Here is a 115,343-nt window from a genome sequence, read left to right as displayed (position 1 = left end):
AGCGACTGACTATATTTTGGGACCTAACTAAAGTCAGCGCCACTGACTTTGGCTTTTTTTTAAAAAAAATAGATATAGCTTGTCGTTTTTATTGTTGTTCAACGCTTACTTACTCAACACCTTTGTAAATATGGACTTGGTAAATATGGATACATACTCTTTTAAAACTCACTACTTCAACTGGATTATCCAACGGCCGAAGAGGGTTACCTTACTCTCGTTTTTGATGGTTTTGGTTATGGGATTAGGGATAGCCAAAGTGCACAAAGAATCATCGGTAGATGCCTTTGTTCCACAAAACCACCCAGCTTCATTAGCGAGGGAGCAAGCGGCAGCCATTTTTGGTTTAGAAGATCCAATTATTGTGGGTTTAGTTGCGCCGAAAAATTCATCTGTTTTTACACCAGAAAACATCGAAACCTTACGCCGTGTAGAACAAAAAATTAGAGCTCTTCCAAATGTAAAAAAACAGAGTTTTATTAGCATTTTGAATGAAAGCGCTATTCATGGTGAAAATGGCGATTTAATTGTAGAGCCAATTGTACCTGCTGGGCCAATTTCCCCGCTAGATGCACAACAAGCACTTGAACGAGTCAATAGCATGAGCATGATGAGAGGTTTATTGGCTTCACAAAGTGGTGATGCACTAACACTAATTATTCCCGTTGATGATGCCAACCACGCCACCGAAACATATACTGAAATTTTAGCGATTGCGAATGCCGAATCTAGGCCCTACCTAAAAGTCCATGTGACAGGTGTGGCATCCATGAACGGTCGATTAGCCCAGATGATAACGCAAGACAGTCGTAAGTTTATCCCTGTTGCAATATTCACTGCCCTTATGATTATTTGGTTAGCATTACGTAATGTACGTGGCTTAATTGGTCCGTTTTATATTATTGCAGGATCTGCCGCAATGACGATCGGCTTAATGGGATGGTTAGGAGCTGAGTATTATTTAGTCACTACAGCTTTACCTGTCATTATTATGGCCATTGCTATCGCTGATAGTCTGCATATTTCAACTATATTTTTACACAAATGCCGCTCTCAATTGACAAAAACACGGCAGCAAAATCTGCTCGATGCCCTTGAACATACTGCTCTACCCGTCACCTTAACCACAATCACCACTGTTGCAGGATTCACAGGTTTAGCCTTAGGCTCTAGCATGCAACCGATTTCAGAGTTTGGTTGGTTTGCCGCCATAGGCTCACTAATGGCTTGGTTACTGAGCTTAACGGCCTTACCCGCTATTATTATTTTAAGTAAATTACAGCCAAGTGGTGCGCAGCATGGATCTGAGTTTATCTTGGTCAACAGCTTCATCAAAACAGTCACCCAAAGAGCGTTTAACAAACCTGTACTGACGACTGGCATTGCTGCTGCTTTAATCATTGTTATGAGTTACTTTGCGCTTCAGGCTCAATTTAATTATCAAAGGCAAAGTTACTTTCAGACTGACGAGCAAGTGCGTATTGCCGACATAACAATGAATGAACGTTTACAAGGTCTAAATTTTCTAGATGTAGTGGTATCTGCACCTCAAGAAGGAGGATTAATGACCCCTGAAGCCATCAGAGGGATCGCAGATTTACAACGTAAACTAAGTGAGCAACCCTTTGTGGCTAAAACCACTTCAATTGTCGACTATATAACGTTAATGCATAGTGTTTTAACCGATGCACCGAGTGGCAGTCTACCAACCGCTAGTAATGCGCCCGCACAATATATGTTTTTGTATGAAGCGTCAGGGGATCCGGGCGACTTTAACGAAGAAATCGATTTTAATTATCAGCATGCTCTGATACGTACTCAGCTCACAACCGACAGATATAGCGACATTAAGGGCACTGTTGCTCACTTTAATGATATTACCCATAAATGGTCCCTTGAAAACGGCCTAGAAGCCAAGGTGAGTGGCAGGGTAGCGGTTAATGTGGGTTGGATGAGCCTATTAGCCGGATCCCACTTTCAAGGTTTAGGTTTAGCGGTATTATTTGTGTTCCTTGCCTCTTTATTAGTCTTTAGATCGGTATTACAAGCGTTGTTAAGTTTAGTGCCCATTGCCACTGGAGTCTTATTTACCTACGCCTTTATGGGCGTGTTCAGCATCGACATTGCACCTGCCACCTCAATGACAGCAGCGATTTCTACGGGCTTAGGGGTCGATTTTGCGATTCATCTAATTTGGAGCCTTCAGCAAGCCAAACAACAAGGTGCGAGCACTAAAGAGGCATTTGCAGGAGATTACTTAGTGACAGCTCGAGCCTGCTTATTTTCAGCATTGGCCTTAGCAGTTGCATTATGTGTTTTGTTCTTAAGTTCTGCGCCACCACTGCAATGGTTTGGTGCTTTGGTGGCCTCAGCTGCTATAGGCAGTTTGTTAGGCGCAATATTTATCATTCCGGCTCTCTACTCTCTGGGTAAAACGGAGCCGTATTTAGTCAATGTTAAAGGGACATGCTAATGAAATACTTTTACTTATACATAAACATCAGCCTTTTGGGCTTATTTTTAACAGCCGCACAGGCCTCAGAACCTGCAACCAGTTTAAGCCCATTGGACGTGGCTAAAAACGTAGTCAACCGCTCAGCTAGCAAAGCCCGTATAGGTTATATGCATTTTATTATGCGCAATAAATCGGGCTCCGAGCGCAAGCGTTCGGCATTATTAGTTCACTCTCAAGAGCCAGCACACACTAAGATCGGCATATATTTCACTAAACCTGCTGGACTGCAAAATACTAGTTTTTTAAGTCAAGACAACAGCGATAGCCAAGACCAAAACTGGCTATATCTACCTGCTACCGACAGAGTACGAAAACTGCCCGCTTCGAGCAGAGGCGACTACTTTATGGGTACCGACTTAAGTTATGGCGATATTAAAGAAAATTTTAAGTTTGCATTAGAAGATTGGGATTTTAGTTTAGCTGAACAACAAATTGAGGGCGACAAGAGTTATTATATACTGCAAGGAACCCCAAAAAATGAAGACATTAAACAAGAACTAGGCTACGCAAGTTTCACCTCTAAAATTGACGCTCAGACGTGGTTTCCAGTAAACATAAAGTATACCGATATTTATAATGCTCCCCTCAAAGAAATCTCAATTCTAGCGCTGGATATGATTGCTAAAACCTGGATAGCCACGCACTTTTCTGTTTTTAATTCACAACTGTCACATCAAACCGAAATTGTACTTAGCGATATGCAATACCTGCCTAACCTACCTTCCAACATACTCACTGCCGACGAGTTAGCTTACGGTGCGCCGCTTATGTTGTTGAATGAAGGTGAATGACAATGTTGGTATCTATGCTGGCAAAAACAACGACTAAAAATATCAAGCCCGCAATATTAGTGATACTCACATTATATTTAAGCTTTTCTGGTTTAGCTTATGGGGCATCTAATGTGTCGACTATTTGGTCTATCGACTACAGATTTAGCACTAATCTACACAACAGTGATCTAGAATTTTCGCGATTTAGTCTCGCTTCAGAAACCCGTTTTAGCTTGAGTCGTAACTGGAGCGCCCAACTTGAAGCGAGAGCCGAGTTTGCTGATGATGATGTTGGCTTAGGTACCATCAATGGCTATTCATCACTGAGTCGCCCTTTAGTTGATAAAAAACATACTCGTCTTGAATTAGATAGAGCCTTTATTCAATGGCGCAAACGTGCTCATAGTTTCACATTAGGTAAACAAGTTACGCCATGGGGGGTGTTAGACGGTGTTCAAATTACCGATCGTTTTGACCCAGTGCGCAGGCGTGATTTTATTTTTACTGACGTTAGACCTGAACGTATCGCTAGGTGGGGTGCACGCTGGCGCAATAAAATAGGCAACTTTAAACTAGACACTTCATTTGCACTCGATGGCACAATAACCCAGCAAGCAGAACCTGGAACGTTGTTTTTTACTACTTCAACACGTTTTACTGGGGGTGTAGATGTCACCAATACACCAGTTAATATAAGCAGTCAAAACCGCAACAACAGCCTTGCACAATCGACATTTGGAGCGCGTGTTTCTCATCCTTTAGGTGAAGGTGACATATCATTTTTAATGTTTAGAGGCCCAGATACAGATCCTATACTCAGCTTAACAACTCACCAATCAATCAATGAACCGATTACCGTAGAACTTAACTATCAGCGCCGCACGCTATATGGCGCAACCTATGATGTCACTATAGGTGAAACAGTGTTACGTGCCGAACTTGCGTATATTCCTGATCAACCGATTAATATTATAGGCGATACACCTTTACAGTCTGCAGATACACGTCGCTTGTTAGCCGGTTTTGGTCTTGACTGGAGCGCACCAGACCAATGGTTTGTGAATGCACAACTGGCGATTGATTATATCGATGGCGAGGAGTTAAATTTACTACGTCCTGATACAGATACTATATTAACTCTGCGAGCCCAGCGCCTATTCGTAAATGGCCGTTTATTATTTAAAGCAGAGTTGCTTGGCACCCTTAATCAGCGCGATGGTGTGTTACGACCAGAACTTGTTTATGAATATACCGACAAGCTAAAACTACGCAGTGGTATCGACTGGTTGTTTGGCGACGAAAATAGCCAATTTGGTCAATTTAAGGACAATTCAAGATTATGGTTTGCAGCTACTTATACTTTTTGAAACAAGAGAGGATGATACTTAAAACTCAAACTCACTGAGGAATGAGTTTTAAGTTGATCTTCAGCTGCCCCAGTTTTATGGTTTAGCGCGTTCAGCAAAAGTCTTAATATTTATTTCTGCCACTTTTTCCCATGCTTCGTTTGGCACCAAGACCGACATGGCATAATGGGCGATTTTCCAGTTGCCGTCGTTATTTATTAACACTCCGGTTCCGCGGAAACGTCCCCACTTTTTAGATACTGTTATTTCATCAAACCAGGCAATATTTTGTTGCTCTGAAAAATTGATGTTTCGCTCAACAGAGTGATAGGTCCAACCCGTTCCCCCAGCAAAACGCTCAGCAACGTATTTATCTAACGTCAGGGGACGAGACCAGCGTTCCCAATCATCAGTTCCCATAAATACGCCTGTATCAGTAAACGCGTTGAGATAGCTATTTAAGTCAGCTTGGCTGGCGGACTCATGTAATCCGTCGAGCACCTGATTAACGGCCTGTGTGGCTTGTTCTTTCGATTGTGCTTTCGTTTGTGCCAACATTTGGAACGAACAAAACAACCCAAGGCTGATGATGACAAGTGAGATTTTCTTCATTAGAAACTCCATTAATTAGGTTTAGGTATGACTTTGAAATATTAATTTTCAAAGTATAAGTGCGGATAAGGCAGCAACTGTGGCTTGCTGCCTTGAGTTTTTAACTAAACATTAGCCCTTAAAAGCCACCTCTAAATGTAACACCTACAGTACGCGGCGTAACACGAATGCTGGCAGGTGGATCAAAGGGTGGGCGGTCAATAGCACGCACAACTCCGTCGTCATCCAATAAATTATTGGCGAACAAGGAAATTTCGTAACCTGAAAAACGTACTCCTAAACGCAGGTTGGCTAGGGTGTAGGCATCCATTTTACGATAATTCTCATTCTCTTTACTGAACTCAGTAAAGCGATCATCTGTGTATTGCAGATTCATCCAACCGAAACCCTCTATGTTTTCATTTAGCTGCATGGAGTATTCAGCTGATGCTGTGAAAGAAGTTTCCGGTACGAAGGGAGCAGCATCGCCTTTTTGTGCGCCCAAATTTGGTACATCGGCATCCAAAGATGTATTAATGTAAGCGCCACCAGCAGAAAGGGTTAATCCTTCAATAGGTTTCACAGTGACCTCTAGTTCTATCCCTTTACTGGTAGCGTCACCTACGTTTTCTTTGAAACCAAAACCACATTCAAAACTACGACTGGTTTGCATATCCGTCCAATTAATATGGAAATAAGTCGCGTTGTAGCTAATAGTGCCTTTTGAATCACTACCTTTTACGCCCACTTCGTAGTTCCAGATTTCATCTGGGTCGAAGAAACGCGTATCACCCCCGTCACGCTCAACCTCAGCTAACTCATCAGCACACACAGAAACCGGAACGGCACCATTGATACCGCCATAGCGAAAACCTTTTGCTGCTTGAGCATACACTAGATTGTCACGGTTTAAGTGGTAAGAGACATTCAGCTTAGGGTTAAAGCCGTCGACGCTGCCTTTAGGTCGTTCATCACTGTTGGCTTCACCATTAAACAAGCCAGATTGATAAAACTCGATGTTTTGTTCCCAATTAAAGTAGCGCAGACCACCAGTAATAGAGAAATCGCCGATATCGTAATAAAGCTCACCAAATACTGCGTAAGTTTTTACGGTTAAATCGTCGAAGCCATAATACAAATGGTCAACTGGCGCACCAAAATCTGATGAGGGGGTGCCTAATATGGCGTCAACACCTGGTACCGGAAAGGTGTTTTCATAAAACACGTCTTTTTTGTCGGCATAGACGCCCACTGTCCATTGCAAATCACTATCGCTAATTGAGGCTAAGCGAAATTCTTGCACTATGACTTTTGAATCAGTGAAATCGATGAGTTCATGTGGCGTAACACTAGGTGGTAAAGCCGATTCAATCAATAAATCTAATGAACGAGGGTTAACAATAGAGCGGTCGAAGTAAGACGTAGAGCTCACCAGTTCGGCCCAATCCAAGTCGTAGGTCAGAGTTAAGTTACCGATATCCATAGTATCGTCATAACCATCAAAAGACGGGTAATCACGCACAAAAAGCGGGGTGGAATCTATGTCTACTGGACGACCATTATCTGAATAGTCATGATGTAATAAACTCATTTCTATACTTAATTCATCGCTTGGAATATACAAAGCCGATAATTTTGCACCTTTGGCATTACCGTCGTTGAGATCTTTCTCACCAGTTAGACTGTTATCAATGTAACCACCATTATCTAGGTAATAAGCACTGACGCGCACCGCGAGTTTATCTTCAATAATAGGCACGTTAACCAAAGCTTTTAGGGATGCATTTTGACTGCCGTGTTCAATGGTAGATGCACTAGCTTCGTATTTTCCTTCAAATTCAGATAAGTTGGGATCGTTAGACACCAATCTTACTGTGCCTGTCATTGAGCCTGCACCAAATAGTGTCCCTTGAGGGCCGCGAAGCACTTCTACTCGCTTAAGATCAAATAAAGCTAACTCTGGGTTCATGCCGCCCATAGAGATTGGAATTTCGTCTAGGTAAATGCCTACTGTCTCTTGGTTTTGGGTATCGTTGTCGTTGCCGCCACCGTTTGCCACGCCGCGGATCGATAAACGGGTACGCCCTGGACCATTCTGATAAGCCGTTAAGCTAGGGACCACACCTATCAAATCTGTGAAATCACTGGCTCCTAGGTTATTGATAAGATCTTCACTGACCACATTAATGCTGATGGGAACGTCATTCATCGATTCTGAACGTTTACGAGAGGTAACAACCACTCGCTCATACTCGACCTGTTCTGCCACTCCTGGGGAGGCACTTTCTTGTGCTTGGATGGCAGACGAACCAATGATTGTAGCAACGAACAGTGCAATGCGCGTTTTTGCGAACGCATTAGCACTAGTGTTTTGAAAAGTGTGTTTTATTGTCTGGGTGTATTCCATGCAGGGATACCTTATCATTAGTTTTAGTTAAGCCTAAATAGGCTGAAAAATGGCACCGAATGGGCCTCGTTACTGAGTGGTGCAAGGGTCGAAACCGCGGGACGTCCTTAGATATTTTCGAGGAGTATGACAAAGGCTGCAATCACTTATTATACTGGTTAGACCTTTACAGTATTTATAGTAGTCTTCTTTTAGCGGTAACTAATTCTGAGATTTCACAAAGTCTGACACCCATAAAAGTATAATTACTATTATTATCAAAGTCTTACAAAGTAATTCACATAAATAGAAATCGTCATTTTGGCGATATTACTGTGCGTTGTAATCAATCGAAAATCTGGCGTCAGAGTAAACTTTGTTGTATCAAAATTACAAAGGGTAACTTAACATCCCACAAACCTTGATGTTTATGGGGTGCTGCCTATTTCCAGTCAAGACTATTCATTCGCGTAATCATTCAATAACAACACCAAGACTCTTGATATATTTGTAGATAACTCGCAGATCTTGTTTTTAGTGTCTTAGTTTTGATAATCCACTCGTCTTCAGAAATATTGCCAATATAGACTAGCAAGTTACTTGGATAGCTTGTTCCCCAGCCCCCTCGGAAACACAAATTGCTTCTTAATAACCTCTCGGTCTCTGGTGTGGTACCTCCACTAGGAGCTAACCCAGCAGTATAACAATCATTACATCCACCGATTTCTACCAGCTACTTCCTTCTCGATATATCGGTCTCGCCAGCTACGCTATAGTTGGCAAATAATTATCTCAATAATGCTGCTCACAAATTAGCCTCAAATTTTGATTTGCATCAATATACTAAGACCAATATAAGTATTTAATTAGCCTATTTGACAAGGTAATACGTCACTAGAAAAGGGCGTTGTCAAAGGGGCGAAATAACAGGGCGTATTGTGGTGCAAATGGGTAGCTAAAACTAAGTTAACCTGAACTCAGATACAAATAACCAATTGTTTGAAATTGCCAATTTATGGAGCTTTGCTTTGCATGACAAAAAATCGAAACGAACACCTCTGGCACGAAATGCCAGACAAAGTGGTACTCCAGACACTTAAGGCCACATCGGCAGGTTTAGACGAAAGTGAAGTAAAATCGCGACTTGAAATCTATGGTGCGAACCTCCTGCCAGAGCCACCAAAAAGTAATGTCTTTATTCTTTTTCTACTTCAGTTTCATAACATCCTGATTTACGTATTACTCGGTTCTGCAATTATTACGGCCTTTCTGGCCCATTGGCTTGATACCTTTGTGATAATGGCGGTGGTAGTGGCCAACGCCATTATCGGCTTCATACAGGAAGGAAAGGCAGAAAAAGCGATGGATGCCATACGTCATATGTTAGCACCACGAGCTGCAGTCCTACGCGACGGAGAACGTCACAGTGTCGAAGGTAAAACACTTGTCCCCGGGGATATTGTGCTGCTGGAAGCTGGCGATAAGGTGCCGGCCGATATCCGCTTGCTTTCGGCTTACGGTATGTTGGTACAAGAAGCTATTCTTACCGGTGAATCCTTACCAGTAGAAAAAAACCTCAATACTGTTGCCGCTGCTGCGCCCCTTGGAGACCGAAGCTGTATGGTTTTTTCTGGCACGCTGGTTGCGTCCGGGCAAGGCAAGGGCGTGGTAGTCGCGACAGGTAAAGATACTGAAATTGGTCACATTAGTGGATTGCTTTCAGACGTGCAGGTGCTGACCACGCCCCTTGTCCAGCAAATGGGAATTTTCGCCAAAAGGCTGACCGCGCTGATTATTTTAATCGCCGCACTTTTATTGTTCTATGGCACTTTTACCGAGCATCATGATTTTCCTGAATTGTTCATGGCAGTGGTGGGGTTGTCTGTAGCGGCGATACCGGAAGGGCTGCCAGCGGTACTCACTATTACATTGGCGATCGGGGTGCAGGCGATGGCGAAGCGTAATGCCATCGTTCGACGTTTGCCTGCAATAGAAACATTGGGCTCTGTGTCAGTCATCTGCACTGATAAAACCGGTACCCTGACACGCAACGAGATGATGGTATCCAGCGCGGTGACACACCTACATTTGTTTTCTCTAGATGGGACAGGTTACGAGCCTAAAGGCACTTTGCGGCTGGCGGAAGCGGAAGTTAACGGGAAAGAACATGCCGTGCTGGAAGAGTTGGCGCTCGCTGCTGCATTATGTAATGACGCAAGTTTGAAGCATAGTGACGGCGTATTCATGGTCGAGGGAGATCCCATGGAGGGCGCATTGTTGGCATTCGCGGGTAAAGTTGGCATTGATGCACCGCAACAGCTGGCGGCGTGGGTGCGCACCGATGCTATTCCCTTCGATGCCAAGCACCGCTTCATGGCAACCCTGAATCATGATCATGAGCATCATGCTTGTGTGTTCGTAAAAGGTGCGCCGGAACGTATCCTCGGCATGTGTAAAGATCAACGAACCGAAGGCGGTATTGAGGCGCTTAACACGGCCTATTGGCACGAAAAAGCCGACAGCATTGCGAGTCTCGGTCAGCGGGTGCTGGCCATTGCAGTAAAATCCACAAGCCCGGAACATACCACACTTGAATACACCGATGTGGAAGGTTCACTAACGATGCTAGGGCTGGTTGGTATGATTGACCCGCCGCGCATTGAAGCAATTTCTGCGGTAAGAGAGTGCCACACAGCGGGTATTCGCGTGAAAATGATAACCGGCGATCATACAAAAACTGCTGCAGCAATAGGCAAGCATATTGGCCTGCAAAATTCTGACTCGGTTCTCACCGGAGTTGATTTGGACAAAATGGACGATGCAGCACTCAAGCTCGCAGTGCTTGAGTGCGATATTTTCGCCCGCACCAGTCCGGAGCACAAATTGCGCCTGGTTATGGCGCTGCAGTCTCATGGCATGACAGTAGCCATGACCGGTGACGGGGTGAACGATACGCCGGCACTCAAGCGTGCCGATGCAGGAATTGCCATGGGCGGAAAAGGCAGCGAGGCGGCCAAAGAAGCGGCAGAAATTGTGTTGGTAGATGACAACTTTGCCTCAATAGTAGCGGCCGTACGTGAGGGGCGTACAGTCTATGACAACATCAAAAAGGTGATTAGCTGGACACTACCTACCAACGCCGGCGAAGCGATGACAATTATTGTGGCGCTTCTATTTGGCATGACACTTCCGATGACAGCTATTCAGATCCTGTGGATAAACCTAATTACTGGTATTACATTGGGTTTGGCGCTCGCGTTTGAACCGACCGAAGAAAACACCATGCGTCGCCCACCTCGCCCAAGGGAAGAAGCGCTAATTAATCTTGAATTGCTTTGGCATATCGTACTGGTTTCCTTCCTGATCCTGTGCGGTGTTTACGGTATCTATACCTACGCTATGAACCAGGAATACGGCATTGATCTAGCGCGTACCATGGTGATTAATTTGTTAGTCGTAATAGAAATTTTTCACCTGTTTTTCATTCGAAACATCTACAGTACATCACTTACATGGAAGGCAGTGCGCGGTACCAAAGTAGTGTGGATTGTGGTGATTATTGTCACTTTGGCGCAATTTGCCATAACTTATACACCATTCCTGCAAGGGATATTCTCCACACAGTCCGTGTCTCTGCTACAGGGTATGCTCATTATTGGCATTGGTGTAGTGTTCTTTATCATCGTAGAGACTGAGAAACAAATTCGCCTTCGCCTATTTAATCAAAGTGGTTTAAGGGTATAAGTAAAACGACTTCTTTCATAAAATGAAATTACATGCTGGCTCATATATACCTCGATTTTAAATCACTGAGGGAGTGAGAGTCAGCTATTTTTCGTCTATTAATCAGCTGGTTTCATATAATTCAAAATTCTAAACAAGCGCCACCCGCTGTTATGCAAACCAGTTTTAAATATTGCTTTTGTTTATGATGATGAACGGCTGTTGATCGATCAAAGTGATCAGCCGTGATCCAATTTTCGAAAGTCTGGCTTCCGCTAGTCAGGAAATGGCTAATCAAACAGGATAACAACTGCAGCTTTTGGCATTCAGCTTACTCAGTGATGCAACCCATTGTGATAGCCAACTTTTCCTACAAGTACCAACAACTAATTCAGGCTAACCCTACAAACCAAACGGATTATCAATACTCTCGCTTGGCTCAGTAAACCAGCGGGGGCCTGTGTCTGTCATATAAAAATGATCTTCTAAACGAATACCAAACTCATCGGGAATCACTAACATAGGTTCGTTACTAAAACACATGCCTGTGGCGAGAGGGGTTTTGTTGCCGCCAACTAAATAAGGCCATTCATGAATGTCTAAACCAATGCCATGACCAGTGCGGTGCGGGCAACCGGGAGTTTGATATTCAGGGCCTAGACCTTGTGAGGCTAAATATTGGCGAGCAGCAGCGTCTACATCTTCGCAAGGCACTCCAATTTTGGCGGCGTTAAAGGCGGCGAGTTGTGCGGCTTTTTCATGATCCCAAAACTGCTTTTGCCTCGCTGTTGGCTCACCAAAAACATAGGTACGGGTAATGTCGGATATATAGCCATGCACTTGGCAACCGGTATCAATTAGCACCATATCCCCTGCTTTGAGGATTTGTGGATCTTTCACACCATGAGGAAAAGAGGTGGCGAGCCCAAAAAGTACAATACAAAAGTAGTTGCCTGCCGCGCCAACTTTTTGGTGTGCTTGCTGAATAAAGGTTTCGACTTCTGTGGTGCTTATTCCTGCGTACAGCATACTGGCAGTCGCCTGATGCACGGCCAGTGTCATATTCATGGCAGCTTGCATGAGAGCTAATTCGTTAGCTGATTTTTGCATCCTACAATGGGCTGTGACCTCTTGTGCGTTGATCAGCTTTAAGCCGGTTTGGGCTTTATTGATGCCGTCGAAGATAAAAAACTGCGCGCTTTCATCTATACCAATAGTGGCGGTATCCGCTATTTTTAATTGTTTTAATACTTCAACAAATAGGCTGTAAGGATTTTGGTGTTCTTGCCAGCCATGTATTGGCCCGTCTATGACCTTAAAACCATTTAAACTACCGATTTCAAAATAAGGCGCTATATATTGCACCCCACCCTTTGCCGGTAAAATTGCACCTACCATACGTTCACTGGCATACCATTTCATGCCAGTGAAATAAGTCAGGTTAGTGCCTGCATTGAGATAAATGGCATCTATGTTGTTGGCTTGCATATAAGCTTGGGCCTTGGCAATACGGGTTAGGTGCTCTTCGGGCTGAATAGGACTAAGGCTTTGGGTCATATCGCTTAAAGTTGCTAATGCTTGTTCTGGTGTTTGTGTGGCAATACCAATGGTTGTCATTTGTTCTCCTGCAGTTTGAGTGCCATTTGAAAAGTACCAAAGGGCAAAGTAGAAACTGGATTATTAGGTTATATGAGACTTAAAATGTCTCTTTCAGCAGGTTCAGCATATCATCTACCGACAGTTTAGTAGCGGCTTCATTACCAGATAGTAGTTTGTCTGCTAAGTCGCGTTTGTGTTGGTGTAGCGCGACAATTTTTTCTTCTATGGTGTTTTGGGTAATTAACCTATAGATAGTAACCGGGCGTAACTGACCTATACGGTGGGCGCGATCAGATGCTTGTTCTTCTACTGCTGGGTTCCACCAAGGATCCATATGTATGACATAATCTGCGGCGGTTAAATTTAAGCCAGAACCACCCGCTTTTAGGCTGATTAAAAATATATCGCCTTCGCCACTTTGAAAGGCGTTCACACTTTTTTGTCGCTGCTTTTGTGGTGTTGAGCCATCTAAGTATTGATAACTAAAACCTTTAGCCTCGATGTGTTGCTTGATCAATTGTAAATGTCCCACAAACTGACTAAAAATAAGCGCTTTGTGATTATTAAGTTTCAGCTCTTCTAATAGCTCATCAAGGGCAGCTAATTTGGCGCTGGGTATGTCGGTTTCTGCCATGACTAATTTAGGATTACAGCAGGCTTGACGTAATTTAACTAACTCGGCGAGCATTTTAATTCGCTGCTCACCGGCGTTGGCTTGTTGGCCACTTTGGCTAATATTGTCTACTGCATTAAGTCGCAAGGCTTCGTAAAAATCGCGTTCTTTGGCACTCATTTCAACACGAATATTAATCTCAGTTCGAGAGGGTAGTTCGGTTAACACTTGGTTTTTCATACGCCGTAAAATAAAAGGTTGAATCAAGGTTTTAAGTGCTTGGCTGGCTTTACGTGCCGCGAGCGGGTCTTCCTTTGAATTTTCAATAGGCAGTGAGAATCGTTCGCCAAAGCGTTTTATGTTGCCAAGCAAACCAGGATTAATAAAACGAAATAGGCTCCATAATTCGGTTAAATTGTTTTCAATAGGTGTGCCTGTGGTGATCATTTTAAAGTCACTTTTTAATGCAAAAGCGGCTTTAGTGCGTTTCGCCAATGGGTTTTTCAGCGCTTGGGCTTCGTCAGCTACTATGCTGTGCCAGTGTACTTCTTTAAGTATTTCACTTTCTCTTTGTAAAAGTCCGTAACTAATGATCACACAATCAAACGGGCCTAAGTCGTTTAACAAAATTTCACGCTGCATGGTGTTAGTTGACTCAGAAAATATTTTGACTTTCAGCGTTGGCGCAAATTTTAGCGCTTCTTGTTGCCAGTTAAAACAAACCGATGTGGGAGCGATCACTAAACTAGGTCCATGGCTGGCGCGCGAAAGTAAAATCGCAAGGGCTTGTAAGGTTTTACCCAAGCCCATATCGTCGGCTAAACATGCGCCAGCGCCCCAATGTGCAAGGCGTGATGCCCAGTCAAACCCCACTAGCTGGTAGTCCCGCAATTGTGCTTGAAATGTAGATGGTATTTGCGGTTCAATGGAATTGGCTTGATGCATTTTTTGGGTTTGTTGATCCCAGGCATGAATGGTTTTCATGCGCATACCTGTTGTCGCTTCTTCCATTTGCAAGCTGGCTAAGGGATGAAATTTACCGTCGTCTGTGACTTGATTGATTAACTCGAGTTTGTGGCGTAAATCGTCAGACAAGGCGAGTATTTGCTCGGCACCAAGCTCGATAAAACGGCCATTGCTGGTTCTTACTAGTTCCAGTAGTTTTCGTAGTTCGAGCACTTGCTCATTGTCTATTTGCAAGTCGCCAGTAATATCAAACCATTCATTTTTTTGACTAAACGCTAGTTGCAGATGTTCGCTGTCTAACTTTTTCGATAGCGTGACTTTTTTGCCTTTCGGCCAGCGCAGAACTAAAGCAAACGTGGACTGGCTAATGGCGATTTCTAACTGTTCTAAGGCTGCTAAGGCAATTTGCAAATCGTCTAAAGTTAAGACGTTATCTGTCATATTCAAAAAGGCTGGGCACGCTTGGTCGAGTTGATCCAATAGTGTTTCTTCGCGCAGTAAATCTCGTTGGGTTGCCATGCGTTTGCCGTTTAAGTCTGTGGTTAAACTGGCATTACCAACGGCAGGTTTAAATGCCGGGCCTTTTTCCCCAAAAGGCATCACCACACAGGTAAATGTTAGGCCGTTTTGGGTGGGTTGAATATTCACCACCAAGTTGGGATCACATTCATGGGTTTCTAACCCTGTATCAAGCTCTGTGAGATCAGATTGAATATTTAAAAACGGCGCAATAGCCGATATACCTTCTAGTGCTTTTTGTTTGGCACTGATGGGAATGAGCAAACCTGCCTCACCAATTATTTCGGCCACTTTGATATGATCAATCGAAAACACTGTGAGTTGATATTGAGTATCTGTAATAGACTTTAAATCATAAGCTGGCTGTCCCTCGTAACCACTGATATCGTCGGGTAAGTCGGCAATACTTAAACAAAGTTGCTCACCTAACTGGCTGACCAATAATTCAGGCTCACGTTTGATAATTTCAATGTTTTGGTTTAAGTCGTCTGAATCGTATAAGTTGTCGATACCCACTGCAGCTTCCAGTGCAGGCAATCCCTGCAGTGTATATTCAAGTTTTGAGTAATATCCCCAGCTTTGATAAGCATCAATTGCGCGGCATATTCGTTTATCGCTGTCGCTTAAGTAGTCGAATAAAGCGGTTTCTTCTTTCAGGCGTTTTAGTGAAACAACTCGCCCTTTACTCCAACCGGATTTATTAAATTTTTGCTCACGAGCCGTTAAACTATGCTCATAACTGTGTTCAAACTCCCAAATTAGGCGAACAGGTTTAACAACTTTCTCTTTGGCAGGTGTAGGAGTTTTTTCAGTATTTGGATTAAGTGCAATTAATTTATCTAGCGCTAAGTCCCACTGTGATTTGGTGACTATTAGGCTAGTAACATCAATCAATTTGGCTTGTTGTGCGGGTTTTTTACTACTGAAACTCGCCGCCATTTGTCGACATACTTGTGCAAATAAAAGATAGCCAAGTTGCTTAAAGTTATCTTGATATTTTAATGCTAATTTGGCAAGCGCGGGTTCTTTACTTTGGTTGCACCAAACTTGCGCCAATAAATAATTAAAATAGCACAATTGATGAGCGAAAAAATCGGCCCTATCATCAATACTATTATATTCAATATTGATATTATATTTTTCACCTGTCGATAGGCACATGATTGGTTTAACAACGCCTTGTCCTATGTAATAAAAGTCACAATTGACTTTACGGTCACTTTCTTCAAATTCGACTTGTTGCAGTGCAGTGCTGAAATAACTGACATCAACTTGGTTGGCGTGAACTATTAATGCCAGTTTATAGAAGTACCCCAACACACCATTTAAATATTGTTTTTTGCGTTTAGTGAGTTTGTTTTTAGCCAGCATAGCTTGCTCAAAATAATCGATAGCTTGTTGGTTTTCGCCAGTTAAAAAACAATATGCACCCCATAGCTGCAAGCCATAACTACTGGCGTCTTGAGTAACTTGTATGCGTTCAAAATCCTCAAAACGCATCTGATACAAATATTGCTGGGCAAGTAAATGATGACAGTCGACATTGTATGAGGGGCTGGTTCGATCAGAATTCGCTGCGCAAACTTGCTCTAATAATTGCACTGGGTAAGCACAACTTTGTCCTTGTATTTGAAACGTTCTAATCAGAGTCGCAAAGGCTTGGTATTGCAACGTCTTAGGAAGCTGTAAAAATTTATCCAAATCAAAGGGTAAGAAAAATATCTCAACTAAAATACGGTTTTTTGCATGGTCAATAATTTGTGGGTTTTTATTGAGTTCTAAGTTAGCTTCAAGCTGTTCTAGGTGGTTCAAATAATAGAGATCTCTAATCACTCTGCTTCTATCGGCTTCTTTGTTCTGCCAACTGTAACTATTGATCACAGGCACAATTTCTTCCGCAGCCATCATTATCTCAAGTAATTTTTGGTTTGCGTTAAGCTCAAACGCTGTGCGTAATTGGCCTATTTCAGTCATTAAACGATTGGCGAGCAATCTATTGAGTAGCAAGCCATCTTTGCTAACTGTTAGTAACGAAAGTGCAGTGAATTGCTCTCTTTGCTGCACAGATAGGCGGTATTCCTTTTTTGGATTAGGTAACAGGCCTCTTGTTTCTAGTATATCGATTACTTGTGCAAACTTTGTAATACCAATAGGCTTATATACCACAGCCAATACCATCAATAGGCTTTGTTCGGATCCATGAAGCCTTAAAAAGGCTTGATACAAAGATTCAATTTGTTGGTGGATTTGTGGCTGGATTAAAGCAGCAAGCTTCATAGTATTGTGATTCTTAATAAATATTCATTTTTTAATGACGTGAAATTAACAAAAATAGCATGCTTAAACAATTAGTCTCAAAGATACCGAGTAGAATTCAAATAAAGATTTAGATTTAACACTAACTGCTGAGTATAAATGAGACATTGTTATACCGACCTTTATACAAGCTAAAAAATATTGAGTACTTACCAACTTCAGCTAAATAAGAATTGATATATGCAAAGTAAACATCTGCGACAAGATATGTCGTTTAAAGCAATGAAAAAGGCAATGGACAGTTATTGGCCAATTCCTCCTGCAACTTGGGACGTTATATGTTCAATCAGCACAGATCACAGCTTAATAAAAGGCGAAAAGTTATATTCGTCAGGTGAAGTACCATGCAGTTTTGCATTTGTTTACCAAGGCTTATTTCGCTCTTTTATCACCAATGAACAAGGCCAAGAGTACAACAAAATGTTTTTCGATGAGGGGACTTTCCCTGGGGCTATGACCGCCCTCCTCACGTCAACAGAATCAAGCTTTACCATTCAAGCCTTAGAAGACTCTAGTGTCATTAAAATTAATTTCGCAGCTTTTCGTCAGTTGTTGAAAGAAGATCACGGGTTAGCACTGTTTCATATTAACTATCTGGAACAAAACTGGTTATTGGCCAAAGAAGCCAGAGAAATACAGATAGTTCAAGAAAATGCAGAACAACGTTATCGCCGATTTATTATTAATCATGCCTCGATTAGCGCTAGGATCCCTCAATATCATATTGCTTCACATTTAGGCATCACGGCAACGCAATTAAGCCGGCTCAGAAAAAAAAGCTAAATTATCAACCTATGTAAATGAGTCTGTTGCTAAAACCTTTATAGTCGATGCATGACTTATTTATATGTATTAGCCTTTATATCAGGCACAGCTATGGCTCTTCAAGCCGGCTTTAATGCTCAGCTGGGTAACTTACTTGGCAATGCTCAACTTGCGGCTGTGGTGGCGTTTTTCTGCAGTTTATTTTTTGCTGGCATCACGCTGATATTTATCAATCAAAGCCTTCCGTCGTTGGTAACAACAAAAACGGTGCCCATTTATTTATGGTTTGCCGGAGGCTTACTTAGCGCCGTTGGCATCTCACTTGTGTATTTCCTGATCCCCAAAATTGGGATGGGGGCAATGATGCCCTATTTTCTTATAGGCCAGCTTGTGATGGCCGTTATCGCAGGGCATTTAGGCTGGTTCAACATGCCAATTAAACCCATCACCCTACACAAAATCATTGGTCTATTGGCATTAGTAATAGGCATAATTTTCATCAACAAGGAGGCATAATGCAGCATTTCGACTTAGATAAAGAAAACATCAATAACCTAACAAGTTTATGGAAACTAATGGGTATAGCCCCCAATCAAGAGCTTAACGCACAAGGAATATACCGGTCTCGAAGTTGGCCACACAGATATTGGCAAGATTGGGATTCTAGGACAACATTTAAGGAACGCCTCGGAAACGCACCACTCGACAGAAAAAAACTAGTGGTACCAGTGTTCCAAAACAATTCTAAGAAAGGCATTCAACACCAATCTGACAAAGAAGGTTTAGGACTCAGCTTGCTGTTTAAACAACAAGCCATGTATTTAGATATGTATAGCTACACACCACAGAAGCAGCAACAATTAAATATCACTAAAGTGACGAGTGAAAAAGACACTATTGTTTGGTGCAATATTGCGTCCCAAGCTTTTAATTACGAAATTGATGTTGCCTCGATAATACTTGCTAACCAGCACCCTGAAGTAACTTTACTCTTGGCTGATATGCAAGGGCAGCCTGTCGCTACTGCCATGTTACACAAAACGGAGCATGTAACAGGTATTCATCAGATGGGCGTACCTGAGCAATATCGAGGTCAAGGAGTCGCTCGAAATCTGATGCATCAAGTGTTGGGGTTGACCAAACGAGAACTAGCCTGTCGTTATGCCGTACTTCAAGCCTCATCTGCCGGTGAAAGCTTATATTTAAGCCTTGGTTTTAAAGCGCAATTCACTATCGAAAACTATATGTTTGTTGACTGAATATCCTTGTATAAATTGCAATACAGTAAGACGCGCTGGAGAAAAAGTGTAAACTAATTATGCTTATCAACAACTGTGAAACATATTTATGTCTAGCCACTTTTACAAAAAGATAAAACCTTACGTTGAGCAAGAATTAACATCAGCTAAGCAGGCAAGAACAAAACACAATTACAGAGCTGAATTTAAGCATTTAGAAAATGCCCACGTACTTGGACAGGCATCCACCCTTTTACATACAAAAGTACACCTGTTGATGTTGTTGTGGGCGATCAGGCAAGTTGATATTAAAGAGTGCTTAGGTCAAATATTTCGTATAGTCGGGGCTGCAACAAAAACAGCAATAGGATTTATTCCCACTGGTAACACTGGAGGGACTAACGTTAGCCCTTTTAAAGTACTACCGGTATCATCGAAACTCGCAGCTATCATAGCTAAGGCCAACCAAGCTCAGGTAGATTGATTCAACCTAGTGTTAGCCACACAATCATACCTTATAGTGGTCATGTAATATGGATTACAGTTTTATAATAAAGTCAGGTTTTTCTCTGGATACTTAGGTATAAATTCTACGTTTGTTTTTAATTATCATTTTTCACTTCTGTGAGTTAATGTATCGATTTAATGACGAGTCCAAGATTTCTGTTCTGGGAGCAATCGGTTAATAACCAGATAAATTGGTCATAATGTCTGTGGTTGTAATTGTTGTTTCAAGCTGTATTTGAGAGTTATTTAGATTGAATATTTTACCGTTTTTTTACCTAGCCCGCAGATTGAGTCTGAAATTTATTTTATTTTTTACGATCTTCTTTGCTTTCATGGCAGAAGCCGCTGACAGCCGCTGTGATAAAACGTTAACCGTGCACTTAGATCTACATGCACCTTCGGCTTATCTAGACAATCATGGCCAAGTTATTGGCATGGATGCACTGCTAACCCAGCAAATATTAACCCAAGCAGGCTGCCAAGTACGCTGGCACCTCACCCCCATGACGGGAGCAAGGATCTTAAGAAGCCTGCAACAGGGTAAGTTTGATGTAATGATCCGTGCATCTAAGACCGCTGAGCGGCAACAATACGCCTATTTTAGCAAGCCCTATCGCCACGAAATAGTTGCTTTATTCAGCCGAAAGCATCTTAAATTACCTGCAACACTAAGTATGACTGATGCCTTTAATCAAGGGTTGCATTTGATTGGCCCTGCAAGTGGTTGGTATGGAAGTGAATTTGAGGTGCTACGCACCAAGTGGCAACAAAACGAATTATATACAGCTTATCCTGATGCAGCTCGCGCTACGGAATTACTATTTGCCACCCCCAGTCGTGGTGATTTGTTATTAGTGGATGCCGATATTTTTTTTCGTCATCTTGGTAAGGAGCAACATGATGAGGTGAGCCTGGTTGGTAACAACGTACTTATCAATCCAGCATTGTTGATGTTCAATCAACAATCCATTGAGCAAACAGATTTGAACGCTATCAACCAAGCTATTTTACAGCTGCGACAAACAGGTAAACTAGCAGATATTGAAAACAACTATCGCCCTCGCTCGTTACAAAAACTACTTTTATCTACCGACCTAAACCTTTAGTAAAAGGTATTCTGTGGCTGACAAGTAAGTTTAATATACTTGTATTTTAAGAATTGACTGAGCGTCTCCTAGCATTTTTTGTGAGTAAAATAATTTATTCAACTAAGTGCCAGCCAAATACCCACAGCTATCAATAATGTGCCAGAAATCCCGTTCATCCATCTTATATTATTGCCCTTGTTGAGTAGGGTTTTTAAACTCCTTCCACCCGTAGCATAAATCAACATACAAACAAATTCGCTCAGCATAATAATAGCCACCAGCGCTAACAACTGAAAAGTAATGGGCTTAGTCGTATTGATAAAAGGCGGCAATATAGACAACATAAATGCCCAACCTTTGGGGTTGGCGATGGCGGTGATAAAACCTTGTGATATCAAGGCAAAACGACTGAGTGTTAAGTCTGTTTGAGTGCTAAGAGACAAGTGTTTACCCGACCAATACATTTTGCATCCCAAATACATCAGATACAGGCCACCTATCCACTTAAACCAAGTAAATAAGGCTGGATAATTCAACATGATTGCAGCGGCGCCCATCACTGCCGAAACTGCGACTAATGCTACGCCAAACACTTCACCAAGCATCATCCACATGGTTCTGCGCAGGCCAATTTTTAAGCCCAAAGTCATAGCCAAAGTCATACACATACCCGGCGTGACCGAGATAAAAAACATAGTGGGGATAAAAACGGCTAAAGTAGCGAAAGTGGGCATAGATTCTTATCAAGAGTAAAACTGCCCGTATATTACGGCGCAACGGATATTTTTGAAACTGAATAAAATAGTGGTTTTACACTTTTGTAAACAACACTACTCATTCTGTTGATATTCACTCCACTCAATGCTGTGTGGATCAAAGCCTTTATCTAAAGTAGGTTTTATTATATTAAAATAGGGTGACATATCGAAATCTCTGGGCACAAATAAGGAGTGATGGCGAATTTGTAAGACTTCGTCGTAATAAGCTTTATTGTCTGGATGTTTAGCTTTCTCAAAAAAAATGTCGGGCAAAATAGGGTAACGAATTGAATGGAATGTCTGAGCAATTAACGAGCTACAAATAGCGCGGGTTGGGTCTCCACTACCAAGCACAATCATTTTTCTGCGCCAACGCGCAGGTACCGGAGGGGTTTGCACTAGGTAACGCATCAGATCAAACACGTTTTTCATATCATATTGATGACCAACTTGGGCAGTGGCGAACTCAATAGCACTTTCTATTTCAGCTTCATTCAGCCCTACTGGACGACAGATCCTAGTGTGTAAGTGCGCATAGTGGCTAAGGGGTATCGTTCTTATCCCGTCTAGTACATCCGCTTCAACTAGGGTGATATTGTCACAACTTGGATCGGCGCTATTGCGTTCATCGGCTATACACAGAGCGGCATGGGACCAAGTGGATTGAGTGAGATATTTAATAGCAGTACTAATTCGACTAGAACCATCCACTAACAATACATCGCCCACTCTAATAGTGGAGGCCAAAAACTCTGGTTTACAAGTAGATGGCTGGATAGTCTTACTCGGCTTTTCCAAGTACGCCGCTAATCCTCGGCCAATTTTATTCAATAAACTCATTCAGTACTCTGTCCAGTGTAAGCATTTTTATATTTTGAAAGTTCATTGGCTAAAGCATAACCCGGAGTTATACCAATAGCGCATTTGCCAGCGACTTCCATGGTTTGCATACAGTTCAACAAAAATCTCTTTTGGATTGATTGAGGTAATTATTCCTACAAGAAACACTCCCAGAGGAGTATTTCTTGATCAGGCTTAAATCAAATACTCACTCGCTTATATGGGCGATACTCTGGCATCCAAAAGTTTCTCTCAATACGCTCTGCTAGTATTTCATCTGACACTTCTAGTGCCAGATTTTGTTGCATGGCTATTTTTGCCACATCAAATGCTATTTTTTTACTCAGCTGGGCTATTTCGCCCAAAGCTGGGAGTAAATCACCTTTGCCAGTTACTGCTAGAGGTGACGCCTCAGCCAAAGCAACGCTGGTTGCCATTAACATTTCATCGCTGATCAAACTGGCCTTGGCTGCAATCACGCCTAAACCAATCCCTGGAAAGATATAACTATTATTACACTGCGAAATTGGATAGATTTTGCCTTTGTACTCGACTGGTTTAAATGGGCTGCCGGTAGCAATAATGACCTTACCATCAGTCCATTCAATAACCTGCTGTGGTGTTGCTTCAACTTGGCGTGATGGGTTACTCAAAGGGAAAATAATCGGTAATTCGCAATGTTTTTTCATGCTGCGGATCACTTGTTCGGTAAATAAACCAGCTTGGCCAGACACACCTATTAATATATCGGGTTGGGCGCAATGCACCACGTCTAACAATGACGGAAACTCTCCGCTAAACGACCATTCACTGATTGCATCAGCTGATTGCACAAGACGTTGTTGAAAATCTCGTAGGCCTTGCATGCCTTCGGTAAGTAAACCAAATCGGTCTACCATAAATACTTGGCTGCGAGCTTGTGCATCTGAAATACCTTCTAAGCACATTTGTTTAATAATTTGCTCAGCAATACCACAACCTGCAGATCCAGAACCAACAAAAGCCACTTTTTGTTCTGACAACTTGGTATTTTTACTTTTACATGCAGCCAATATAGTACCTACCGCTACTGCAGCTGTACCTTGTATATCATCATTAAAACAGCAAATTTTGTCTCTGTAACGCTCCAACAAGGGCATAGCATTTGGCTGGGCAAAATCTTCAAACTGCAGCATGACCTCAGGCCAACGACGATAAATGGCTTGAATAAACATATCAACAAACTCGTTGTACTCTGCTTGACCAATTCGTTTATGACGCGCCCCCATATACATAGGATCGGCCAACAATTTTTCGTTGTTAGTACCTACATCTAACATCACAGGCAAAGTATAAGCTGGACTAATACCACCACAAGCCGTGTACAAAGATAGCTTACCAATAGGGATCCCCATTCCGCCTATACCTTGGTCGCCCAAACCTAAGATCCGCTCACCATCAGTCACAACTATGACCTTAACCTTACGTTTGGTGGCGTTGCGCAAAATATCATCCATTTGATGACGTTCGGAATAGGAAATAAACAAACCACGAGAACTGCGGTAAATGTCTGAAAACTGCTCACAAGCATCACCCACAGTCGGGGTATAAATAATCGGCATCATCTCGTCGATATGTTCTTTGATTAATCGATAATACAAAGTTTCATTGTTATCTTGAATGGCGCGCAGATAGATATGTTTATTGATAGGCTCATCAAAACTAGAGTACTGCATATAAGCTCGGTCTACTTGCTCTTTGATGGTCTCGTAGCGTGGCGGAATAAGACCAGTTAAATTGAACGTAATACGTTCATCAGAACTAAATGCGCTGCCTTTATTTAGCAGAGGTGTTTCTAAGAGTGAGGGTCCAGAATGAGGAATGTACAGCGCATTATTTGTAGCTAGGTTAGCCATTAACTTATTGTCCTGTGAGTTTGTATTGTTATGTCAGTTAACTCTGGCAACTTAGGCCAGCGAAAGTGTAGTGTTACTTTAAAAAATGTCTTCAATCTGCTTTTTACTTTGATCACCTTGATCTGCGGATTCAATAATCTCCGCATCTACCACAAAATTTTGAGGCTCGGTGCCTTGTGTAAAGTATTCAAACATAGAAGTATTATCAGTTCTATTAGTAAGTTTACCTGTGCCTTTATCTATGCGCACGGTAAGTAGGTTAGTTGGCATGGGTAATAAATGTTCGGGTTTGCCTGCTAAGGCATGTTGCATAAACCTTATCCAAGCAGGCTGCGCCGCATGGGAGCCTGATTCACCGCCGACTAAAGCATTGCCAATATAATTATATTTTTGGGGATTTTTATTAACCAAATTTTGATTGCGCGTAGTACGACCCAAACGACGATTGTTATCATCAAACCCCACCCATGCAGTGGCCACTAAGTCTGGTGTAAACCCACTAAACCAGGTATCACGTACATCGTTTGTGGTGCCTGTTTTTCCGGCTATGTCACTACGTCGGTTCATTAACACTGCTGCACGCCAACCTGTGCCACGATTGTCCCAAGTACCATTAATTTGTACTGCAGAACGCATCATTTCCGCTACTAAAAATGCATTTTCTGCACTGATCACTCTAGGGGCTGAAAGAATATTTTTGACAGGCTCATCATCCTGATGTGCAACACCAAATTCTGCGGCTAACAGTGCTTCAATATCATCAGGATCGTCAATATTTGAGTTGGATTTGGTTTCTGCAATACAAGGATCACAAGCATTTTTAGGATTGGCTTGCCACAATATCTCACCCATCTCGTTTTCTATGCGCTCGATAAAATGTGGTTGAATTAAAAATCCGCCATTGGCAATGACCGACATGGCGGTTGCCACTTCAAGGGGGGTGTGGGAGCCAGAACCTAAAGAAAGAGTTTCATCTAAAGGAATGTCATCTTTATTAAAACCAAAACGGGTAAGATGCTCTGCAACATTTTCCAGTCCTACTGCTCTGAGTAAACGCACAGACACCACATTTTTTGATTTAGTTAAAGCTACACGCATTCGAATAGGCCCGTCATACTCAGGAGGTGAGTTTTCCGGACGCCAGGCGTTCCCTGAACCAGCTTGCCACTGTGTAATTGGAGCATCGTTAATCACACTCGCCAAAGTGTAACCATTTTCCAGCGCAGCTGAATAAATAAAAGGTTTGATGTTTGAACCCACTTGTCTCTTGGCTTGAGTCGCTCGGTTAAACTGACTTTGATAAAAACTATAACCACCAACCACAGCTTGTACCGCACCATTTTTAGGATCCAAAGCAACAAAAGCGCCACTCGCCTGTGGATATTGGGCAAGTTGCCAATGTAAGTCGTATTCTCTTTGGCGAATTAAAATCAGCGCTCCTTCTTGTAATATGTCGCTGGCTGTTTCGGGTTCTGGCCCTTGTTTTGCGTCATTGATAAAAGGTCTTGCCCAATCTAAGCCGTCCCAATCAATAATGTTGTATTTTCCTTGCTGGTTGAAAATGATGATGTCCTTATCATTTACTTTAACAACAATAGCGGGCTGCATGGATTCGAAGGTTTGTACCTCTTGCAGGTAAGTTAACATTTGTTCTTCAGACCAGGGTGCTGGATCAGCTAGTTGGTTTTTCTCATCTGTTAATTCTGATGACCAAAGTTGTTTGACTGGACCGTGATAACCATGACGTTCGTCATAATCATGCAAATTTCTACGCACCGCTAGTTGCGCTGCCGCTTGCAAATCTGATGAAGCAGTAGAGTATATTTGATAGCCGCCAGTTTCAGCCTCGTCTTTACCGTACAGTTCAATCATTTCACTATAAATAATGTCTGCTAAATAAGGTGCATCTAAGTTAATTTCTGCTCCATATTTTTTAGCGGTAACAGGAGCGTTTACGGCTTCCTCAAACTGCTTTTGATCAATATATTCTTCATCTAACATACGTAACAAAACAATGCGTCTTCTGGCCAATGAACGCGCTGGGCTACTAATAGGGTTAAGAGCAGATGGTGCTTGGGGTAAGCCTGCAATAGTGGCAATTTGAGCTAATGTCAGTTCATTGAGTGACTTACCATAATAAACTTGTGCTGCCGCACCAAAACCGAAGGCCCGATGGCCCAGTTCCACTTTATTTAAATACAGCTCTAATATTTCTTGTTTGCTTAATAACTGTTCCATATGCCAAGCTAGAATAATTTCACGTATTTTGCGGATGTATTTCTTCTCGCGGGTCAGAAAGAAGTCACGTGCCATTTGCATAGTTAGGGTACTGCCACCCTGCCCTTTTTCACCGGTGACAACTAAATTAACTAAAGCGCGCATCATGCCGATAGGATCTATACCCGGATGATCATAAAACCTGCTATCTTCGGTAGCAATAACGGCTTGTTTTAATTGCTCAGGAATTTGGTCAAGGGTAAGGGGAATACGGCGTTTCACTCCATATTGGGAGATAAGTTTACCGTCTTGAGTAAAAATGCGCATAGGCGTTTGCAATCGAACATCTTTAAGGACGTCGACGCTAGGTAAGTCAGATTTGATATAAAAATAAGTACCTAATAGGATAGTGATACCGATAACAAATGTGACAGAAAGGACGATAAATGCGGGTTTAAATAACTTCACGGATAGATAATACCAAGGCAACTTTTAATAAATGATCTACATTTTATACCTATGTACAGTTATTAGAACCATAAAAAACAAAAAATTACGTAATAATGATGCTGTGAACTAATTCCTATTCAATCGGATGTCTAACAATTGAAAAAATTATTTGGCCCTAAAGTACAAAAGATGATTGGCCTTGATATCGGTACCCGGTTTATTAAAGCCGTGATACTCGAAAAATCAGGTGAACAATATAACTTGCAAGCCTATGCCTGCGAGCCCATTCAGGGTAATGCTTTTGCAGAGCGTGATATTAAGGATTTCGAAGCGGTAAGTCATGCGCTTAAGAAAGTGAAGCTTTCATTAAAAAATAAAAACAAATTGGTTGCTATAGCAGTATCGGGCTCGACCGTTCTGAATAAGATTGTATATATGGATCCAGGGCAAACTGATCACGAACTTGAAAGCCAAATTGAATTAGAAGCCGATAGTTTAATTCCTTATCCACTGAACGAGGTATACATTGACTTCGAAGAGATAAGTGACAGCCAAACCACTAATAATAAGGTTGAGGTATTACTAAGTGCGGTTCATAAAGAATTAGTCGACCGCAGGATCACCTTATTAGGTGAAGTGGGATACGAAGCCAAAATCGTTGATGTTGAAAGTTACGCTTTGGGTGCAGCAGTTGCTTCCTTCTATCCCCAAGAAGAAGACGAAACTGTATGCTGCATCAATATTGGAGCCAGCCATTTACAAATGTGTGCCGTAAAAAATGGCAGGGTTATTTATACCAAAGACCACAACTTTGGAATGGATGCGCTGATCCAAGACCTGAGTATGCTTTACAGTCAAGAACGTTCTCAAATTGAACAACAATTGACTGACGGCACATTACCAGATACTTGGAAACAAGATGCATACCCTATGTTTTTAGCTAACCTTCAACAAAATATTAACCGAGCATTACAAGTCTACAGCAGCGCATCTGGCGCAGCGCGCCCGAGTTCATTACTGATATGCGGAGGCGCAGGACATTTAACATCATTACCAGAAGACTTAACCGCTGATTTAGGTATAGAGGTGACGAGTTTCAACCCATTTACCGACATGACTTTAGCTGAAAACCTCAATCGAGGAGATTTAGAACATATCTCGGGACAACTTATTATTGCAGCGGGTTTAGCCAGCAGGAGTTTTAAACCATGGCACATATAAATTTATTGCCTTGGCGCGAAAGTCGCAGAGCTGAGCATAAAAAGAATTACCTGACATTACTTGCAGTGCTTGGATTAAGTGCCATTGCCTTAATGTATGTTGCCGGCAATGTGTTGGATAAAGTGACATCTAACCAAAATTATCGGAATAATTTTATCGAACAACAAACAGCTTTGTTGGATCAGCAAATTGAGAAAATTAAGAATATCAAAAAAGACAAGGAAGCTATCGAACAGAGAATGGCGTTAATTGAACAACTTGAGTCAAGCAGAAACGCCGTACCAATAGTTTTGGATGAATTGGTTCGATTGGTGCCCCATGGCTTATCTTTTCGCAGTTTTTCTCGTCAGGGCAATCTAATTGAAATTTTGGGGGTCAGCGAATCAAACAATAGATTGGCCGATTTTATGCGTCAGTTACAAGAATCAACTGTTTTTAGTAGCGGCGAATTATCTTCAATCAAGGCTGATACCTCTGCTTTAGAAGCAGTCAGTGATTTTAAACTCACTTTTACTATTAATCCTAGCGTTGCACCGGATTTCTCAGTTATTAAAGAGGAGTCAAGCAAATGAAATTTGATGTTAATAAGCTAAAAGAAATTAATGACTTAGATTTCGAACAAGTCGCGACTTGGCCCTTTGAAGTAAAATCTTTAGTCGCGATGTTTGTAGTGATAATAAGTTTAGTAGGTGGGTATTATTTTTTAGTGAAAGATAAGTTGCCGATACTCGAAGTAGCACAAGATAAAGAGTTAAAATTAAAACAGGTATACCAAGGTAAATATCGTATTGCCGTTAACCTAGAAGCCTACGAAGAACAATTGGAACGTTTACAAAGTGATTTTTCTTCGATGTTGAAATCGCTACCTACCAGTAATGAAACACCTGGGTTATTAGATGACATCACATTAGTAGGCACATCAGCAGGACTCACTTTTAGATTGTTAAATTGGCAAAGAGAAATTCCAAAAGAATTTTATTCAGAGTTACCTATTGAAATGGAAGTGTTTGGCGGATACCACAACTTTGGTCAATTTGCCTCAGAAATCGCCGGATTGCCGCGCATTGTTACTGTGCATGATTTTGAAGTCACCCAGGAAGGCAATACACTTAAGCTCAAGGTACAGGCCAAAACCTATAGAACATCAAATGAACAAGATGCAAAATCGAAGGGGCAAGCACAATGAAACATCTTAAAATTGTGTTAGTCGCTGCGCTGTTAAGTGGTTGTGAAGCTAAAGTAGACGATTTACAGGTATTTATTGCCGAAGTGAAACAAACAACTTCTGTTAATATTGAGCCTTATCCAGAATTTGAAAGTAAACCTACTTTTATCTATTCTGCCGACACCTTACGTAGCCCATTTCAGCAACCAAGAAATACCGGTGCTGGTGTGCAAGTAAAAGTCGCGGCGCAACCCAATTGCGCGCAACCAGACTTTAACCGCAGCAAACAACCTTTGGAAAAATTTGGTATCGATGCATTATCTGTTACGGGTGTGTTTCAATCGAATGGAAAAAAATGGGCACTTATTCAGTCTAATACCGGTGGTTTGTTTAAAGCTACAATTGGCGATTACCTAGGATTGTTTTTTGGGAAAATCGATTCTATTCAAAATGGCACAGTTTCTTTTACTGAAATGCTGCCCGATGGTGCTGGCTGCTGGCAGAAAAAGCAAGCCACACTCACCATGCTTTCGAAGGCAGGAGAAAATAATGTCTGAGCGTTTTATTTTTAACAAAAAACTTAATCGAACTAATTCGGCGTGGTATTGGTTACTTGCGATAGCTCTTAGCCTGTTTGCATTTGAATCATTAAGCCAAGAAGAAGCAGTTGTATTGGTAGACCCAGCACCTCAGGTAGACAACGTTTTTCGCTCTGAATTGCTAGATCTGCAGTTTTCACGCCTGCCCAGTGGCGGAGCAAAAGCGTTAATGACCTTTAGCAATAAAAACTTCCAGCTACAGTTAAGTGAAAAAGGCAAAACCTTAAGCTTAGTTTTACCCAGAACAAAACTGGGCGACGAACAATTGTTCAAACTAGATGTGGTGGATTTTGCAACACCAATTAATGCCATTGAAACTTTCCAAGATGAAGAACAAACCAGAGTGGAGTTTTCATTACAGGACAGAATCACTTTTCGCCATCAAAAAAATGCCAATAGTTTAAGTATTGAAATCGAAAAGCGCATGAAAGATGCACCTGTTGAAGATAAGGAAACTAATTTTGCAGGCGAACCTATCTCTCTTGATTTTCAAGACGTCCCCGTGCGCCAAGTATTACAAATCATTGCCCAAGTTAACGGTTTTAATCTTGTTACAACAGATACTGTGACAGGCAACGTAACTATAAGTTTATCTGGCGTTCCTTGGGATCAAGCTTTAGATATGATTTTAAAAATTAAAGGCTTGGATAAAAGACTTGAAGGAAACATCTTACTTATTGCGCCCACTGAAGAGCTCACTGCTCGTGAAACTCAGCAATTACAATCTAAACAACAAGTGGCTGAACTCGCACCTCTAGTCTCCACAAACGTACAAATAAATTATGCTAAAGCGCAAGATCTCGCCATCATTCTTAAAGGTACTGAAAACAGTATTTTAACCCCCAGAGGCAGTGTTGCGGTTGATGAAAGAACCAACACACTTTTACTTCGAGATACACAAACATCAATCGATGAGGCCAAATTATTAGTTAATGCCTTGGACATTCCTATCAAACAAGTACTTATTGAATCCCGCATGGTGACCGTAAGAGACAACGCCAGTGAGTCACTTGGCGTGCAATGGGGACTAAGCGATACAATAAACAATGGTGCAGTATCAGGTTCATTGAAGGGCGCTGACTCTATCGCCAGCGGTGTGGTGCCATCTATAGCAGACAGGCTTAATGTGGCGCTTCCCGTAACCAATCCAGCAGGAAGTATCGGCATACAAATCGCACGTTTATTAGACGGTACTATTATTGATTTAGAGTTGTCGGCACTTGAGTCAGAAAACAAAGGGGAAGTTATTGCGAGCCCACGTATTACTGTTGCCAACCAACATGAAGCATATATTGAACAAGGTACTGAAATTCCCTACGTTGAGGCAACTTCAAGCGGTGCCACCTCGGTTGAGTTCAAAAAAGCAGTATTAAGTTTAAAAGTCACGCCCCATATCACGCCAGACAATAGAATTATCATGGATTTAGTTGTAACCCAAGATACCCGTGGGGATACTGTCTCAACGTCTACCGGTGATGCTGTGGCAATTGACACCCAAGAAATCAGTACTCAGGTGTTAGTTGAAAATGGCGAAACCATAGTATTGGGCGGGATTTTTCAACAAAGCAGTTCAAACGATGTGCGAAAAGTACCACTTTTAGGGGATTTACCTTTTGTCGGTTACCTTTTCAAAAACACAGCAGAAATATTAGAAAAACGTGAATTACTCATCTTTGTAACACCTAAGATTTTAACTGATGAATTGAGAACCAATTAAAATTTAGCGATGCGGTCACTTAATTCCATAAAAAAAACAGTCTAATCCCTTGATTAGGCTGTTTTTTTTATTATTACTGCCCCATAACCTTTACAAAGCTTGCAAAATTCATCGTAAAACTGAGATAATCGCTGCCTCGAAATTTTCGACGAGGTCTGGTTAATCCATAAAAGGGTAGCCGCACGAACTTTCTACCCCTTAAACATAGTTGTGAAATAAGCAAAAATGGCTGAAAAACGTAATATATTCCTTATAGGTCCCATGGGTGCTGGTAAAAGCACTATCGGCAGACATCTAGCAGAAGAACTTCATTTAGAATTTTTTGACTCTGACCAAGAGATCGAAAAACGCTCGGGCGCAGACATCGCCTGGATATTTGATCTTGAAGGGGAAGAGGGTTTCCGTCTGCGTGAAGAAAACATCATTAACGACTTAACTGATAAACAAGGCATTGTTTTGGCAACGGGCGGTGGCTCGGTAGTCAGTAAAAATGTTAGAAACAGACTATCAGCACGAGGCATAGTGGTATATTTGCAAACCACCATTGATAAACAAGTCGCAAGAACCCAGCGTGATAAACGTCGCCCCTTGTTGCAAAAAGATGATCCTGAAACAGTATTACGTAATCTAGCTGAAGAACGTAATCCATTATATGAAGAAGCAGCTGATTATATTGTTGATACAGATGATCAAAGTGCTCGTGCTGTAGCGAATCAGATCATTGGCAAAATAGGTCTGTAAGCCTTCTTTCTAATATAACAATAATAGGGTTAGCAACTTATGGCGACACTAACAGTTGAGTTGGGTGAGCGTAGCTACCCTATATTGATTCAGGCTAATCTGCTTGATCATCCTGAAGTTTTAACCAAACATCTGGTCACGAAAAAAGTAGTAGTGGTGACCAATGATGTGGTTGAGCCACTTTATTTTCCTATTGTCAGCCAGGCCTTAACAGGCTATGAAGTCAGTAAGATAGTTGTGCCTGATGGCGAGCAACACAAAAACTTGCAGAGTTTTGAAATGGTAATTTCGAAGCTATTAGAAATGTCTGCAGCTCGTGACACTACATTAATCGCATTAGGCGGTGGTGTCATAGGCGACTTAACTGGTTTTGTTGCTGCCAGTTATCAACGTGGCATACCCTTTATCCAAATCCCTACTACCTTATTATCTCAAGTGGATTCGTCAGTAGGTGGAAAAACTGCAGTCAATCACCCTCTGGGTAAAAACATGATTGGCGCGTTTTACCAACCTAAAGCCGTACTGATTGACACTAATAGCTTAAGCACTCTACCTAATCGCGAATTTGCAGCAGGTATGGCTGAAGTGATCAAATACGGCGTGATTTACGATCCAGACTTTTTCCTGTGGTTAGAAGAAAATCAACAAGCCATCAAACAAAAAGAACTCACGGCATTGCAATACATGATTGCTAGATGTTGTGAGATCAAAGCGGAAATAGTCGCTATTGATGAAAGAGAGTCCGGCTTAAGAGCGATACTCAATTTAGGCCATACATTTGGCCATGCTATTGAAGCTGAAAAGGGTTATGGCAACTGGTTACATGGCGAAGCTGTATCAGCAGGCATTGTTCTTGCTTCTGCAGTAGCAACTAAGATGAATTGGCTCGAAGCGTCAGAATTCAGTCGCATCGGATCTCTGCTACAAGCATTTGATTTACCTACAGTTGCACCTAGTGATATGACATATGACGACTTTATTCGACATATGCGTCACGATAAAAAAGTGCAAGCAGGTCAACTGTTTTTTGTCATTCCAAAGGGTATTGGCAAAGCTGAGGTCACCAATAAAATCTCTGAAGAGGTGCTGCGCTCCATTCTTTCTTAGGATTAAATTTTTGCTTGTTAGATCGGCGTTTTTTGCATCGATATAACAAGCATCACAACCTAGGTATAAAAAATGGCAGCGTCAGAACTGAACAACCGCTTAGACTATCTAATTAGTTATTCTTCACAACTTGTGTTTGTTTGTAGCGACAAGATACAGCAACAATCAAAAGTTGTTGAAAGTTTTTTAGCCCATCAAAATGAACAAGCTGATTTGGCTTTGCTCACTGCAAATGAATTAACCCCTTTAGTTATTTACCGAGAGAAGTTATTTCGTCAACTGATTAGTCAAAGCCAAGAAGCAGACTTTAATCGACCTCTTAATCAGTTACTAGCACCACTGAATAATCATAGTGGTCCAATATTAATTAGTATTTTTCAAGCAGAAAGACTACCAAATAAGCTAGTTAAAGAGCTGTGGGATTTAGTATTACAAAGTCGCTTTGCTAATAACAAACAACATCTCAATGTATTGCTAATGGGTCTCTCAGATTGGGCCGAGTCTACTAAGCTAGGCTTAGGAGCTAGATCCAAAGAACAACCTATAGTGCTAAATAGTCAAATTGCCATTGAGCATGATGACATTGAAGAAACTGATGAATTTTCTGATTTAGAGGCGTTCATTCAAGATAAACGTAAAAAGTTTGCGCAACGCCTAGAGGATCGTCATCACCACACTTACGAGTCTAAACCTATTTATAAAAAGTGGTGGGCAGCTGCTTTATTTACTCTGGTTTTTCTAGCTATTTTTTCTGGGATATTAGGTTGGCAATATCCTGAACAAGTCCGTTCAATAATGTCCTACTTTAAAGCTCCGCTATCAAGTCAGGCGCAACCTGATAAAGCATCTGCTGCTATTGAATTAGCAGAGCCAGTTCCAGAAAAAACTAGCCCAACAGAACCACAAGCTGTTGAAGTGCTAGCGTTACCAACAAAGATACCTACTATGGTTGAAGAAATCAGCTCTAAAGATGCATTAGTCACTGATTGGGCGACTGCTAGTGGCAAACTTGAAGAGCAGTCAAACAGAATACTTTTACAATCCAACAATATTAATGAAGCAATTGATATACAGACTAAACAATCTAAAGCGCCAGAGCAGCCGACTCAAGCGACTGAATTAGATATTCAAGCTAACAATACTGTTAATGACTATAAAATCGAAGATAATGTTGAACTAGCGCCCATGGTGGAACCGCAAGAGTTACTGTTGGGTAATGTTAAACAAAGCCAAACCGATGAACTTTTTAGTCCTGTACACGATTTAATTTTGGCATTACCTACAGAAAATTTTGTAATTCAAATTGCAGCTATGGCAAATCTTAGTATTTTACGAGAATACGTCAGGGATGAGCAGCTTGGCCAACAGCTGTGGTTATATAAAACTCAACGTTATGGTGGAGATTGGTATGTGTTATTAAAAAACCAACATTTCGCCTCGATTGAAGATGCCAGAGCAGAAATAATCAATTTGGCAGACACTATGTTAAGAAATACCCCTTTTGTTAAGAGTATTGCACAAGTTAGGAAAGAAATAACGCTCTCTAGGCCTTAAGCTATTTGTTGTTTTTGCCCAGTGCCGTTACAATTCGGCCTGATAAATTAGCGGCTCTGACTTGGTTGATACATTGGCAGTAACAAAAGATAAAAAAAACAGAGCCTTTTTGAAATGGGCCGGAGGCAAATACAGCCTTATCGAAGATATAAACGCTAAACTTCCAGAGGCTAAAAAACTTATTGAGCCTTTTGTTGGCGCAGGTTCGGTATTTCTCAATACGAATTATTCTAAATATTTGCTCAACGATATTAATCCCGATCTAATTAATTTATACAATATCGTAAAACACCAATCGACTGATTACATAACAGATAGTGCTAAGTTGTTCACTCCAGCCTACAACGATGAACAACGTTATTACGTGATGAGACAAAAGTTTAATGACAGCGAAGATATCTATGAACGCGCTGTGTATTTCCTATATTTAAACAGACACGGCTACAACGGCTTATGCCGCTATAATAATAGTGGTAAATTTAATGTGCCTTTTGGCAGATACAAAGCCCCCTACTTCCCAGAAAAAGAATTGCTGTACTTTGCACAAAAGTCTCAATTGGCGACTTTTACTTGTGACTCTTTTGAAAAGGTGTTCGCCAGAGCGCGAAAAGGCTCAGTAATATATTGTGATCCGCCTTACGCGCCCATTAGCAAGACAGCTATGTTCAATAGTTATGCTGCCGGTGGGTTTACCTTGGATAACCAGCTCAAACTAGCGTCATTGGCACGCCGTACAGGTCACACTCGGGATATTCCGGTGTTAGTGAGTAATCACGATACTGAATTTACTAGAGATATTTATCAAGGCGCTGAAATGACAAAACTTCAAGTCAGTCGTTTTATCAGTCAAAATGGTAGCACTAGATTAAAAGTGGCTGAACTATTAGCTCTTTATCAGGCTAACTAACCTGATGTGAACTCTGGATAGCTAATTCATTTTAGGTTTTGGATTTTATGCTTTGTTATTTTGTGAGCGTGATAGTAGCTCAAGTAAATCAATAAAGTGGAACTGGTATGAGCTTGAACGCCCAGTGAACCATTCAGACCAACTTACACCTTGTGACTGCTCGGCAGCGCATCTGTTTACTGGATGGCTTACAGGAAAATCGTGATCTAGAACAACATTATCTAAATCTCCACAAAACACATTTCTTTCATCTAACCTAATCATAGAAACATTTAATATAGCAACGACCGCTAAACCGGTTAAGGTCACCCCTGTTAGGGTACATAACGATTTTGACTTCCTATTCATAGTGTTATCCGCATTGAAATATTTTGTGACATTATACCTGCGATGGAAATATCAACAACTGCGCTTTAACTGAATTGTTAGGGCATTCATCGATAAATTCCACGATTTAAAAACAAAAAGAGCGCCTAAGCGCTCCTTCTAACATTAACTCATAATGTAAACTCTACTAAAAAGTAGTGCCCCAACTAACTGCAAAGTTAGTGTCGTCGCTTCCTGACTCTTTATCTGCTTTTGAGATAGTTAAGGTAAAATCACCTTTTCCTAAATCAACTTGGAAGTGACCATAATCGACATCAATGCTAGGTGTATCAAAATCATAGTAGCCATAGGTAAGGCCTAAAGTATAATCATTGCTTAAATCAAAACCGTAACTCACGTTATAATACAAATCGCCTGTACCAAAAGGTACATCATCGTCTGCATCACTATTAATAGTGTAAGCTACGCCGAAACCTAAGTCTCCGAAACTACCGTTTAAGTAAATTTCACCAAAATTACTGTCCTCGTAACCAGTTGCAGGATAATAATAGTAGATATAACCAACATCATAACCAAAATCACCAGCTTCCCCACCGAATCCTGCATAGAAATCAACCTCAGCACCTTTATCATCAGAGGTTTCATCAGTCCAATCGATAGTACCTACCCAAGAGCCCGCATAAAAACCGCTCTCGTCAGAGTAGTCTATACCACCAGATAATGAAGGTGCGTTACCACTTTGGCTTACACCACGCCACAAGTAGTTACTTGTCGCGCCAAAATTAGACTCAACGTCGGCTAAAGCGACTTGACTAAAACTAGATGCAGCTAAAACAGAGGTGGCGATAGTAGTAATTTTTAAAGTTTTCATGTGTGTACTCCGATTGTAATTATAATATTTTCAGTAATTGAACTAAGTTTTCTATCATATTATTTTTATTTTATTCACTGCATAACGCAAAACTAATGCCTAAATGTAACAAACCAAATAGCACCATTAAAAAAACACTTATCTGCTTGTTTTTATTAGTTATTTCACAATATAAATAATTTTAAAATGAGAGGATTCTTAATATTTCAGCACAGCAAATGCACCACAAATGTTCAATGGATCAGTGTTGGTGCAAAGAGGATGCTTTTGTCTATTTGGATTTTTCTGTAAAGTATCGGCTTTTGCTAGCAAGGGAAATAATGAAACCTTATTTAATCGCGCCTTCGATTTTATCTGCCAACTTTACTAAGTTAGGTGAGGAAGTAGACAATGTGCTAGCTGCTGGCGCAGATGTCGTGCACTTTGACGTCATGGATAACCATTATGTGCCAAATTTGACTATTGGCCCGTTAGTTTGCAAAGCCTTACGCAAACATGGTGTAACGGCGGATATTGATGTTCATCTTATGGTGCAACCTGTAGACGATATGATAAAGCAGTTTGCCGATGCTGGCGCTAGCTATATCAGCTTTCACCCCGAGGCATCACAACATGTGGATAGAAGTTTACAGCTGATTATCGATTCTGGTTGTAAACCAGGTTTGGTATTTAATCCCGCCACTCCTTTACAGTATCTCGACCATGTTATGCATAAGTTACATCATATTTTGTTGATGTCTGTTAACCCCGGCTTTGGTGGTCAATCCTTTATCCCACAAAGTTTAGAAAAACTAAAACAGGCTCGTGCATTAATTGAACAATCAGGTTTCGATATTCGATTAGAAATTGACGGCGGCGTAAAAGTCGATAATATTCGCGCCATTGCTGAAGCAGGCGCCGATATGTTTGTAGCAGGTTCTGCTATATTTGACCAAGCAGATTATCAAGCAGTGATACGCCAAATGCGTTCTGAACTTGCCTTAGCAAAATAAATCTTATTTTCAACACTATATAAAAGTAGAACTAATTAACATGACAAAACCAATTGTACTTAGCGGCTGCCAGCCTTCAGGCCAACTCACCATAGGCAACTATATGGGTGCACTTCGTCAGTGGGTCAATATGCAAGATGATTATGACTGTTTGTATATGTTAGTTGATTTACATGCGATAACTGTAAGACAAGACCCTAAAGCCTTACATCAGGCATGCTTAGACGGATTGGCGCTTTATATAGCTTGTGGTATTGACCCAGCTAAAAGTACTGTTTTTATGCAATCTCATGTGCCAGAGCATGCTCAATTAGCCTGGTTACTGAATTGTTATACTCAGATGGGTGAACTCAATCGCATGACTCAGTTTAAAGACAAGTCAGCGAAGAATGTGTCTAACATCAACGCTGGTTTGTATTCTTATCCAGTATTGATGGCCGCAGATATTCTATTATATCAAGCCAACCAAGTGCCTGTGGGTGAAGACCAAAAACAACATCTAGAGCTTGCCCGCGATATTGCCACACGTTTCAATAACATCTATGGCCAAACATTTAGAATACCCGACCCTTTTATCCCTGAATTTGGCGCTCGCGTGATGAGCTTGCAAGATCCTACAAAAAAAATGTCTAAGTCAGACGATAACGTCAACAACTTTGTCGGCCTATTGGAAGATCCCAAAAAAATAGCCAAGAAAATTAAGCGTGCGGTAACAGACTCTGATGAGCAAGCACGAATATACTTTGATATCGCAGAAAAACCCGGTGTATCCAATTTATTGAGCCTATTGTCATGTGCCACGGGATCCTCAATCGAATCGCTAGTTCCTAGCTATGAAGATAAAATGTACGGACATTTAAAATCAGATGTTGCCGATGCAATAGTCGCTTTAATAGAACCTATCCAGCAAAAGTATCACGCCTTAAGAGATGATCAAACTGAGCTAAATAAAATAATGCGTGAGGGTTCAGAAAAAGCCAGCCAACGTGCCGCCATTACTTTAGATAAGGCATACGAAGCGGTAGGTTTTGTTAAACGCCCTTAAATTAATCAGTGGATAAAACAGGCAATGTTGCTGCTGATAGACAACTATGATTCATTTACTCACAACTTAGCTCGTTATTTTGAAGAGTTGCAACAAGAGGTAGTAGTTGTACGCAATGATGAAATATCTTGTGCAGAGATAAATGCATTAGGGCCAGATTATTTAATATTCTCTCCGGGCCCCTGTACACCAAACTCAGCCGGAATAACCCTTGAAGCCATCAAAACCTTTGCTGGTCGGATCCCAATTTTAGGGGTGTGTTTAGGTCACCAGGCAATCGGCCTAGCTTTTGGGGCAAACCTAGTTAACGCCCAACAAATTATGCATGGAAAGACATCCCAAATCCATCACCTGCAATCCACCCTGTTTAAAGATATCAATCGCCCTTTTACCGCAACTCGATATCATTCACTTGTTTTGGAAACTGCAAGTATCCCCGAAGAATTTGAAATAACAGCTTGGTGCTTTAATACTACAAAAGAAGATATTGGATCTAAACAGATATCAGAGCAAGCCGAAGTTATGGCTATAGAACACAAAACCCTAGCAATATATGGAGTGCAATTTCACCCAGAGTCTTTATTAACTGAATTTGGACATCACATCCTAAACAACTTTATTAACAGCAAAATTACGACTAAAGCACTATAGTTTCACTATAGAAATGTTAAAGCATTAATGTAAAATTAGTAAATAGTTCTAATTATTGTTCTATAAAGATAATTACTTTAAAAAATTCATCATCTTCAAACAAAGCAATATCATAAGAATATCATAATTAATGAGTACACTTACACCCGCGGAAGACCTAGTTAAGCAGCGCTTTGAAGCGTTATTTTTAGATGTAAAGGTGGCCCAACAAGGCATACTCGATAAGGGTATATCTGCACTAAACGTAATCGAGACTGAGCAAAATAAAACCACCAGATCTTTGCTTCGCGTAGAAAAACAAGCTATTCGAGAAAAAGACTTAAACACTAAATCCGATCTTAACTTCCTTAGCACTATAGCCAAACAAATCGATACTGAAGTTGAGAAGCGCATTGAGAAGAGTTTTGAGGATACAGACCACCTATATTCAAAAATTATAGGGATTGACGACGCTCTCCCTAAATTACTCGACCTAGTTTGTGTCAAAGCGGCCACTATTACAAAAATTGAACCTCTTGCAACTGAATTGCCGTGGTTTTTTAAAGATCTAATGAAGTTCGTTAATCAACCTAAATACCAGCGCATCGATAATAAAGGCAAAGTTGTAATAGTTGAAACTATGCGAGTGGGCCTTAATTTTTTTGGTCTAGAGAATTTAATTATTATACTCACTTCGCTTGCTTTCAAACGCTTTTTGCCGCAAATCACCGACCCTTATCCAAAAATAAAGCAAAGGGTTTGGGAAGAAGCCTTAGCAACGGCAATTTCCTGCAAACAAATAGCGTCTGTAATGGGCATCAATCAAAACGATGCTTATTGCCTAGGAATGTTACAAACTATGGGGAAAGTAGTGGTAACAAAGCTGTATTTCAGACTCTTCGAAGAGGTGCAGCGAGAAGCCTTAATAGAAACTCAAACTGCAAAAAAACATGATGAGCACTCGGCTTTGACAAGAATTACGCCATCAGGTCCATTTCTGAACCAATTAATCGATAAACACGCTTTAAATATCAGTGCCAACTTAATTGAAAAAATGGCTATGAAAAGAGTATTTATTGCCAATGCCATGTCTGAAGTGGCAAACAACGTACCTGCGGCCGACTTATCACCTATAGCTTTAGTATTAAAGCAAGGCCAAGCCTATGCTCAATACCGTATGCTAAAAAGGCATAAACTGATAGATTTACAGCAGTCTAAAGATTATATACGCACCTTAGGTATGCCCCAAGGCTCCTTAGAATTACTTAAAAAAACAGATCTGCGCTCACTTGACCTTAGCGCGAGTAATGATTATTTTTTTAAGCATATTCATGCAACACCTTTAAAATAGCTAAAAACCCCAATACTGGTTATCAGTATTGGGATCTCATGACACTGTTGTGGCAACTATATTGTCAGCAACTAGATAGTTATTCACTATTCATGCAAAACTAGATGAACCCCTTTAAAAATGCAGCTTTGCATTTAATCTCTGTGAAGACAAGTGACAAACCTTCTGCCATACTATCGCTCTTTTTTAAGCCAAATATTACACTTGAAGGGCAATAGAATGAATGTAACTCGCGACTTGTTTAATGAAGTAATGGTTCCAAACTACAATCCATCGGCAATTATTCCGGTAAAAGGGTTAGGTTCTCGATTGTGGGATCAAGCAGGTACCGAATACATCGATTTTGCGGGTGGAATAGCGGTCAACGTTTTGGGCCATTGCCACCCTGAACTTGTCTCAGCTCTCACTGAGCAAGGCCAAAAGCTTTGGCATTTGAGTAACGTGCTGACTAACGAACCAGCGCTTCGCTTAGCCCAAAAGCTAACCGCTGCCACATTTGGCGAAAAAGTATACTTTGCTAATTCTGGAGCTGAGGCCAACGAAGCGGCTTTAAAACTAGCTCGTCGTTTTGCACTTGACCAGTTTGGTGAGCAGAAAAATCAAATCATCGCTTTTAACCAAGGCTTTCATGGCCGCACCTTTTTTACTGTCACAGTAGGTGGACAAACTGCTTATTCAGATGGCTTTGGTCCTAAACCAGGTGCTATTGAACATGTAGATTATAATGATTTAGCGAGTTTTGAAGCATTGATATCCGATAAAACCTGTGCAGTTATGATGGAACCATTGCAGGGTGAAGGCGGAATAATCAGTCCTAACATTGATTTTATCAAAGGGGTGCGCGCACTGTGTGATAAACATAACGCCCTGCTTATTTTTGATGAAGTTCAAACTGGTGTTGGTCGTACTGGCGATCTTTATGCTTATATGGGACTTGGCGTAGTACCAGACATACTCACCACTGCTAAGGCACTAGGTGGCGGCTTCCCAATTGGCGCCATGTTAACCACTACTAAAATTGCCGAACATCTAAAGATAGGCACTCACGGCAGCACTTATGGTGGCAACCCGCTTGCCTGTGCAGTTGCAGAAAGAGTATTGGATATTGTTAATACACCAGAAGTATTAGATGGCGTAAAACAAAAAGAACAACTTTTCCGTAAGGGATTACAAGCCATAAATGATCAATACCACTGTTTCTCAGAAATTCGCGGTCAAGGTCTTTTATTAGGCGCAGCACTAAATGAAAAATTTGCTGGCCGAGCTAGAGAGTTTTTAGTAGCAGCCGCAGATGAACAGTTAATGTGTTTGATTGCTGGCGCCAATGTTGTACGTTTTGCTCCGTCTTTGATTATTCCAGATGAAGATATTCAAGAAGGGTTGGTACGTTTCGAACGAGCCGTTGCAAAAGTAGTTGGCGCCGATGTTTCCTTTAAGTGAGTAAGTGAACATGAAAATCATTCGCCCTATCCATAGAGACGATTATTCGTCATTGCATGAAATTGCCCAGGAATCTGGGGTCGGTTTTACCTCCTTGCCCGTTAACGAGATTTTGCTTAGAAGTAAAATAGACAAGTCAGTTCAGGCCTTTGCAAAAGATGTTACCGAGCCATCAGATGAAAGTTATCTGTTTGTTATGGAAGACCAGGAGACCCAAGACGTTGTGGGCACTAGCGGTATTGTGGCGGGTGTTGGTTTAGACGATGCGTTTTATCATTATCATTTAAGTAAGGTGGTTCACGCATCTCGTGAACTTAATATCTATAACACTGTGGATATTCTTACCTTGTGTAACGATTACACAGGTGTATCTGAGATATGCACGTTATTTTTGCGACAGAATGCAAGAGAGGGCTTAAACGGGAGATTATTATCTAAGTTCCGTTTTCTGTTTATGATGGAACATAGACAACGTTTTGCTGAAATTATTATCGCCGAAATGCGTGGTATTAATGACGAAAATGGTCAATCACCTTTTTGGCAATGGTTAGAAGAGCACTTCTTTTCGATGGATTTTCCTACCGCTGACTATCTCACTGGGATTGGTCAAAAGCAGTTCATCGCTGAACTAATGCCAAAATATCCAATATATGTAAGCCTGTTAAGCAAACAAGCCCAAGCGGTGATCGGTCAAGTACATGAAAAAACAAAGCCGGCATTGCAGCTACTTGAGCAAGAAGGCTTTAGTTGTAGAGGTTACGTAGATATTTTTGATGCGGGCCCAACCGTTGAAGCAAATTTAAAACATATCCGCAGTGCGCAAGCTAGTAGAAAAATGCAGATTAAAGTGACTGATGAGATTAAAGAAAGTCAAAGTGACTTTTTTGTGATCAATACTAAAGTCGAAGACTTCCGTGGAGTCTGCACATCACTCGATTTCGAAGCTGAACATGCCATTATTGGTCAACAAGCCGCCGATGCACTCGGTGTAAGCAATGGCGACAACATTCGCTTTGCTCCTACACATTTCAGGACATAATTATGAATACGCATACCCATTTTATCGCAGGCAACTGGTTAGCAGGCCTTGGACACGACATTCAATCTATTGATCCTGCAAAAAAGAACATTATTTGGCAGGCTAAATCTGCCAATCAACAACAAGTTGATTCAGCAGTCATTGCCGCACGTTCAGCCTTTGTTGCTTGGAGTAATCTGACGTTTGAAGAACGCTTAACTTATGTGAAAAAATTTGCAGAGTTGCTCGGTGAAAATAAACAAGCACTTGCTTTAACCATAGCTCAAGAAACCGGTAAACCATTGTGGGAAACCGCGACTGAAGTGGGCGCTATGATAGGTAAAATTGCCTTATCTGAAAAAGCCTACCATGAGCGCACTGGCACAGTAGAAAATGCCATGCCACTAGGTAAAGCCTTTATCAGACACAAACCTCATGGTGTAGTGGCGGTATTTGGACCATATAATTTCCCTGGCCATTTACCAAACGGACATATAGTCCCTGCACTGCTAGCGGGTAATACAATTGTATTTAAACCTAGTGATCTTACTCCCCTTGTGGCAGAAAAAACCTTAGAACTTTGGCAGCAAGCCGGTTTACCTGCTGGCGTATTGAACATGGTTCAAGGTGAAGTAGAAACAGGCAAAGCACTTGCGGCCCATAAGGGATTAGATGGATTGTTTTTCACTGGAAGTTCTCGTACTGGTAGATTATTACACGAACAGTTTGCTGGACATCCTGGAAAAATTCTAGCCTTGGAAATGGGTGGAAATAACCCACTAATAGTCAAAGATGCGGCTGATACCAAAGCTGTGGTGCACGATATTATTCAATCTGCCTTTGTTACTTCTGGTCAGCGTTGTACTTGCGCTCGCCGTTTGTTTATTCAACAAGGTGCGGCTGGCGATGCCATTCTTAATAAGTTGATTGAAGCGACCAACAATATCCAAGTTGGCATGTATGATGCCGAAGAACAACCGTTTATGGGTGCTATGGTTTCTCAACACGCAGCGTCTTTGATGGTCAAAGCACAACAACAATTAGTCGCACTTGGTGCTAAGCCTCTAGTCGAGCTTAAGCATCTAGACATTGAGTCTGGTTTTGTTAGCCCTGGTATTATTGACGTGACTGATATTCTTAAAGACATGCCCGATGAAGAACATTTTGGCCCACTGCTTAAAGTCATCCGTTATAGTGATTTTGATCAGGCCATAGATGAAGCTAACAATACCAGTTTTGGCTTATCAGCAGGTTTATTAGCCGATAACCAAGCTGACTACCAACATTTCTATCAGCGTATTCGCGCAGGAATAGTCAACTGGAACAGGCCTATTACCGGCGCCAGTGGAGCAGCACCTTTTGGAGGCATAGGTGATAGTGGTAATCATAGAGCAAGTGCTTACTATGCTGCTGACTACTGTGCATACCCGGTTGCTTCTGTAGAGCTAGAAAAACCAACCCTTCCTGGCACGTTAAGCCCAGGCTTAAGTATTTAATTTTAGAGTAAGAATTTTAACGCTATGCACAACAAAATAGACAATTTGTTTAGCCATTTATGGCAAGACTATTTAACCATTACGCCTTCGGCAAAAAAAGTACATGACTTATTGGAAGGTTATGAGTTTGAACATTCAGGTAAAAGTGCCAAGTTAGATAATGATCATATTGCATTACGTACTTTTAATATTGAAAAAATTAACTTAGACAAACTTGCGGCACATTTTCTAGCCTTAGGTTACACAGAACAAGGTCAATATGACTTTGCAGAAAAAAAGCTCCGTGCTAAACACTTTGAACATCCTGACGATACGCAACCTAAAGTATTTATTAGTGAACTGATTGTTGAAGATATGCCTGCTGAAGTACAGCAGATTATCTTAAAAATGACGGATAACATTGCTGATAATGCGGCGCAGCAAGATAACTTTTTGTATTCAGGTACCCATTGGCAGACCAGCACGCAAGAATATGACATCTTAGTTGCTCATTCAGAATACGCAGCCTGGATGTCAGCTTGGGGGTTCAGAGCCAATCATTTTACTGTAAGTCTAAATCACATGGGCCATTTTCAATCTTTAGCGCAGATGAATACCCTATTGAAAGATTCAGGATTTGTATTAAATACTTCAGGTGGTGAAATCAAAGGGGGTCCGGAGGTGTTTTTAGCGCAATCTTCGATAATGGCAGATAAAATCGAAGTACAGTTCGCCAATGGCAGAAAATTAGTACCTAGCTGTTTTTATGAGTTCGCTCAGCGCTACAATATGCCAACAGGCAAATTGTACCAAGGCTTTGTGGCAGCCTCTGCCGATAAAATATTTGAAAGTACTAATAGCTAGTTTGAAAAATTTGCAATAAAAAAGCCAGTTGTCCACAACTGGCTTTTTTATGTTACGGATTCATACTAGACAGTAAATGAAGCGCCACAACCACAAGTTGTTGTCGCATTTGGGTTAATCACTAAAAAGCGCGAGCCTTCTAGTCCTTCGGTATAATCCACTTCACCGCCAACTAAATACTGCAGACTCATAGGATCTACCACTAAGGTCACTTCATTTTTATCAATGGTGGTGTCCCCTTCATTAACCTTTTCATCGAAGGTAAAACCATATTGGAAACCAGAGCAACCACCACCAGTGACATACACTCGTAGTTTCAAATTTGGATTTTCTTCTTCTTCCACTAAAGTTTTTACTTTTCTAGCGGCAGCATCAGAAAATTCAATAGGTAACGCAATTTGCACTGTCATAACATGCCTCGATGAAAATAGGAATAACTCTTAATTGTGCGGATTATCCAGTACCTGACTAATATGGTCAAGTATTCGCTAAGACTAATTGATTCCATCTTGTAACCGCTTACCCTTAATTAGGGTTGATGACCCAATTGAATACTGTAGTTAACTCTCCTTTCTTACGTTTGAACTGAAATATATTGGCATGTACAGATACTTGTTCTGGTTGAAAACCTTTTGGTAATTTTATTTGACCGTCGATCACCTGAAAATATTTAAAGCTAAAAGTCAGGTTTTTTTGCTCTTGATCAGATAATAATGAGTCAATAGTATATTGCTTAGCCTTACCATTTTCACTGCCTATCAAAGTCACCTTTAAACTCCCTTTAAGGGTATTTTTAGTTTTATTTTGTTGCATCAAAACTAGTTCAAATCGATAAGAATTATCACTTAAAGCAGGCTCTAGATTAAACCCTTCAATCAAAAATCCTTGTTCATTCAGTTCTGGCGCCATCACTTGTTGATAAAAAGCAAGTTGCGTGCGTAAGTCCTTTTCTACATCAATACTTTTTCCAATTTCTACAACATGTTGCTGCTGAGTCAATCTTGCTACTTCAAGTTCAACCCCTAAAACATTCAGATTTTTAGTCAATTTCTCATTTTCGAGCTTAAGGTTTTGAATACTTTTCTCATGAGTGGATATAGTCATTTGTTGTTGAGCGTAATGCGCATTACCCCAGAAAAAACCAGCATACAGAGTAGCTGCAATGCTCACTATTAATATGAAATAAAACTGAAATGCGCCCAATTTATTCTTTAGATCAGAAATAATCAATTTATGCCCTTTTTAAAGCTACAAAGCCTTTCTACTTTGCTCAGATATTATCATTTAGTCATTTAAATTAGTCGATTGATTTATCAAACATTCACCTTTTGATCCTAGTTAAAAAGATTAACTCTATAAAATACAAAGGCTTGTGATAAACTCTTGGTCATCTCAGTTATCAGTCAAATTAGTAATTGTGAACCTCAACGCTTTTAGAGAAGAACTTGCCACTCCACGTACCTCAATTCAGCTGTGTATCATCGGCATTGTGGGCGGTATTTGTGCAGCTTCTTTAATTATTCTATTTCGTTTAAGCGTTGAATGGCTGCAGAGATTATTTTTACCAGAGATAAATCAATTTGAATCTTTAGAGCCATACATGCGATTTCTGATCCCATGCATAGGCGCCATAGCTATAGTGTTAATCGCTTATATGACAGGATTTAAACACTATCGTATGGGTATCCCTTTTGTTATCCATAGAATTAAACACTATTTTGGGCACATTCCTTTTAGGACCACCATCAATCAATTTTTTGGAGGTGCTTTAGCCTTAGTTTGCGGTTTCTCAGTAGGCCGAGAGGGGCCCTCTGTACATATAGGTGCTTTCGGCAGTAGTTTTTTTGGCCAATGGCTGAAGTTTCCTCACAACAGTATCCGTATTTTGTCTGGTTGTGGTATTGCGGCTGGCATTTCAGCTTCATTTAACACCCCTTTTGCAGCTGTGATTTTTGTTATGGAAGTTGTATTTCGGGAATACAGGATCCATATTTTTATACCCATTATGTTAGCTGCTGCTTGTGGCACTGTGTTAACGCGTATTGTCTTTGGCGAAGTACAAGAATTGTCTTTTATTCAATTCAACGAGTTTAGCCGATGGATTTATCTATATTTGGTTATCTTTGGCATCCTATTGGGTTGCCTAGCTACTTTGTTTAATAAAACATTAATGTTAGTTATCAACGGATTTGGCCGTATCAATATGGTGCGTCGATTATTAATTGCAGGCTTAATTACTGGCGCAGTAGGATATATATTGCCTGATGCCTTAGGTGCACACTTCCACTCTGCACATGTTTTAATCGCACAACATGAAAATATTCAATTACTTATCGGAGTGGTAGCAGCAAAATTTTTATTAACAATTTTTGCCATCGGGCTAGGAGTCCCCGGAGGCATAATTGGCCCAGTATTTGTTCTTGGAATGCTTAGCGGTGTTGTACTTGCTTCTCCACTGGGTTTCTTTTTAGATGATGTGAGTAACTTAAATGGCAGTTTTTCACTGCTGGGCATGGCGGGGCTGATGACCGCAGTTATTCATGCTCCATTAGCAGCTTTATCAGCCGTTATGGAATTATCCTATAGTCCAGAGTTGATCCTACCTACTATCTTGGTGATCGTTCCTGCCTATGTGACTTCTACACAATTTTTAGGTAACAGTTCTATTTTCACGCAACAACTAGACTCTCAAAAACTGCCTTATACTATTTCTTCAGTCATGGAATCACTACAAAAGACAGGGGTTTTAGCGGTAATGAACAAAGAATTTACAGTGTTTAGTGAGAACAACGAACAACTTATAAGTGCCTTAGATAAAGAACACACTAGCACAGTAGTACAACATTCAGTGGATACTGAAGGGGTTAGTAAATACTCACTAGTGGAATACGACAAAGGAAAAGATGGCGACGCAATGCGTTTAAGTTTCATTCCAATGCAAGGGGTCAACTTTCAGGATACCCTAGCTGAAGTATACAGCTTACTTGAACTTAATAGAGATGGTGCAGTGTATATATTTTCAACTACATCGCAGCAAATAATGGGTATTATTACTTGGAAAACGCTCAGACATCACCTGCATAAAGCAAATTACTAGGACACACAATGACCCTACTTTGGATAAAAGCGCTACATGTATTTTTTATGATTGCATGGATGTCAGGCTTGTTTTATTTGCCTAGATTGATGGTTTACCATGCTCAGACTGATGTTCAGGCCGTTAAAGATCAGTTCAAAATAATGGAGAGGCGGTTATGGTTCTTTGTTACACCTTTTGCCATATTAACCTTGATTTTTGGTGTCTGGTTGATAAGTTTGTATGGCAAAGAATGGTTTGTAGCGGCCAAATGGTTGCATCTTAAACTCACCTTAGTTATGGCTGTATATGCCTATCATTTCTACTTATTTGTACTAGTGCGAAAATTTGCCAAAGATGAAAACACTCATTCACCACGTTTCTACCGTTTTTTAAATGAAACGCCTGTTTTAATTGTTTTGGCAATTATTATTCTAGCGATTGTAAAGTTTCTTTAAAATGTTGTTGAAGCAATATACTCTATCTAAAACTCAAGGAGAATCGATATGGATGTCAACCAAAAACGCCTCAAGTCTTTAGCCGATCAGACTGACTCAGCATTTGAACTATATAAACAACATCCCGCATCAGAAGATTACGCTCAAGCCTATGAAGAAGCCAAATCTGCCCTTGATGAATATATGGTAAAGATCCGCTTATCAATGCAACAAAAGGGCAAAAGATCTTAAACCTCCGAGCAGTTCAAAAGATTTAAATATGACTGTGGTATTTAATCCTATCCTCAGACAATGTTATCATTCGGTAATCTAATTATGGGTTTACCCTGTATCCACATATTTAATTCATACACTTATCGAAGAGCCAAATTACATGTCAGATAAATTAGCCGACCACTACTCAGGTATTCTTTCAATATTAGGGGAAGACGTCAGTCGTGGGGGATTGGTAGATACGCCCAAGCGCGCCGCCAAAGCAATGCAATTTTTAACCGATGGTTATGAAAAAGACTTAGATGGTGTAGTAAATGGCGCTATTTTCGAAGCCGACACAGATGAAATGGTCATTATCCAAGACATCGAGTTCTACTCATTGTGTGAACATCATATTTTACCTTTTATCGGGCGTTGTCATATTGCCTACCTGCCTAATGGCAAAGTATTAGGATTATCGAAGTTTGCTCGCATTGTAGATATGTACTCTAGACGTTTACAGATCCAAGAAGGCTTAACAAAACAAATTGCCGATGCAGTGCAGTTAGTTACTGGTGCTACTGGTGTAGGCGTGATTATGGAAGGTAAACATATGTGTATGATGATGCGCGGTGTGCAAAAGCAAAACTCTTCTATGATCACCTCAGTGATGTTGGGTTCTATGCGCACATCTGATGCCACCCGTAATGAATTCTTGCGCTTAATTGGCAAATAAATTTCTAGTAGATTAATGCCATGTCAACAAATATTGGCATGGATTTCCCATACTTTACATCCTGAGACATAAAGCTCTCTAAGCTGGTTCAGTCAAGATTAAATACTCATGACTTACCCAAATATTTACTCTTGCTTTGCACTTTTAGAGCGCATAGGCATGTTTCATTAACGAGAAAGTTATTATGTTTAAAAAATTCCGGGTCCATTATTTCTTAATTTTTAGCATCATGCTAAGCGCCCATAATTCTTATGCACAAGATATTAGCGCTTATGGGCCAAAAGAATTTACAGACAAAAATAAATGGACTGCGATTGTTGCCGCCTATGCTCCAGAAATTAAAGCTATTGACCAAGCATTCGCGCAACTCCCTGATGCTCAGATCAATCAAACGCTGACCATAAAGGGAGTTAAATACCAATTAGGGACATACAAAGGTGAGCCAGTTGTAATATTTACTACGGGCATAAGTGTGCCTAATGCCGCTATGACGATGCAGATGGCGCTGGATTATTTCCCTATAGACCGAGTAGTGATGATGGGTATTGCTGGTGCCGTCAATCCTAACTTCCAACCAGGAGACATTGCTGTACCAGAACGTTGGTATTTTCATGATGAATCAATTTATGTAAACCCTGATCCAAAAAAAGCGGGTAGTTTTGTTTTACCTGATTTTTATGAAAGTGCACAAAAGCAATACCAAGAAAGACGCAAACAAGATCCCCATTCACCGGCTTATGAGAACTTTGGTTATATTCACCCTGAAGAAATGACAGTTGTTAAACAGGGTTGGGATAAACCTCAACAAATGCCCTATTTTAGCGCCACTCCTGAACTAATTGAGCTGGCAAAAAAAGCCGTTAAGGCTGTGAGCCCAATCAATATGCCTTCCGGCAAACCCATTAACATCAAAGTGGGCGGTAACGGAGTTACAGGTTCGGTATTTTTAGATAACGCTGAGTATCGTAAATGGTTACAACGGGTATACAGTGCTCAAGTAACAGAAATGGAATCTGCGGCTGTTGGACAAGTATGTTTTGTTAATGACGTAGACTGGATAATCATTCGTTCAATTAGTGATTTAGCCGGCGCACAACACGGCAAAAATGTTGAGAATGTATTTGATGGCATTGCTTCTGGTACAGGTACAAAATTAATGATTGGTTTGCTCGACCAGATTGTCGCTTTGGAACAATAAAAGTAAATCTTTAACTTTGAAATATTAGGCTCTTGTCTCGTATGTGCCATTACCTGCCGATGGTGAACAAATCACTTAACGATCACAAATAGTAGTAAGCTGACGGTGATGATTTTCAAGATATTACACGTCATTCCCGCGAAGGCGGGAACCTACTAATAGCCCCAGTAGACTCAATCTATTCTCACCCAACCAAGTCAAAATATAAGTCTTTCCAGCTAGGATTTAACTCATTGATGAGCCGATTTTTCCATTCTCTGTTCCATTTCTTGAGCCTTTTCTCTCGAAGTATTGCGCTATCCATATCTTCAAGTTGCTCAAAATAGACTAGTTTATTCAAATTGTATTTTGAGCTAAAGCCCTTCACTTGTTTGTTTTTATGTTGATAAATGCGCTGCACTAAATTACTTGTTACCCCGATGTATAGCGTACTGTTGTTATCATTAGTGAGAATGTATAAGCAGGGCCGTTTCATTGTTGAATTCCTTTTCAATCGTTTAATAAATATATGCAGAAATTGTCATGTTGAAAAGGACGATTCTTTTAGATTAGCCAGTTGGTTTGGAGGTTCCCGCCTTCGCGGGAATGACGGATAATAGACGGGAGGATGTCACCATCTGCTTTCTCAGTATACTTGTCATACACCATAACCTAGACGTATGACCGTTGATCAGCTCTATGCTGACATAAAGCACAAACAAAAATGCCCTCCGGCAATGAGGGCATTAAACATTTTATTTACTGAACCATTATTCGCGTTCAACCACCGCATTGTGATAAACGTGTTGCACATCGTCGCAGTCTTCTAACATATCCATAAATTTGTCAAAGGTCGCTACATCATCACCGCTAACAACTGACTCTGTTTGTGGGATAAAAGTAATTTCTTCTGCTTCAAAATCAATATCTGGGCTGTCATCGACTAAAGCAGTACGGGTATTGTTAAATTCGGTGTGAGGAGCATAAACCGTTACCACTCCTTCTTCACATTCTACTTCTGTGACATCAACGTCAGCTTCCATTAACGTTTCTAGAACAGCGTCTTCATCATCACCTTTAAAAGCAAATACCGCTTGGTGATCAAACATATGGCCGACAGTACCTTCAACACCCAACTTAGCACCGGTTTTTGTAAAACAATTACGTACATCAGTAATAGTGCGATTGTTGTTGTCTGTTAGACAGTCAACTATCACCATACAGCCACCTGGGCCAAATCCTTCATAACGAGCAGGTACATAATCTTCACCTGCACCGCCTGCTGCTTTATCAATAGCTTTATCAATGACATGACTCGGTACTTGATCTTTTTTAGCTTTTTCGATCAGTCTGCGCAGAGCCAAGTTTGCCTGAGGATCTGTACCACCATTTTTGGCAACAACATAAATCTCTTTGCCATATTTAGAATACACTTTGGTTTTGGCTCCAGCAGTTTTAGCCATGGAGATTTTACGTACTTCGAACTTTCTTCCCATTTAATTATTCTCTTCTAATAATATCGAACAAACGGCTCGATTAGATTTAATACGGCGGATTTTACCGATATTTAAGGCAGATAACAAAAACCATTCAATACAACATACATTTATTAAGGAACATGTTGTGATGCAAGGTAATCATGAGACTGCATTTCTTTCAGTCTACTTAGGCAACGCCTAAATTCAAAAGAAAGCTGACCATCTAAATAAAGGGTTTCCATAGATACTTCTGCAGACATGATCAACTTAACATGACGTTCATAAAACTCATCTACCATGGCAATAAAACGTCGCGCAATATCATCTATTGCTTGTCCCATTTGCTCTACATTAGCAATCAACACAGTGTGATAGAGACGACTTATCTCCATATAGTCCGTCTGACTTCTGGGTCCATCACAAATATCACGAAAATCAAACATCACCACCCCATCAGAATGATGCAAGGTTGGGATCATGCGGCCTTCCACTTCAATTTGTTGATTTTCAGTTCCAAGCTCAGGCGCTAGTTGTATAAAATATTTATGTAAATTGTGGAAGGCTTGATTATCTAATGGATAATGAAAAATTTCAGCCTGCTCTAGGGTTCGTAAACGATAATCTACTCCACTGTCTACATTCACTATGCGAGTATTTTGATTAATTAACTCTATAGCAGGCAGAAACCTTGCTCGTTGTAGACCATTACGATAAAGCTCGTCTGGTACTATGTTTGACGTGGCAACTAAAACTATACCATGACCAAAAAGCTCTTCCATCAAAGTGCCTAAAATCATGGCATCGGTAATATCAGAGACAAAAAATTCGTCAAAACAAATCACCCTAGTCTCATTTGCGAAGGTTTTAGCTATGGTTTTTAGTGGATCTGGTTGACCTTCTAGGGTTTTGAGTTCTTGATGCACCCTATGCATAAAACGGTGAAAGTGAATACGCATCTTTCTTTCAAAAGGTAAACATTCATAAAAAGTGTCAACTAAGTAAGTTTTACCACGCCCTACTCCCCCCCAAAAATATAACCCTTGAATACTAGGTTTAGACATCCCCTTTCCAAACTTACCTTGTAACTTTATTCGCCAAGTCAGTTTTTTCTCTGGATGAGTTAATTCGTCATACAACCGCTGCAATTCTTTTACAGCATTTTCCTGAGCCGCATCATATTTAAACTCAGGATTTTGTAGATCTCTTTGATATTTTTGCCATGGCGTATACTCAATCATTCTTTGGTATTTTTCCTTTCACATATGGGTATTTTTAACACTTGAATACAAATAAAATGACCGCATTGAAAATGCTGGGCGTATAATAACGCATATTGCGAGCTTGCTCATTGTCATTACGTTATAAATTAGTAGCGAACCAGATGAGCAGAAATAAATAGATTAATAGGAGTGGTTATGGATTGGTTAATAGGGTTATTGTTGTTGCTTGTTGGCGGTATTATTGGCTTTTTTGTTGCAAAATATTTCAATCAAGAAAAACAAAGTGAATCAGATAAGGCCCAAGGTGGGCAAACTATTCAAGAATTAATGCACCAGCAAGCTGCTATGCATATTCAAGAAACCAAACAAATTGCAGAAAAACTAGTTGATCAATCAGCTAGATTACAACAGCAGGTTGAAAATTATGAACAGTTGCTCATCAGCCAACAAGCAGGGCCTGAAGGGAGTTCATTGAACTATTTTGGAGAGCACACTACAGCTTACCTACGTAATAAAAGTCCGAAGCCTACACGTAAGGATTCTAGTGCAGATATACAGCCATTAGATTTTTCTTCAAAAAGTTCAGGGTTATTTTCAGGACAAGAAGAAACACCAGCCAAAGAAACCAAATAATGAACTTTCTCGCGTACTAGATACTCTTTGTGTTCTACCCAGTCAGTGTTCTAGAGTGTCTGTGTATTGTTATTAATTTTAGATGTTGGAGATAATAATCGATGAATAAAAAAGTAGTAAATCGTTTTTTTGTGGCTTGTTGCATAGTGACAGCAAGCATGTCGGTAAATTTAGTGTCTAACGCTGCATTACCATTCTTTTCAACAGACAAAGGTGAAGTGCCTAGTCTCGCGCCGATGTTAGACAAAGCTACGCCAGCCATTGTCAGTATTTCTGTGGAAGGTACTCAAGTATCTCGGCAACGTGTACCAGAAATGTTTAAGCACTTTTTTGGAGGAACAGATGAACAAGTGCAAGAAAGGCCTTTTAAAGGGTTAGGTTCGGGCGTCATTATCGATGCCCAAAAAGGCTATGTAGTGACCAATAATCACGTGGTAGATAATGCTGATGAGATTATCGTCAAACTAACAGATGGTCGTGAATTCAAAGCTAAAAAATTGGGTGCAGATGAGCAAAGCGACATCGCATTATTAAAAATTGAACCTGATGCATTGGCTGCTATGCCTCTCGCTAATTCAGATGAGTTGCGAGTCGGCGATTTTGTTGTTGCTATTGGTAACCCTTTTGGGCTGAATCAAACAGTAACCTCAGGGATTGTCAGCGCACTTGGACGCTCTGGCTTAAACATAGGTGGATACGAAAACTTTATCCAAACTGATGCTGCAATTAACCGCGGAAACTCAGGTGGAGCCTTGGTCAGTCTGCGCGGGGAGTTAGTCGGAATTAACACCGCTATTTTTGGACCTAATGGTGGAAACGTCGGCATTGGTTTTGCTATACCCAGCAATATGATGAAAAATTTGGTCGATCAAATCATAGAGTTCGGTGAAGTCCGTCGTGGTTTACTTGGTATCGTAGGAGCAGATATCGACTCTGGTTTAGCAGAGGCCATGAACCTCGATGTCAACCAAGGTGCATTTGTAAGTGAAGTGTCGCCAGACTCAGCGGCTGATAAAGGCGGAATTCAGGCTGGTGACATTATTACAGAAATAAATGGAAGACCAGTTACCAGTTTCCAAGAATTAAGAGCAAAAGTTGCCAGTAGAGGGGCAGGTGCTGAACTTGAATTAACGGTATTACGCAAAGGCAAGCGTGAAAAAATAAACGTTACTCTAGGCGACGCTACACAAAATGTGGTGATAGCTAAAGAGATACACCCTGCTTTAGAAGGCGCTACCTTGACCAACGGTAAAACTAAACAAGGCGATAATGGCATAGTCATTTCAGAGCTTGAATCCCGCTCCCCTGCGGCTCGCATTGGCTTACAAGATGGTGATGTAATAATAGGTATTAACCGCAAAAAGGTGGATAATGTTATGCAGTTACGCACTGAACTAGAAGATGCAAAAGGCGTCATAGCGCTTAATGTAAAACGCGGTATCTCTTCTTTATATTTGGTGATACGCCAATAAAACTCTCTATTGATAGCGGTACTAGGCCATAGTATCGCTATCAACTCACTGATTTCAATGTTATTATTAATATTATCTGACGTGAAAAATTCTTAATATTACTCGTGCTAAAAACCTTATCTTTTTTACTAAAATCCATCATCATTGGCGTGATCATTTCATCGATCATCTTATTGTTAGTACCTGATTTACGGCAAGGTAGTGGTCTACCCTTGACATTATTTACCAACAATGACACTTCCCCAAAGAAACGAAGCTTCAATTCAGCCGTCAATGATGCTGGCCCGGCGGTTGTAAATATATATAGCATTGGTATCGACAGCTCGGGATACAACCGCAGGCACCCGGTTGAACGTTCAAGCTTAGGCTCTGGCGTAGTTATGACTTCAAGCGGCTACATTCTCACCTGTTATCACGTTATTGCTAACGCTAAACTTATTGTAGTGGGACTTCAAGACGGGCGATTCGAAGAAGCACAAATCTTAGGTTATGACCCTATAACTGATTTAGCAGTACTTAGCGTCTCCGCTGAAAACCTGCACCCAATCCCGCAACTTGACAATCCTAATGCATTAGTCGGTGACGTTGTATTAGCCTTAGGTAATCCTTACAATTTAGGACAAACAGTTACCCAAGGTATTGTCAGTCGAATTAGTAACAACGGCTTAAATCACTACTTCGATTATATTCAAACAGACGCAGTGCTTAACGAGGGGAATTCTGGTGGGGCATTGGTAGATAGTGAAGGTTTCTTGATTGGTATTAACAATGCTAATTTTAAAACTCGCGTCAGCCGCAGCCGCGTAGAGTCCGTTGATGGCGTATCTTTTGCGGTACCTTACACTTTAGCTAAAAAGGTTATGACTGAAATAATTGCTACCGGAAAGGTCACCCGTGGAGCATTAGGCTTTGGAGGGGCTCAAGATGGACCATCAAGTGTCGGGATTACGGTTACCTCAATTGATCAAGGTCGTCCTGCGGACATAGGTGGGTTGCAGGTAGGCGATGTCATATTATCTGTAGACGATATTCCAGCCAATAACATACGTAAAACCTTAGAATATATTTCTAACACTCAACCAGGAAAAGAAATACAGTTGGAAATCCGTAGAGATGAACAAAGACTCAAATTAAAAATGATAGTAGATGAATTATAGCTCAGTGCTTTTAATCAGCTACTCGTTTGATATTGGCACCTAAGCCATTTAACTTTCTTTCAATATGTTCATAACCACGATCTAAGTGGTAGATGCGATCAACAGTAGTCTGCCCTTCTGCCACAAGCCCGGCAATCACTAAACTTGCCGAAGCTCTCAGATCAGTCGCCATCACTTGAGCGCCCTTTAAAGTTGACTTGCCATCACACACAGCACTATTGGCTTGCAGCGATATATTTGCACCCATTCGCTGCAGTTCAGGTACATGCATAAAACGGTTCTCAAAGATGTTTTCCGTCACCACGCCTGTTCCTGTAGCTAAACAATTAAGGGCTACAAATTGTGCTTGCATGTCAGTTGGAAATCCAGGATGGGGGGCGGTTTTAATATCAACACTTTTAAGTTGTCTATTGGTCATATCCAACTCAATCCAGTCATCACCTACTGTGAGTTTAGCTCCAGCTTTAGACAATTTATCCAGCACTGCCTCGAGAGTTTTTGGTGCTGCTTGTTCGCAGCGAATTTTTCCACCTGTAACAGCTGCTGCAATTAAAAACGTACCTGTCTCGATTCTATCTGGCAATACGCGATAACGGCATCCAGATAAAGACTCTACTCCCTGGATCACAATTTTATCGGTTCCAGCATTTGTCACCTTAGCACCCATTGCATTTAAACAATTGGCTAGATCAACAATCTCCGGCTCCTTGGCCGAGTTTTCTAAAATGGTTTCACCTTGGGCTAAACAAGCCGCCATCATTAGGTTTTCTGTAGCGCCGACGCTAACCACATCCATAAATATATGTGCACCTTGTAACTTTCCGTCTACAGATGCCCTTATATAACCACTGTCCACATCAATTTTGGCTCCCATTTGTTCGAGCCCTTGCAAATGCAAATTGACCGGACGTGCGCCTATAGCACAACCTCCAGGTAAAGACACATTGGCTTGGCCGAACTTAGCCAATAGTGGGCCTAACACTAAAATGGATGCCCGCATGGTTTTAACCAAATCGTAGGATGCGTTAAAATTATGAATTGTACTAGGATCAATCACTACAGATTGACCATCTTGGCGATACGCTTTGGCACCTAATTCACTTAACAAAGATAAACTAGTGTGAATATCTCTAAGCTCGGGCACATTATCAAAATAACAAGTGGAGTCTGCCAAGATGCTTGACATCAAAATAGGTAATGCAGCATTTTTGGCGCCTGAAATAGCGACGGTTCCGTTCAGTGCCGGGCACGCCTTGATAATTAATTTGTCCATGACTGCACTCTATTCGATGTTACTAGGATGATGTTTTTGCGGATATTATTGAGGAAGATTAAACATCTTCTCCCGCTTCCATTGGCTTTCGGTAAAGGTTTTAATGGAAACTGCGTGCATACTACCTTCAGCAATTTTTGCAGCCAAAGGCGCATAAACAAACTGCTGTTTCTTAACTCGGCTCATATCTGCAAACTGATCACTTACAGCTATGACTTGAAAATGCGAACCATCACCATTCACGTGTGCTTCGGCTAAGCCTAATGTTTCAAGTAAAAGCGCTTCAATTTGTTGATTATCCATGACAAGTCCAGATGAGTAAAAATAATCGACTATTGTACCGACAAAAAACTGTCTACGTCGCTTATTTTTGCAAGCTTTATCAAGCTTTTTGGGATGTTCTTAAGCTTAAACTGAACATTCTGTTGCTGGTTGTCTTTGAGGAAGTTCATTAACCATGCTAACCCTGCGGTATCAGAATGACTCACTCCAGACATATCGAGAGTAAAAACATCATCGCTAGCGTTTTTTTGATTGTTTTGTTTAAGTATGGCCAAGGCATCTGACTTAGCTATAGTGTTGCGATTCAACTCGCCTTGTAAGCTGTAATATCCTTTAGGAGACTCAGTTACTTGCAATTTAGTCACCTAAGTTTCCTTTTTTTCGGGGTCAATATTAATAGGTTTGCTAATAGTGTTATTCATTAAATCAATTACTTTTTGTATACCATCCTTTCGCAAGATAGATTGGAATTCGCTTTGCTTACTCGATAAAAGACTAATACCTTCAGCCACCATATCGTAAGCTTTCCACTCATTAGTTTTATTATTTTTACGTAATTTGAAAGCCAAATTAATGTCTGGTCGCCCGGGTTCTCTAACCACAGCTCTGACCGTTACTGTTTTTTCATCTGTTACTTCACGAACCGGCTGAAATTCAACATCCTGGCCATCATAGTAGGCCATGGCTAATGCATAAGTTGTGATCAAATATGAACGAAAAACACTAATATATTCGGGTATTTTGTCTCTTGGTACTTTTTTATAGTACTTTCCCAAAACCTTTAACGCAGAAAAGCTGTAATCAACATAAGGCAATAATTCCTCTTCCATCACAGTGCGTAAAAGTTCTGGTTCGACTTCTATGAGCTGCCGCTCTTTCTTAATTCTGCTGAAAGTTTTGGTTGCTACATCTTCTAACATTACATAGGGATTTTCGTTTTGTGCCTGCGCGATACCAGAACAAAAAATTAATATCCCACTCAATAATAAAAGTGCCCATTTGTTTATCACGTTATTTTCTCCAATCGACAACATAGCTTAACCGTCGTTGCTACTAAATAAAAACTGACCAATGAGATCTTCTAATACTAACGCTGATTTTGTGTCTTCTATGTAGTCCCCTTGAGACAAGCTTTCAACACCCTCAATAGCAAAACCTGGTTGAAAACCAACATATTGCTCTCCTAATAAACCCGAGGTAAGTATAGATACCGAACTGGTTTCTGGAAATTGATTGAATTCTGACAAAATACTCATGGTCACTACAGGTGTGAAATCGCTATTGTTAAGGGTGATTTTATCGACCCTACCCACTGTTACCCCACCTACCTTCACAGCTGAACGAACTTTTAAGCCACCAATATTGTCAAATTTTGCGTACAAGATATAGGTATCATCATTGCTCGACATACTTTTATTGGCGACATTCAGTGCTAACATTAAACCTGCTGCTATCGTTATTGCGACAAACACACCTACTAATAATTCCGCTTTCCTGGATTTCATTCCCATTTCCTCTACTCAATTCCGAACATTAATGCGGTTAATATAAAATCTAGCCCAAGTACCGCTAACGAAGAAAACACCACTGTTTCTGTTGTTGCCTTACTTATCCCTTCAGAGGTGGGTATAGAATCGTATCCTTTAAAAGTGGCAATCCAAGTAATCACAAAAGCAAACACTATGCTCTTTATAATCCCGTTCACCACGTCTTTATTCCAATCCACAGTTGACTGCATAATAGACCAATAACTGCCTGAATCTACGCCCAACCAATCAACGCCGACTATATGTCCTCCCAAAATACCAACTGCACTAAAAATGAGAGCTAGCATTGGCATGGATATAATACCCGCCCAAAGACGCGGAGCAATGACTCTGCGCAGTGGATCAACGGCCATCATTTCCAAACTACTTAACTGTTCCGTCGCTTTCATTAAACCTATTTCAGCAGTCAGTGCCGAACCTGCTCGTCCAGCGAACAATAAAGCTGTCACAACTGGGCCTAACTCCCTTAATAAGGATAAGGCGACCATTGGCCCAAGACTTCCTTCAGCGCCATAATCCACTAAAACAGTATAACTTTGCAAAGCCATTACCATGCCAATAAATAGACCAGATACCACTATAATCAGTAGTGACTGCACACCTACTACATGTATTTGCTTAATCGTTAAGGGAAGCATCTTTAAAGGCTGAGGTTTGGCAATAATAGCCCCAAACAACATATAAGCGGCGCGACCAAACATTTCTAAGCGCTCTAAGGTGTGAGCACCCAAATTTATTAACCAATTCATGATTCGTTACCTAAAAAAGCTTGAGCAATGCTACTCGCAGGATAATGAAAAGGCACTGGACCATCTGCTTCACCTTGCAAAAACTGTTGTACCAACGGCGAATCACTATTTTTAATTTGCTCAGGGGTACCACTACCAATAATCCTTTTCTCTGCCAAAATGTAAATATAGTCAGCAATAGTTAATACTTCAGTCACATCATGAGTTACAACCACACTGGTTAATTGTAAAGCGTCATTTAAGGCTTTGATCAACTTTACTAATACCCCCATTGAGATAGGATCTTGCCCTCCAAATGGTTCATCATACATAATCAGCTCTGGATCCAGTGCAATAGCTCTTGCTAATGCAACACGACGCGCCATACCACCAGATAATTCAGCAGGCATTAAATCTGCCGCACCTCTTAAACCTACTGCCTGTAATTTAAGCAAGACCACAGTATGAATAATAGATTCAGATAATTTTGTGTGCTCCCTAAGAGGGAAAGCAATATTGTCGAACACTGTCATATCGGTAAATAAGGCACCACTTTGAAATAACATGCTCATTTGTCTTCGCACTTCATAAAGACGGTTGCGACGCATACCGGGTATAGACTCACCTTTAAATTTAATATCACCTTTGTCAGGCACCAACTGGCCCCCCATCAAGCGCAACATAGTTGTTTTGCCAATACCACTTGGGCCCATAATGGCGGTAGTCTTGCCTTTTTTAATCTGTAGTGAAATATCATCGTATATAATTCGACCACTACGACTAAAGGTCAGATTGTTAATTTCAATCAAATTTTCCATTAAGATAGGAACATTCCAATTTGGTTAATCGAGCTAAGTATAAAAAACAACCCGATATAAAGATGACTATTGTATTAGTTTTCTGCATAAAAGAACAAAAGCAAAAAGTAACAAGGTATATTCGATTTAATACAGCTATTGCTGAATATCAGCTTAACACTAACCATTGATGATAAGATCATTTGGTCTCGCTTGCTGCTTTCTTACCGACTTAAAGCAAATCAGATACATTATACATACTTGCTTTCGTGACTGTTGATGCATATATCGAAATAACAAATAGATACATGTTGACTCTAGACCTATAGAGCAGCAAAAAAGTTGCGAAACTAATTTATATAAACTTCATATGCAAAGCCTTAGCTTTTTGCGACAATTGATTCGACTATTTTTAACCTTTATAAAAACTAGAAGTGAAATTTTGTGATTTTAGAAGCTTGTTATTTCCTGATTTGGCTTATTGTTTTAAGTTGGGGCGCAGATAGATTTGTTTTTGGCGCCTCAGTGTTAGCTAAAAATATAGGCGTATCGCCTATGATTATTGGTCTTACTATAGTCGCCATGGGTTCATCTGCTCCAGAAATAATGGTAGCTGCGACAGCCTCCCTCAATGGCAACACAGATACGGCAGTGGGTAACGCACTCGGTTCAAATATAACTAATATAGCCTTAGTCTTGGGTTTAACCGCATTATTTAAACCGCTATCTATTGCATCAAGTACCCTGAAAAAAGAAATGCCAGTATTATTGCTAGTTACCTTACTCGCGGTATATTTCTTATCTGACTTTTTATTGCTCAAAGTAGAAGGGATCATTTTGATTACTTTATTCTTTGTTGTAATAGGCGGGTTAACTTGGATGTCTTTCCATATGGAAAAAGATGATCTATTACAATCCGAAACAGAAAATGAAATTCCTTCTGGCGTGCCTACCTCCAAAGCAGTGATGTGGTTAGTCGTAGGTTTGATACTTCTGCCTTTGAGTGCCCACTTTATGGTAGATTCTGCCGAAGTGATAGCGCGACACTTCGGTTTAAGTGAATTGGTAATCGGTTTAACTATTATTGCTATTGGCACAAGTTTGCCAGAGCTAGCAGCCTGTATTGCGGGAGTATTAAAAAACGAAGATGATTTAGCTTTGGGTAACATTATCGGTTCTAATATTTTTAACCTGTTAGCAGTACTGGCCATGCCTGGTCTAATAGCACCAGGGTTAATAGATGAAAATGCTGCTTCGCGCGACAGTTATGTGATGTTAGGTTTAACTGGCTTACTCATCATATTTAGCTTTAATTTCAAAAGAAGTAGGCGCATTAACCGAACTGAAGGTTTTTGTCTGATATTATGCTTCTGTGCTTATCAATTTTTGTTATTTAGTTAACCTAGAATCACACTATGATTAAACAATCGGCTTTAAGAGTATTGGAAATTGAGCAAAAGGCTATCGCACAATTAGTTCAGTATATTGATGACGCTTTTGTAGAAGCTTGCCAATTGATTTTACCTTGTAAAGGTAAAGTGATTGTTTGTGGAATGGGTAAATCAGGTCATATCGGCCATAAAATATCGGCCACACTTGCCAGTACGGGCACCCCAGCCTTTTTTATGCATCCGGCCGAAGCCAATCACGGTGATTTGGGGATGCTGACCGAGCAAGACATTTTGTTGGCCATCTCAAATTCAGGCGAAACGGCCGAACTCTTAGCGTTAATCCCTGTGGTGAAACGAATGGGTGTGCCTATTATTGCCATGACAGCAAATTCCCAAAGTACCCTTGGCAAATATGCCGACATTAACCTGTGCATTAAAGTGGAGCAGGAAGCCTGTTCACTTGGCCTTGCTCCTACATCAAGTACAACCGCTACCTTAGTTATGGGTGATGCACTAGCCGTCGCCTTGCTAGATGCACGAGGTTTCACTTCAGAAGATTTTGCCTTATCTCACCCTGGTGGTTCACTAGGTAGAAAGTTGTTGCTTAAACTAGAAGACGTGATGGTTAAAGAAGCATCTTTACCTTTGGTTTCAGGGCAACAAACTTTGCGTGAAGTTTTATTGGTCATTTCACAAAAAGCCTTAGGCATGGCTGGTGTAATAGATGACAATGGCAAGTTATTGGGTATTTTTACAGATGGTGATTTGCGCAGAGTGCTCGACGATAGAATTGATATCCACAAAACTCAAATTTATCAAATTATGACGCCCAATAGTATTACTGCCAAGCCTGAGATGTTGGCCGCCGAAGTGCTCTTGCTTATGCAAAAACATAAAATAAGTTCGCTGTTTGTAACCGACACTAATGGCAAACCTATAGGTGCAATCAATATGCAGTTACTGCTTCAGGCAGGGATAATTTAATGTCTAAGTTAGAGACTATTCACGGCGCCAGTATATGAATCGCGTTACCCTCTGTATTGTGATGTTATTTATTTTAGCCTTAGCCTTGAGTCTGCCAGGCTGGCTTTCTGAGGATGAAATTAAAGTAGACTCACAAACAGAAGAAGCTTGGGTTCCAAATTACCAAGCAACTAAAATGCGCAGTACATTATATGATAAATTCGGTCAGATAAATCATCAGGTATTTGCCCAAAAGATGGAAAATTTTGATTTACTTGGGTTCACATTATTTAAACAACCTAACTATTTATTATATGCACAATCGTTACACCCTTGGAAAGTCGACGCACAGGAAGGCACTTTGTATGAAGATCAACGTATCCAATTTGAGACCAACGTTGAAATTACTAGCCTAGATAAACAAGGCTATATACAAGTTATCCGCACCAATTTTGTCGAAGTGAACTTAGCGGACAAAACCATGTATTCTGATCAACCGGTAGAGATTGTCGGACCAAATTATGTGATAAAAAGTAATGGCTTTACCGCTAGCCTAGAAACCCAAAGATACGAGTTATTAGATCATGTTAAAACCGTTTACCAACCGTCTATACAGCGCTAGTATTTTAGTGGCGTTGTTATTTTCGGCAGATAGTTATGCTGGAAAAGATGATTTTACTAAAAAAATTGAGCTGGCCTCCCTGTACCAAAATGCCGATGGCATAGCCAAAAGAGCGTCTTATCAAGGCAATGTTGTGATTGTGCAAGGTTCATTAAAAGTGAGTGCTGATGAATTGGAAATTGATGCCAGCAAAGGTGAGGGTAATGAAATATTTATCGCCACCGGTAATCCAGCTAAATATTCACAACAGCAAGAAGATGGCAGTATTGTCACTGCACATGCAGATAAGATTGAGTATCATCGACAAACTCGCTCTCTGACATTAGAGGGAAATGCGGAAATAAAACAAAACTCCAGTAGCGTGAAAGGTAAGTCGATCAAATTTAATATGGAACTTGAACAAATCATAGCTCAAGGTAGTGATCAAGAGAGTGGCCGCGTTATTACCACTTTCCAGCCTGTATCAAAGCCCAAAGAACCAAAAACGAAACAACAGGATAAACAACCTTAATGGCCATATTAAAAGCCACACATTTAGCAAAGTCTTACAAATCGAGGCAAGTGGTACGAGATGTCAGTATTGAAGTATCGACAGGCCAAATAGTGGGCTTATTAGGGCCAAATGGCGCCGGTAAAACCACCACATTTTATATGATTGTAGGCTTGGTGCCTCTAGATAAAGGTGACATTTATATTGATCAACAGTCACTAACTCTGCAACCTATGCACGTACGCGCTAGACAAGGAATAGGGTATTTACCTCAAGAAGCGTCGATATTCAGAAAATTAACTGTGTATCAAAATCTGATGGCGATATTACAAACCCGAAAAGAATTATCCAAAGAACAGCGAGAACAACAGGCCGACTCACTATTGGACGAATTTAATATCAACCATATTCGCAATAGTTTAGGTATGAGCTTGTCTGGTGGCGAACGCAGAAGAGTAGAAATTGCGCGAGCTTTGGCAGCGGATCCGGAGTTTATTTTACTAGATGAACCCTTTGCTGGGGTTGATCCTATTTCAGTAAACGACATAAAAAAAATAATTCAACAATTACGGGATAGAGGTCTAGGGGTATTAATTACCGATCACAACGTACGTGAAACTTTAGATGTATGTGAGAAGGCATACATAGTTAGCCATGGCGAGTTAATAGCATCTGGCACCGCAGAAGAAGTTTTAAGTGATCAACGTGTAAGAGATGTATACCTAGGTGAACAATTCAGGCTATAGTTAAGCTCAGGAATAATTCAAAATAATGGGAATTCAGCAGGGCTGTCAAGCAGGCGAACTTCATAAGTATTGAGTTTACATATGATTGAAGTAGGATGACTTCGACAACACAGCTGTAATTTCTAGAATGAAGAGTTTAACTCGGCTGATAACAACAACAGATTAACCATAAGAAGTAGATGAAACCCTCATTACAGTTAAGATTTAGCCAACAACTTACGATGACACCGCAACTGCAACAAGCTATTAAGCTCTTGCAGTTGTCTACTTTGGACTTACAAGCTGAAATTCAAGAAGCCCTAGATTCAAACCCTTTGTTAGAAGTAGACGAGCAAAATGATAGTGGTAGTGGCGAAAAGGCCCTTGAAACTAACCACAGTGCTGATAGCAATGATGCAGCAAACGAACAGGCTGAAGTGAATGTAGATAGTGTCGAGAGCGGCGATGCGCTACAAAACAATGACATCCCAGAAGACTTACCTCTGGACAGTACTTGGGATGAATATCTAAGCGCGTCATCTGCCCCTGCCTCTATGAGCAGCGCAGGCTCAGCAGGCGATGACGATCAAGTATTCCAAGGCGAAACCACTGACAACATTCAAGACCATTTGCTTTGGCAAATGCGTTTAACCCATTTTAGCGACACCGATATTGCAATAGCTATAGCAATCATCGACTCTATCGATGAAGCAGGTTATTTGACGATTAGCATTGAAGAAGTGCTAGCCAGTATGGATGACGAAGAAATTGATCTGGACGAAGTAGCAGTAGTACTGAAACGCATTCAGATGTTTGATCCCATAGGCTCGGGAGCGCGCAGCGCGCAAGAATGTTTACTGATCCAACTAAGACAATTTGCCGCAGATACACCTTGGCTCGAAGAAGCTAAGATGTTAATTACTGATTACTGCGACCTTATTGGTAGTAAGGACTATCGTACGCTTATGCGTAAAACCCGTCTCAAGGAAGAAGAGTTGCGGGAAGCCATGCGTTTATTGCAAACCCTTAACCCTAGACCTGGCACGGCCATAGTCACGGGCGAATCTGAATACGTGATCCCAGACGTATCAGTAGCTAAAAAGAATGGCCGCTGGACAGTAGAACTTAACCCCGATAGTTTGCCTAAACTCAATGTTAATCAGCAATATGCGGCCATGAGTAAAAGTGTTAAGAACTCTTCAGACAGCCAATTTATTCGTTCACATTTACAAGAAGCCAAATGGTTTATTAAAAGTGTCGAAAGTCGCAACGAAACCCTTCTTAAAGTGTCCAACTGTATAGTGCAGCAACAAATGGGATTTTTTGAACACGGCCCCGAAATGATGAGACCTATGGTTTTGAACGATGTGGCTGAAATGGTAGATATGCACGAGTCCACTATTTCTCGAGTCACAACTCAAAAATATATGCATACACCAAGAGGTATTTTTGAGCTGAAGTATTTCTTTTCTAGCCACGTAGCCACTGATGTAGGCGGAGAATGCTCATCAACGGCTATCAGAGCATTAATTAAAAAGTTAGTGGCAGCAGAAAAACCCAGTAAACCTTTAAGTGACAGCAAGATTGCACAATTGTTGGCCGACCAAGGTATTATGGTAGCGCGGCGGACAATAGCAAAATACCGGGAATCACTAATGATCCCACCGTCAAACCAACGTAAAAGCCTACTTTAGGCTTATTGAAGAAGGAATAGGCGATATGCAAATTAACCTTACCGGTCATCATGTAGATATTACAGATTCTTTAAGAGACTACGTCGACAACAAATTTACCAAACTGGAACGACATTTTGATCACATAAATAATGTGCATGTGATCTTAAACGTGGAGAAGCTGAACCAAAAAGCTGAAGCCACTTTACACCTCAGCGGAACAGAGGTGTTTGCTACATCTGAACATTCAGATATGTATGCAGCAATAGATGCTTTAATCGATAAACTTGACCGACAAGTGATTAAGCACAAGGAAAAAATTAAACGACATTAGTCGCATCAACGATTAACCACAATTAGAATCCATAATGGAAATTAAAGATATTTTACACCCTGACTGCACTTTATGTGCAGTTCAGGGAACTAGTAAAAAACGAGTACTTGAACTCATTAGTCAAATTGCCAATCAATATTTAATGGATATTGATCAAGCGACTATTTTGTCTAGTCTGACGTGCAGAGAAAAAATGGGCAGTACTGGCATCGGTAATGGTATTGCGTTACCTCATGGTCGCCTACAAGATCTAGAAAATGTCATGGCAGTTGTGGTTACCAGTGAAAAACCAATCGATTATGACGCAATAGACAATGCACCAGTTGACATTTTTTTTGCTATTTTGGTCCCTGAAAACAAAGCGTCTGAACATTTAGGCACTTTGTCTGCAATTGCCACAAAACTCAATAACAAAGAAACCTTGAGTCGAATGCGCAATGCCAAAACAGATCAAGAGTTATTTGAGGCATTAGGCTAAATGAAACTTATCATTATTAGTGGACGCTCTGGATCAGGTAAATCGATTGTGCTGCGCTCGCTAGAAGATCTTGGCTACTATTGCGTAGACAATATCCCCGTTAACCTTTTACCCACACTGACTCACACTGTAGTGGATGAATACGACCAAGTTGCCGTTAGTATAGATGTACGTAACTTACCTAAAAATCCTAACGAGCTAGTAGAAATCCTCGATTACCTACCCTCGACTTGGGACATGACCATACTTTATTTAGACGCTAGCGATGACGTATTGATTAAACGTTTTAGCGAAACAAGACGGCTACATCCTTTATCCAAGCAAAATAAATCTTTGTCTGATGCCATTCGAGCTGAAAGTGAATTACTGGCTCCCATTGCCGAACGTGCCGATCTATACTTAGATACTGATCAATTGTCAGTCCACCAGCTAGCAGAATTAGTCCGCGAACGTATTCTAGGCAAAAAGAGCTCTAGATTGGTCTTGGTATTCGAATCCTTTGGATTTAAACACGGCATACCCAAAGATGCCGATTACGTATTTGATGGACGCTTTTTACCTAACCCTCATTGGGAACCCGACCTCAAACACCTGACAGGATTGGATGCTCCAGTGCAGATATTTTTAGGCTCACAACCCATAGTCACTAAATTTATTTGGCAGATCCAAAATCTAATTTCTACTTGGCTACCCCATTTAGAGCGCAATAATCGCAGTTACGTAACCGTAGCCATTGGTTGCACAGGCGGTCAACACAGATCAGTTTATGTTGCCGAAACCTTAGCTAAAACCTTTAGCGACTCTCATCCTGACGTACAAATTCGCCACCGCGAGTTAAATCGCTAACAAGAGAGTATTAAACTTATGCCTAGCTTCGAAAAAACAGTCGTTATCGTTAATAAGTTGGGTCTGCATGCACGAGCTGCTACACAATTAGTACAACTGACGAATAAATTTGATGCAGAGATAACCCTACACCAAGGCGACAAACAAGCATCAGCCAACAGTGTATTAGGTCTAATGATGCTCGAAAGTCATCAAGGTAAAGAAGTACGAGTTGTGAGTGAAGGCAAAGATGCACAGGCTGCGCTAGACGCCGTAGAAAAATTAATCGCCACAAAGTTTAATGAAGAGGAATAATCACCACATTATCTTTAATTCAAATATGTAGAAAACCATTTAATTCATACTAAATAAGTTCATCTAAACCATGCCAAATACCTTCGAAGCCAAAAGCAGTAACAACCAACTTCATGACATCAATGAAGCTTTAGGTAGTGGTCAAATAGAGCACGCCAAAGAGATGTTGCATCAGCTGCAACCCGGTGATCTTGCTTTGCTTTTAGAATCGAGTCGTAGCCGCAATCGTTTGGATATATGGCAACTTATACCACCTGATTTGTACAGCGACGTGCTTGAAGAACTTTCAGATGATGTACGTAATGGCATTATCAGAAAAATGCTACCAGATAAGGTCGCCGATGCTCTAGAAGAGATGGACACAGATAACCTAGTGGATACTTTACGTGGCTTACCACAAGAAGTAGCACAAGATTTATTAGCAGCCATGGATGAACAAGACCGTTCACGGGCCGAGCTCGGGTTGTCATACGGTGATGAAACTGCCGGTTTTATCATGAATACAGATGCCATTACCCTTAGACCTGGCATTAATGTAGATGTGATCTTGCGATATTTGCGCCTAAAAGGTGGTATGCCAGAACACACAGATACCTTATATGTCGTCGATCGCAACGATAAGTTAATGGGGGGCGTGGCGCTTACCAGTCTCATAACTGCCGCTCCTGATACGCCAATAGAATCCTTAATTAAAGATTCTGAAGCCATTCCCGCCACTATGATGGATAACGAAGTAGCCAGTTTATTTGAACGATACAATTGGTTGTCGGCTCCAGTAGTGGATGAAAAAAATCAATTGTTAGGGCGGATCACCATTGATGATGTGGTGGATATTATTCGTGAAGATGCAGAGCACTCAATGATGAGTATGGCGGGTTTAGACGATGAAGAAGATACCTTTGCACCAGTCGTCAAAAGTACCCAGCGCCGTTCAATTTGGTTGGGTGTTAACTTACTTACCGCCTTAATGGCAGCTGCAGTTAGTGACTTATTTGAAGCTGCCTTAAGCCAACTGGCTGTATTGGCAATTCTCAATACTATTGTCCCTAGTATGGGTGGTGTAGCAGGTAATCAAACCCTTACCCTGGTTATTCGTGGTATGGCTCTGGGTCATGTTAATTCAGCTAACGCCAGATGGTTAATTAGCAAAGAATTGGCCATTGGTTTTTTAAATGGTGTGATTTGGTCAGTACTAATTGCATCCGTTATTGCAATTTGGAAACAAGATATAATGTTAGGTGCAGTCATTGCTTTTGCTATGATGATCAATATGGTTGCAGCTGGTCTCGCCGGTGCAAGTTTACCCATTATAATGAAAAAATTGAAAATAGACCCTGCGTTGGCGGGTAGCGTGATTTTAACCACTATTACTGATGTGGTTGGTATATTTGCCTTTTTAGGTTCAGCCACTTGGCTGTTAATGTGAATACCTTTCGAACGATTCTATTTACGCTAACTTCTCTCTTTGCTTTTGCGGCCAACTCTGTACTTTGTCGTTTAGCTCTGAGTACCGAGCAAGTTGACCCTGCAAATTTTACTGCCATTCGGTTGTTATCAGCAGCAATCACTTTGGCGCTTATTGTGGCAGTCAAAAATAGCACCAACCTCAGTAAAGTATCCCAATTCGGTAGTCATTCTGGTGCATTCTACTTATTTATTTATGCGGCAGGATTTTCCTATGCCTATGTCTCACTAGGCACCGCAACTGGCGCGCTCATTTTATTCGCTTGTGTGCAATTTACTATGTTGCTTAAAGGCTGGTTAGCCGGCGTCAAAATGACAAGGCAAGAGTATGTAGGCATTATTTTGTCACTTCTTGGGTTTCTTTATTTCATCTATCCTGAACTCGAAAAACCCAGTTTTATAGGCTGCATACTAATGGGTTTGGCAGGGGTAGCTTGGGCTATGTATAGCTTGATAGGAGCACGATCTACCCAACCTCTTTTAGATACGGCAAGTAACTTTATTCGGCTATTACCTATTGTTTTAATCACCTTAGTTTGGAGCTACTTTACCACTGATCTTCAGATGAGTTTACAAGGCTGGCTCTACACTATAGGCTCAGGAGCATTAGCCTCAGGAGTAGGTTACGCGGTTTGGTATGTAGTGCTACCCCACCTAAAACCTAGCATCGCAGCGGTCAGTCAATTGTCAGTGCCAATTTGGGCAGCATTAGGCGGTGTACTGCTAGTCGCAGAGCCTATTGATTTACACCTCGCTCTATCTGCCAGTGTGATACTAGGTGGAATAATGTTAGTGATTTTGGCTAAAAATAAACGCTAATTAGCATAGGTATTACATAGCGTCAGACACAATGATGTGGAGAGCTAAACCAATGCATAGCATTTAATCAGCGAAAAGCCTCTTGAGAATAAAAAAGACCGGATAAAATTGTAAATTATCTAAAATAACTTTGTAAGAAAAGTGCTGATAGTTTATCGTTCTAGTTTAATTGAGTGAAAATTAAAACATGACGATTGATTATATCAAACTTGATAATCACGTTTTTTAAGGAGGGACTATCGTGAATGTGCGATCATCATACTTGATAGTATTCTTTCTGACCTTTAGTGCCAGTATTCTTACTATTTATACTGCAAACGCCTGGGGCTTTGATATGTTTTCCTTTTTTACTAAAGACAAAGTTGCGCCTACTGTAGTGCATGCTTCCTTGGACGCTAAATTAACAAAATTGCCTAGCTACCCCGCAAATACTTATCTTCCAGAAGGGCATAACCAAAACTGTATCAAAGCAAAAATACAGGGAACTGCACCTCTAGTTCTCACTATAGAAGATGGTTATATAGAACCTTCTCAATCCGCTTTTGTATGGAACTCTGCTTCCCCTATTGCACTTATCAACAATCAAGCCAATGCACGCTTTGATGTATGGGAACTCGAGTCGATAAACTCACTGAAGCCAGTAAAAAAGGTGTCCACTAATGAGCTTAGCTCTCGCTCTAAAAATTGGATACATTACAGCGTAGTTGATGTTGCCTGTTTACCAGAACAGCAATTACTAGTCGCAGTAAATTATTATGATCCACGCTCAAAAATAGCGCTGTATTTATATGACACAGCGAACCAAAGTTTCAGTCTTTTCTCTGAAGCAGATACAAATGCACAAAATCTTGATAAATACTTTGATCAGAAAAGCTTAAATAGCGGCGAATCAGTCATAATTTATTACAGTGAGACAAAGCGAAAATCAGCGGAGATTTATCACAATTATTATAACAATATAGTACTGTTCTCAGATAAACATCCTCAAGGCATCGAAATCCTCAAACTTGGTATTGACGACGGTAATGTCGAAGATTGGCAGGTCATTGATAAAAAGCTACTTTTACACACAATTGATAATCGCGATCATAAAGATCCAAAATCATATATATGGTCTTTAGATCTGTCGAAGGTACTGACCAATTAACAGTACCTTATAAATTCATTATTAATAGCTCAAACGGAGTTTGAAATGCCGATAGCAAATACCCTTACCCCAAAAGAAGCAGCTCATATTGCGACTAATAGCTACTTCACACTAAAAGATTGGATCAATAACGAGCCATCAGCTGGAGTGGAATCTAGATCAAATATACAAAATAGAGTGATTGGTTCTGGGACTGTGGGCACTGGTGGCCATGCAAATACGTCATTACAATCAACTGGAATGGCATCTTCACAATTAGGTAATGTCCATTCAGCTACAACTGGGTTTGGCACAAGTTCGGGCTTTGGTTATACCTTAACCTACCAAGCCGAAGGAAAAAAACACGTTATTATTGCTAGCCGTGGCACCCGTCCTGAGATGAGTGGTGTACCAGACATTATCACTGATTTGCGTGCGTCTGCGACTCCCTTTGGTAGTTTTGGCTCGGTACACAAAGGCTTTAAACGAACATTTGATAGTATACAAACTAGTCTCAAAAGAGATACTAGTCTTATAGCTGATGCAGATGTAGTGCACTGCGTAGGTCATAGTTTAGGTGGTGGGGTCGCCACCTTAATTGCAGCCGATATTGCTGCATCTCGGAAAAATGTGAAACTTTATACCTTTGGCAGTCCAAGAGTTGGGTGTTTGAATACCTATTCTTCCATTGAACAGGCTATTGGTGTAGATAACATTTACCGCGTAAGCCATGATCTTGACCCTATTACCTTGATTGCACCTTATCCTTATATTCATGTGCAGCCGAAACCAAATGATCCTAACAACATGACAATGTTATCCCCAACGGGAAAATTATTGAGCACAGCAAATCATGATATGCGTGAGTATATCAACTCTGTAGGCTTACTAAGTTGGGACCAAATACGTTTAGCCTCAAATTCAGTCGAACATGATAACGCACTTATTTCCCGTTGGTTATTGCATGATACTAACGATGCTGGATGGGTCGCGTATGCATCAGCAAAAACACTCTCCATATTGTTCAAACTATTCAGTCATGTTCTGAAAAGTATCAGCTCAGTTTTAATATTAGGATTAACTGCCGTTGACTTATTGGCTGAAATTTTAATGAAAGGACTGAACAGGTTAAAATTACTAGGGCAAAACATCTACACACTACTCAAACATGCTGCGGTTTGGGCTGGTATTAAGGCTGTAGAAGGAGCAGATTTTACAGCTGGAATTATTAAAATGATTTTATCAAAAATGTTGTCCGCGCTTCGAAGTTTAGCCGCAAATTCACTAGCCTTTATTAGCCGAAATATTACACCATTAAGCATTGGTCTAGGTACTGCTTGGGCTTTGTCTGCAGCTTCTACTTTGTAACAATTGGACTTTAAAACTTAAAAAATGATAACTAGACAAGCTTTTCACTATATTTATGTCAATGCGAATTGCCTAACTGAGTTGGCACTTCGCAATTTATCCTCAGATTTAGATTCTTTAATCGATAACCTTGAACCTATTGAGAACGCTGACCTAACTCTAGAATTTGAACTTGAAACTAATTTAGAAGACCTAAATTTTGATGCGATGGAAGGTTTAGAATTTTATGATCCTGAAATGGATACTAATATTACTGAACCCGTATCACCTCCTCCTCTAAAAGATGTTGCAAGTGAACTCCATACGAATACACCTGAACAAGAAGGTGATTTTGACATTGATACTTATATGAGCAACGTTTATTCACTTGAAGAACAGTTAATCGAACGTATCGATTCTGCGTACAATAAAATTGAACATCTGCAAATTAAAAAACTACTGGATCTATTACCATCCGAACTCCCTGCTATAGACGGTAAACTTAGTGGCGAGGAGATGAGCTTGTGGTTAGCCCAATACTCAAATGATGATGGATCCATCACAGACTTACTGGTAACCATAAGGCAACTCGATTTTACTTAACCTGCACTCGAGTTAAAACCTATCACTTCTTCAGTTATATAACCTATTTGTTATTTACATAGCCAATAACAAATAGGTTACGCCCAAAACTAACATTTGAGAGGCAGCATTAAGCTAGCTTAATCATCTATATCTTGTTGGCTCAACCAATTAATTAATTTTTGCAGATCTTGATTAGCAGCCTGATTTAGCTGCTCAACCCAATCGTGCACATTTTGCCACCAAGCTGGATGATCACCTTGTTGGATTTCATTGGCAATTTTTTGCACTCTGGCTAGACCTACTGAACCAGCAGCTCCCTTGATTTTATGGGCTTGGGAGCAAACCTCGTCTTTTTCATCAGCACTTAAACTAATCTGCAAAATTTCCAAATATTCAGGTATTTTTTCCTGAAATACTTTAACACTAGTACGCACCATTTCGTGGCCTATAGTATCCACTAACATTTGCAAAAGTTCTAAGTCGAGAATAGTGTTCAGATGGTCTTTTTTAGGCTCGGGAGCAGGTTGGTGTGGTTCACTAGGTTGTTCACAAAACAGTTTATTGAACACCTCAATAATACGACTCTTTTTAACCGGCTTAGCAATAACGTCATCCATACCATTATCGAGGTATTCCTGACGTGTTTTAATCACATTGGCGGTCAAGGCCACAATACTAGTTTGCTCTACCAAAGATTCGTCATGTAGCACATTCGCAACTTCAAATCCGTTCATATCAGGTAATTGAATATCCAATAGGATCAAATCATATTGTTTATCTCGTGCCATAGTAATGGCTTCATTACCTGTCATGGCTACGTCAACATGCTGCCCAAGTTTTTCCAACAGAGCTTTGGCTACCATCACGTTTAACTCAATATCTTCAACAAGCAATATCTGCAAACCTGTGACTTTGAGCGTTTCAACTTGAATTGGCTTTTTGCTAATTTCAAGAGGCAGGTCAACTGTAAAACAGGTGCCTTCGCCCACCACACTGCTGACACTAATAGTACCATTCATCAACGACACCATTTGTTGGCAGATTGCGAGGCCGATACCCGTACCGGTAGCGCTTTGATGTTCAGGTAAGTTAACTTGGTAATACATCGCAAATACTTTATCTAACTCTTGCGGAGGTATGCCAACGCCTGTATCACATACTTTAAATGTGACCATGCTAGTTTCAGCATCGATCGCTTTTGCTTTGACTTCTAACGAAACAACACCTTTTTGGGTGAACTTAACGGCATTAAACAGCAAATTCCATAAAATTTGTCTTAATCTTGTGCCATCGACTTCGACCAAAGCGGGCATAGGATCCTCAACATGCGCAGCAAAAGTCAGCTCTTTATCATCAGCTAATAATTCAATAATACTGCCAAGTTCTTGGGTAAAATCTTTTATCGATACAGTTTTCAGAGACAATTCGAGCCTGTCTCTATCTAGCCTGTCTAAGTCAATAATGTCGTTAAATATATTGCCTAGAGTAATACCACTGGCGTAAATGGTACTGACCCAAGCAAACTGCTCGCTCGTCAGGTTGGTATCACGCAACATTCTGCTTAAGCCAACAATGCCATTTAGTGGTGTTCGCAACTCATGACTGATCGTGGCGATAAAAGCTGTTTTATCTTTGCTGGCTTTATTAACCGCGTTCTCTGCCTGCTTACGTTCAGTGGTATCACGGCCAAAAGCAAGTACTCCAAGGCGAGTGCCATCTGCGCTATAGAATGGAACCTTACGCATTTCAAAATAGCGGCGGCGGCCATCAGCAAAGCGCAACCATAGGTCCTCGGTAACACTAACGTCGTTTTCGAGTACTTCATGATCACTAGCAACCACTTGACTGGCCAGTTCTTCGTCGTACACTTGGTGGGGAGTTAAACCAATCAACTCTTGTTCGGTTTTACCTGTCATTTGTTCAGCCACACGGTTACAGCCGGCAAACCGCCCCTCTTGATTGCGGTAGTAGATCAAGTCTGGAGATGCATCAATAATAGATCTCAGTAGAGTAGATAACTGTGACGCTTGTTTTTCTTTCTCAGATTTCTCAGTGATTTCACGCTCTAGATCGGTAAATACACTTTCTCGCTCTAGCTGAGCGTTTTTTCGCTGCTCAATTTCATGATTAAGCTGTTTAATATTATTTTGTAAAGTGTGATTGAGTAACTCGTCCTCTTCTCGGAGTTTTTCTAACTGAGTAACAGCGTATTCAAGACTCTCTCTGGAGCGTTCCAATTGTTTGACTAGTTCGCTAAAAAACCACAATACCCAAGGGGCACTGAGTAAAGTTAAAATGGAAGCACTAATAAAGTCTTCAGTATGAGCATTATCACTGATGATGCCCCTTAGAAAGTAGGTGCCAGCGAAGGTAAATATCAAAGTCACAATAACAAACAATATACTGGACTTTACCGCACCGAAGCGATTGATTAACTGAGCAATGCGCATCGCCCATGGCTCAACTGAGGTTTTTTTCGTCATAATACGGAGGTCTCAAACATCTGTGGTTTTAGCCAATTCGCGACATGCTAGCAAGAATATTCCGAGGATCAAAACTTAACAAAGTATTAAAGTGTATAACTCAACTCCAAAAAGACTATTTATGCACTTTTATTAGATATTAATTCAATGACAGTTATGCCATCAAAAGAAATGAAAGCCTTTTTTTAACCTTTTAATAACAAATGGCATGGTTTTTTAGCTTTTTTTTATAGCTTATAACCAAGCCACAACAATCCGCTATACCATTGAAATAAAAGAATTTTTAACGTTAATTAGCATGCATGTTATGAAAAATACAAAATACACTATATAAGAGAATTGATTTATAAAATAATCCTCGGTATTTTGTACGACCTGCTTAGTATAAATATTCGATACTCGACTGGTATCTCCAATAATAATTACGACCGGAAAATAAGCATCAGGGCATGACGCCACCTCAGGTTCATACACGTATCTTAGATGTATGATTAGCACTAACAACATACAACACCCTGCCCAGTCGAAGGTTGAAGGAGTTTGCATAAATGAGTTTATATCATCCTAACGATTCAAAGGATAACTGTGGCTTTGGCCTAATTGCCCACACTAAAGGCGAGCCAAGTCATCAATTAGTCAGTACCGCAATTGAGGGTCTTGACCGTATGCAACATCGTGGCGGTATCGCCGCAGATGGAAAAACGGGCGATGGCTGTGGCCTACTTTTACAGAAACCCGACGCGTTTTTTCGTGGGGTAGCTGAACAGGAAAACTGGAAGCTGAGTAAAATGTACGCTGTAGGTGTCATTTTCCTTAACCAAGATCAAGCTTTAGCTGACTTTGCCAAACAGGTCATCACTGAAGAATTAGAAAAAGAAACTCTGGGCTTAGTTGGCTGGAGGGTAGTACCGACAGATCAATCAGTACTGGGTGATCTGGCAGCTTCCTGTGTACCGCAAATCGAACAAGTATTTGTCAATGGTCCATCTGGATGGCGCTCTCAGGACTTAGAGCGTCGCTTATTTATGGCGCGCAGACGTGCAGAAAAACGTTTAGCTGATGATGAAGAGTTTTATATTGCTAGTTTATCCAGCTTAGTCACAGTGTATAAAGGCCTAGTGATGGCCGGTGACTTGCCGAAATTTTACTTAGATTTAGCCGATAAAAATATGAAATCGGCTATCTGTGTATTCCACCAACGCTTTTCAACCAATACCTTGCCGCGCTGGCCACTGGCTCAGCCATTTAGATTTTTGGCACACAATGGTGAAATTAATACAATCCGTGGTAACCGTGATTGGGCACAAGCCCGAACCGGCAAGTTCAAAACACCTTTGTTACCTGATTTGGCCGATGCTGCACCTTTTGTTAATGAGGTCGGTTCTGACTCGTCATCGTTAGATAACATGCTTGAGTTATTCTTAGCAGGCGGCATGGATTTGTTCCGCGCTATGCGTTTGTTAGTGCCACCCGCTTACCAAAATAACAAAACCATGGATGAAGACTTAAAAGCATTTTATGAATTCAACTCCATGCATATGGAACCTTGGGATGGCCCAGCAGGTATTGTATTGACCAATGGCCGCCACGCAGCCTGTAATCTTGATCGCAATGGCCTTCGTCCTGCACGTTATGTCATAACCAAAGATGGCTTAATTACCTTAGCATCAGAAGTGGGTATTTGGGATTACAAGCAAGAAGATGTGCTTGAGAAAGGCCGTGTCGCGCCAGGTGAAATGTTGGCTATAGATACCGAAACGGGTAAATTATGGCGTTCAAATGAAATAGATGATGATCTAAAAGGCCGTCATCCATATAAAGAATGGCTCGATAAAAGTATTCGCCGCTTAACACCTATCGAAGAATGTGATGCACCTGAAATCGGCAGACGAATGTTTGACGACGACATGATGAATACATACTTCAAGCAGTTTAATTACAGTTATGAAGAGCTTGAACAAGTTGTTAAAGTCTTGGCTAAAGATGGCCAAGAAGCCACAGGCTCTATGGGTGATGACACACCTATGGCGGTTCTTTCAGGAAGAAATCGTACAATTTACGATTATTTCCGTCAACAGTTTGCTCAAGTTACTAATCCACCAATTGATCCCCTACGTGAAAATCACGTGATGTCATTGGCTACCTGTATTGGCCGTGAAAAATCGGTATTCACAGAAACGTCAGGTTATGCTGACCGTGTACTGTTTGATTCACCGATTATGATGTATACCGATCTTAAGCAATTACGTACTTACGATCCTGAACATTATTATGCGGAGTTTGTTGACCTTAATTACCCTCCAGAAGAAGGGCTTAAGACGGCAATAAATCGGATCTGTAACGAAGTGGAGCACTTAGTTTCACATAAACGTGCCGCTTTTGTAATCTTGTCTGATCGCGCAATTAAAGCGACACGAATCCCAATTCCAGCAGCTATGGCTGTAGGTGCAGTTCAAAGACGATTAGTTGAAAAAGGCTTACGTTGTGATGCAAATATAGTGGTTGAGACGGCTTCGGTTAGAGATCCTCATCACTATGCAGTATTGCTTGGCCTGGGCGCTACCGCAATTTATCCTTTCCTTGCTTATGAAATTATTGAACAAATGTGTGAGTCTGGAAATTTAGACATGACACCTCTGCAAGCCGTTATTAATTACCGTAAGGGTATAAATAAAGGTCTGTATAAAATCATGTCGAAAATGGGCATATCAACCATTGCCAGCTACCGCAGCTCAAAATTATTTGAAGCCATTGGTATCAACAGTTCGGTGATGGATATCTGTTTTAAAGGTGTGCCAAGCCGTATTCAAGGTGCTGATTTTGAAGATTTTCAGCAAGACCAAATTAATTTAAACCGTGTTGCTTGGCTAAAACGTAAAAAAATAGACCATGGTGGATTATTAAAATATGTGCATGGCGGCGAATACCATTCGTACAACCCAGACGTTGTAACAACGCTGCAGAAAGCCGTTGTAAGTGGTAACTATCAGGATTATCAAAAGTTTAGCGATTTGGTAAATGAACGCCCTATAGCTTGTTTACGAGATTTGTTAGAACTGAATCCAGAAGCAGAAGCCATTTCTATCGATGAGGTAGAACCTGCGGAAAATTTATTCCCGCGTTTTGACACTGCAGCTATGTCCATTGGCGCGTTAAGTCCTGAAGCACACGAAGCCTTAGCAATAGCCATGAATCGTTTAGGTGGTAATTCTAACTCGGGTGAAGGTGGCGAAGATCCTAAACGTTTTGGTAATGAGCGTAACTCGAATATAAAACAAATCGCCTCCGGTCGTTTTGGGGTTACTCCTCACTATTTAGTGAATGCCAAAATTCTACAAATAAAAGTCGCTCAGGGTGCTAAACCCGGAGAGGGCGGTCAATTACCCGGCGATAAAGTGAACAAATATATTGCTGAATTACGTCATTCAGTGCCTGGTGTCACCTTAATATCGCCACCTCCTCATCATGATATTTATTCAATTGAGGATTTGGCCCAGCTGATTTTTGATTTAAAACAAGTTAATCCTACCGCACTTATTTCAGTGAAATTAGTGTCAGAGCCAGGAGTAGGCACAATTGCTTGTGGTGTGGCGAAAGCCTATGCCGACTTAATTACTATATCTGGTTATGATGGCGGCACAGGCGCTAGCCCATTAACGTCAGTTAAGTACGCCGGCAGCCCTTGGGAGTTAGGTCTTGCCGAAACACAGCAAGCCCTAGTGAGCAATGGTTTACGCCATAAAGTACGAGTACAAACCGACGGCGGCTTAAAAACTGGCTTAGACGTCATCAAAGGCGCCATTTTAGGTGCTGAAAGTTTTGGTTTTGGTACTGGCCCTATGGTGGCTTTAGGTTGTAAATACTTGCGTATTTGTCACTTGAATAACTGTGCAACAGGCATAGCTACGCAAGACGAAAACTTGCGTGATAATTATTTCATTGGTTTGCCAGACATGGTGATGAACTACTTTAAATTTATTGCTCAAGAAGTCCGTGAAATTATGGCTTCCATAGGTGTGCGTAAGTTAGATGATCTGATAGGCCGTACTGATTTATTAAAAGTATTAAACGGCGTAACGGCTAAACAAAACAAGTTAGACCTCAGCCCTATTTTGGCTAAACCGGAAGCAGGCGATCACACTAAGTTATTCTGCAGTGAAGGGGCTAATGCGCCAATGGATAAGGGTGACTTGAATCAGTTATTACTAACAGATTTAACGTCAGCCGTACTAAACAAAAGTGGCGGGGTATTCCATTATCCGATCCGTAATACTGACCGTTCTGTAGGCGCTATTATCTCTGGTTTAATTGCCCAACATCATGGCAATAAAGGCATGGACGAACACCCCATTAAACTGAACTTCACTGGTACTGCCGGTCAGAGTTTTGGTGTTTGGAATGCTGGCGGTTTAGAGATGACCTTAGTCGGCGACGCTAACGATTACGTAGGTAAAGGTATGGCTGACGGTAAGTTAGTTATTCACCCACCCCGAGGCGTAAGCTTTAAGTCAAATGAAAGCGTGATTGCCGGTAACACCTGCCTATATGGCGCAACAGGCGGGAAATTATTTGCAGCTGGACTTGCTGGTGAACGTTTCGCGGTACGTAACTCTGGCGCCATAGCTGTAGTTGAAGGCATAGGTGACAACGGTTGTGAATATATGACTGGTGGTATTGTTGCCGTGCTTGGACGCACAGGTGTTAACTTCGGCGCAGGTATGACAGGTGGTTTTGCTTATATTTTAGATGAAAAAAATGATATCGAGCAGCGTGTAAATGGTGAGCTGGTAGAACTCATGACTATTGAAGATAAAGTGATTTTGATGGAGCACCTACGTGGACTAATCAATCAGCATTATGAAGAAACAGGCAGTGAACATGCACACGATATCTTAAGCAATTTTGCTGAGTATTTGCCGAAATTCAGACTGGTTAAACCAAAAACCAGTGACGTTAAAAATTTACTCGGTCACATAAGTCGGTCTACTGCCGAACTACGTGTTCAAGTGCAATAAGGGGGTATTTCATGTCTAAAAATGTATACCAATTTGTTGATGTAGAGCGAATCGATCCACCTAAAAAGCCCTCCATCCTCAGACGTGAAGAATTTGCTGAAATATATCAGCCAATGAGTGATACCCAAGTAGCTGGTCAAGCCGACCGTTGTCTTGATTGTGGTAACCCCTATTGTGAATGGAAATGCCCAGTGCATAACTTCATTCCACAATGGTTAAGTCTAGCGAATGAAGGGCGTATTTTTGAAGCGGCTGAATTATCTAGCCAAACCAATACATTACCTGAGGTATGTGGACGTGTATGCCCACAAGACAGACTATGTGAAGGTGCCTGTACCTTAAACGATGATTTTGGTGCTGTAACCATAGGCAGTATTGAAAAATACATCACCGACACCGCCTTTAAACAAGGTTGGCGTCCGGATATGTCCAAAGTTATAAAGACCAAGAAGAAAGTCGCTATTATTGGTGCCGGCCCCGCTGGTTTAGGTTGTGCAGATATATTAGTACGCAACGGCGTAAAACCGGTGGTGTTTGATAAATACGAAAAAATCGGCGGTTTGTTAACCTTTGGCATTCCCTCTTTCAAATTAGAAAAAGAAGTCATGTCACTACGTCATGAAATTTTTGCTGATATGGGTATTGAGTTTGTACTTAATACCGAAGTAGGCAAAGATCTTCCTTTCCAAGATTTATTGGATGGTTACGATGCAGTTTTCCTTGGTATGGGTACCTACAAACCTATGCAAGGTGGTTTTGAAAACGAAAAGTCTCCCGGTGTTTATGAAGCACTACCTTATCTTATTGCCAATGTTAATCGCCAACTAGGACTAGAAAAATCTCCTACTGACTTTGTTGATATGAAAGGCAAGAAAGTCGTAGTGCTTGGCGGTGGTGATACCACTATGGATTGTGTAAGAACAGCCATACGTCAAGGTGCAACTGATGTCACTTGTGCTTATCGTCGCGATGAAGCCAGTATGCCAGGCTCACGCCGTGAGGTTGTGAATGCTCGTGAAGAAGGTGTGAACTTCAAATTTAATCTTATGCCCCTTGATGTGGCAGTAGATGAAAATGGTCAAGCCATCGGTGTGAAAATGGTTAAAACCGAGATGGGTGAACCTGATGCTGAAGGCCGCCGTCGCCCAGTTGTAGTTGAAGGCTCTGAACATGTGCTTGAGGCCGATGCGGTGATCATTGCTTTTGGTTTTCAACCTAGTCCTGCCAGTTGGTTTGGTGATTATGGCATTATCTTGGACGAAAAAGGTCGAGTACGCGCCCCTAAACATGGCAAATACGCATTCCAAACCTCTAACCCTAAGATTTTCTCAGGCGGAGACATGGTACGAGGCTCTGATTTAGTAGTCACGGCCATTGACGAAGGCCGCTGCGCAGCTGAAGGTATAATGAATTATCTTGGTGTGTAAGCTACTAGCTATGTAAGCAGCTAAAGACATAAGTTAAACTGAAAAAGGGGCGTGAGCCCCTTTTTTGATCTTAGACAAAAAGCCAAAAGATTTGAACCACAGAGGGCACAGAGCGCTTCGCTACACAGAGAAAATATACCTATTATTTTGCCTTCTGAACGACTGTGATCTTAATCTTTTATGTCGTAACAGCAATAAATTTACCACCGAGAACACAAAGCGCTTCGCTGCACTAAGAAAATAAACTCATTTTGTTTTTCCTCTGTGCCCTCTGTGCCCTCTGTGGTTAGAAATATTTTAAAGCAACATCCACCCACACCAATCGATGATCTGAGGAGCTTTTACGGTCTTTGATTAAACGAAATAAAGGATCATCTAGTTTGGGCCAAAATACACCACTTGCTTTTACGTCGAGTGAAGTAGAAGGTAGTACATAGTCTGCACGCATTGCCCAGTCAGCAGTATGTTGTGCAGCATATTGACTGTCCGGTGTATGTAATTGACCAGCCTCACTTTTTGGTACAAATGAATCGTTCACTGAAGGATGGCCAAGCAACCCTCTAATAGCACTTTTTATTCCATCACCTTCATCGGGAGAAGCATTTAAATCACCCGCGATAACAAAGTGTTCGCCTTTGAAACCACCTAATTTTCTCTTGTCATCGTAAATATAAGCTGATCGTTCGTTACCTGATAGGTAGTCAGTCCAAAAACGAATTTCATCGTGATTACGTTTGCCATTACGATTTTCTGATCCATCAAATACTGGTGGCGTGGGATGACTAGCTAACAAATGGATAGTATGTTCGCCCACTTTAATCGGAATATCCCAATGGGATTTAGAAGACAGTCGCAGTATCTGCTGGGCTTCTTGGCTGTAATATGGCTCCCCGCTTGCATCGATGATAGTTGACAATAAATTGTCTGGCATATCTTTCCAAAGAAAATGTTGGAATGTTCGGATTTGCTCAAACTCAATAGGATATTGACTCAGCACTAACATCCCATAATGGCCTGGAAAAAAACCAAACCCAAAAGCGTCATCTTTAGTGCCAGAAGCTATACCATCATTATCTAGATCCACACCAGAATCGACTCCTGTATTTACTGGGGCGCTATAAAAATAGGGATAATCAATAGGTTTATTACTGTTCTGAGAAACTTTGAGATAGTTATTTATAAAGTTTTGAACATCTGTTGCTGACTGTTGTGAATAATCAAATTCATTTAACACAATGATATTAGGTCGTAGACGTTGAATTATTTCTGCAATATTTTTAATTTGTTTATGTTCGCCTTCTTGCAGATTATGCTGCAACTCATTTCCAGTTATTATATGCCCCTGCTCAACATAATTTGTGCCATCCATACTCACATTAAAAGTCGCAACTCGAACACTTTGACCATTAGATAACATACTGAACACCATTAAGAAAATAAGAGCTATTTTATTCATTGTTAAACCATGTTGGATTACAAATAAAAAAGCCGATCATCAAGATCGGCTTTTTGAAGTACTAATTAATTTAGGCAATCATTAGAAGTTGTAGTTAAAACCAACACGCATTTGCCATAAAGACGCATCACCATTGCGACTTTCTGGAGTAGTGTCACCTACAACAACAGTGTTAAATGATACGCTCTCAGAAATACCCCAATCGTCATTTAGAAGGTTGGTAAAGTTATCGATTACGAAAAACACGTTTGCGTTATGATCTTTGGTAAAACCAGGTAATTGCTGACTCACACGTACATCAATTTTGTTCCACCAAGAACCATCTTCACCATTACGTTCGTTACCCATAGGCAACACGTTATTACTGTCTAGGTAAGGGTCATTGTAAATATCCTGACTGTCGCTTCTAGAGTATGTAAGGCTATATGGTTTTCCAGATTGCACCAATCCAAAAGCGGAGAAGGTAGTATCGTATCCATCTAAGAACTCTGTATCATAAGTTAGAGAAGCCGTAAATCTATGCTCAATATTATAATCAGATAAGCTAGAAACTTGCTCTTGTGGGTCGGTAAACGCGCGGTATTGATAGTTTGAGAACGCCACTGAGCTAGTCATAGGCTGGATATCTTCAGCATGGTTATAAGCATAACCAGTTGTTAAGTTGATACCATTATCCCATGACTTCATCAAACCAAATGAAACTGTATAAGATGTACTGTCTTCGTGGCTATTAGTTAATACTAATGACGACACACGAACACTGTCGTATTCTGGGTAACCTTGGTCATTCGTACCAACTTGTTCCAGATCACCACGTAATACAATTGCTTGGTCTTTAGTAATTGATACTAATAAATCAGCTTGTAATACATAATCTTCATCTGTTACGTGTGTTGCACCAAATGAAATTTTAGTTTCAGTAGGAATTGTGAAGTCAGGATCGAAGTAATTAATATCGTTGTTAGCACCACTACCTGCTGCAACTGCGTCATATAGCTCAGAAGGAATACCATAACCAGGTCCTGCAGGTGCACCATCTTCAACGCCACTATAAACTACATCGTCATCAAACAATGAGCGTGAGCCATTAGTATAACCGTAGTCTCTACCACGAGCGCCAAACTGAAGTACGTTATTGTTAGAGAAATTGTTTGAGAACCAAACATTAGGGTTACCACCACTAAAAATACCAATACCACCACGTAAGTCAGTGTTATCGTCTAAAGTATAGTTAAATCCAATACGAGGTTGCAGTAAACCGGCACCGTCAAGGTTGGCATTGTTAGCAAAACCATAAGAAGCGGTAAAATCAGTATTTTCGACTGGTGCTGAATCAGTTGTATACCAATCGTAACGTAAACCTACTATCAGTTTAAGTTTGTCGGTCTGATAGAATTCATCCTGAACATACAAAGAATTAACCGCATAATCCCATTCTGCAGCCGCATCATTTGGATCGCCCGACGGAGCATTGTTATAATAAATAGCACCTGGTAATCCAGCTTCAAATGCACTGATACCACCATAAAAACGCATTTCTGTTTCAGTGTGTTGTAAGAATACATTAAACACTTCTAGTTCTTCACGCTCGTAACCAAAAGTAAGAGTATGATCATTATCTGTTAAGTATTTACCGCGGAAAATAAGTCCAGCAACATCATAATTTAGATCATTGGCTTGACGACTATCATCACCACCCAAATATACTGTTACTTCTTCGCCAGAAACGGGTTCTGTAACATTAATCTGAATCTCACCAAAATCAACACCACCAATTTCACCATTGGTATTTGCATTTGAAATTTGGCGATTATCTACGTCTAAATAAGACAATCTTAGTTCAGTTGAAAATTTGTCTGACCAATCAGAATACAAAGAGAACTGATGAGAATTAAGTTCCGTACCTACTTCGTAAATGTGGCTAAGCAGTTCAAACTCATCCATATCACCATCAGAGGTATTCATAAAATAACCATCATTATAGTTATAGGTATAACTTAAACGGTGATCATCATTGATGTTCCAATCAAGCTTCACTAATATTTTTTCATCTTCTTCAGGCAAACTTGTTGGAACTGGACCTGGGTCATATTGGTACAACTCATTAGAAATACGAATAATTTCGTCTAAATCTTCTTGACGAAGATTAACTTCATTTAATGCGCCAGAACCAATCGCTCCACGAGTAAAAACACTATTACCTTCATATTTTTCATAAGATACAAAGGCGAATAATGTATCTTCGATAAGAGGCAAGCCAACATTGAATCCATAACGTTTGTCACTGTTGCTAGGCGCATTAACTTTGTCACCTTCAAGGCTATCACCTTGTAAAGAATCACTTCCGTAATCAAAGAATACGCCACCTTTAACAGTGTTAGTACCTGATTTAGTTACTGCGTTAATATTACAGCCAGTGAAACCTGTATAAACCACGTCAAATGGTGCTATTTCTACTGATACTTGATCAATTGCGTCATAAGAAAAAGGCATTCTAACAGTAGGGTAACCACTAGAACCTAAACCAAATGAATCGTTCATTTTCACACCGTCAACAGTCAGACTGTTGAAGCGGTTACTCTTACCAACACACTGAACAGGGTTTGAATCACCACGAGTTTCATCAACATATACTCGAGGATCCATACGGATAACGTCAGTTATATTACGGTTGATTGAAGGTGCTTTTTGTAAATCTTCTAGATCAAAGGTAACAGAAGGACTTGTCATACCTAACACGCCAGATGATAACTGACTGGCAGTAACGCTGATAACTTCTATGTTTGATGCTTCATCTAGTTGAAGACCAACTTGGTAAGTTTCACCAAGACTTAAGAATACATCATCAACTGTAGTATCCTGAAATTCAGTAGAATCTACTATAACTTTATATGGACCACCAACACGTAATCCTGACAATGTAAACCTACCATTGTCACTTACTACGGCAGATTTGGATGTACCAGATGGCACATGAATCACAGTAATTTTAGTGCCTGCAGCAGGAGCGCCTATAGGGGAGGTAATATTACCCTCAATTGATGAGGATGTTTCTTGCGCCATAGCCGCAGTTGACATACCAACTGCCATAGCAACTGCAATCGCTATGCGATTGAATTTTGTTTTTTTAAACATGGTGTGTTTCCTAATTTTTATGTGTTCTGAACTAATTGTTCCGAACCGTTGTCTGTACAAAATGCCGTAAAGCAATGTATAAGGTTTGGTTGATCGATTCAAATCGACTTCTTATCCCACTTGCCTCAGTTTAACAGATTAATTATGACACTTTTATTACAGCCATAATAGTGTTGGTGTAATTTCATCAAACTGTCGCATTTCTCATACCAAATGAAACAAGTTAGCAACATGTTTTAACAAAATTCTCACAAACCTGACCAAGGGGTCAAGTAGAAAAATGTACATTGTGAACTGACTTTTATCAAGTTCGCTGGTATCTTTCGTATCAATTAAATTCTTTATTAAGCAGTTTGGTATGTCTACCCCTTTAGTTATTGCCATTTCTGGCGCATCAGGTTCTGGTAAGTCTTTGTTTACTGAGAATTTATTAAAAGAGTTCTCTGATGACGGCAAACCCGTTCAAATTCTCAGAGAAGATCACTATTATCGATCTCAAGATCATTTACCCATGTCTGAACGTGAAAAAAACAATTACGATCATCCAAAAGCATTTGAGCATGAGTTATTAGTAGAGCATTTAGAAGCATTAAAAAATTGGAAAGCCATCGAGTATCCTCATTATTGTTACAAGACTCATACACGTCTTGAACAGACGGAACACCTGATTTCGGCACCCGTGATTATCATCGAAGGAATTATGTTATTAGCAAATGAGGCCTTACAGCCTTTATTTGATATTAAAATTTTTGTCGATACTCCGCTAGATATCTGTTTATTACGCCGCATGAAAAGAGACATAGCCGAGAGAGGCCGTACATTAGAGTCTGTGGCAAACCAATACGAATCAACAGTTAAACCTATGTACCATCAGTTTATCTCCCCTAGCCGCTTTACCGCTGATGTTATTGTCACTCAAGGTGGCAAAAACCGCATTGCTTTAGATGTCATTAAATCTCATATTCAACAAAGCTTGCTGTAACTTCCCGTTGCATGCTGCTCAAATAATAATAAGAAGAAAAAGAAGGATAAAGTATGATTAGTCTGATTGGTGTAGCATTAATGCTATTCATTGCATTTGTATTTTCAGCTCATAAAAAAGCAATTAATTGGCGCACTGTAGGAGGTGCCTTTGCCATTCAAGCTTCGGTTGGTGCGTTGATATTATATTTCCCGCCTGGAAAAGAATTTTTATTAACTTTAACCGTTTATGTTCAAAATATTATTAATTACAGCCAAGATGGGATCAATTTTATTTTTGGTCCAATGGGTGATAAGTCCATGGGATTTATTTTTGCATTCAACGTGTTGCCAGTAATTGTATTTTTCTCGTCATTGATCTCGGTTTTGTATCATCTTAAAATTATGAATCTGATCATTAGGACAATAGGTGGTTTTTTACAGTTTTTCCTTAAAACCAGTCGCCCGGAGTCAATGTCTGCGGCAGCCAATATTTTTGTTGGTCAAACCGAAGCACCACTAGTCATTAAACCTTTTATCCCGAATTTAACCCGCTCTGAGTTATTTGCAGTCATGGTAGGAGGCTTAGCCTCAATTGCCGGCTCGGTAATGGCAGGGTATGCACAGATGGGGGTTAATATCGAATACCTTCTGGCGGCCAGCTTTATGGCAGCCCCAGGTGGCTTGTTAATGGCCAAAATTATTATTCCAGAAACTGAAGAATTTAAGAATGAGCTCAACGAACAAGAAAACAAAGATAATGAATACGCCAATATTTTTGATGCAGCGGCCACAGGTGCTGCCAATGGTTTGCATCTGGCGCTAAATGTTGGCGCGATGTTATTAGCCTTTATTGGGTTGATTGCCTTACTCAATGGTTTAATTGGTTGGGCAGGAGGATTATTTGGTACAGAAGCGCTGAGTTTTCAGGTCATTCTTGGGTATCTTTTCCAACCAATTGCTTGGGCACTTGGGATACCTTGGGAAGAAGCGAATATTGCTGGTAGTTTTCTCGGCCAAAAAATAGTCGTTAATGAATTTGTCGCTTATTTAGATTTTTTACAAAATCAAAGCCAGTTGTCCCCCCATTCTCAAGCAATAGTAATATTTGCCCTTTGTGGATTTGCAAATTTCTCGTCAATTGCCATATTAATGGGTGGTATAGGGGCATTAGCCCCAAATAGACGAAAAGAAATTGCTCAGCTAGGATTGAAAACGGTATTAGCAGCTACATTGGCTAATTTTATGAGCGCTGCCTTAGCCGGTTTTTACCTTAGCCTTTAAACAGAATAAAGAACAAGTAGAGATATAATGATGGAATTAGTCGCAGTAGATTACAAAGCACCCAATGCAGACAAACTTTTTGTAGAGTCTTTACATAAAACCGGCTTTGGTGTATTGAAAAATCACCCGATTAGTCAAGACAGAGTCAGTAGCATTTATAAACGCTGGGAAGCTTTTTTTAATAGTGAAGAAAAAAATCAATTTACATTCAATAAAGACACACACGATGGATTTTTTTCAACTGAAATATCTGAAACGGCTAAGGGTTTTAAAAAGAAAGATATTAAAGAATACTTTCACTTTTATCCTTGGGGACGTTGCCCTGAAGCGTTAAAACAAGAAGTAGCAGATTATTATCGAGACACCAATACATTGGCTTCAGAGTTACTCGCTTGGGTTGAGAAATACTCACCACCAGAGGTTTCAGCTAAATATACACAATCTCTATCAAGCATGGTGACCAATAGTGAACAAACTCTGCTGCGTATCCTGCATTATCCACCTTTAGATGGGTCTGAAGAGCCAGACGCTATACGCGCCGCGGCTCATGAAGATATTAACCTACTTACCTTATTACCATCGGCCAATGAACCAGGCTTACAAGTAAAAGGCACAGGAGATTCATGGATAGATGTACCTTGCGATTTCGGAAACTTAATTGTGAATATTGGCGATATGTTACAAGAGGCATCTGGCGGGTACTTCCCATCAACTACCCACAGAGTTGTTAATCCACAAGGTAGCGATCAAACTAAGGCACGTGTTTCTTTACCACTGTTTTTACATCCCAATCCAGAGGTAGTGTTGTCTGAAAGATACACAGCCAAAAGTTACTTGAAGGAGCGTCTTGAAGAGTTAGGCGTCGCCTAATTCACTGATAAGAATCCGCCGCCTGCAATATAAGCCAGGCGGTCTCAGCTGCAGTGACATAAAATTTTTGATTAATATTTTCAAAGTTATCTTTGGATGTATGGTAGCGCTTATGCACGCCTCCGCCGAGAAATATATAAGGGATATCGATGTTAGAAAATACAGCATGATCACTAGCTTTACGCCAATTGATTTTTTTCTCGAACTGTCTGAAATTTTGGCTTTTCCGATGGCCACTTATCAAACATAATCCCGCAGTATCAGCAACGTTTTTGACGAATTCGGCTAATTGTTCGTCACCTCTAGAAAAGCTTGCATATAGTCTATTTCTGCGACCACCCTCCCCCAACATATCTAGGTTAATATTCAGCAATATAGCGTTTTTATTGACTGGTATATTTTTTATAAAAGCCTTAGCACCGTAAAGCCCTTTTTCCTCTGCATCCGTTGCCAAAAATATAACCGAGTGAGCTAAACCAAGCTCAGACACTTTAGCTGCAACTGCAAGTAAAGCGGCAACACCAGACGCATTATCATCAGCGCCATAATATATATGGCTGCCTTTTGCTCCTAAGTGATCATAATGGGCTGTGACAACTATATATTTCTGTTCGTAATGTGTGCCTTTTAACCACCCAACTATATTAAAGCCTTGGTTATCTGAGAAATCTTTTGGATATGGGAATTTTTGAAGAAACTCAGAATACTCTGGAAAATGCGCTAACCCTATTTTTTTGAAACGGGATTGGATAAAACTCTTTGCCTTATAACTGCCAACAGTGCCTGTTTTTCTACCTAACATTTGCGCCGACGACAACATAGCGAGATCGTCAATTAAGAGGGTTTCATTTAACAATCCATTAGACTGCCGCAGTTCGCATTTGGCATACAGCTGTGAACAAAAGCAGACATATAAAATGAAAATATCAAAAAACTTTATCACATCTACAAACTACTCAGAAATTCCAGTTTAGATTGATACCTTTGTTCATCGTGCTTATTCTTCGCTGTATTTTTAGCTTGTTTCAAATAACGCTCACTTTGCTGCAACTCACCTATTTCAAAATAGACACGAGCAAGCCCAAAGTATACTTCATGTTTGCTTCTGTCTAAGGATAAAGCCCTACGAAAATGTGCAAGGGCTTGATCCCAGTGCTTTTGTTCCATTTCTTGCTCACCCAAATTAACATGGTAAAAAGGATTACTATTTCGCTGCTCCTCAACTTTAGCTAAAATTTCTGCAGCTTCTTCATTTCGCCCGGTAAACATATACAAATAAGCTAAGTTTTCCGCAGCGGTCAAACTATCTGAATTTAGAGCAAGTGCATGATGATATGCGCTTTCGGCTTGTGGAAAATATTGACTTAGTCGGTAAAGAATTCCTAGATTAATCCATGCAGAGTGAAAACTTGGCTGCAGCAGCAAAGCAGCACGAAAATAGGCGTAAGCCGCTACATAGTCTTTTCGTAACACGGCATCCGCCCCTTTGTTATTATAAAACATCGCTACAATAGAGTCTTTACTCACTACCTTTTTGGGTAATCCACGTCTTGATGACTGCGGATCGAAATCAACTTGATAACTACGAGTACTAAAAACAAATACATTCGGTTCATGGGGCGCCAACATCTTAAGATTTATGTGCCCATTTAGCAGACTAAAACCCCCACGTCTAGTCCAATACTCGGGGATCATTATTTCTTGAAAATCCACATCAAATCCAGCTTCGATTGCCAAAGCATAAGTCATAATAGACATAGACAAACAATTCGCAGCTTGAGAGTGAAAAGTATCATTTGCAATAGTGTTGGCATCACCTTGATAAAGTAAATTAAGTGAAGAACGGTCGAATATTGCCTTCACCAATGCTTCCATTTGATCAAATTTATTGTTCCTTGCCCCAATGGTAGATACTACAAATGCCTTAGCTGTTTCATCTAAATAAAAAATTTGCTCTTCAGATTCGATGCTGATTTCGGAAAATCCTGAATACCCCTGATCGTATAACACCTCCTCAGAAGGGAGAACATGAACAACCGTAGACTGACATGCAGAAAAAAACACTAGGAAGATGAACGAGATTAAAACCTTCTGAATAAATGAAAGTTGCTGCATGATGAGCACCTCAGCAGAAATAACATACTATTAACATAGTAGTTTTAGTAAATAACTGCTACTTAATTCGACGCAAAAAATAGCTGACTTATCCTGACTTAATGCTGGCCAACATATCTATTTTTCCTTGATACACCGCCTGTTCCTGTTCAGTTCTTGATTTCTTTTTAGCAAGCTTTAAGTAATGATGACTACGTTGAACGTTACCTAATTCAAAATAGGTTTTGCCTAGCCCAAAGTAAACTTCGTGGTAACTTTTATCTAACTTTAGTGCCCGCTGATAATGCTCTAACGCGACTTGCCATTGCTCTTTCTCAAACGCCTTGTCACCCATATTGATATGAAAAAAAGGATTACTTGAACGTTTACGTGACACTCTATTTACTATATCCATGGCTTTTTGATCGTCTCCCAAATATCTGTATAAATGCGCTAAATTCCCCCAAGCAGACAAGTTGTTTTTGCTTTTTTTAATTGCTTGCAAATAAGCATTCTCTGAAAACGTATAATGGCCTGTAAGCCGATATAAATACCCTAGGTTTGCCAAAGCAGATGAGAGGTCTGGGGATTGCAAAATAGCTGCTCGAAAGTAAGCATATGCCTTCACGTAGTTTCTTTTTAATAATGCATCTGCACCATTGTTATTGTGAAACATGGCGACAACTTGTTTGAGTTTAAGTAGTGTTTTGGGAAAATGCTGGCGAGTCGCTTGTGCATCAAAATCGACTTCAAATCCTCGAGTGATAAAATGAAAGTATATTTGATTTTTTTGCCTAGGTATTATTTGCAGATTGATATGCCGATTCAGCAAACTTTGCCCTTCTCTTATGGTCCAGTACTCGGGAATTTCTATATCTTGGAAACGCACATCAAAACCTAACTCTTTAGCTAGAGCAAAAGTCATAATTGACATTGATAGACAGTTGGCTGCCCTATTCTGAAAAGTTTGACTGGCGACTGTGTTTGCATCTGCACGATACAATAAGTTTAAGTCTGAACGAGCAAACACATGTTGAACCAATGCCTTAATTTTTTCTTCAGGCTTCAATAGTCCTTTTACCGCCAATTTAGCGAAGGTTTTGGCTTCGTCATGCAATTCAAAAATTTCTTTTTCACTCTCTATCGCAACATTTTCAAATCCTTCAAAACCTTGATCAAAAAGCAAAGATTTTTGGCCAAACAATACTTCAGGAGCGGCCTGACAACCAAGCAATATAATAGATGTAAGCAAAAATTTGAAAATTTGCATAGAGCACCTTTGATAAACACTAAATTTCTAACTTCAGAGGCTGATTACCTTTGAATTGTTTTATAACACTAGCAGACGTATTAGACTTAGGAGCAATTGATCACAACTAATTAAAAATAAAGAAAACCATATGAAAATAGCTATTTTAGGTGCCATGGATGAAGAAATAACCCTTATCCGAGCATCGTTGCAGAATTGCCAAGTACAAACGTTTAATCATCTTACTGTTTATGTAGGCAAGCTTGGTGAAGTAGAGGTTGCTTTAGTTAAATGCGGAATTGGTAAAGTGGCGGCATCGGTATCAACCAGCGTTGTAATCCATCATTTCGCCCCAGATTTTGTCATAAACACTGGCTCAGCAGGGGGCTTTTCGAGTCACCTCAACATTGGCGATATAGTCATAGCCACTGAATTACGTCATCACGATGCTAACCTAACGCACTTTGGCTACGAACTGGGCCAAACTGCTGGTATGCCGGCATATTTTGAATGTGACAAACATTTACTTGAACATGCATCTGAGGCTGCCTCTAGCTTGCAAAATGTGCAAGTGCAGCATGGACTTATTTGTACCGGAGATTCTTTTGTTGGCAGTGATGAAGCCGCAACCGTTATACGTCAGAACTTCCCTGCTGTTTGTGCGGTAGAAATGGAAGGGGTAGCCATTGCTCAGAGTTGCCATTTGTTAGGCACACCGTTTTTAGTGATCCGCTCATTATCTGATATAGCAGGTAAAACATCGACCGTCTCTTTTGAAACATACTTAGATCAGGCAGCCAAAAACTCGGCGACTCTGGTGATGCAAACTATTGCCAAATTAGCCTGATGAACAGTGTTTTTAATACCTTATTAAGTGAACAACTGTTGTCATTTTGGGTATTGCTGATAATTGTTTTTGTTGAACGTTACCTACCTTGGCCTGACAAATACCATCCCATTAGTTTTATAAAAGCATTAGCTATGGGTATGCAGGCTAAAGTACTTTCAGCCAAAACAAGTTCCATTAGGCAACAAAAAATATCAGGCAGCCTAGCCAGTATTGTTTTATTACTGCCTTTTTGTGCAATATTAGCGGTGTTTAAGTACTTATCCGAATATCCAGTTTTTTTTGAAGCATTGATGCTGCTTGTGGCTTTACGTTTCCAAGATATTCCGAAACAAACCCACAAAATCACTACAGCATTAGCTAAACAAAAAAAGATGTTAGCTCGACACGCTTTATCACAAATAGTCATAAGGGAAACCCAGAAGATGTCTCCCTTAGGCATGGTCAAAGCTAATATCGAGTCAGTATTATTACGCTATAGTTACCAATATTGTTCAGTGGTTTTTTGGTACCTGCTAACAGGGGGCGTTGGTGCTCTTATCTATCGATTGATCTACGAATTATCCTTAAGTTGGAATAATAAGTTACCGAAATTTCAGTATTTTGGTCAACCAGTACGCCACCTAGCTAATATATTACAATGGCTGCCCAGTAAGTTGGCCAGCTTGAGTGTTGTGCTAGCAGTTAACATTAGTCTCGGCTCAACTGCTTTATTTCAACGTGTAAGCTATCAATGCAATCACTTATTTATATTAAACCTGTGTGGATCCAGTTTAGGCATAGAACTCGGAGGTCCTGCGTATTATGAACAACAAAAAGTGCGCACCAGAAAATGCGGAGGACCCAGGCAAGTTATATTAGCCGACAACATAAGAGCTTTATCGGCTATTAATCGAGCTACCTGGGTTTGGTTAACGTTTTATTTTATGGGATGTGCGCTGTCGTTTTTACTCATTAGATAATTTAGGTAAAATTATGCATTCTGCCTCAAAATACGCCTATCTATGACTAATGTCCTTTACACACTACACAGCACTACTTACTATCAGAACTTATTACACGAGACAGAGATTACATTATGTTTAAACACACAGCTTTATGGATATTGAGCTTACTAAGCTTTTCGGCTTTTTCTGGTAATGTTAATAATATCAGCCAACAAGAATTGCTTGAAGCAAACGCTAAGGATTTAGTTATAGTCGACGTTCGTACACCTGAAGAATTTCAACAGGGACATGTTCCAAACGCGATAAATGTTCCTTTAAGTGAGATTATTGATAATCCAGCTATTTTGGCATCTTCGAAAGAAAAATCTATAGTGCTTTATTGTCGTTCAGGATACCGAGCAGGAAAAGCAGCCAAAGCTTTACAAAAAGATGGCTATCAAAACCTTAGTCACCTAGAAGGTGATATGCAGGCTTGGTTAAAACAAGGCTTAGCTGTTGAAAAATAAAGTTAAGTTAGGTTAAGTAGACTCGTATTATGGATATTACCTTAACCACGCCTGCGATGTTATTCCCTGCTATATCTCTATTATTACTAGCCTACACCAATAGATTTTTAGCCCTTGCCAGTATCATAAGGAATTTTGACTTAAGTGATAGCAACGAAAATGATCAGCAACAAATCAAAAGCCTACGCTCACGTATTCAACTAATCAAAAATATGCAAGGTGCTGGCATGGGGAGCTTTTTCTTGTGTGTACTATCCATGTTGGCTATCTACGCTGAATACCAAACCATAGGAAGCACAATATTCGCCTCTAGCTTAGTGCTACTGTTGTATTCATTATGGTTATCAGTGAGAGAAATTCACATTTCTGTCGAAGCGCTAGATTTACATTTGAGTCACTTGAATTTACCAGCGAAAAAACGTTCTTGGCATAAATCTAAAGAGAGCTAATCAATATTATTTTTTACGGGCCAATTTATAAGAAAATTGACCCGTCGCTTTTTACTTAAAAGTTATGCGAGCAAATTTGCGTTTACCTATTTGTAAAACTACCTGTGAAGCTTGAGTAAACTGATGTTTAATATTATCGACTTTTTCACCATCTAACTTCACCGCACCTTGTTTTATCATGCGCATAGCATCAGAGGTTGAGTTAACTAAATCGGCGTCTTTCAGTATATTCGCAATCATCAAACCTTCACTTGGCAGCACAAATTCAAACTCTGGCATTTCATCAGGAATGACATTTTTCTGAAAGCGTTGAATAAAATCTTGATGGGCAGCTTCAGCATCTTGTTCGTTATGGAAACGCGCAATCAACTCTTTCGCTAAATCGATTTTTGTATCTCTAGGATTCAACCCTGCGGCAACTTTTTGTTTAATAGCTTCAATTTCGTTTTTAGGTTTAAAGCTCAACAAATCATAATAACGCCACATCAAATCATCAGATATAGACATTATTTTGCCAAACATGTCATTAGGCGCATCAGTAATACCAATATAATTACCCAAAGATTTAGACATTTTTTGGACGCCATCTAAACCTTCAAGTAACGGCATCATCAATACTGTTTGTTGTCTTTGACCTTCAGATTTTTGTAATTCTCTACCCATCAGCAGGTTAAAGCGTTGATCGGTTCCACCTAGTTCAACATCGGCTTTTAATGCAACTGAATCCCAGCCCTGCACCAATGGATACAGAAATTCATGAATTGCTATAGGTTGACCACCGGCATAACGTTTTTTAAAGTCGTCTCTTTCTAACATCCGCGCTACGGTTTGATTTGAGGCTAATTTTATCATGCCTGCAGCACCCAGTTTTTCCATCCACTGTGAATTAAAACGAATAGTTGTTTTTGCTGGATCAAGAATTTTGAAAACTTGTTCTTTATAAGTTTCGGCGTTAGCTAACACGTCTTCTCTAGTCAGTGGTTTTCTGGTGACATTTTTACCAGTAGGATCACCAATCATCCCAGTGAAATCACCAATAAGAAAGATGACCTCATGGCCTAATTGCTGAAAAGTGCGTAGCTTGTTGATTAAGACAGTATGACCTATATGCAAGTCAGGCGCGGTAGGATCGAATCCGGCTTTAATTTTTAAAGGTTTACCTTCCTTTAGTTTGGCAATCAGTTCGTCTTCTAATAATATTTCTTCTGCTCCGCGCTGAATTTCAGCCATCGCACTTTGCCAATCCGACATTTTTGTAACCTTGTTAAAAATTTACCATTTATCTCATTAAAGCCATTTTACTTGGCAAGCCCCTGTAATGAAAGGGCTATGGTATTTTTAACGATAACTTAAAGTGATTAGCTACACCAAATAAACAACTGGAAAAACCAGCCATAACTGGAAAAACCTTCGTAATCCATATATTCTGCAGTTATGTTTTAAAAAATGTGTTGTATTGTGATTAAAAAGACCTTTAAAAATATACCTAAACCGCACAGATGGTTCATATCTGGGGTTGCTGGTTTTTTGTTTGTTTTGTTTCTTTTCCCTTCTGAGCCAGTTAGTGCATACAAAAACTCCGCCTCTACCCTAGAGGTTGGTAAACGTTACGGTCTAGAAGTTAACTTCGATAATTTCACTATTGAAAACTTTTCAGGTCTTGAGGAAATAAATAAAACTAAGTCAGTTGTAGTCAAAAAAGGCGATAACTTAGCTATGATATTTAAACGCAGTGGTTTATCCCCACAGCAAACCTATCACGTTAGCAAAGCAGGTGAACTGGCCAAAAAACTACTAAAAATAATGCCCGGTGACGTATTAGAATTACAAATTGACCCGCAAGGCCAGTTAGTCTCATTGCAATACCCATATTCAAGCACTGATACCTTAGTTATCACCAAAAGTGAAAACAATACCTTTAGCAGTAAAATTGAAACCATCGAAGTAGATACCCGTTTAAATTATACCCAAGGTGATGTGACCAATAGTTTTTGGAATGCGGGCCTGAAGGCCAATTTAACTGATAACCAAATCATGCAAGTAGCAGGTATTTTTGGATGGGATGTTGATTTTGCCTTAGGTCTTAGAGCGGGCGATAGCTTTTATGTAATGTTTGAAGAACATTACATAAATGGTGAGTTCATTGAAAATGGCGACATAGTTGCCGCGCAATTTGTGAATCGAGGAGAAGCGTATACAGCCATACGTTATGATGATGGTAACTTTTATACACCTGACGGCCGCAGTATGCGCAAGAGCTTTTTGCGAGCGCCAGTTAACTTTAGGTACATAAGTTCAAGTTTCAAGAAAAAGCGTTTCCACCCAGTACAAAAACGCTGGAAGGCCCATAGAGGCGTAGACTATGCAGCTGATCGTGGCACTCCAGTAATAGCGGCAGGTGACGGTAAAGTCATTAAATCAGGCTACGACAAATACAATGGTAATCATGTATTTATTCAACACGGTGAAAAATATGTGACCAAATATCTACACTTTACAAAACGCAAAGTGAAAAAAGGCCAAACAGTTAAACAAGGACAAGTGATAGGTACTGTAGGCTCTACAGGTTTGGCTTCTGGCCCGCACTTACATTATGAATTTTTAGTGAACGGGGTGCACCGCAACCCACGCACTGTAGATTTACCAAAAGCGCAAGCCATTGCCAAGAAAGAGAAAGATAAATTTACTAATATTGCCGCAAACAGATTGCAGCAACTCAATAATAACAAACGTATAATGCTGGCAATGAATTAGGGGCTTTTATGCCACAACTATATCTAGGTTTGATGTCTGGAACCAGTATTGATGGAGTTGACGCTGCATTAGTAGATTTTTCTGGTTCTCACCCAAGACTGTTAGATTGCAAGACCTTCCCTTTCCCATCGTCTCTATGTGATGAATTACATCAACTATGCGCACCCAGTGACAATGAAATCGAACTAATGGGCCGTGCCGATAGAGCTGTAGCTGAGGTGTTTGCTGAGGCGTCGCTGCAGTTGCTCAAAGACAACTATGTTCGTCCTGACCAAGTCAAAGCAATAGGTTCACATGGGCAAACTATTCGTCATATCCCAACTGGTAAACATAGCTTTAGTTTGCAAATTGGCGACCCTAACACTCTAGCGGCACTAACTGGCATTGACGTTATATCCGACTTTAGGCGAAAAGATATCGCCTTAGGCGGCCAAGGCGCCCCCTTGGTGCCGGCGTTTCATAAAGCGGTGTTTGCCAGCCAATTAAAATCAAGAGTTGTTATCAATATTGGGGGGATCTCGAATATTACCTATCTCCCACAACGCGATTCTGAAGACATTATTGGATATGACACTGGCCCGGGAAATACCTTATTAGATGCTTGGTGTAAGCTACATACAGGGAATAACTATGACGAGAAAGGGCAATGGGCTGCTCAACGTTCTGCAGATCCTGAATTGTTACAACTTTTGTGCAGCCACCCGTATTTTTCCGCTCCAGCACCTAAAAGTACCGGTCGTGAGCAATTCAACTTGCCATGGTTGCAACTAAACTTAGAGAGCATATCTCGCAATATCGATCCGCAAGTTGTGCAGGCAACGTTAGTCAAGTTGACCACTCATACAATTGCCAAGCAAGTTTTACAATTTAAAGATGTTGAGCAAGTATTTCTCTGCGGTGGTGGTGCTCGAAATGAATTTTTAGTTGAAGAACTCGAATCCGAACTACATGAATGTGAGTTATTTACCACAGCTGAACTCGGCGTAGAAGCCGATGCAGTCGAAGCCATGGCATTTGCTTGGCTTGCCTATGCACATATTAATAAAATTCAAGGCAGTGTTGCTAGCGTGACTGGCGCAACAAAAGGGGCAATATTAGGCACCTATTGCCCAGGTAGAGAATAGTAATGACAAAACGCCCGCTGGATAAAACAGATATTGCTATTTTGGCTGCATTGTACAAAGACGCCAGAATGAACAATAAAGATATTGCAGAGTTAGTTGGACTGGCCCCCTCTTCATGTCTTGAAAGAATTAAAAAATTACAAAGTGAACAGGTAATAAAGGGCGCCCAATTAAACGTCGACTTCCAAGCCTTAGGTGGCAATATTCAAGTGATGATTTCTATCCGCCTATCTGATCACAGTCGACCCACTGTGGATACGTTTCAAAAGCAGTTGGCGATGCTGCCAGAAGTGATAAGTCTTTATCATATGGGTGGAGAAAATGATTTTTTACTCCATGCAAGCTTGGGGGATACAGAACATTTAAGAGACTTTGTGTTTAATGCCATTACCGCAAGAAAAGAAGTCAAGCATGTTGAAACTGCGCTGATTTACGACCAAATAAACGGAACTGTTCTACCCAAAGTGTGACCTATAAAAAGCCTCAAACGCTAAAGCTCAAAATACTCGGTAAAACACTTATACAACTGAGTACCGCTTAAAACAGAAGCGGAAGGAAAATGTAAAATAGCCACCAAATCACAAGGCGCCAATATATCTGTCGTCGCCCTATCTGTATCTAAATTGTCGACATTAAGCACCCGCGCTAAAACCTGATCTTTTTTGACCAAGTCGCCAGGTTTGGCGATATATTCCACTATGCCACCTTGCTGCGTAAAAAGTGTCTTATAGTGATTTAGCGTGACAGCTTTGCGTGACATATTCTCGGGCAAAATTGAACTGCCGGGTAAACATCCCTTGGCAGTTAGATAAGTTAGGATACTTTTAGCGTCATATTCACCATCTTTAAAACTGATAACTTCTTGGCTACCCATCTCCAAAGTAAAAGCCTCAACTTCAAAATCAACTGGCACCTTACGCTTGCTACTGACTAAATCTGTCAATAACCACCATGGGCAAAACGTGGCTTCATCCAAGGCGCCAGAAAACACATTGGGCATAAATATCACATGGGGAATATTAAACAAACTTGCAGAAACCTTGGCATATTCAGGTACGTAAATGTGCCGTGTTGATACTGGTCCATTATGCAAGTCCAGTACATAATCTGCATCAAATGCTAATTGTTGCAGCTTCAAATTAAGGTGTTGGGCTAGGCCGATACCCCAAGTTTCACTTAATCTAGTTTGTAATTGTTGTTTCATTTTTAGTCGAAATCGAGATTTTATCGACTGTATAGATTCTTCATCATCAATGCTTTGTGCAAACTCATGGATAAAAGCATCATCATAGTAATAGCCACGATTCCAATTTGTGCCATTAACAGGGTCAAAACGCCCTAAGGTATATTCACCTGCTTTGATGTTGGTGCCGACCGGATTACAGTTGGGAACCAATAACACCTCGCCACAAATAGGTAATGTTTTAAGCCATTGAATAAGTTGATAAATAACCACATTGCCTTGCACTTCAGCACCGTGAATTGAACTCTGAATATAAACCTTAGGTCCCGGCTTCACACCAACAAACCGATACAAAGGCACATTCATGTTTCTGCCAGATGCGTTTTGCGCCACCACTAGGTGCTCTTTGAACAACTTATTCATGCAACTGCTGCGTCCTGTCGAAAAATTCTATACTTTAGATGCTGGAAAATGCGGGGATATAGAGCGGCGAACGCCATTTCCCCAGAGAATAGCTTCGTTAAATAGGCTATGCAGGAGTTTTTGATCTATTTCTAGAATTTTAGAAATTCTAATTACTTTTAACCAATTACCACTTTCAAAAGCTTTGACTAACATCAAGTACATAGATAAATCATTTTGACCACCACACAAAGCCTCTTTCACCTCATCAACTAATGGCAATTTTTCGACCAGCGACTCCATTTCTTGATCAAGCAAGGCGTCCAACATTGAAAACAATCCAACTAAGAATGCAGTAGGAGGGTTACTGCCGATATTTTTTTCTGTACCCACTAGATCACAAAACTTGCCTCGCACCAAAGATAAATGCAGTAACTCTAAAGGTTTATCATCGGATAATTTGGCCAAAGCCAGCAAGGCAATAAACTTCTTGATTTCTACCTCGCCCATATAATTCAGGGCATGTCGCAATGAAGTGATTTTATAACGTTTATTAATCATTGGATTATTGATAAATCGCAATAACATATACGACAAACCTACATCATGCTCGATCACACTATTAATGCTTTCAACATCAAATGATTCACTAGAACTAGCGCCCATCAGCTCTACTAAGGTAAGTTTGGAGGTCGGTAAGTTTTTGTTCGTGACAGATACAGGGCGGGCAAAAAAGTAACCTTGGAAATAATCAAAGCCCATATCCTTAAAAATACTGAAACTATCTTGAGTTTCAACTTTATCTGCAATCAGTTGCACATTAGAATCAATAAATCGATTAACATTTTTAGCGAAAAAGTCTAAGTTTTCATGATTAGAATTCACTTTAAGCATATCAACGTAAGGTAAAAAGTCGTCCCAACTAGGCTTCAGGCGGCGATCCTCCAAAGCAATTTTATATCCCATTTTTTTAACATGCTTACACATATCCAACAGGCTATTATCGTTGTTACGTCCAGTCTCCAATTCCACCACTATATTTTCTGGATCAAGAGAAGCTGGCAAGCCCCCCATCAGTGTTTCAGATTGAAAATTAATAAAAGATTTTTTGCTGCAAGAGATATCATCCAAATTAAGTGTTTGATAATTTTTGGCAATATGCTTGGTAGTTGCCTCATCTCTTTCTACGTGGGGATAACAATCATTTTTACCATCTCTGAAAAAAAGCTCGTAAGCAAAAACTTCTTTGTCTCTATCTAATATTGGTTGGCGAGCTATAAAAGCAAACATATACGTCCTGTCCAAGTATTTTTTATTGTGGGCTATTCGCTAGATCAATATTATCAGACTGTGTGTATTGATTGACGAGTTTAAAAAAATAGTATAACGGTTATCATAGCACTAAAAAAAAGGCGATGAATAGACTGTTTTTAATACAGCTAATGTTGTATTTCGTCACTCGCAGATTGCTGCATCGCAATGCCTTACTGCAACGACTCGTTGTAGAATGCTTGCGTCATTTTTAAGTCATGAGGCAATTGTTTAGAAATATTGGCAGCCCCGATCCAATACTCAGCTTCAATGCTCTATCAATGATAATAATTGTTTAATTTCACTTTCAACACTATCTTTCGACACTATATAACGCCGCTTTAATATTGCTTAGCCGGAATGTTTGGCGCGGGCGAATATGTACACTTAGCTTTCCAAAACGCCTAAAAACGCCTATATAAGAGGAGGTTTGATCATATGGATCATCACTTCGTAGTCTAAACTAACCTAAACTCGCAACCAGCAACATGTTAATGTCTTTCCTCAGGGTTGAAATAACTATTTATGACACAACATCTTCTAATCGGTTGGAATTTTTTCACAAGTTAACGGTCTATTAAAGTAAGGCCAAATAACTCCAAATTTTATGGAATGAATTTAGGTCGCAGAGCAGATTTTTTTTTGCTAGAATCGCGAGCCAATGTGTAATACGAGGTAACTATGAGCACAGATTTAAGCACACTGACATTAACTGTCCCGCAGACGGGAAGTATCGAAACTTACGTCCAGGCAGTAAGTAGTATTAATATGCTCAGCGCTGAAGACGAGCGTGGGCTAGCTGAACGTTTACAACAAGATGATGATTTACAAGCTGCTAGAAAGCTGATTATGTCGCACTTACGTTTTGTGGTACATATCGCAAAATCGTATTCTGGTTATGGTTTGCCGCAAGCTGATTTAATTCAAGAAGGCAACATTGGTTTGATGAAAGCCGTTAAACGTTTTGATCCAACCGTTGGTGTTCGCTTAGTTTCTTTTGCGGTGCACTGGATAAAAGCTGAGATACATGAATTTGTATTGAAGAACTGGCGTATCGTAAAAGTTGCCACTACTAAAGCCCAACGTAAGTTGTTTTTTAATCTACGCAAAAACAAGAAACGTCTTGGTTGGTTTACCCATGCAGAAGTACAAAATGTAGCAGAAACCTTGGGTGTAAGTACCAAAGAAGTGTTGCAAATGGAAGCTCGCATGAGCAGTCATGATCAGGCTTTCGATTTGTCTGCTGACGATGACGAAAGTGGTAGTTTTGCACCCGTACAATTTCTTGAAGATAAAACAACAGATGTAGAGTCCGATGTAATCAATGCTGATTGGGATTCTAATGCGTCTAGCAGATTGTATGCGGCGCTAAAAACACTTGACGATCGTAGCCAACATATCATCCAAACTCGTTGGCTGTCGGATGACAAAACGACCTTGCAAGACTTGGCAGATAAGTACCAAGTATCAGCAGAGCGGGTTCGTCAAATCGAAAAGAACGCAATGAAAAAGCTACAAAATTCAATGACTGCGTAATAATAAATTACTAATTAACAGTTACAAAAAAAGCGCGAATATCGCGCTTTTTTATTGTCCAAAATTCAATGATTCACTCATTCAGTCTTGGGTAATATCCAAAATACTCCAGAAAATTCAGCGACAGCACTATCACCATCTAAAATAGCGACATTCAGCTTAATTTGGCATTTTTTGTTCTTATCCAAAGGTTCAAGCTTGCCAGCCAGAGACTCAATATTACATAACGCTCTAGGCTGCATGGTTATAGGTTTATGGTAATGAATATTGCCATCACCTAATACGATTTCACCATCTAGTCCTTTTTCTTTGAGCTGCAAAAATATCATCCCCCAACCAGTCAATGTCGCCAGAGAAAAAATACTGCCGGCGAACATAGTGCCATGCAGATTGATATTTTTATTCAGTGATGCCCGCGTCTCAAGCGTACGCCCGGTATATTGGTGCAGTTTTATACCCATTTGTTCACTAATAGGAATGGTGTCATGCCAAGTACTTTGTAATAATTTACACCATTTGGGATGCAACAGAATACTACTTGGATCGGTGAGCTTTTTCACCATTTGCTGACGCTGTTGCTCTCCTAGTTCTTTGGGTGCTCCCTTTTGCGCTTTAAACCCCATGCTAGTAAACAGTGGGATTGATGCCTGAGTACTGTTGGTCACAATACGTATTGCACCTTCTGCTCTGGCTACCGCCTCTAAGGAGGCCACTAACATTTTAGCTAACCCTTTGCCTTGGTAAGCTTTTTCGACAGCAATATGACGTACCTGAGCTTCTTCAGCCGAATTCATATGCACTCGGCCAACTGCAATCACATCACCATCGGGATTACGCATCATCCGATGTTGACTCACTTGTTCGTATTCATCCTTCTCAGAGCCTTCAGGGAATTTCCATGGCTCTCTTAGCATTTTCCAACGAAATGCAAAATACTCAGTAAAATCTTGTTCACTCGATGGCGTATCAATTTTATACATCTAATCAAGGCTCCCTATGTATTTAGTTAGCTGAAGAAGCTTAACCACAACAAGCTATTAGAAACTATAAAACGGGCAGCGGCAAATTATACTTGTAGTTGAAAAGTAACAGGACCGTCATTCAGCAATGAAACCTGCATATCTGCAGCAAACTCTCCTGTTTGACAAGGCACTCCACTTGTTTGACAACATTCGACAAAATATTGGTATAACTCTTCGCCTAACTGGGCAGGCGCAGCACTTGAAAAACTCGGGCGATTACCACTTTGCGTATCCGCGACCAAGGTAAACTGTGAAACCACTAACAATTCACCTGCCACTTGTTGCACATTTAGATTCATTTTTCCTTGTTGATCAGAAAAAATACGGTAGTTCATGACTTTCTGACAGAGTTTTTGTGTCTTAACTTTATCATCGTTTTTTTCTACCCCTAACAACACCAAAATTCCTTGACCAATCTCGCTTATGGTCTGCCCTGCGACTTCAACTTTAGCCTGCTTTACTCTTTGGATTAGCGCAATCATTGTTGTCCCAACCAAAAGTTAGCCATAGACTGGCTGGCCGCACATAACGCCTGAGTAATCATTTTTTCAACTGCACTATGCCCAGATTCAGGCACGATATTGAGTCGACTATTTTGCCACTGTCGACTTAACGAATATGCCGCTTCAATTTTACATACACTGTCATAGCGACCGTGAATAAGAGTAGCGGGTAGATGTTGTATCTTGCCAATGTTATTCAAAATATGGTTTTCAGGGATAAAACAAGCATGTTTTATGTAATGACATTCCAACAAAGCCAAACTAATAGCTCGATGCACATCTGCAACCAACAGCTCTTCGTCAAGCTGACAATGTAAACGACTGATCCGAGCTTCCCACAGACACCATGCCTTGATGGCCGCCATTTTTTGCACTTCGTTATTGCTAGTGAATATTTGATAATAAGCATCAACAATCGAGACATTCTTAGGTTTGTTTTTAATTGGTGCTATGAAGTCCTGATAGTATTCTGGGAAAAGTTGTGCAGCGCCACCTGACGCTTCTAAATACCAAGTGTAATCTTGCTCTCTGGCTAGAAAAATTCCACGTAAGATAAGGCCAATTACACTCTCGGGTTGACGAATAGCCACCAGCAAAGCCAAAGTTGAGCCCCAAGAACCACCAAATAACACCCACTTGTTAATCCCGAGGTGTTGCTGTATCAAAAGTACATCGTCGACTAAAGCATGACTGTTGTTATTTTCAAGCTCTCCAAATGGTGTAGATTTACCACATCCTCTTTGGTCAAAACCTATTATCCAATATTTATCAGGGTCAAAAAATCTACGGTAATCTTCTCCAATTCCTGCGCCTGGGCCACCATGGATGTAAAGTACTGGTATGCCCTTAGGATTGCCGGTTTGTTCTAGATATAACGAATGACCATTAGATGTTCCTAACATTTCAGATGAAAAAGGTTGGATCGAGGGGAAAAATTGAGTCATATTAATTTACATATCCCATTTGTTAATTGTTCTTTAATGTTTTAATTTACTACTTAAACGTATCAAGATTTACTTTATTTTAACGGAGACAGAATATGTCAGGTCAAGGTTCAGGTGGCAATGTAATTGCCGCGATTTGCAATTTTTTTATTCCCGGCTTAGGCCAACTAGTACAAGGTAGAATTTTAGCAGCCATCATATTTTTTGTGTTGGTGAGTGTAAATTATGCTTTAGCAGCCACGGGAATTTTGTTTTTCATGGCTTTTTTTGGCTTTATTTTTCATATCTGGGCCATTATTGATGCCGCCCGTTATAAAGGTTAATTATGAAAAAACTAATATTAGTATCATTGATAATTTTCTTAGCTGGGTGCCAAAGTGCCTATTATGCAGCTTGGGAAAAAGTTGGTGTAGAAAAACGCGATATCTTGGTCGATAGGGTAGAAGACGCAAAAGATTCACAAGAAGATGCACAACAACAATTTAGCTCAGCACTAGACGAATTCAGCCAGTTAATAAACTTTAATGGAGGTGAATTACAAGACGTTTATGAGCAGCTCAAAGACCAGTTTGAAGCTAGTGAAGAATCTGCCAACACATTAACCAGCCGAATTGACAAAGTAGAGAGTGTTGCAGAAGCATTATTTGATGAATGGGAAGATGAACTGGAAAAGTATACTAACGTCAAACTTAAACGTGAGAGTCAAAAGCAACTAAAAGATACCCAAAGTCGCTATACTTCCTTAGTTCGCACTATGCGCAAAGCTGAGAGCACTATGGCTCCCATCTTATCTGCACTTAGAGATAACGTACTGTATTTAAAGCACAACCTAAACGCTAGTGCAGTAGGTGCACTACAAGGTGAGTTCAATGGAATTAAGAAGGAAATTAATCAATTGATTTTAGAAATGAATAAAGCGATATCTGAATCAAATAGCTTTATTTCTAGCATGAAAAGTTAACATTCATTAGAAGATGATGACGAATGATCTTCGCCATCATCTTCTGTAAATGTATCTTCCGATTCTTCGTTCAAAAACACCTCTAAAACATGAGTGACTTCTGCACCCACCAGCACCACGACCCAAGATAAATATACCCATACAAACAAAATAGGTATGACCGCTAACGCGCCATAAATAAGCTGATATGAAGGAAAACTTGTTACATAAACAGCAAACAGTTTTTTGCTTGCTTCAAACAAAACCGCCCCCACCAAAGCTCCACAAGCTGCATGTTTGGGTGAAATCTTTTTATTTGGCACCAACATATAAATAATAAAAAAGGCAAATACTGAGGTAATAAAAGGTAAGGTTTTTAACAAGGTAGTGGTTAGACCTGCGGTGTACTCCTCGGCATAATTGGCCAATCCCACTAGGTATGAACTCATTATAACGCTAGAGCCCATCAACAGCGGCCCTAAGGTCAGAACCATCCAATAAATTGCAAAGGTAAAAATAAGCGGTCGTTCGCTCTTAGATTGCCAAATACTGTTTAGGGTTTTATCAATGTTAGATATCAGCAATAAAGCAACAATAACCAGAGAAAGTATTCCAATAGCGCCCATACCCGATGCATTACCAACAAACTCAGCCATATAGGTTTGTACTTGGTCTCCAGCCGTAGGTACAAAACTATTAAAAATGAGTTCTTCTAAATCGCCTCTGACTTCCGCAAAAGCAGGAAAAGCGGACAGCATGGTAAAAAAAACCATGATGAAAGGGACCAGTGATAACAATGAGACATAGGCTAAATGCCCAGCAGAAACCGTTATTTTGTCTTTTTTACAATGGCCAAAAAACAGTAACAAAAATCGTTTTGTTACTGTCATGTTTTGTTGAAAATTTAGAATTCCCGTAAATTTAAGCTGCATTAACTTAAAATAACCTCAATAGCTCGTATTTGACTAGTCTGCTCTAACACCTAACATATGGCAAATTGCATAACTCAATTCGCTACGATTAAGTGTATAAAAATGAAATTTTCTCACCCCTTCCTTTGCCAATACTTTAACCATATCCATGGAAATATTGGCGCCCATCAAATTACGGGTCGTTTGGTCGTCTTTATCTAGGCCGTCATACATCTTATGTAACCATTGGGGTACATGAACGTTAGTAAAACCAGCAAAACGTTGTAAGGTTTGATAATTAGTCACTGGTAAGATACCCGGCACTATGTCCAAATCAATACCGGCCGCGGCGGCACGATCTCTAAAACGCAAAAAGACTTCAGCGTCGAAAAAAAACTGACTGATCGCTTCAGTAGCTCCGGCTTCGGCTTTACGCTTTAAATTAAGTAAATCAAATTGGCTGTTAGGCGCTTCTGGGTGTTTTTCAGGATAAGCGGCCACTGCAATTTCAAAGTCCGCCACCTCTTTTAGCAACGTCACTAAATCAGAAGCGTAAGACTGGGGTTTTTCAACTCCGTCTGGCAAATCACCACGTAATGCGACAATTTTCCTGATCCCGCTTTGCCAATAGTCCTTGGCAATTTCAATAAGTTCTTCTCGGGTTGCATCCACACAGGTCAAATGTGGTACGGCTTGAATGCCCGTTTCTGCCTGAATACGCTTCACCACATCATGGGTTCTGTCACGCTCGCCACTATTCGCGCCATAAGTCACAGACATATAAGACGGTTTAAGCGGCGCTAAGCGCTCTACAGACTTCCACAACGTTTGTTCCATTGATTCAGTCTTAGGTGGAAAAAATTCAAAAGATACATCAATTCCCTGCACCTCTGATAATGATTGATTTAATGCATCTATCCCTTGTGCGTAAGACGCCATGGGTAACTCCAAAAGTATTTAGCCGTTTAGACGTCTAAAATAAGCTTTGTACGCAAAGCCGTCAAGATGTTTAGAAGTCTATCATTGACCTTTTGCCCGTAATGTTTAGAATTTCGATGCATAAGAAAGACAAAAGAATATAAATATGGCAAATTCGACAAAATGGAACGGTGAATATATTCATCCCTACGCAGAACACGGTAAAAAAAGTGAGATGGTGAAAAAAGTCACAGTCTCGATCCCACTTAAAGTATTAAAAGTACTCACTGACGAGCGTACTCGCCGTCAGGTAAATAATTTGCGTCATGCAACTAATTCTGAATTATTGTGTGAAGCATTCTTACATGCTTTTACTGGCCAACCTTTACCTGATGATGAAGATTTAGAAAAAGACAATACCCAACTCATCCCCAAAGAAGCCAGAAAACTGATGATGGAAATGAGTATATCTAAAGAAAAAGAAGAAAAATAAATGCTAAAAAGTAAACCTTGAAGCAGAAGAATTCTTTCAAACCTTAGAGGTTACGGATTCACAGACATCTTATACCAATTGGTATAAAGAATTGCTTTCTCAGAAAACTTTATACCCATTGGTATTAGACATAATCGTATTTCCCACCTTTCTCTAAGGCGGCTTGATATGCGGGTCTTGCATGAACTTTTTCAACGAACTTGGTAATATTTGGGAAGTTTTTGGTATTACCTCGTGCTACAGCAGCCTCGAGTGGAAAACTCATTTGTATATCAGCCCCTGTTAACTCTTCACCTGAAAACCAAGAGTTATGGGCTAAATGGCTTTCAATATAATCCATGTTTTTGGCAATAATCGGCCCGTAATAAGACGCCATTAATTTATCAACAATTTTGTTAGCAATTATTTTAACAAAAAATGGTTTGGCATTGGTTCTTACCTTATCAAGTACCAACTTAGCCACTAAAGGCGGCATCAGAGTACCTTCAGCAAAGTGCAGCCAATAGGTATATTGCCTATGTACTTCATTACCACGCTGCGGGTCAACAAGCTGTCCCTCGGCGCTCTCTTTGTGATAAGTCCCGATTAAGTATTCAATTATTGCACCTGATTCAGCAATAGTGATATCTCCATCGGTTATGATTGGAGATTTACCTAAAGGATGGATTAGAGTCAGAGTATTAGGCGCGAGGTTAGTAACACTATCCCTTTGATAAGGTTTAACTTGGTATTCAAGATTAAGCTCTTCTAGCAACCACAAAATTCGTTGCGAGCGGGAGTTATTTAAGTGGTGGAGTATAATCATCTGACGTTCCTTAATAACAAATTTTAATGCTTTATACGCACTGACTTCTACTAAGACCACTTTTGTTTGAAAATCTGTATCTATTCGTAGTTTTTATTAGCGATTCAATCCCACCCGTTCCCCAGTTTCTATAACTTGCTGCTTCAGCCATTGCCACAATTGCGGATTAGCTTTTCCAATAGCTGCGTTTTTATGTAGGATCTGGCTAACTGAAACATTGTGGTCAATCCAACTTTGGCAGCCGTTATGGAGGTTCTGGAGCACCGGCATTAACCTGTCAATTGCCTTAGCGAATTGTGCTTCTGGTGTTTGTGCGTGTTCAAATTCAACCCACAATTTAAGATAAGCTTGCTCTTGCTCATCAGGCAAAATGGCAAAAATCCTTTTTGCCGACACTAACTCATTTTCATAATCATCATGATTAGCGTCATAAGCAAACTTATCACCGGTATCGATCTCGACTATGTCATGCAACAACAACATAGTGACAACCGTTAGTGGATCTGGATTTTGTTCTGCGTAAGGCAAAAGTGTTAACGCCAATAATGCAATTTGCCAACTATGTTCAGCGCTATTTTCATAACGTGATAATCCAACCGGTTTAATCTTACGCTCGACATTTTTTAATTTTTCAATTTCAACAATGAACCGCGTGATGGCTTGAAAATTTTCAGTCATTCATTACTCTTTGTAACAAGAAACAGTGATAGTCGTAGGGTAAATTGCATAACATCAGTCAGTTTATTTCCCTGCTGGATCTAAACTTGCAAAATATGCGGACAAATTATCAATATCTGTATCACTTAAGCCTGCGGCCATGGGTGCCATCACCATATTTTTGCGCTCTCCATCACGAAATGCCTTCATCTGTAAAACCAAATACTGCTCTTTCTGTCCAGCTAGGTTAGGATACATAGGGATCATGGAAATACCGTTATTGCCATGACAGGCTGCACAAACCGCAGATTTCGCTTTACCTGCTGCCACATCTGCGGCGAGTACGGGTTGAGACATAAGTCCACCTGCAACAAAAATAATGCTTAATATATTGATATGAATTTTTTTCATGTTTTATCCTTAGTCTTAAACCCAAAGGGGTGAGTAAATAATTAGTGTTAATACATAAGCGTATTATATGAGGTTAGTTCACTCTTTCGCTCAAGAACTTACTGCACTGGGTAGTGAAGTCAAGCCAATTAAATTGGTGAATTCACGATTAGCGGTATTTAATCATAATCTTGCAGCAGAATTAAATCTACCTTTTGAATGGCAACTTGAGGCCGATTTGTTCAAAGCTCTGTATGCTGACAACGGCGTATTGAATAAATGTACTGTGGCGCAAAAATATGGCGGGCATCAATTTGGACACTGGAATCCTGAACTAGGTGATGGCCGTGGGCTATTGTTAGCAGAAGTTATTGATGAGCAAAATCAACCATGGGATTTACATCTCAAAGGAGCAGGACCCACTCCTTATTCAAGGTTTGCTGACGGGCGCGCAGTTTTACGCTCCACCATAAGAGAATATTTAGCCAGTGAAGCTTTGCATTACCTAGGTATTCCTACTTCACGGGCTTTATGTTTGATTACCAGTGACGAACCTGTATATCGTGAAAAACAAGAACAAGCGGCTAAGATGATCCGTGTTTGTCAAAGTCATTTACGTTTTGGCCACTTCGAATACTTTTATCACAGTAAACAACCTCAGAAACTACAAAACTTATTTGATTATTGTTTTAAGTATCACTTCAAAGAATGCACCAAGGCCGACTCTCCTTACTTAGCAATGCTTGAGAAAATTGTGCATGACACAGCCAAGTTAATTGCAAAATGGCAAGCTTTTGGTTTTAACCATGGTGTAATGAATACAGATAACATGTCAATTCATGGCATTACCTTCGACTATGGGCCTTATGCATTTTTAGATGATTTTGAACCCACTTTTATCTGCAACCACTCTGATCCTCAAGGTAGATACTCCTTCGATAGTCAGCCGGGAGTAGGATTATGGAACCTAAACGCTTTAGCGCAAGCCTTTACTCCTTACTTAGAAATAGAACAGATAAAACAAGCTCTTAGTAATTATGAACCCACCTTGCTAAAAGAATATTCAAGACTCATGCATAACAAATTAGGACTGTTGCCTGGATCATCAAATGGCGAAGCCAACACTCATATTATCAATACATGGTTGGACATTTTAGCGGTGGAAAAAAAGGACTATTCAGCAACGTTCAGACAGCTAAGTCAGTTTGACATCTTT

Annotated in this window: 106 protein-coding genes (2 of these 106 cut by a window edge); 67 read left to right on the top strand and 39 right to left on the bottom strand. The window is 40.4% G+C overall.

The genetic code is table 11. From position 1 onward, the window contains the following. The 4 genes from GARC_RS17845 to GARC_RS17830 all read left to right on the top strand — a co-directional run. On the top strand, positions 1-31 hold the 3' end of the coding sequence (locus GARC_RS17845; RefSeq protein WP_007622781.1) for an alpha/beta fold hydrolase. The gene continues 857 nt to the left of window position 1, outside the view; 31 of the gene's 888 nt are visible here — the last part of the coding sequence; its start codon lies off the left edge, out of view; it ends in the stop codon at positions 29-31. Positions 32-238: 207 nt separating this feature from the next. Then, a complete protein-coding gene (locus GARC_RS17840) occupies positions 239-2,473 on the top strand; it encodes an efflux RND transporter permease subunit (RefSeq protein WP_226989211.1) in 2,235 nt (744 codons plus the stop codon). Further along, positions 2,473-3,306, top strand: coding sequence for an outer membrane lipoprotein-sorting protein (locus GARC_RS17835; protein ID WP_052151524.1), 834 nt, complete (start codon positions 2,473-2,475; stop codon positions 3,304-3,306). The genes GARC_RS17840 and GARC_RS17835 overlap by 1 nt, the downstream gene beginning before the upstream one ends. Positions 3,307-3,308: 2 nt before the next feature. Continuing rightward, on the top strand, positions 3,309-4,655 hold the full coding sequence (locus GARC_RS17830) for a DUF1302 family protein (protein ID WP_007622779.1): 1,347 nt from the start codon (positions 3,309-3,311) through the stop codon (positions 4,653-4,655). Between the two features lie 75 nt (positions 4,656-4,730). On the opposite strand, the gene GARC_RS17825 is transcribed toward GARC_RS17830, so the two are convergent. Beyond that, positions 4,731-5,246, bottom strand: coding sequence for a nuclear transport factor 2 family protein (locus GARC_RS17825; RefSeq protein WP_007622778.1), 516 nt, complete (start codon positions 5,244-5,246; stop codon positions 4,731-4,733). A 118-nt stretch (positions 5,247-5,364) separates the two neighbouring features. Further along, a complete protein-coding gene (locus GARC_RS17820) occupies positions 5,365-7,632 on the bottom strand; it encodes a TonB-dependent receptor (RefSeq protein WP_007622775.1) in 2,268 nt (755 codons plus the stop codon). 1,011 nt (positions 7,633-8,643) lie between these two features. Between GARC_RS17820 and GARC_RS17815 the strand changes: the two genes are divergently transcribed. Continuing rightward, on the top strand, positions 8,644-11,355 hold the full coding sequence (locus tag GARC_RS17815) for a cation-transporting P-type ATPase (protein ID WP_007622768.1): 2,712 nt from the start codon (positions 8,644-8,646) through the stop codon (positions 11,353-11,355). A gap of 381 nt (positions 11,356-11,736) precedes the next feature. Here GARC_RS17815 and GARC_RS17810 read toward each other — a convergent pair whose 3' ends face one another. Continuing rightward, complete coding sequence (locus GARC_RS17810; RefSeq protein ID WP_007622767.1) at positions 11,737-12,951, bottom strand: M24 family metallopeptidase; 1,215 nt, start codon at positions 12,949-12,951, stop codon at positions 11,737-11,739. Between the two features lie 79 nt (positions 12,952-13,030). After that, positions 13,031-17,308, bottom strand: coding sequence for a DEAD/DEAH box helicase (locus GARC_RS17805; protein ID WP_007622766.1), 4,278 nt, complete (start codon positions 17,306-17,308; stop codon positions 13,031-13,033). Positions 17,309-17,527: 219 nt separating this feature from the next. Here GARC_RS17805 and GARC_RS17800 point away from each other — a divergent pair, with 219 nt between their 5' ends. The 5 genes from GARC_RS17800 to GARC_RS17780 all read left to right on the top strand — a co-directional run bounded on the left by GARC_RS17800 (position 17,528) and on the right by GARC_RS17780 (position 20,963). Then, entirely contained in the window at positions 17,528-18,130 is a 603-nt protein-coding gene (locus GARC_RS17800; protein WP_007622765.1) for a Crp/Fnr family transcriptional regulator, read from the top strand. Positions 18,131-18,181: 51 nt separating this feature from the next. Then, the gene (locus tag GARC_RS17795; RefSeq protein ID WP_007622764.1) at positions 18,182-18,628 is read left to right on the top strand and encodes a DMT family transporter; all 447 of its coding nucleotides are present in this window, start codon (positions 18,182-18,184) and stop codon (positions 18,626-18,628) included. Next, complete coding sequence (locus GARC_RS26035) at positions 18,628-19,371, top strand: GNAT family N-acetyltransferase (protein WP_007622763.1); 744 nt, start codon at positions 18,628-18,630, stop codon at positions 19,369-19,371. Before GARC_RS17795 ends, GARC_RS26035 begins: the two co-directional genes overlap by 1 nt. A gap of 88 nt (positions 19,372-19,459) precedes the next feature. Beyond that, a complete protein-coding gene (locus GARC_RS17785) occupies positions 19,460-19,834 on the top strand; it encodes a DUF3703 domain-containing protein (protein WP_007622761.1) in 375 nt (124 codons plus the stop codon). Between the two features lie 355 nt (positions 19,835-20,189). Continuing rightward, entirely contained in the window at positions 20,190-20,963 is a 774-nt protein-coding gene (locus GARC_RS17780) for a substrate-binding periplasmic protein (protein ID WP_007622754.1), read from the top strand. 98 nt (positions 20,964-21,061) lie between these two features. Here GARC_RS17780 and GARC_RS17775 read toward each other — a convergent pair whose 3' ends face one another. The 4 genes from GARC_RS17775 to GARC_RS17760 form a co-directional block, all read right to left on the bottom strand. Beyond that, on the bottom strand, positions 21,062-21,679 hold the full coding sequence (locus GARC_RS17775; protein WP_007622751.1) for a LysE family translocator: 618 nt from the start codon (positions 21,677-21,679) through the stop codon (positions 21,062-21,064). A 96-nt stretch (positions 21,680-21,775) separates the two neighbouring features. Continuing rightward, positions 21,776-22,543 carry a YiiX/YebB-like N1pC/P60 family cysteine hydrolase gene (locus GARC_RS17770; RefSeq protein WP_007622749.1) on the bottom strand — a complete coding sequence of 256 codons (768 nt, stop codon included), beginning with the start codon at positions 22,541-22,543 and terminating at the stop codon, positions 21,776-21,778. A 200-nt stretch (positions 22,544-22,743) separates the two neighbouring features. After that, on the bottom strand, positions 22,744-24,438 hold the full coding sequence (locus tag GARC_RS17765; protein WP_007622745.1) for an NAD-dependent malic enzyme: 1,695 nt from the start codon (positions 24,436-24,438) through the stop codon (positions 22,744-22,746). A gap of 78 nt (positions 24,439-24,516) precedes the next feature. Continuing rightward, the gene (locus tag GARC_RS17760) at positions 24,517-27,123 is read right to left on the bottom strand and encodes a penicillin-binding protein 1A (RefSeq protein WP_007622743.1); all 2,607 of its coding nucleotides are present in this window, start codon (positions 27,121-27,123) and stop codon (positions 24,517-24,519) included. Between the two features lie 138 nt (positions 27,124-27,261). Between GARC_RS17760 and pilM the strand changes: the two genes are divergently transcribed. From pilM to GARC_RS17715, 9 genes are all read left to right on the top strand, one after another. Then, on the top strand, positions 27,262-28,326 hold the full coding sequence (gene pilM / locus GARC_RS17755; protein ID WP_007622741.1) for a type IV pilus biogenesis protein PilM: 1,065 nt from the start codon (positions 27,262-27,264) through the stop codon (positions 28,324-28,326). After that, complete coding sequence (locus GARC_RS17750; RefSeq protein ID WP_007622739.1) at positions 28,314-28,898, top strand: PilN domain-containing protein; 585 nt, start codon at positions 28,314-28,316, stop codon at positions 28,896-28,898. Before pilM ends, GARC_RS17750 begins: the two co-directional genes overlap by 13 nt. Continuing rightward, positions 28,895-29,512, top strand: coding sequence for a type IV pilus inner membrane component PilO (locus GARC_RS17745; protein WP_007622737.1), 618 nt, complete (start codon positions 28,895-28,897; stop codon positions 29,510-29,512). Before GARC_RS17750 ends, GARC_RS17745 begins: the two co-directional genes overlap by 4 nt. Further along, positions 29,509-30,048, top strand: coding sequence for a pilus assembly protein PilP (locus GARC_RS17740; RefSeq protein WP_007622735.1), 540 nt, complete (start codon positions 29,509-29,511; stop codon positions 30,046-30,048). Before GARC_RS17745 ends, GARC_RS17740 begins: the two co-directional genes overlap by 4 nt. Continuing rightward, positions 30,041-31,807, top strand: a complete 1,767-nt coding sequence (locus GARC_RS17735; RefSeq protein WP_007622733.1) for a type IV pilus secretin PilQ — start codon at positions 30,041-30,043, stop codon at positions 31,805-31,807. Before GARC_RS17740 ends, GARC_RS17735 begins: the two co-directional genes overlap by 8 nt. A gap of 225 nt (positions 31,808-32,032) precedes the next feature. Beyond that, on the top strand, positions 32,033-32,548 hold the full coding sequence (gene aroK, locus GARC_RS17730; RefSeq protein ID WP_007622732.1) for a shikimate kinase AroK: 516 nt from the start codon (positions 32,033-32,035) through the stop codon (positions 32,546-32,548). 39 nt (positions 32,549-32,587) lie between these two features. After that, positions 32,588-33,655: a 3-dehydroquinate synthase gene (gene aroB, locus GARC_RS17725; RefSeq protein WP_007622730.1), complete on the top strand. Its 1,068-nt coding sequence runs from the start codon at positions 32,588-32,590 to the stop codon at positions 33,653-33,655. A gap of 72 nt (positions 33,656-33,727) precedes the next feature. Beyond that, positions 33,728-35,209: an SPOR domain-containing protein gene (locus tag GARC_RS17720; RefSeq protein ID WP_007622728.1), complete on the top strand. Its 1,482-nt coding sequence runs from the start codon at positions 33,728-33,730 to the stop codon at positions 35,207-35,209. A gap of 73 nt (positions 35,210-35,282) precedes the next feature. Beyond that, the gene (locus GARC_RS17715; RefSeq protein WP_007622726.1) at positions 35,283-36,116 is read left to right on the top strand and encodes a Dam family site-specific DNA-(adenine-N6)-methyltransferase; all 834 of its coding nucleotides are present in this window, start codon (positions 35,283-35,285) and stop codon (positions 36,114-36,116) included. Positions 36,117-36,161: 45 nt separating this feature from the next. Here GARC_RS17715 and GARC_RS17710 read toward each other — a convergent pair whose 3' ends face one another. Together GARC_RS17710 and GARC_RS17705 are read right to left on the bottom strand one after the other, a co-directional pair. Further along, entirely contained in the window at positions 36,162-36,464 is a 303-nt protein-coding gene (locus GARC_RS17710; protein WP_039989973.1) for a hypothetical protein, read from the bottom strand. 166 nt (positions 36,465-36,630) lie between these two features. Further along, positions 36,631-37,314 carry a TorF family putative porin gene (locus tag GARC_RS17705; RefSeq protein ID WP_007622722.1) on the bottom strand — a complete coding sequence of 228 codons (684 nt, stop codon included), beginning with the start codon at positions 37,312-37,314 and terminating at the stop codon, positions 36,631-36,633. Positions 37,315-37,634: 320 nt separating this feature from the next. Between GARC_RS17705 and rpe the strand changes: the two genes are divergently transcribed. The 8 genes from rpe (at position 37,635) to GARC_RS17665 (ending at position 46,129) form a co-directional block, all read left to right on the top strand. Further along, positions 37,635-38,306, top strand: coding sequence for a ribulose-phosphate 3-epimerase (gene rpe / locus GARC_RS17700; protein WP_007622718.1), 672 nt, complete (start codon positions 37,635-37,637; stop codon positions 38,304-38,306). A gap of 40 nt (positions 38,307-38,346) precedes the next feature. Then, the gene (trpS, locus tag GARC_RS17695) at positions 38,347-39,351 is read left to right on the top strand and encodes a tryptophan--tRNA ligase (RefSeq protein WP_039989971.1); all 1,005 of its coding nucleotides are present in this window, start codon (positions 38,347-38,349) and stop codon (positions 39,349-39,351) included. A gap of 24 nt (positions 39,352-39,375) precedes the next feature. Continuing rightward, positions 39,376-40,002 carry an anthranilate synthase component II gene (locus tag GARC_RS17690; protein WP_007622714.1) on the top strand — a complete coding sequence of 209 codons (627 nt, stop codon included), beginning with the start codon at positions 39,376-39,378 and terminating at the stop codon, positions 40,000-40,002. A 130-nt stretch (positions 40,003-40,132) separates the two neighbouring features. Continuing rightward, the gene (locus tag GARC_RS17685) at positions 40,133-41,332 is read left to right on the top strand and encodes an HDOD domain-containing protein (protein ID WP_007622712.1); all 1,200 of its coding nucleotides are present in this window, start codon (positions 40,133-40,135) and stop codon (positions 41,330-41,332) included. A 219-nt stretch (positions 41,333-41,551) separates the two neighbouring features. After that, positions 41,552-42,772 carry an aspartate aminotransferase family protein gene (locus GARC_RS17680; RefSeq protein WP_007622710.1) on the top strand — a complete coding sequence of 407 codons (1,221 nt, stop codon included), beginning with the start codon at positions 41,552-41,554 and terminating at the stop codon, positions 42,770-42,772. Positions 42,773-42,782: 10 nt separating this feature from the next. Next, positions 42,783-43,811: an arginine N-succinyltransferase gene (astA, locus tag GARC_RS17675; protein WP_007622708.1), complete on the top strand. Its 1,029-nt coding sequence runs from the start codon at positions 42,783-42,785 to the stop codon at positions 43,809-43,811. A 2-nt stretch (positions 43,812-43,813) separates the two neighbouring features. Beyond that, positions 43,814-45,286, top strand: a complete 1,473-nt coding sequence (gene astD / locus GARC_RS17670; protein WP_007622706.1) for a succinylglutamate-semialdehyde dehydrogenase — start codon at positions 43,814-43,816, stop codon at positions 45,284-45,286. Between the two features lie 24 nt (positions 45,287-45,310). Then, on the top strand, positions 45,311-46,129 hold the full coding sequence (locus GARC_RS17665) for a DUF1338 domain-containing protein (RefSeq protein ID WP_007622702.1): 819 nt from the start codon (positions 45,311-45,313) through the stop codon (positions 46,127-46,129). 65 nt (positions 46,130-46,194) lie between these two features. On the opposite strand, the gene erpA is transcribed toward GARC_RS17665, so the two are convergent. Together erpA and GARC_RS17655 are read right to left on the bottom strand one after the other, a co-directional pair. After that, positions 46,195-46,539 (bottom strand): iron-sulfur cluster insertion protein ErpA, encoded by a 345-nt coding sequence (gene erpA, locus GARC_RS17660; RefSeq protein WP_007622701.1) that lies wholly within the window; start codon positions 46,537-46,539, stop codon positions 46,195-46,197. Between the two features lie 115 nt (positions 46,540-46,654). Beyond that, a complete protein-coding gene (locus GARC_RS17655) occupies positions 46,655-47,359 on the bottom strand; it encodes a DUF6776 family protein (RefSeq protein WP_007622700.1) in 705 nt (234 codons plus the stop codon). 187 nt (positions 47,360-47,546) lie between these two features. On the opposite strand from GARC_RS17655, the gene GARC_RS17650 reads away from it, so the two are divergent. The 5 genes from GARC_RS17650 to GARC_RS17630 all read left to right on the top strand — a co-directional run bounded on the left by GARC_RS17650 (position 47,547) and on the right by GARC_RS17630 (position 51,789). Further along, positions 47,547-49,226, top strand: a complete 1,680-nt coding sequence (locus tag GARC_RS17650; RefSeq protein ID WP_007622699.1) for a chloride channel protein — start codon at positions 47,547-47,549, stop codon at positions 49,224-49,226. Between the two features lie 8 nt (positions 49,227-49,234). After that, a complete protein-coding gene (locus GARC_RS17645; RefSeq protein WP_007622697.1) occupies positions 49,235-49,663 on the top strand; it encodes a CopD family protein in 429 nt (142 codons plus the stop codon). 48 nt (positions 49,664-49,711) lie between these two features. Continuing rightward, positions 49,712-49,894 (top strand): hypothetical protein, encoded by a 183-nt coding sequence (locus tag GARC_RS17640; RefSeq protein ID WP_007622695.1) that lies wholly within the window; start codon positions 49,712-49,714, stop codon positions 49,892-49,894. 142 nt (positions 49,895-50,036) lie between these two features. After that, a complete protein-coding gene (gene folE, locus GARC_RS17635; RefSeq protein ID WP_007622693.1) occupies positions 50,037-50,591 on the top strand; it encodes a GTP cyclohydrolase I FolE in 555 nt (184 codons plus the stop codon). Positions 50,592-50,775: 184 nt separating this feature from the next. Beyond that, the gene (locus GARC_RS17630) at positions 50,776-51,789 is read left to right on the top strand and encodes a 5'-methylthioadenosine/S-adenosylhomocysteine nucleosidase family protein (protein ID WP_039989969.1); all 1,014 of its coding nucleotides are present in this window, start codon (positions 50,776-50,778) and stop codon (positions 51,787-51,789) included. Between the two features lie 184 nt (positions 51,790-51,973). Here the strand turns inward: GARC_RS17630 and GARC_RS17625 are convergent, their stop codons facing one another. The 3 genes from GARC_RS17625 to zapE all read right to left on the bottom strand — a co-directional run bounded on the left by GARC_RS17625 (position 51,974) and on the right by zapE (position 54,484). Beyond that, the gene (locus GARC_RS17625) at positions 51,974-52,264 is read right to left on the bottom strand and encodes a GIY-YIG nuclease family protein (protein WP_039989967.1); all 291 of its coding nucleotides are present in this window, start codon (positions 52,262-52,264) and stop codon (positions 51,974-51,976) included. A 274-nt stretch (positions 52,265-52,538) separates the two neighbouring features. Beyond that, positions 52,539-53,264 (bottom strand): YebC/PmpR family DNA-binding transcriptional regulator, encoded by a 726-nt coding sequence (locus GARC_RS17620; RefSeq protein WP_007622687.1) that lies wholly within the window; start codon positions 53,262-53,264, stop codon positions 52,539-52,541. 113 nt (positions 53,265-53,377) lie between these two features. Beyond that, entirely contained in the window at positions 53,378-54,484 is a 1,107-nt protein-coding gene (zapE, locus tag GARC_RS17615; protein WP_007622685.1) for a cell division protein ZapE, read from the bottom strand. Positions 54,485-54,661: 177 nt separating this feature from the next. Between zapE and GARC_RS17610 the strand changes: the two genes are divergently transcribed. From GARC_RS17610 to GARC_RS17600, 3 genes are all read left to right on the top strand, one after another. Further along, positions 54,662-55,099 (top strand): ZapG family protein, encoded by a 438-nt coding sequence (locus GARC_RS17610; protein WP_007622682.1) that lies wholly within the window; start codon positions 54,662-54,664, stop codon positions 55,097-55,099. A 158-nt stretch (positions 55,100-55,257) separates the two neighbouring features. Next, positions 55,258-56,571 carry a DegQ family serine endoprotease gene (locus tag GARC_RS17605; protein WP_305071735.1) on the top strand — a complete coding sequence of 438 codons (1,314 nt, stop codon included), beginning with the start codon at positions 55,258-55,260 and terminating at the stop codon, positions 56,569-56,571. Positions 56,572-56,675: 104 nt separating this feature from the next. Beyond that, positions 56,676-57,728 (top strand): trypsin-like peptidase domain-containing protein, encoded by a 1,053-nt coding sequence (locus GARC_RS17600; protein WP_085948797.1) that lies wholly within the window; start codon positions 56,676-56,678, stop codon positions 57,726-57,728. A 10-nt stretch (positions 57,729-57,738) separates the two neighbouring features. Here the strand turns inward: GARC_RS17600 and murA are convergent, their stop codons facing one another. The 7 genes from murA to GARC_RS17565 are packed head-to-tail and all read right to left on the bottom strand — an operon-like array spanning position 57,739 to position 62,376. Beyond that, the gene (murA, locus tag GARC_RS17595; RefSeq protein ID WP_007622676.1) at positions 57,739-59,001 is read right to left on the bottom strand and encodes a UDP-N-acetylglucosamine 1-carboxyvinyltransferase; all 1,263 of its coding nucleotides are present in this window, start codon (positions 58,999-59,001) and stop codon (positions 57,739-57,741) included. Between the two features lie 45 nt (positions 59,002-59,046). Continuing rightward, entirely contained in the window at positions 59,047-59,304 is a 258-nt protein-coding gene (locus tag GARC_RS17590; protein ID WP_007622674.1) for a BolA family protein, read from the bottom strand. Positions 59,305-59,333: 29 nt separating this feature from the next. After that, positions 59,334-59,648: an STAS domain-containing protein gene (locus GARC_RS17585; RefSeq protein WP_007622672.1), complete on the bottom strand. Its 315-nt coding sequence runs from the start codon at positions 59,646-59,648 to the stop codon at positions 59,334-59,336. Then, positions 59,649-60,317 carry an MlaC/ttg2D family ABC transporter substrate-binding protein gene (locus tag GARC_RS17580; protein WP_007622670.1) on the bottom strand — a complete coding sequence of 223 codons (669 nt, stop codon included), beginning with the start codon at positions 60,315-60,317 and terminating at the stop codon, positions 59,649-59,651. Positions 60,318-60,320: 3 nt separating this feature from the next. Next, positions 60,321-60,788, bottom strand: coding sequence for an outer membrane lipid asymmetry maintenance protein MlaD (mlaD, locus tag GARC_RS17575; protein ID WP_007622668.1), 468 nt, complete (start codon positions 60,786-60,788; stop codon positions 60,321-60,323). An 11-nt stretch (positions 60,789-60,799) separates the two neighbouring features. Then, positions 60,800-61,579: a lipid asymmetry maintenance ABC transporter permease subunit MlaE gene (mlaE, locus tag GARC_RS17570; protein ID WP_007622667.1), complete on the bottom strand. Its 780-nt coding sequence runs from the start codon at positions 61,577-61,579 to the stop codon at positions 60,800-60,802. Next, positions 61,576-62,376: an ATP-binding cassette domain-containing protein gene (locus GARC_RS17565; protein ID WP_007622666.1), complete on the bottom strand. Its 801-nt coding sequence runs from the start codon at positions 62,374-62,376 to the stop codon at positions 61,576-61,578. The genes mlaE and GARC_RS17565 overlap by 4 nt, the downstream gene beginning before the upstream one ends. Before the next feature lie 423 nt (positions 62,377-62,799). On the opposite strand from GARC_RS17565, the gene GARC_RS17560 reads away from it, so the two are divergent. The 15 genes from GARC_RS17560 (at position 62,800) to GARC_RS17490 (ending at position 75,530) form a co-directional block, all read left to right on the top strand. Beyond that, positions 62,800-63,756: a calcium/sodium antiporter gene (locus tag GARC_RS17560; RefSeq protein ID WP_039989964.1), complete on the top strand. Its 957-nt coding sequence runs from the start codon at positions 62,800-62,802 to the stop codon at positions 63,754-63,756. A 14-nt stretch (positions 63,757-63,770) separates the two neighbouring features. Further along, the gene (locus tag GARC_RS17555) at positions 63,771-64,730 is read left to right on the top strand and encodes a KpsF/GutQ family sugar-phosphate isomerase (protein ID WP_007622662.1); all 960 of its coding nucleotides are present in this window, start codon (positions 63,771-63,773) and stop codon (positions 64,728-64,730) included. A 34-nt stretch (positions 64,731-64,764) separates the two neighbouring features. Further along, positions 64,765-65,331, top strand: a complete 567-nt coding sequence (gene lptC / locus GARC_RS17550; protein WP_007622659.1) for an LPS export ABC transporter periplasmic protein LptC — start codon at positions 64,765-64,767, stop codon at positions 65,329-65,331. Then, positions 65,294-65,842 (top strand): lipopolysaccharide transport periplasmic protein LptA, encoded by a 549-nt coding sequence (gene lptA, locus GARC_RS17545; RefSeq protein ID WP_007622657.1) that lies wholly within the window; start codon positions 65,294-65,296, stop codon positions 65,840-65,842. The genes lptC and lptA overlap by 38 nt, the downstream gene beginning before the upstream one ends. After that, the gene (lptB, locus tag GARC_RS17540; RefSeq protein WP_007622655.1) at positions 65,842-66,567 is read left to right on the top strand and encodes an LPS export ABC transporter ATP-binding protein; all 726 of its coding nucleotides are present in this window, start codon (positions 65,842-65,844) and stop codon (positions 66,565-66,567) included. The genes lptA and lptB overlap by 1 nt, the downstream gene beginning before the upstream one ends. A gap of 179 nt (positions 66,568-66,746) precedes the next feature. After that, positions 66,747-68,240, top strand: coding sequence for an RNA polymerase factor sigma-54 (locus GARC_RS17535; protein WP_007622653.1), 1,494 nt, complete (start codon positions 66,747-66,749; stop codon positions 68,238-68,240). Positions 68,241-68,265: 25 nt separating this feature from the next. Next, positions 68,266-68,553, top strand: coding sequence for a ribosome hibernation promoting factor (gene hpf, locus GARC_RS17530; protein ID WP_007622650.1), 288 nt, complete (start codon positions 68,266-68,268; stop codon positions 68,551-68,553). 34 nt (positions 68,554-68,587) lie between these two features. After that, positions 68,588-69,031 (top strand): PTS IIA-like nitrogen regulatory protein PtsN, encoded by a 444-nt coding sequence (gene ptsN / locus GARC_RS17525; RefSeq protein ID WP_007622648.1) that lies wholly within the window; start codon positions 68,588-68,590, stop codon positions 69,029-69,031. After that, positions 69,032-69,877: an RNase adapter RapZ gene (gene rapZ, locus GARC_RS17520; RefSeq protein WP_007622647.1), complete on the top strand. Its 846-nt coding sequence runs from the start codon at positions 69,032-69,034 to the stop codon at positions 69,875-69,877. A gap of 18 nt (positions 69,878-69,895) precedes the next feature. Beyond that, positions 69,896-70,171 (top strand): HPr family phosphocarrier protein, encoded by a 276-nt coding sequence (locus GARC_RS17515; RefSeq protein WP_007622645.1) that lies wholly within the window; start codon positions 69,896-69,898, stop codon positions 70,169-70,171. Positions 70,172-70,241: 70 nt separating this feature from the next. Next, on the top strand, positions 70,242-71,597 hold the full coding sequence (gene mgtE, locus GARC_RS17510) for a magnesium transporter (RefSeq protein ID WP_007622642.1): 1,356 nt from the start codon (positions 70,242-70,244) through the stop codon (positions 71,595-71,597). Next, on the top strand, positions 71,594-72,454 hold the full coding sequence (locus GARC_RS17505; RefSeq protein ID WP_007622641.1) for a DMT family transporter: 861 nt from the start codon (positions 71,594-71,596) through the stop codon (positions 72,452-72,454). The genes mgtE and GARC_RS17505 overlap by 4 nt, the downstream gene beginning before the upstream one ends. 241 nt (positions 72,455-72,695) lie before the next feature. After that, positions 72,696-73,601, top strand: a complete 906-nt coding sequence (locus GARC_RS17500) for a hypothetical protein (protein ID WP_007622640.1) — start codon at positions 72,696-72,698, stop codon at positions 73,599-73,601. A 45-nt stretch (positions 73,602-73,646) separates the two neighbouring features. Further along, positions 73,647-74,948 (top strand): lipase family protein, encoded by a 1,302-nt coding sequence (locus GARC_RS17495; RefSeq protein ID WP_007622639.1) that lies wholly within the window; start codon positions 73,647-73,649, stop codon positions 74,946-74,948. A gap of 24 nt (positions 74,949-74,972) precedes the next feature. Next, the gene (locus tag GARC_RS17490) at positions 74,973-75,530 is read left to right on the top strand and encodes a hypothetical protein (RefSeq protein ID WP_007622638.1); all 558 of its coding nucleotides are present in this window, start codon (positions 74,973-74,975) and stop codon (positions 75,528-75,530) included. 119 nt (positions 75,531-75,649) lie between these two features. Here the strand turns inward: GARC_RS17490 and arcB are convergent, their stop codons facing one another. Beyond that, a complete protein-coding gene (gene arcB / locus GARC_RS17485; protein WP_007622637.1) occupies positions 75,650-77,995 on the bottom strand; it encodes an aerobic respiration two-component sensor histidine kinase ArcB in 2,346 nt (781 codons plus the stop codon). 548 nt (positions 77,996-78,543) lie between these two features. Between arcB and gltB the strand changes: the two genes are divergently transcribed. Further along, on the top strand, positions 78,544-83,010 hold the full coding sequence (gene gltB / locus GARC_RS17480; protein WP_007622629.1) for a glutamate synthase large subunit: 4,467 nt from the start codon (positions 78,544-78,546) through the stop codon (positions 83,008-83,010). Between the two features lie 11 nt (positions 83,011-83,021). Further along, positions 83,022-84,437: an FAD-dependent oxidoreductase gene (locus GARC_RS17475; RefSeq protein ID WP_007622628.1), complete on the top strand. Its 1,416-nt coding sequence runs from the start codon at positions 83,022-83,024 to the stop codon at positions 84,435-84,437. Between the two features lie 286 nt (positions 84,438-84,723). Here the strand turns inward: GARC_RS17475 and GARC_RS17470 are convergent, their stop codons facing one another. Continuing rightward, positions 84,724-85,893: an endonuclease/exonuclease/phosphatase family protein gene (locus GARC_RS17470; RefSeq protein WP_039989962.1), complete on the bottom strand. Its 1,170-nt coding sequence runs from the start codon at positions 85,891-85,893 to the stop codon at positions 84,724-84,726. 81 nt (positions 85,894-85,974) lie between these two features. After that, positions 85,975-89,028, bottom strand: a complete 3,054-nt coding sequence (locus GARC_RS17465) for a TonB-dependent receptor (protein WP_007622626.1) — start codon at positions 89,026-89,028, stop codon at positions 85,975-85,977. A 358-nt stretch (positions 89,029-89,386) separates the two neighbouring features. On the opposite strand from GARC_RS17465, the gene udk reads away from it, so the two are divergent. Genes udk through GARC_RS17450 form a run of 3 tightly spaced genes read left to right on the top strand, consistent with a single transcriptional unit; the run spans position 89,387 to position 92,142 of the window. Continuing rightward, positions 89,387-90,010 (top strand): uridine kinase, encoded by a 624-nt coding sequence (gene udk / locus GARC_RS17460; protein ID WP_007622625.1) that lies wholly within the window; start codon positions 89,387-89,389, stop codon positions 90,008-90,010. A 53-nt stretch (positions 90,011-90,063) separates the two neighbouring features. After that, positions 90,064-91,272: a NupC/NupG family nucleoside CNT transporter gene (locus tag GARC_RS17455; protein WP_007622624.1), complete on the top strand. Its 1,209-nt coding sequence runs from the start codon at positions 90,064-90,066 to the stop codon at positions 91,270-91,272. 30 nt (positions 91,273-91,302) lie between these two features. Beyond that, positions 91,303-92,142 (top strand): 2OG-Fe(II) oxygenase family protein, encoded by an 840-nt coding sequence (locus tag GARC_RS17450; protein ID WP_007622622.1) that lies wholly within the window; start codon positions 91,303-91,305, stop codon positions 92,140-92,142. A 1-nt stretch (position 92,143) separates the two neighbouring features. On the opposite strand, the gene GARC_RS17445 is transcribed toward GARC_RS17450, so the two are convergent. The 3 genes from GARC_RS17445 to GARC_RS17435 form a co-directional block, all read right to left on the bottom strand. Then, complete coding sequence (locus GARC_RS17445; RefSeq protein ID WP_007622617.1) at positions 92,144-92,998, bottom strand: M20/M25/M40 family metallo-hydrolase; 855 nt, start codon at positions 92,996-92,998, stop codon at positions 92,144-92,146. Positions 92,999-93,087: 89 nt separating this feature from the next. Beyond that, a complete protein-coding gene (locus tag GARC_RS17440) occupies positions 93,088-94,257 on the bottom strand; it encodes a tetratricopeptide repeat protein (RefSeq protein WP_007622616.1) in 1,170 nt (389 codons plus the stop codon). A gap of 88 nt (positions 94,258-94,345) precedes the next feature. Beyond that, positions 94,346-95,506 (bottom strand): tetratricopeptide repeat protein, encoded by a 1,161-nt coding sequence (locus tag GARC_RS17435; protein WP_007622614.1) that lies wholly within the window; start codon positions 95,504-95,506, stop codon positions 94,346-94,348. A gap of 130 nt (positions 95,507-95,636) precedes the next feature. Here GARC_RS17435 and GARC_RS17430 point away from each other — a divergent pair, with 130 nt between their 5' ends. From GARC_RS17430 to GARC_RS17415, 4 genes are all read left to right on the top strand, one after another. Continuing rightward, a complete protein-coding gene (locus GARC_RS17430) occupies positions 95,637-96,332 on the top strand; it encodes a 5'-methylthioadenosine/adenosylhomocysteine nucleosidase (RefSeq protein ID WP_007622612.1) in 696 nt (231 codons plus the stop codon). Further along, positions 96,332-97,294, top strand: coding sequence for a cobalamin biosynthesis protein CobD/CbiB (locus GARC_RS17425; protein WP_007622611.1), 963 nt, complete (start codon positions 96,332-96,334; stop codon positions 97,292-97,294). Before GARC_RS17430 ends, GARC_RS17425 begins: the two co-directional genes overlap by 1 nt. A 116-nt stretch (positions 97,295-97,410) precedes the next feature. Further along, positions 97,411-97,785 (top strand): rhodanese-like domain-containing protein, encoded by a 375-nt coding sequence (locus GARC_RS17420; RefSeq protein ID WP_007622610.1) that lies wholly within the window; start codon positions 97,411-97,413, stop codon positions 97,783-97,785. A 29-nt stretch (positions 97,786-97,814) separates the two neighbouring features. Beyond that, positions 97,815-98,234, top strand: a complete 420-nt coding sequence (locus GARC_RS17415) for a DUF2721 domain-containing protein (protein ID WP_007622609.1) — start codon at positions 97,815-97,817, stop codon at positions 98,232-98,234. A gap of 51 nt (positions 98,235-98,285) precedes the next feature. Here the strand turns inward: GARC_RS17415 and tyrS are convergent, their stop codons facing one another. Further along, positions 98,286-99,485, bottom strand: a complete 1,200-nt coding sequence (tyrS, locus tag GARC_RS17410; RefSeq protein ID WP_007622608.1) for a tyrosine--tRNA ligase — start codon at positions 99,483-99,485, stop codon at positions 98,286-98,288. Positions 99,486-99,692: 207 nt separating this feature from the next. Between tyrS and GARC_RS17405 the strand changes: the two genes are divergently transcribed. From GARC_RS17405 to GARC_RS17395, 3 genes are read left to right on the top strand one after another with little or no spacing between them, the layout of a single operon-like run. Continuing rightward, a complete protein-coding gene (locus GARC_RS17405; RefSeq protein WP_007622607.1) occupies positions 99,693-100,988 on the top strand; it encodes a peptidoglycan DD-metalloendopeptidase family protein in 1,296 nt (431 codons plus the stop codon). Positions 100,989-100,996: 8 nt separating this feature from the next. Further along, positions 100,997-102,112, top strand: coding sequence for an anhydro-N-acetylmuramic acid kinase (locus tag GARC_RS17400; RefSeq protein ID WP_007622606.1), 1,116 nt, complete (start codon positions 100,997-100,999; stop codon positions 102,110-102,112). Positions 102,113-102,114: 2 nt separating this feature from the next. Further along, on the top strand, positions 102,115-102,582 hold the full coding sequence (locus tag GARC_RS17395; protein WP_007622605.1) for an Lrp/AsnC family transcriptional regulator: 468 nt from the start codon (positions 102,115-102,117) through the stop codon (positions 102,580-102,582). 20 nt (positions 102,583-102,602) lie between these two features. Here GARC_RS17395 and GARC_RS17390 read toward each other — a convergent pair whose 3' ends face one another. Both GARC_RS17390 and GARC_RS17385 read right to left on the bottom strand, forming a co-directional pair. Further along, positions 102,603-103,718 carry a succinylglutamate desuccinylase/aspartoacylase domain-containing protein gene (locus tag GARC_RS17390; protein ID WP_007622603.1) on the bottom strand — a complete coding sequence of 372 codons (1,116 nt, stop codon included), beginning with the start codon at positions 103,716-103,718 and terminating at the stop codon, positions 102,603-102,605. Between the two features lie 27 nt (positions 103,719-103,745). Beyond that, positions 103,746-104,987 carry an EAL and HDOD domain-containing protein gene (locus GARC_RS17385; protein ID WP_007622602.1) on the bottom strand — a complete coding sequence of 414 codons (1,242 nt, stop codon included), beginning with the start codon at positions 104,985-104,987 and terminating at the stop codon, positions 103,746-103,748. Between the two features lie 702 nt (positions 104,988-105,689). Between GARC_RS17385 and rpoH the strand changes: the two genes are divergently transcribed. After that, entirely contained in the window at positions 105,690-106,544 is an 855-nt protein-coding gene (gene rpoH / locus GARC_RS17380; protein WP_039989960.1) for an RNA polymerase sigma factor RpoH, read from the top strand. Positions 106,545-106,621: 77 nt separating this feature from the next. Here the strand turns inward: rpoH and GARC_RS17375 are convergent, their stop codons facing one another. From GARC_RS17375 to pip, 3 genes are all read right to left on the bottom strand, one after another. Beyond that, positions 106,622-107,524, bottom strand: a complete 903-nt coding sequence (locus GARC_RS17375; RefSeq protein ID WP_007622600.1) for a bifunctional GNAT family N-acetyltransferase/hotdog fold thioesterase — start codon at positions 107,522-107,524, stop codon at positions 106,622-106,624. A gap of 86 nt (positions 107,525-107,610) precedes the next feature. Continuing rightward, entirely contained in the window at positions 107,611-108,048 is a 438-nt protein-coding gene (gene dtd / locus GARC_RS17370; RefSeq protein ID WP_007622599.1) for a D-aminoacyl-tRNA deacylase, read from the bottom strand. Beyond that, positions 108,045-109,013: a prolyl aminopeptidase gene (gene pip, locus GARC_RS17365; protein ID WP_007622598.1), complete on the bottom strand. Its 969-nt coding sequence runs from the start codon at positions 109,011-109,013 to the stop codon at positions 108,045-108,047. The genes dtd and pip overlap by 4 nt, the downstream gene beginning before the upstream one ends. A 95-nt stretch (positions 109,014-109,108) precedes the next feature. On the opposite strand from pip, the gene GARC_RS17360 reads away from it, so the two are divergent. Both GARC_RS17360 and GARC_RS17355 read left to right on the top strand, forming a co-directional pair. Continuing rightward, a complete protein-coding gene (locus tag GARC_RS17360) occupies positions 109,109-109,336 on the top strand; it encodes a hypothetical protein (protein ID WP_007622597.1) in 228 nt (75 codons plus the stop codon). A 2-nt stretch (positions 109,337-109,338) separates the two neighbouring features. Continuing rightward, entirely contained in the window at positions 109,339-109,974 is a 636-nt protein-coding gene (locus tag GARC_RS17355; protein ID WP_007622596.1) for a DUF2959 domain-containing protein, read from the top strand. Here GARC_RS17355 and GARC_RS17350 read toward each other — a convergent pair. Further along, entirely contained in the window at positions 109,971-110,843 is an 873-nt protein-coding gene (locus GARC_RS17350) for a virulence factor BrkB family protein (protein ID WP_226989216.1), read from the bottom strand. The genes GARC_RS17355 and GARC_RS17350 overlap by 4 nt on opposite strands. A 75-nt stretch (positions 110,844-110,918) precedes the next feature. Continuing rightward, positions 110,919-111,803 carry a methylenetetrahydrofolate reductase gene (gene metF / locus GARC_RS17345; protein WP_007622593.1) on the bottom strand — a complete coding sequence of 295 codons (885 nt, stop codon included), beginning with the start codon at positions 111,801-111,803 and terminating at the stop codon, positions 110,919-110,921. 145 nt (positions 111,804-111,948) lie between these two features. On the opposite strand from metF, the gene metJ reads away from it, so the two are divergent. Beyond that, the gene (metJ, locus tag GARC_RS17340) at positions 111,949-112,275 is read left to right on the top strand and encodes a met regulon transcriptional regulator MetJ (RefSeq protein ID WP_007622583.1); all 327 of its coding nucleotides are present in this window, start codon (positions 111,949-111,951) and stop codon (positions 112,273-112,275) included. Positions 112,276-112,399: 124 nt separating this feature from the next. Here the strand turns inward: metJ and GARC_RS17335 are convergent, their stop codons facing one another. From GARC_RS17335 to GARC_RS17325, 3 genes are all read right to left on the bottom strand, one after another. Then, positions 112,400-113,080: a glutathione S-transferase gene (locus tag GARC_RS17335; RefSeq protein WP_007622582.1), complete on the bottom strand. Its 681-nt coding sequence runs from the start codon at positions 113,078-113,080 to the stop codon at positions 112,400-112,402. 96 nt (positions 113,081-113,176) lie between these two features. Beyond that, entirely contained in the window at positions 113,177-113,758 is a 582-nt protein-coding gene (locus tag GARC_RS17330; RefSeq protein WP_007622581.1) for an HD domain-containing protein, read from the bottom strand. A 63-nt stretch (positions 113,759-113,821) separates the two neighbouring features. Beyond that, entirely contained in the window at positions 113,822-114,148 is a 327-nt protein-coding gene (locus GARC_RS17325; protein WP_007622580.1) for a c-type cytochrome, read from the bottom strand. A gap of 67 nt (positions 114,149-114,215) precedes the next feature. Here GARC_RS17325 and GARC_RS17320 point away from each other — a divergent pair, with 67 nt between their 5' ends. Continuing rightward, positions 114,216-115,343, top strand: the 5' portion of a protein-coding gene (locus GARC_RS17320; RefSeq protein ID WP_007622579.1) for a protein adenylyltransferase SelO. The gene runs 324 nt beyond the window's last position; only the first 1,128 of its 1,452 coding nucleotides appear in the window; its start codon is at positions 114,216-114,218; its stop codon lies off the right edge, out of view.

This window comes from Paraglaciecola arctica BSs20135, assembly GCF_000314995.1.
GTDB classification, from domain to species: domain Bacteria; phylum Pseudomonadota; class Gammaproteobacteria; order Enterobacterales; family Alteromonadaceae; genus Paraglaciecola; species Paraglaciecola arctica.
The sequence above is the reverse complement of the archived record's forward strand: the minus strand, read 5'-3'. Positions and strand labels throughout refer to the sequence as shown.

What these genes read in the sequence shown, in the direction of transcription:
- folE (WP_007622693.1), top strand. Translation starts at nt 50,037, where the DNA reads ATGTCAGATAAATTAGCCGACCACTACTCAGGTATTCTTTCAATATTA.
- GARC_RS17465 (WP_007622626.1), bottom strand. Translation starts at nt 89,028, where the DNA reads ATGTTTAAAAAAACAAAATTCAATCGCATAGCGATTGCAGTTGCTATG.
- GARC_RS17335 (WP_007622582.1), bottom strand. Translation starts at nt 113,080, where the DNA reads ATGATTATACTCCACCACTTAAATAACTCCCGCTCGCAACGAATTTTG.
- GARC_RS17825 (WP_007622778.1), bottom strand. Translation starts at nt 5,246, where the DNA reads ATGAAGAAAATCTCACTTGTCATCATCAGCCTTGGGTTGTTTTGTTCG.
- hpf (WP_007622650.1), top strand. Translation starts at nt 68,266, where the DNA reads ATGCAAATTAACCTTACCGGTCATCATGTAGATATTACAGATTCTTTA.
- GARC_RS17330 (WP_007622581.1), bottom strand. Translation starts at nt 113,758, where the DNA reads ATGACTGAAAATTTTCAAGCCATCACGCGGTTCATTGTTGAAATTGAA.
- GARC_RS17385 (WP_007622602.1), bottom strand. Translation starts at nt 104,987, where the DNA reads ATGTTTGCTTTTATAGCTCGCCAACCAATATTAGATAGAGACAAAGAA.
- GARC_RS17800 (WP_007622765.1), top strand. Translation starts at nt 17,528, where the DNA reads ATGCAAAGTAAACATCTGCGACAAGATATGTCGTTTAAAGCAATGAAA.
- GARC_RS17690 (WP_007622714.1), top strand. Translation starts at nt 39,376, where the DNA reads ATGTTGCTGCTGATAGACAACTATGATTCATTTACTCACAACTTAGCT.
- GARC_RS17775 (WP_007622751.1), bottom strand. Translation starts at nt 21,679, where the DNA reads ATGCCCACTTTCGCTACTTTAGCCGTTTTTATCCCCACTATGTTTTTT.
- GARC_RS17515 (WP_007622645.1), top strand. Translation starts at nt 69,896, where the DNA reads ATGCCTAGCTTCGAAAAAACAGTCGTTATCGTTAATAAGTTGGGTCTG.
- GARC_RS17835 (WP_052151524.1), top strand. Translation starts at nt 2,473, where the DNA reads ATGAAATACTTTTACTTATACATAAACATCAGCCTTTTGGGCTTATTT.
- GARC_RS17355 (WP_007622596.1), top strand. Translation starts at nt 109,339, where the DNA reads ATGAAAAAACTAATATTAGTATCATTGATAATTTTCTTAGCTGGGTGC.
- tyrS (WP_007622608.1), bottom strand. Translation starts at nt 99,485, where the DNA reads ATGTCGGATTGGCAAAGTGCGATGGCTGAAATTCAGCGCGGAGCAGAA.
- GARC_RS17470 (WP_039989962.1), bottom strand. Translation starts at nt 85,893, where the DNA reads ATGAATAAAATAGCTCTTATTTTCTTAATGGTGTTCAGTATGTTATCT.
- zapE (WP_007622685.1), bottom strand. Translation starts at nt 54,484, where the DNA reads ATGATTGAGTATACGCCATGGCAAAAATATCAAAGAGATCTACAAAAT.
- GARC_RS17610 (WP_007622682.1), top strand. Translation starts at nt 54,662, where the DNA reads ATGGATTGGTTAATAGGGTTATTGTTGTTGCTTGTTGGCGGTATTATT.
- GARC_RS17780 (WP_007622754.1), top strand. Translation starts at nt 20,190, where the DNA reads ATGGCAGAAGCCGCTGACAGCCGCTGTGATAAAACGTTAACCGTGCAC.
- GARC_RS17420 (WP_007622610.1), top strand. Translation starts at nt 97,411, where the DNA reads ATGTTTAAACACACAGCTTTATGGATATTGAGCTTACTAAGCTTTTCG.
- ptsN (WP_007622648.1), top strand. Translation starts at nt 68,588, where the DNA reads ATGGAAATTAAAGATATTTTACACCCTGACTGCACTTTATGTGCAGTT.
- arcB (WP_007622637.1), bottom strand. Translation starts at nt 77,995, where the DNA reads ATGACGAAAAAAACCTCAGTTGAGCCATGGGCGATGCGCATTGCTCAG.
- rpoH (WP_039989960.1), top strand. Translation starts at nt 105,690, where the DNA reads ATGAGCACAGATTTAAGCACACTGACATTAACTGTCCCGCAGACGGGA.
- GARC_RS17830 (WP_007622779.1), top strand. Translation starts at nt 3,309, where the DNA reads ATGTTGGTATCTATGCTGGCAAAAACAACGACTAAAAATATCAAGCCC.
- GARC_RS17645 (WP_007622697.1), top strand. Translation starts at nt 49,235, where the DNA reads ATGACCCTACTTTGGATAAAAGCGCTACATGTATTTTTTATGATTGCA.
- GARC_RS17475 (WP_007622628.1), top strand. Translation starts at nt 83,022, where the DNA reads ATGTCTAAAAATGTATACCAATTTGTTGATGTAGAGCGAATCGATCCA.
- GARC_RS17620 (WP_007622687.1), bottom strand. Translation starts at nt 53,264, where the DNA reads ATGGGAAGAAAGTTCGAAGTACGTAAAATCTCCATGGCTAAAACTGCT.
- mlaE (WP_007622667.1), bottom strand. Translation starts at nt 61,579, where the DNA reads ATGAATTGGTTAATAAATTTGGGTGCTCACACCTTAGAGCGCTTAGAA.
- GARC_RS17745 (WP_007622737.1), top strand. Translation starts at nt 28,895, where the DNA reads ATGAAATTTGATGTTAATAAGCTAAAAGAAATTAATGACTTAGATTTC.
- GARC_RS17685 (WP_007622712.1), top strand. Translation starts at nt 40,133, where the DNA reads ATGAGTACACTTACACCCGCGGAAGACCTAGTTAAGCAGCGCTTTGAA.
- metF (WP_007622593.1), bottom strand. Translation starts at nt 111,803, where the DNA reads ATGGCGTCTTACGCACAAGGGATAGATGCATTAAATCAATCATTATCA.
- GARC_RS17665 (WP_007622702.1), top strand. Translation starts at nt 45,311, where the DNA reads ATGCACAACAAAATAGACAATTTGTTTAGCCATTTATGGCAAGACTAT.
- GARC_RS17535 (WP_007622653.1), top strand. Translation starts at nt 66,747, where the DNA reads ATGAAACCCTCATTACAGTTAAGATTTAGCCAACAACTTACGATGACA.
- erpA (WP_007622701.1), bottom strand. Translation starts at nt 46,539, where the DNA reads ATGACAGTGCAAATTGCGTTACCTATTGAATTTTCTGATGCTGCCGCT.
- GARC_RS26035 (WP_007622763.1), top strand. Translation starts at nt 18,628, where the DNA reads ATGCAGCATTTCGACTTAGATAAAGAAAACATCAATAACCTAACAAGT.
- GARC_RS17840 (WP_226989211.1), top strand. Translation starts at nt 239, where the DNA reads ATGGGATTAGGGATAGCCAAAGTGCACAAAGAATCATCGGTAGATGCC.
- dtd (WP_007622599.1), bottom strand. Translation starts at nt 108,048, where the DNA reads ATGATTGCGCTAATCCAAAGAGTAAAGCAGGCTAAAGTTGAAGTCGCA.
- aroK (WP_007622732.1), top strand. Translation starts at nt 32,033, where the DNA reads ATGGCTGAAAAACGTAATATATTCCTTATAGGTCCCATGGGTGCTGGT.
- GARC_RS17765 (WP_007622745.1), bottom strand. Translation starts at nt 24,438, where the DNA reads ATGGCTAACCTAGCTACAAATAATGCGCTGTACATTCCTCATTCTGGA.
- lptC (WP_007622659.1), top strand. Translation starts at nt 64,765, where the DNA reads ATGAATCGCGTTACCCTCTGTATTGTGATGTTATTTATTTTAGCCTTA.
- GARC_RS17325 (WP_007622580.1), bottom strand. Translation starts at nt 114,148, where the DNA reads ATGAAAAAAATTCATATCAATATATTAAGCATTATTTTTGTTGCAGGT.
- GARC_RS17425 (WP_007622611.1), top strand. Translation starts at nt 96,332, where the DNA reads ATGAACAGTGTTTTTAATACCTTATTAAGTGAACAACTGTTGTCATTT.
- GARC_RS17565 (WP_007622666.1), bottom strand. Translation starts at nt 62,376, where the DNA reads ATGGAAAATTTGATTGAAATTAACAATCTGACCTTTAGTCGTAGTGGT.
- GARC_RS17795 (WP_007622764.1), top strand. Translation starts at nt 18,182, where the DNA reads ATGACTTATTTATATGTATTAGCCTTTATATCAGGCACAGCTATGGCT.
- GARC_RS17720 (WP_007622728.1), top strand. Translation starts at nt 33,728, where the DNA reads ATGGCAGCGTCAGAACTGAACAACCGCTTAGACTATCTAATTAGTTAT.
- GARC_RS17625 (WP_039989967.1), bottom strand. Translation starts at nt 52,264, where the DNA reads ATGAAACGGCCCTGCTTATACATTCTCACTAATGATAACAACAGTACG.
- GARC_RS17440 (WP_007622616.1), bottom strand. Translation starts at nt 94,257, where the DNA reads ATGCAGCAACTTTCATTTATTCAGAAGGTTTTAATCTCGTTCATCTTC.
- GARC_RS17820 (WP_007622775.1), bottom strand. Translation starts at nt 7,632, where the DNA reads ATGGAATACACCCAGACAATAAAACACACTTTTCAAAACACTAGTGCT.
- GARC_RS17605 (WP_305071735.1), top strand. Translation starts at nt 55,258, where the DNA reads ATGTCGGTAAATTTAGTGTCTAACGCTGCATTACCATTCTTTTCAACA.
- GARC_RS17750 (WP_007622739.1), top strand. Translation starts at nt 28,314, where the DNA reads ATGGCACATATAAATTTATTGCCTTGGCGCGAAAGTCGCAGAGCTGAG.
- GARC_RS17450 (WP_007622622.1), top strand. Translation starts at nt 91,303, where the DNA reads ATGGAATTAGTCGCAGTAGATTACAAAGCACCCAATGCAGACAAACTT.
- GARC_RS17490 (WP_007622638.1), top strand. Translation starts at nt 74,973, where the DNA reads ATGATAACTAGACAAGCTTTTCACTATATTTATGTCAATGCGAATTGC.
- astA (WP_007622708.1), top strand. Translation starts at nt 42,783, where the DNA reads ATGAAAATCATTCGCCCTATCCATAGAGACGATTATTCGTCATTGCAT.
- GARC_RS17710 (WP_039989973.1), bottom strand. Translation starts at nt 36,464, where the DNA reads ATGAATAGGAAGTCAAAATCGTTATGTACCCTAACAGGGGTGACCTTA.
- GARC_RS17740 (WP_007622735.1), top strand. Translation starts at nt 29,509, where the DNA reads ATGAAACATCTTAAAATTGTGTTAGTCGCTGCGCTGTTAAGTGGTTGT.
- GARC_RS17805 (WP_007622766.1), bottom strand. Translation starts at nt 17,308, where the DNA reads ATGAAGCTTGCTGCTTTAATCCAGCCACAAATCCACCAACAAATTGAA.
- GARC_RS17395 (WP_007622605.1), top strand. Translation starts at nt 102,115, where the DNA reads ATGACAAAACGCCCGCTGGATAAAACAGATATTGCTATTTTGGCTGCA.
- GARC_RS17680 (WP_007622710.1), top strand. Translation starts at nt 41,552, where the DNA reads ATGAATGTAACTCGCGACTTGTTTAATGAAGTAATGGTTCCAAACTAC.
- pip (WP_007622598.1), bottom strand. Translation starts at nt 109,013, where the DNA reads ATGACTCAATTTTTCCCCTCGATCCAACCTTTTTCATCTGAAATGTTA.
- metJ (WP_007622583.1), top strand. Translation starts at nt 111,949, where the DNA reads ATGGCAAATTCGACAAAATGGAACGGTGAATATATTCATCCCTACGCA.
- udk (WP_007622625.1), top strand. Translation starts at nt 89,387, where the DNA reads ATGTCTACCCCTTTAGTTATTGCCATTTCTGGCGCATCAGGTTCTGGT.
- GARC_RS17630 (WP_039989969.1), top strand. Translation starts at nt 50,776, where the DNA reads ATGTTTAAAAAATTCCGGGTCCATTATTTCTTAATTTTTAGCATCATG.
- GARC_RS17580 (WP_007622670.1), bottom strand. Translation starts at nt 60,317, where the DNA reads ATGTTGTCGATTGGAGAAAATAACGTGATAAACAAATGGGCACTTTTA.
- GARC_RS17770 (WP_007622749.1), bottom strand. Translation starts at nt 22,543, where the DNA reads ATGAGTTTATTGAATAAAATTGGCCGAGGATTAGCGGCGTACTTGGAA.
- GARC_RS17430 (WP_007622612.1), top strand. Translation starts at nt 95,637, where the DNA reads ATGAAAATAGCTATTTTAGGTGCCATGGATGAAGAAATAACCCTTATC.
- GARC_RS17350 (WP_226989216.1), bottom strand. Translation starts at nt 110,843, where the DNA reads ATGACAGTAACAAAACGATTTTTGTTACTGTTTTTTGGCCATTGTAAA.
- GARC_RS17705 (WP_007622722.1), bottom strand. Translation starts at nt 37,314, where the DNA reads ATGAAAACTTTAAAAATTACTACTATCGCCACCTCTGTTTTAGCTGCA.
- aroB (WP_007622730.1), top strand. Translation starts at nt 32,588, where the DNA reads ATGGCGACACTAACAGTTGAGTTGGGTGAGCGTAGCTACCCTATATTG.
- lptA (WP_007622657.1), top strand. Translation starts at nt 65,294, where the DNA reads ATGTTAAAACCGTTTACCAACCGTCTATACAGCGCTAGTATTTTAGTG.
- rapZ (WP_007622647.1), top strand. Translation starts at nt 69,032, where the DNA reads ATGAAACTTATCATTATTAGTGGACGCTCTGGATCAGGTAAATCGATT.
- mlaD (WP_007622668.1), bottom strand. Translation starts at nt 60,788, where the DNA reads ATGAAATCCAGGAAAGCGGAATTATTAGTAGGTGTGTTTGTCGCAATA.
- GARC_RS17640 (WP_007622695.1), top strand. Translation starts at nt 49,712, where the DNA reads ATGGATGTCAACCAAAAACGCCTCAAGTCTTTAGCCGATCAGACTGAC.
- GARC_RS17555 (WP_007622662.1), top strand. Translation starts at nt 63,771, where the DNA reads ATGATTAAACAATCGGCTTTAAGAGTATTGGAAATTGAGCAAAAGGCT.
- GARC_RS17415 (WP_007622609.1), top strand. Translation starts at nt 97,815, where the DNA reads ATGGATATTACCTTAACCACGCCTGCGATGTTATTCCCTGCTATATCT.
- mgtE (WP_007622642.1), top strand. Translation starts at nt 70,242, where the DNA reads ATGCCAAATACCTTCGAAGCCAAAAGCAGTAACAACCAACTTCATGAC.
- GARC_RS17375 (WP_007622600.1), bottom strand. Translation starts at nt 107,524, where the DNA reads ATGTATAAAATTGATACGCCATCGAGTGAACAAGATTTTACTGAGTAT.
- GARC_RS17495 (WP_007622639.1), top strand. Translation starts at nt 73,647, where the DNA reads ATGCCGATAGCAAATACCCTTACCCCAAAAGAAGCAGCTCATATTGCG.
- GARC_RS17810 (WP_007622767.1), bottom strand. Translation starts at nt 12,951, where the DNA reads ATGACAACCATTGGTATTGCCACACAAACACCAGAACAAGCATTAGCA.
- GARC_RS17360 (WP_007622597.1), top strand. Translation starts at nt 109,109, where the DNA reads ATGTCAGGTCAAGGTTCAGGTGGCAATGTAATTGCCGCGATTTGCAAT.
- GARC_RS17815 (WP_007622768.1), top strand. Translation starts at nt 8,644, where the DNA reads ATGACAAAAAATCGAAACGAACACCTCTGGCACGAAATGCCAGACAAA.
- lptB (WP_007622655.1), top strand. Translation starts at nt 65,842, where the DNA reads ATGGCCATATTAAAAGCCACACATTTAGCAAAGTCTTACAAATCGAGG.
- gltB (WP_007622629.1), top strand. Translation starts at nt 78,544, where the DNA reads ATGAGTTTATATCATCCTAACGATTCAAAGGATAACTGTGGCTTTGGC.
- astD (WP_007622706.1), top strand. Translation starts at nt 43,814, where the DNA reads ATGAATACGCATACCCATTTTATCGCAGGCAACTGGTTAGCAGGCCTT.
- GARC_RS17735 (WP_007622733.1), top strand. Translation starts at nt 30,041, where the DNA reads ATGTCTGAGCGTTTTATTTTTAACAAAAAACTTAATCGAACTAATTCG.
- trpS (WP_039989971.1), top strand. Translation starts at nt 38,347, where the DNA reads ATGACAAAACCAATTGTACTTAGCGGCTGCCAGCCTTCAGGCCAACTC.
- rpe (WP_007622718.1), top strand. Translation starts at nt 37,635, where the DNA reads ATGAAACCTTATTTAATCGCGCCTTCGATTTTATCTGCCAACTTTACT.
- murA (WP_007622676.1), bottom strand. Translation starts at nt 59,001, where the DNA reads ATGGACAAATTAATTATCAAGGCGTGCCCGGCACTGAACGGAACCGTC.
- GARC_RS17435 (WP_007622614.1), bottom strand. Translation starts at nt 95,506, where the DNA reads ATGCAAATTTTCAAATTTTTGCTTACATCTATTATATTGCTTGGTTGT.
- GARC_RS17785 (WP_007622761.1), top strand. Translation starts at nt 19,460, where the DNA reads ATGTCTAGCCACTTTTACAAAAAGATAAAACCTTACGTTGAGCAAGAA.
- GARC_RS17400 (WP_007622606.1), top strand. Translation starts at nt 100,997, where the DNA reads ATGCCACAACTATATCTAGGTTTGATGTCTGGAACCAGTATTGATGGA.
- GARC_RS17455 (WP_007622624.1), top strand. Translation starts at nt 90,064, where the DNA reads ATGATTAGTCTGATTGGTGTAGCATTAATGCTATTCATTGCATTTGTA.
- GARC_RS17390 (WP_007622603.1), bottom strand. Translation starts at nt 103,718, where the DNA reads ATGAATAAGTTGTTCAAAGAGCACCTAGTGGTGGCGCAAAACGCATCT.
- GARC_RS17590 (WP_007622674.1), bottom strand. Translation starts at nt 59,304, where the DNA reads ATGGATAATCAACAAATTGAAGCGCTTTTACTTGAAACATTAGGCTTA.